This is a genomic window from Photorhabdus thracensis, assembly GCF_001010285.1.
In the GTDB taxonomy this organism is placed as follows: Bacteria; Pseudomonadota; Gammaproteobacteria; order Enterobacterales; family Enterobacteriaceae; genus Photorhabdus; species Photorhabdus temperata.
The window spans coordinates 2,706,755-2,822,097 of sequence record NZ_CP011104.1; the positions used below are offsets into that span (position 1 = coordinate 2,706,755).

A 115,343-nucleotide genomic window follows, 5' to 3' on the forward strand; every position below is an offset into this window, starting at 1 on the left:
CCCATCACGCTCCTGCAACAGTCGCAGACCATGCCAGACAAAATCGGTTTGTTCATAACGCGCCAGTCCATCAATCCCGATCTTCACCACCTTGCGGATACGCCGCCCAAGGGCATCATAATGATAACGCGCCGTGGTGTTGCCGATTACCGCCACGGTCAGGCGGTTGTCGCCATCATAGCGGTAATCCTGGGTTTCGCGCATTCTGCCCTCCCGGCGGGTTATGTTGCCGTGTGGGTCATGTTCATAGCGCCATTCTCGCCAGTGGTTCAGGCGGTCGCCCTGCGGCTCCATCGCCTTAGAAAATCCCCGCTCTTCCGCCTCACGCTTGAGTATCGCCTGCGGTTGCTCCAGCAGGTTATCCGCCCGGTCATACCATAACATATCATTATAAGCGCTGCCCCAATGCGTCACTTTTTTCAGGCGGCTTTCGGAGTCATAAAGATATTCGATCGTGCCCCGGTAATGATCTTCCATCACCTGCAATTCGTCCTGGGGATCGTAGAGCCACGCCCGCCACGGCTTACCCTCGCTGAGATAGGGCAGTGGCTCGGCATCGGCCTGTGTCAACGGCAGGCTGTACTGGCGGGTACAGCGCCCCAGGGGATCATAATCGCGCAGCTGAAACAGCCCGCCCTGCGTGCGCCGTGTTTCTCGATGCAGCCGGTCGCGCTCAAATTCAGTAATGAGTTTCTGTTCATGCCGGATCGCACTCAGATGGCCGGAACCGTAGTAAAGCCAGCTTAAAGTGCCGCCCTGCGGCAATGTGAGAGCGGTCAGGTTATCCAGTTCGTCATAGCTGAACTGGAGGCAGTCGTCGCCGGTCTGCTCCCGAATGACCCGCCCCTGCGCGTCATAGCCAAAACGCACGGTGTTGGGCTCTATTCCCAGTTGTTTACCGTTGTCGTTCGGTTCACGACTGGCCTCCAGTAGCCTGCCCATGTTGTCCCACCGGTACTGATAAGTGTCCGTGTAGGTTTCCCGCTGAATCAACTGACCGGCCGCATCATAATGCTGGTGTACCCGACGTTCCGGGTACTGGAACACGCGGTCACCCATGCGCCGTTCGGTGCTCAACAAGCCCGCCGCGTTGTATTCGTACCGGATTAAGGTGTCGTCGGGACGGATTTCTTCGATTAAGCGCCCTTCGGCATCACGATTCAGCAAATAGCGGCCATCGTTGGCATTCTCAATTTTCACCAGATGCCCTTCAGGGCTGTACTGATAGCGAATTTGACGTTGCAGACGGTCTGTCGCACAGACCACCTGACCTGATGCATTGTATTCCCAGAAGCGGGGCGCATTCTCATTGCGCTGGTGATGGATAAGCTGACCCGCGCTGTCCCATGCCATGTGTTCCGTGGAGTCATCAGGATAGGTGATGAGGATTAACTGGCCGTTATCGTTATAGTCATAACTGACCGTTTCCATTAGCGCGTTGGTAAAGCGGCTCAGTCGGTTCTCATCGTCGTAGCGCCATGTGCTGCTTTGGTCGGAACAGTCGGTGTGGCGAATCAACTGCCCCTGACCATTCCACATAAAACGGCTTTCCCCGCCTTTGGCATCCGTGACTTTGTAGGGACGTACCGTATTATTAAAGCCGTAGTGATAACGGGTGGTTTGCTTCAGTGGCGAGGTTTCACTCACCAGCCGCCCAAATTCATCGTAAGCCAATGCCGTTTCGGTGCCATCCGGCCAGAAGATAAAGGTGAGCCGGTCGGTATCATTCTGGTACTGCCAGCCGGTCTGGTTGCCGTTAGCATCAGTGAAACTTAGCTGGCGGCCGTGTTTGTCCCATTCACTCAGGCGGGTGTGGCCGTCCGCATCGGTGTAGCCGTTCGGCAGGCCAAATTCATCCCACAGAATATGGTGCTCGGTGCCGTTGCGGTCGAGGCAGTGAATGATGTGGTGCGCGTCGTTGAGGCGCCAAACCGTGCGGGTGCCGTCGTGCCAGTGTGCCGTGCGGGTGGCGTTCTCATTATCGTATTCCAGCCGATAGCCCGCCCCTTCACTGGTTTGCTGAGCAACCACACGCCACAGCTCTTCTTCAGTCTGCTCCCACTTATAATCACAGCGCAGGCCGCGCACGTCCTGATGCCATGCCATCACGCCGTGCTCTGTCCAGCCGAATTGTCGCTGGAGAGCGTCGTTACGATGGCTGACCCCCGTCAGTTGGGTGTTTTCATTATAATGGTAGCGGCAAAGTTGAATACGATGGCCGTCGTGCAGTTCGCGCCAGACGGCGGTAAGACGGGAGACAGTTTGGTTATCGTTTTCCATCATCACGTAATCGCAGTGCAGGTTAAGCCCGCCACTGCCCGTGATAGTGACCAGCTGATGCTGTTCGTTGTAATGGAAGCGCTGTTCGTTGCCGACATTATCGCGGATGTGGCTCAGGCAGCTGATGCCCTCGTCATCGAACACAGCATAGTGATAAACCAATTCGCCTGCGTCACGGATTTCCCAGGTGTTTTCCGGCGTGTGTACCAGGTTGCTTTGGGCATCAGGGCAGAAACAGCTATGTCCTGCCGGCACATCAGGAAATGGCACGATATCCCCGGCAGGAGAACGCCAAAGTAATCCGCCTTCCACGCGCGTGAGATGGCTTTCCCAGAACAGGTTCCAGCCCTGACCCAGTACACTGTCATACTGATAACGGCTCAGGTAGCTACGCTGCCAGTAGAGCGGCAGTTCAGCGTCAAAAACGAAGTCCAGCTCATCCTCATCGTTCAGGAATTTCTGACCGGCAATGACTTCCACCGGGTTCATAAGAATCCCCGCGACAGGAATAGCCACGGCAAGCGCCCCCAGCCGACAGGTGATTTTGCGGATTTTATCCGCGCCCGGTACCTTGCTGAACAGCTTCTGCAACGCTCCGGGGCCTTTAGCTGCTGCACCACCAAAACTGATTAACCCGGACGCAAACATCGTTAAATCGGAAACGGTATACGCCCATTTGGGGATTTCCGGCGCAATGTTTGCCGTCTGCGCCGTCCCGCCGCCGATGAAGACATTAGACGAACCAGTCATTACTGCCGCATCACAGACCGTTTTGTCTCCCACCCGCACCGCCGGATAGCCATTGATGAAAACGGAAGCAGAGCCTTCCGCCATCTGGCGAAGGCCATCCTCTTTACTGCACTCCACCTGACTCCGCGTCGCGATGGCGGCGGGTTTGCCGTTGATAAAGACATTGGGGGAGCCCCGGGTGATTTCCCCGCTGGGACTTCGCGATGAGGCTCCCTGAGAGACGCAGGCGTCACGCGCCATGTCGCCTAAATATCCTGCCGCCATGCCCACCACAATGGCGGCGCCTATCAGCAAAACGCCCACCCCGATACAGGATGTGGCCAATCCGGCGACAAAGAGGGCCCCCGTGAGCATGCCCCCGGCGGCTGAAATTAATGAACCGATGACGGTGCCTGCAACCAATCCCGCCATGGCGCTGGAATGGCCTATCGTGTCTCCGAGCCGTGCGGCTTCTGGCATCGCGCCCCCTCCCTAGAAGTGGAAACTGTTCAGGCAGTCATCCAGCCACTGCCGTTGAGCATCGGTGAACGCCTGTTGGGATGACAGGGTGAAAATCAGCGTTTTTTTCTCGTCCAGCAGGAATACCGCCTGATATTGATAAACTTGTTGCCCCTTTTTGGGCCGATAACGGGAGAGCAACGCCGTGCCTTGCAGCAGGTTATCGCCCAGCGTTGCGGGCTGTTCTTCCAATAATTGCCAGTCGCGCAGACCGTTTTTCAGCAGACCTTTCTGACGGGTGAGGTAACTGGAGAGATCTTCGCCTTCGACTAACTGATCACGCGAGATATTCAGCGCGGGTGCATCGGGAGCGATAATGATGTTTACGGTCTGTTCCTGATAGCCTTCCGGTAACAGAATGCTGCCTTCAGTGAACCGACAACGGGGGCAATTGTCCATCTTTCTTTAGTCTTATTTGATCATTAAGTGATGTTATTAATACATTAAGCATGCTTGTCAGAATTGATAATCCTTATTGAACAGAGGCGAGAGGTATCACCTTCTCAGTCATCAATAAAGATACATAATCAATAATGTTATCCGCTTAATATTCAGGCAAAAGAATATAACAAAAAATCTGCTATGTCTTGATTGTTAGGAGAATTAATACCCAATCAATTTAATAAAATGTGATTTGCATCACAAAAAAACACCAATAATCTCACTAAAAACCAATCTTAATTAGCTAAATAACTAAAATTTTATTAAATAAATTTATCTTGCTCGGTTTATAGACCTTGCATTAATCACCAAATAAATTTAACTCTATATTTTTTATGATATTAAACAAAATCAGCTCTATTTAAGAATGGTCGGTTTAGAGACGCACAGATTCAGACTCGTTTTTTTGGGTTGAAATATGTAGGCAATCAAATGTGACTGCTCCCCGCCGTAAAAAACGGCGAGGCTTCCCACTTCTCAGGCCGCAACCGTCTTTATGACGGATTTACACTGGCCTCCGTGGGCAGAAACGACGAGTCCCGCCGCCTGTAATGCTGTTATGCCCTTGCGCTGGATGTTGAGCGCCGCATTGATATCGCGATCATGTTCGACTCGGCAGAAAGGGCATTGCCAGAGCCGCTTATGCAGCGGCATTTCCGGCATTTTGTAACCGCAGCAATGACAGGTTTTCGAACTGGCGAACCACTGATCCAGTTTGACCAGATGGACGCCCGCTGCTGCGGCTTTGTATTCCAGTTTCTTGATGAAACCATGCCAGCCCGCATCCCCGATAGCGCGGGCAATGCGGTGATTCTTCATCATGTTGGCCGATTTTAGTGTCTCAACAATGAGCGCTTGGTTTTCGTCAACCATTGTCCGAGAGAGTTTGTGTTGAAAATCGGTGCGGGCATTGGCTACCCGCTCATGGACTGCCGCCAGACGTAATCGGGCCTTGCTACGGTTAGCACTGCCCTTTTGTTTGCGGGACAGCGATTTCTGCTTTCGACGCAGGTTACGGGTGGCGTTGATAAGGTGACGCGGGTTATTGACCTTCTCCCCATTCGACTCAATAAGATAGTGGGACAAACCCATATCGCAACCGGTCACGCGGGTGATAACGCCCGGCTTTTCCCGCGCATCCCGACCATCGTCACACAGGATAGCGGCGAAATATTTTCCCGTGGCGGTGCGAGAGAGCGTAATACTCTTCACCTCCCCTTCAATTTTTCTGTGTATGCACGCTTCTATCGGTGACAATTTCGGGAGCTTCACCGCACCCTCCAGCACTTTCACCCCAACACAGTGATAGCTCGATTGCTTGCCCTGTTTGCGTTTGAACGTGGGAAATTGGGCGCGCAACTTCGGATTGAAGAAATTATCAAACGCAGTATGCAGATTGAGCACCGCCTGCTGTAACGCGATAGCATCATATGCCTTGAGCCAGGCGTACTTGCGGGATTTCTTCGCGACCGCCAGGAGCGGTTTGAGGTCTTTGCGCGGATTTAAACTCACGCCGTGACGTTTGTAAGCCTGCTTTTTAATGTGCAGCGCCTTGTTGTACGCAAAACGGACCGCACCGAACTGGCCATTAAGATACTCGGCCTGTTCGGGTGTGGGGTAGAGGCGGACTTTGGTCGCTCTTAACATATTCAGCGCTCATTGATAAAGTGCATTCATTTTAGCCTGTTTTACCGGCAGATATCAATTCAGTCAGGAGACGTCGCAGTAGCCCGCCTTAAAGCCCTTTGGGCTTTTCGCCTGATATCCCCGCCCGCACTGGGCAAGGGTTTACGGCGGTTTTTGCTAAGTAGTAACTAATGGACACCGACCTATGCAAGTATGGTTTTTTATTTTTTCTGACAACGTAGTCGCAAACATATATTCGGATAATGTTCTGTCCGGCTCAAATCTGTCAGATATCCGTCAACCACGGCCTTTTCTGGCAACTGTAGCTCGCTGTCTGGTTGCTAACGACTACCGCCGGAGAAAACTATCTGCAATATATAAACTCCATACCAGAAACGACCACGCCTTCTATAGAAAGTAGATTGGTTACATTTGAACAGCTTGAAAAACTGGATATCACTCTTGATAAACTACGCAACCGGGTAAAACAAGCTTTTCTGCTGGTACAATTACAAGGTCTGCGTTACAGCGAAATAGCTGATCAGCTTCAGGTTTCTTCCAGTTCAGTAAAACAGTATTTGCAACAAGCCCATAACAAATGTAAAGAATTTCAATTTTTCATTTAAAATCCGCCAAGCCGTGCTACATTCGCAATTGATTTCATAATGAAATCATATATAAAGTGAATTATTTTAATTTACCTATAATTGGATATTATGGAGAAAATTATGCGACACGGAATTACCGCTGCAATCCTACTTTGCTGCTCTGCCAGCGCTTTTGCAACAACACCACAAATCATCGCTCACCGTGCTGGCACAGGTGATGCACCTGAAAATACAGAATATGCAATTTCCAAGTCCTTAGAGAACAAAGCGGATGCCATCTGGATAACTGTTCAGCTTTCAAAAGATGGTATTCCTGTGCTCTATCGTCCATCAGATCTGAATAGCTTAACCAATGAAAGTGGGCCTGTTTCTGCCTATAACGCAAATCAGTTGACCAAATTTGATGCCGGTTACAAATTTGGCTCTGATAATAATCATCCATTCCGCAATAAAGGGTTAGGCATCCCAACACTGGAACAAGTCTTAAAAAAATACCCAGAGACTTTCTTCTATATTGATCTGAAATCACCAGATGCTGATCCAGCACAGCAAGCCAAAGCGCTGGAAAAAGTATTGACCGAGCAGAAAGCTCTGGCACGTACCCGTTTCTATTCCACTGATGAAAAATACCTTAACGCGTTGCCAAAAATGATTCAGCGCTTCGAAAGCCGTGATAAAACCCGCACCATGCTGGCGAATATTACAATGGCTCACCAATGCGATATTCCTGAAAACACAGACGCTGCTCGCTGGTATGGTTTGGAAATGCGCCGTAATGTAGAAGTTGTTGAAAAATATACTCTTGGCGAAGCGCGCTCTAAATCAGTATTGTTATGGGATAAGGAAGCAATGAAGTGTTTCCGTGCTAAAGGTGGCGCAAACATCATTTTATTTGGCATCAAAACCAAAGAAGATTTCAAACAGGCTAAAGAGCTTGGTGCCGATGGTGTGCTGGTAGATTCACCCAAGCTATTCAGTACCTTTAAAACAAAATAAGATTTTTAGCAATTGCCCCGTAAACCGTCGCCCAATCGGGCGACGACATAAGGGGAGCTAACTAGGGGTTTCCTGCGATCTGACATAGGTTTTCAACGTTTCAATCGTTGCGCCGCCTGCACTACATGCAAAATAAGAACGTGACCATAGTGCACTGATTTTTGACTGACGAGATAAATGCGTATTTAAAATTCTGACATGGCGGCTGCTGATAAAAAAGCCTTATCCCGAAAGAAAAAAGGAAGTGCTAACCGGGCGAAAGCGCGGTAACAGGTACCAAGCGCCATGAACACGTTGCCAACGCCAGAGCCGATTTTCAGCATAAGCTTTCCCGTACACTGATTGACGAAAACCAAGCGATCAGTGGTACGCCAGTTTCAGAAGGTGTCATTGTTGTGTTTTCCAGGTTCAAAATGAGATTTTTAATAATCAATCGCCAATTTCTTTAAACGTGAGATCAATGTCGTTGGGTTCATTCCCAACAATTTTGCTGCGCCGTCATCACCAAAAATTTTCCCTTTGCATTGTTTAACCGCAAGAGTGAGATTTTTAATTTCCAACTCTTTCAGCTGTTGCATGGTCAGCACGCCTTCGATTTGTTGAAGTTCATTGTAAATATTCTGACACGTAGTTTCATTTTGCTGTTGATCTTGTTCCAACAAATATTTAAAGGAGACAGCGCCCTGTTTTGCGGTAATGAGTGCGCGTTCAATGACATTTTGTAGCTCACGGATATTGCCAGGCCAGTCATATTGCTGTAATCCCAAAATATGCTTTTGTGAAAATGGTAGATAATTAATTTTACGCTTGTCACAAATCAACTTAGTAAAATGTGTAATCAACAGTGGAATATCTTCTTTACGGTCACGTAAAGCAGGGGCATAAATCGGGAATACATTTAAACGGAAATACAGGTCTTCACGAAAGCGTTTATGTTTGACTTCTTCTTTTAAATTGCGGTTGGTGGCGGCAATAATCCGCACATCCACATGCCGCGTTTTTTCTTCACCGACTCGCTCAAAGGTTCCTTCTTGCAACACACGCAGCAGTTTACTTTGTAGCTCGATAGGAATTTCGCCAATTTCATCTAAAAACAGTGTGCCCTGGTCTGCCAATTCAAAACGTCCGACACGGTCACGCACAGCCCCAGTAAATGCACCTTTGACATGTCCGAAAAATTCACTTTCAAACAGTTCCGAAGGAATAGCGGCACAGTTAACCCGAATAAGTGGTTGCTGTTTACGGTGACTGGATTGGTGAATAGCACGGGCAACCAGTTCTTTGCCTGTACCTGATTCACCATAAATCATCACGTTGGCATCAGTTGAGGCGACCACCTCGATTTTTTCAATAATCTGTAAAATGGATGCACTACTGCCAATAATTTCATGATATTGATTTTCTTGTAAAATTTCTTCTTGCAGATATTCATTTTGCTGTTCCAGGCGGCTTTTTAAATCTTGCAGCTCTTCAAGGGCATAGGTCAGTTGTTTTTCGGTATTCAGCCGATCGGTAATATCACGGAACACCACTACCGCGCCAATAATTTCACCGTGGCGAATCACTGGGGTGCTGGTAAATTCCACTGGAAAGCAACTGCCATCACGGCGCCAAAAAATTTCCTGAATACCTTCATGTACAATACCATCATGTACCGCCGCATAAATCGGGCACTCTTCTTCAGGATAAGGTTCACCATTTTCATGGGTATGGTGATGAATCTGATGGATATTGTTACCCAGTGTATCTTCAGGTTGCAGCCCCAACATTTTAGCCCCGACAGGGTTAATAAAGGTACATAAGCCTTGTTTGTTGATACTGTAAATACCATCACCGACTGAACTCAGCAATAAATGCTTGCCTGTGTCAGAGTCAATAAACAGTTCTTGCAAGGCTTGCTGTTCTTTTAAACCTGTGCTGATGACGTTATCGGCATTTTTATTGAGTTGGCGCAGTGCTAAATCTTTGACATCCATTAACGACCATATCAGCAAGGTTTTATTTTTATGGGGCAATGAAATGGAAGTAATATCCAACTGAATTTTTTCACCATTTTTATCAAAGGTATACAGCTCATTATTCCAAGCCCAACCTTTTGCTAAAGCGCCTTCGGTAAATGCCATAAGGTATGGCAGTTGTCTAAAATGACCAAAAATGGAAGTTACTGTTTTTTGAATAATTTCATGACGTTCATAGCGTAATAGTTTAGTGGCGCTGATATTCACATCAATAAATCGGTTCTGATATGGGTCCAGCACAATTAATGCCTGTGACGTGTGTTCAAACACCAACGGGCGAATCGAATCTTCAGAAACGACCCAGTCAGAGATAAAGTCAGTTGTATTCATACTATGAATTTTCATAATTTAAGTTATGGAATTTCATAATACTACGAAAAATCGTAACTTCCCAGCAGTTCAATTTATCTCCACAAAAATATTTTTATAAAAATTAAATGTTATTTTTCAATTTGATAGAAATTAACCTCCGCTAAAAAGTATAACTTGGCACAGCTCTCGCATTAATACAGTCAGACTAGACTACATGTTGGTTCATTCCCAAATAACATTGAACTAGGAGGCGGCTATGCCAAACATTGATATCGAACAATATAAAGATGGCGATTTTCTCGTTGATTATGAAGAAAAAGTGTTTGAGGACGTCAAAGCCCAGCCGGGTGAAAAAGCATTGGTGACTTTCCATACCGTTGCATTTGAGGGATCAATTGGACTGCTCAATGTGTTACAGGCAAAGCGTTTATTGCGTAAAGGCTTTGAAACCAAAATCTTGCTTTATGGCCCAGGCGTGCAGTTGGGTGTACAACGCGGTTTTCCAACTTTAGGGGCAGAAGCTTTTCCGGGTCATCTGGCCGTCAATAATCAGTTGAAAGCCTTTATGGCAGAAGGTGGCGAAGTCTATGCCTGCCGTTTTGCGTTGCAAGCGATGTATGGTCAAACCGAAAAAGCGCTTATTCCAGGGATTCGTCCTATTAATCCATTAGATGTGATGGACTTAAAACTGCTGATGCGTCGTGACAATGCCTTAATCATTGATACTTGGACTGTCTGAGTAAACATAAACTATAAGGGGATAAGGTTATGAACAGAATCGTTAAAGCTGCCGCAGTGCAATGTAGTCCAGTGCTTTATAGTCAAGCCGCAACGGTAAAAAAAATCTGTGACATTATTTTAGAGCTTGGAAAACAAGGAGTGCAATTTGCTGTTTTTCCTGAAACCGTCGTGCCTTATTACCCTTATTTTTCCTTCGTACAACCGCCATTCGCCACGGGTAAAGAACATTTAAAGCTGTTGAATGAATCAGTGGTTGTACCTTCCGAAGCAACCTTAGCGATTGGGCAAGCCTGTCTTGAGGCCAGCATGGTAGTGTCGATTGGCATTAATGAACGTGCGGGCAGTACGATTTATAACGCCCAACTGTTATTTGATACCGATGGTTCAATCATTCAGCATCGACGCAAAATTACCCCAACTTACCATGAACGAATGGTGTGGGGGCAAGGTGATGGCAGTGGTTTACGTGCCATTAATTCTGCGGTGGGACGTATTGGTTCGCTGGCATGTTGGGAACATTACAACCCGTTGGCCCGTTTTTCTTTAATGGCAGATGGTGAGCAAATTCATGCTTCCATGTTTCCTGGTTCGTTGGTAGGACAAGTGTTTGCCGATCAAATCAACGCAACCATTCAACACCATGCTTTAGAGTCTGGCTGTTTTGTGGTCAATGCCACCGCATGGCTGCATCCCGAACAGCAACAGCAAATTATGCAGGATACCGGCTGTGATATCGGTCCAATTTCAGGCGGATGTTTTACCGCCATCGTTTCTCCCGAAGGCAAGTTCCTGGCTAAACCGATCACGCAAGGTGAAGGTTATTGCATTGCCGATCTGGATTTCAATCTGATTGATAAACGCAAACGCATGATGGATTCAATTGGACATTACAGTCGCCCTGAATTGCTCAGTTTATTGATTGATCGTCGTCCAACACATATATTACACGAACTGAAAGTTGAACCATCAGATCAAAGTTATCTCGAAAAGTTCTCAAAACTTAATGAAGAACATGCCGAAACCGTATTGATGTAAACCCAATCGATAGGGGGGTTAAAGATGTCAGCAATACAACTATTAACCGATTTGCAATGTAATGGTCTGAAATGGGAAGGCAAGTTTGGCTTGTCCCGTAAAGGTGGCGCAGGGCCAAGCGATCATAAAGCACTGAGCCTTGACGGACAGACCATGATGATTCCTGTGCTGAACCTTGCAGCACAAGACTCTCCCTATACCGCAAGGCCTGAACCGCACTCCGACAAGGTGATTGTCTTTAAAAACCGGATCCCTGTGGCGACCTTAACCGCACCTGCACGACCCCGTTTTTATGATTTAAAAACCGCCGAAGGCATTGCCTATGAACAAATTGCGACCTTACATAGCCATGATGTGTTGGCGACAACGGTGTTACAGCATTGTATTCGAATGAAGGACAAGGCAACTGCATGCCAATTTTGCTCGATTGATCAGTCGTTAAAAGAGGGTCGAACCTTGATCCGTAAGCGCCCGGATCAATTGGCGGAGGTCGCGAAAGCCGCCGTTGAACTGGATGGCGTCAAGCAAATGGTGATCACCACAGGTACGCCAAATACGGGAGATCGTGGGGCAAAAATTTTATACGACTCAGTTAAAGCGATTAAGGCGCAAGTCGATTTGCCGATACAGGTACAGTGCGAACCACCCGATGATTTTGCCTGGTTTCAACGTTTAAAAGATGCAGGAGCTGTGTCGATTGGGATGCACCTTGAGGCGGTGACCGAGCGTGTACGGCAGAAAATTATGCCGGGTAAAGCCGAAGTATCGTTGGAAAAATATTTTGCGGCATTTGAGGCAGCCGTTGCGGTGTTCGGTCGGGGGCAAGTCAGTACCTACATTTTGGCAGGTTTAGGCGACACCGAACAGGAAATCGTGGAGATGACCGCCAAACTGACTGAAATGGGGGTGTATCCATTTGTCGTGCCGTTTGTGCCGATTCAAGGTACGCCATTAGAGCATCATCCTAAACCTGATCACGCTTTTATGCAGTCGCTTTATCCGAAAATTGGACAGCAACTTAAACAGCAGGGTCTGAACTCGGAAAATACTCAAGCAGGCTGTGCCAAATGTGGCGCTTGCTCTTCGCTGAAAGCGTATGAATAAGGAGAATGTGATATGGAACGTTCTCACGATCCTTGGCTGCTTGAGCCAAATAAAGAGCTGAAACCATTTATTAGCGATGACATTACCATCAAAATTGTGTCGGAAGATTGGGAGCGTCACCAATATTATCGTTTGCGTGAAGTAACCTTTCGCGATGAACAGAAAATCTTGCAAGAAGATCGTGACAAGCACGATGTTGAAGCATTAGGCATTGTTGCCATTGGAAAAATGTTTGGTGAGCATGACCGTGTAATTGGTGCAGTGCGAATTTTCCCTGATGGCGAACAGACGTGGTATGGCGGGCGTTTATGCGTAGAACCTTTATATCGACGTCACCATATCATTGGTAAAGCATTAATCAATACCGCGGTATCGACCGCCAAAAACCTAGGATGCCGTACCTTTTTAGCCACCGTGCAAAGTCAAAATGAACGCTATTTCCAAAGGTTATGTTGGGATAGTTTGTGTCAGCTGACCGTTGACAACATTCCACATGTGCTGATGCAGGCACAGATTGAAAACTATCCGTTACAGCATATCCCGATGCAAGCCTATATGCAGAAGGAGACGCGATGATGGCACTCAATCAACTACTTGAAATGTTAAAACATACACCCGCTATGCAGTCCAAGCAGACGATTGCTCAGACGGTTTCAGTCAATACACCTTGCCATGTGGATTCATTGGATAGCTTATATGCCTGTCCCGGAGATGATACGGCGGCACTGCCGCTAAATGGTCAATATGTATTGCACGCCTGTGAAGGAATGCTACCCAGTTTTGTGACCAATCATCCTTATTTTGCCGGATGGTCAGCGGTGATGGCGAATATCAGTGATATTGCCGCAATGGGTGGCCGGGCATTGTCCGTGGTGAATAGTTTTTGGCATACCAGTAGCGAACATGCCCGGTTGTTAATGCAAGGTATGCAGGATGCTTGTCGTGCTTATGATGTGCCATTGATCGGTGGACATACTAATCTTGGCGTCGTTTATCAGCCCACTTTATCCGTTGCGATTCAAGGCATAGCGCGAAAACTGCTCTCGGTGTTGCATGTCAAACCACAACAAAAAATTCTGATTGCGTTAAATCTGCGAGGGCAATTCCACGCCAATACCACTTATTGGAAATGCTTTGAGCGGGTGCCTGACCGCATTTTACAGTCACAAATTGCCTTGTTGCCGCAATTAGCAGAGGCAAATCTGGTTCATGCCGCCCGTGATATTAGCAATGCCGGCATTTTAGGCAGTTTGTTGATGCTGCTCGAAGCTACAGCATCGGGGGCGCATATCAACTTAGATGCCATTCCTAAACCTGATAATGTGGACTGGTTTAAATGGCTGCAAATTTTCCCCAGTTTTGGTTTTTTACTGACTGCCGATGCAAATGAATGTGAAAAAATTATCGGGCTGTTTCACCGTCAGGGCATTGCCTGCTCGGTGATTGGTGAAACCAATGTCAGTGGTGCGGTTGCCGTGCAGCAACAACAGCAATACGACATATTTTGGGATTTCAACAGCCAAATGTTTACCGGTTTTTGTTATGCCGATGTTTTAACAAAGTTACAGGCTCAATCCGTACAGATTGAAGCTAAAAGTCAGCAGGAGTCTATGTTATGCCCAGTGTGAATTTTACTGTGAAATGGCCTGATGGGGAGCTGATGCAATATTACTCACCCTCAACGGTGATTTATGAATATCTGTCCATTGGTCAGCGTTACCCAAGTACGCAGTTCTTGCATCAGGTTGAAAATGGCCTGAATGCCGCATCGGAAAGGGTACAGGTACGTCATGGCTTTGCCTGTAGTTCGGCCATGGACACTCTGGCAATGATCAAACGCCAAGCCAAATTCTTCAGGCTAAGTCCGGCAGATCAAATTGAAGTTATTGAAATGACTAATCAATGAGAGAGGTGTCCCATGTTAAATATCCAAAATCAAATGTTACAGCCACATTATGATGTGGTGATTATTGGTGGTGGTCAGGCGGGTTTATGTATCAGCCATTATTTGCAAAAAACAGGCATTGACCATGTGATATTAGAAAAAGAATCCGAGTTGACCCATAGCTGGCGCCGTAAACGTTGGGATAATTTTACCCTGGTGACACCGAACTGGCAGTGTCTATTGCCTGAACATCCTTATCAGGGAAAAGACCCTGACGGCTTTATGACAAAGCCTGAGATTGAGGCATATCTTGATGAGTTTATTGAAAAAACTAATCCTCCTGCCATTTTAAATATTCAGGTAGAACATGTGAAAAAAGTGGCGGCACATGAGTTTGTCATTAAAACCAATCACGGTACAACCACAGCCAAACAGCTTGTCGTTGCAGCAGGTGGATACCACACCCCGATTTATCCAAAACTCAGCGATGCCTTGCCTAAGCAGGTGAAAGTAATGCATTCGCAAGAGTATTTAAATGCAGATCAACTGCCCGAAGGAGCGGTGTTGGTGGTTGGGTCAGGGCAGTCTGGCGCACAGATTGCCGAAGATTTACATCTGGCAGGCAAAAAAGTCTATTTATCGACAGGCAATGCACCACGTTGCGCCCGATTCTATCGCGGTAAAGATGTGGTGAAGTGGTTGTTTGATATGGGTTATTACGAAACTACTGTCAACAATCATCGTTATAGTGAAGAAGTACGTAACAGCACCAACCACTATGTCACCGGCCGTGATGGTGGCCGTGATATTGACCTGCGCAAATTTGCCTTAGAAGGTATGCAACTGTTCGGATATTTTGATGACTTTAAAGAGGGCCAATTCTGGTTTAAACCCAATTTATCAGAAAACCTGGACAGTGCCGATGCCACTTATAATCGTATTAACGCCTCGATTGATGAGTATTTAGCGAAAAACAATATTGCAACCGATGAACCTGCCTCGGTGTATCAACCTGTTTGGCAGCCTGAACAGGAAATCACCCATATTGACTTAGCAAAAGAAAATATTACTTCCGTGATTTGGTGTATTGGTTTCAGACCAGATTATTCATGGCTTGATTTAGATATTTTTCAAATCAATGGTTATCCAAAACATGACCGTGGCATTACCATCGATCCGAATGTCACGTTTATTGGTTTGCCATGGTTATATACATGGGGTTCCGGGCGTTTTATGGGGATTGATCAGGATGCCGCCTATGTGGTGCAGCATATTGAGCAACAAATAAGTCAGCAAAATATAGATATATTACCTACTTTGATTAAAGGTGCTAAATCTGAAATTAAAGGTAAAAGAATATCACATTCAGGGGAGTCCATATAAAGGCATAACGACAGGTCATTAGCATCTCTCTATTATTTAACGTTGATAATATCGTTCATTTCAACAATTGATGACATGACATAATCATTATAAGAATAATAATTTCCAAAAAACATATCAAAAGTGTTTTATATTTATTCACTGATATTTATCCGAGAATTAACCAATGTAAAAATCATATCTAATGTATCACTAATGTATTAGTATATAATAAGAGAAAAACTTTCAGTAATTATTAAATTCATACTAAATAATATACCTCTTCGATAAATAAAATACGTTGGCCTTTAGCTAAGGATAAAAAACATGAAAAATGACACTTTATATGACCCTATTGCACATCTTTACGAGAGCTTTTCAGATGCTGCTGCCCATATCAAAGTAGAAATCAGAACTATCTTCGATCTGGCAGGAGATATACACGGGAAATCAGTGTTAGATTTAGCCTGTGGATATGGTCTTTTTAGTCGAGAATACAAAAATCGTGGTGCGTCAAAAGTCATTGGAGTCGATATATCAGATAACATGATAGCAATTGCGAAAAGCAAATCACAACAATACGGTGACGATATCGAATTTCACGTAAGAGATGTCTGTAAGATGGAGTCATTTGGCAAATTTGACATAGTCAATACAGCCTGGTTATTCTGCCATGCAGAATCTATTGAAGACCTTGAAACTATGTTCCGTGTCATTGCCGCTCATCTCAAGCCTTCCGGTAAACTCATTGCGTATACCGTTGAACCTGATTATCGATTAGAAAAAGGGAATTATGAAAATTATTGTATAAAAATTCTAAGTGAAGAACTCGTGAAAGACACAACCCTCATGAGAGCTGAATTTCTTACCACACCACCCAGCCCTTTCACTATGTATCATTGGAGTCGTGAACAATATCAAACAGCGATCCAAAAGGCGGGGTTCAAACAATTTAGATGGCAAAAACCAATGCTGTTAAAAAGCGATATTGATAATCATCCCCTAGGTTTTTGGGATGATTATCAACGAAATTGCCTTGATACAGCGCTTGTTTGTCAGTTTTAACAAGATAACCCCCGAGATCCGCAGTCTTTCCTACACAAATCCCCCGATAAAAATCGAGGGATTTTTTTAAATTTCCTTCGTGCCGCTTTTCCCAGCGCACTATAAAGCCCCCAAATGGAGGCCCCATCGGTTACTCGTTCAAAGAGTTGAGTGTAAGTGTGCCGTTACCCAGCTCGATGGGGCGTGGTTTATCCGCATCCAGTTCATCGCGTTTGATCACCAACCGCCAGTGATTATGGGCCGCATCCGGTGTATGGAACAGCCCCACTACCGCCACAAACCGCGCGGCTTTCTCCATCGGCATATCCAGTGCCACACTCCCTTGCGGCGCCACCCTGATATCCCGCTGTGCCAGCCAGTCCGCTTTAAGCGCCTCACTATCTCCTTTTAACAGTTCCGCATAACTGGCTTGCTCAAAGGCTTTATTGTCCTTGAGTTGATAAACACGCACCACCGTACTCAGTGGAATTTGTGCACTATTGGTGTTAAGCGCACTGCGGGCATTGAAATCCAGATGCAGTGTCTTCACCTGCTTATAGAAAAGGGATTCAGTCACGGCGGCAGTACTGTCGGATAGCGTCTGCGTCAGACCACACCCGGTTAACCCCGCAGCCACTAGCCATACCATACCGCCCATGATGACTGATTTAAAATTGATAACCGCCATTTTCGGCCTTCCTATACTGATAACCAGGCAATAGCCCCTGATAGCATCCCAGATTAATCGTGACCATCCCTGAAATAATCTGTGCTCCCGGCTTCAAACCGAGTACCCCGGTACGACCTAATCGGACACGCTGCTTCCCCAATTGCGCCGGCGGTAATATCCGTTTAGGCAAAGTGAGCTGTAACCGCACACTGCAACGCCAACCCAGATAAACACGCAGCAACGCCAGTAGATCGGTATGCAATTCCCCTTGCGGCAACCAACCCTGAGCTTCATCAGTATCTTCAGTATAAAGATGAAGCCTCATTTGGCTGCTAATATCTGTCCCCACTTTACCCAACACCGGACGCTGAGAAAGCGTTACTGAATGATGTCGGCTCAACCGGGTCGGTCGGGTTAGCCATACCAGCTTACGATCATGTGGAATGATCCGTGCCTGCGTCAGGGGGGCCAACAATTCCACCAAATCAATCACCCCTTCGGCTGTCCGGGTTGGCAACCGCATCGTGCCAATCAGGGCCAGAAAGCGGGAAACGGGTGTGGCGATATGCTGCTGACTGCCCGGTATGCCCAGGCCAATCAGCCCAAGCAGATATTGTGATGTCTTGTCTCTCCCCCCTGGCTGATAAGTCGCCGGATAAGAGTATTTACGCCAGATACGGTAATACTGGGTCATCATCCGATGGTTAAAAATATCCAAAAAATCTATCACGCTCTCATAGCCTTCACGCTGCTGAGCGATATCATTCAGATAAGCCGTCGGCAACGGTGAATCCACACCGTACAGGCCGAGAAACGTGGTACGCACGGTCGGTGGCTGCTCCGGCTGCGCCTCATCCCATTCCACATGTCTCAATTCACTGGCGGGAAATTCCATCCCCGGATAGGGCCGAAAACGGATGGGATCATCAGCAGGCGAAATCGTACTGCCCAAAGGCGGACGCTCATCCCGCCGGCTTTCCAGCAACTGACAGAAGCGATAGAAGTTAAAACCGTAAATATTCGGCGCCAGCCGCTGCACTAGCCGGGAATACGCTGATTGTGATTTTCTTTCCATCGTAAACATTTCTCTGAAGGTTGAAGAAGTAGAGTCAACTGGGTAAACAGATGAATATCGGCATACAGCGCAAAGAAACGGTTAAGCATTTCACCAAATAGAAAAATATCGCCATCGCCGGTGAAGCCGTTACTGTTAAGAGTGATTTCAATATCAACCCCCCGCAACAGAAAGCCCTTTTCAAAACGCTGAATCAAGGTATGTTTAACCCCGATAATGGCATCCAGACGGCGGTAATTCATCTCATCATCTGTCCAGTTATACAGCCCCAACGTCCCACGCAATATTTCCGGATTATCCATCATGCTCAGAAAGTTGGAACCGAGATGGCTCAATATTCGCCAGTGGAAACGATCATTCGCCGGGGGGTAACAGGGCAGCGTCGGTGAACACAAGTTTTTCACCGACAATTTGCCCCCGGAAGCTTGTAATGTCTGTTCAAATTGCGCATTACGCAGTGCCTCACGGGGCAACTGACCATTGGTGCCTGTGATACGCAACGACAACATTTCATCATCAATATCCGGATCATTTTCAAACGATTCACCGCCAAGGATCAGCCAGGTATCATGCAAACCGGAAGGGCCGGGAGAGACTCGGGTGTGGTAGTAACGCTCCGGTGCGGTCTGGCGCATGATGCCGCCCCGATGGCGGAAACTGCTAAACGGCACAAAATGTTGCTCCTCACCCCGTCTGAAAGAGAACACCTCATCCACCGAGTAAATTTCAGTATGACCGTCCTGAATGCGCATCGGGCGCAACAAATACTCATTTTGCATCGGTGAAATGTGCATCGGATCCGCTTCAACACTAAACAAGTTGATCACCGGGACACAATGCAAACGGATATTTTCCGCCGCAAACGTCAACTGATACGGCCACAGTTCACTCAGTACGATGTCCAGTTCAAACCACGGCGTACCATCAGGGATGTTCAGCGTGTCCAGGCCGTTGAGGGCCACAAACATAAACTTTTCACGGAAAGTAAAATATTCCAGCAACAGTTGATAACCACTGAACGCACTTCCCCCTTTCGGCCACAGGACATCATCACTATCAAAACCCATGGGTGAAAAATAACCCTCAAAACGGCAACGCGCCATCTCCGGTAGACGCAGATAAATGTGCTGGGTTTGTCGGGTCAACGCCAAATGCAAAGCAGAACTCACCGGACTATCCGCCTTGAGATACAGGGGCAGTCGCGCCAAATCGACTTTATCCCACTCCGCCAACCGACCACAGTCGAAGCGCAGACGGATCACTGAACGCCCATCAGCTTCATTTTGCACCGTGGCGGCAGTGATATGTAACGGCGTAATACGCATATCACGGGTGGTACGGTAATAGCAGCGGGTCCGACCAGCCCCTACGGGCTGGGATACCACCTCAAACCCTTTGGGCATATTTTCACTTCTCTGGAGACTCTGATAATCAGGGGCCAGCTCAACAATGGAAAGAGAAGGGATCGTCCGCATATAATGCGGCCATAGCAGGCTAACCAACCCTTCCGTCAATTCCGGCAGATCATCGTCAAGCTTCTGACGCATCCGCCCCATCAGAAAAGCAAAGCCTTCAAGTAACCGCTCGACATAAGGATCGCAATCCCGCCCGTCGTCCAGATTCAGCATCGCCGCCCGATCCGGGTGTGCCTGTGCAAACTCTTTACCTGCCTCACGCAGATAGTGCATTTCCGCCTCGTAATAGCGGAGAATAGGATCATCCATATTATGACTCTCATGGTTGTGACAAAAATACCGTTGCCGGTTCAGAATAAATACGTCGTAAAGGGACAAAACAGTTCATTAAGGTCATTATTGCCACCGGTTTTATTCTCCCTTGACGCTGAATATCTCCGCCGGCAACTGGAACCCTTTCAGTTTCAGCAATGCCATCGGCCCCGTATCCTGTTCAGTACGTAAAACCCAGCTCAGAGGCACCCCCTCCGGTGTGGTAAACGTCAGACGGTAACGGCTTTTCTCCAGCGCTTTCACTTGCGCCTGCTCCAGCCAGCGGATTAACCCCCAGTCGCCAGGATAGTCGCCAAACAGCCTCGCCCCGGTGTTCACCCCCGTCCACGTCAGCACCACACCGGGGTTATCTCTGTCACCCGGCCAGCGTAAACGTTGCCAGCTTTCCATTTGGTTAAAATAACGCAGCGTCTGGCCGTCTATCGTCAGGTCGGTTTCCGCCACATCCCGCTCCGGTTTCGCCCGCAGTTCAAACCGCAGCCCCTGACCGCCATTCGCAAACACCCCATCCGATAACTGGCTCAGTTGATTAATCGCCGTCAGAAATGCCGGATTAAAATGCAATCCCTGGCTGTCTGCGTTATCCGCCACCCAACGTTTCCCTTCTTTATGCAACAGGCCCGCTAACTGACGATGCAAAAACTGCTCTATCCGCCCGGAATCCGCCTGAATAAACTGCCCCAGCATCGGCAGGGAAGCCTCATCCTCAGCCGCCGCAAACGGGTAACGCCCACTAAAAGCGGCTCGCCAGTCCGACACCACCGCATCCTGCCACTGCGCATTAAGACTCGCCTGCGCCGGTTGCAGCACTGTCTGCCACGCCTGCGTTAACGGCTGCGCAAACACCGTCTGACCAAAACCGCTCCACTCCGCACCGAGACTGGCGGCCATCAAACTGCCATATTCCTGGGTATCGGTCAGGTCAACACTTTTGCCCTGAAATACCGTCTGCGCCAGCGCCTGCATCTTTTCCTGCGGGTCATCGGTATTGGCAATTTGTTGCAATTTGAGACGCACACGGGTCACTCGCGTCAGGAAGGTTTGCAGGCTGAGGGCGCTGTCCGTCGTCATCATTCCTTGCGAGCGGCTTTTCCCCATCAACGCCAGCAACGGGCCAAAGGTCTTGTCCATCGGCCCCGGTGGACCGCCCTGCGGCTCAATCTCCAGAGCATTATTTTTCCGGAACAGGTTTTGCGCTGATTTAACTAACGAATCCGATAAGGCCGGGTCCTGCTGCCCGGTTTCGCCCTGATAAGCTAATGTGTTCATCAGCGCAATCAGCGGGGACTGGCGCACATCAGCCATCAGGGTTAACTGGTCGATGGTGTCGGAAAGCGTATGCGCTTTATGCCAACGCAAACTGTTGAGGAAGTTCAGCCAGGCGCCCGAAAAATCCGTGAAGTAACGTTCCGTCAGACGTGCCTTTAAGGCCGCCGGTGAAACCCTATCCGATACCGGCTGATGCCCGTCGCTTAAAACCCAGTCAATGTCTTCCCGCCGGGAAGCCGCCACCGCGTCTATCGCTTTCCGGACCTGCCCTTCCCAGGCCTGACGGGTAAACATCCCCGGCACGACACCGGTTGCAGTAAATAACTGCCCGGCATCCGTCTCTCCGGTCATCTGTTCCAGCCGCAAATCACCGTAACTGTGGGCGACCTGCTGCAACACTTTCTGGTAGAGCGTCGCGTCGGCATTGCGCTGCCCCAGCTGATTCAGCAGTATCTGACGCACCTCGCTGACCAGTGGCCTATCCACCGGGATTTTCCACTCCGGGTGTTGCGGCAAATTCCGGGCATAAAACGCCAGCAGTGACGCCCCGGTGTTTTGCCATAAGCCATCGGTAACCCCTTCACGGTGCGGCCACTCCGCCATCAGTATCCGGCTCATAAAATCCGCATCGGCTTTTTCCGGCTGGGCCATCATCAGATAGGCTTTTAATTGATGGTATGCCCGTTGACTCAACTTACGGCGCTGTGGGCTGTCAGACGGCAAATTGACCCAGGCAACCAAACGCTGGTGCAAACGCCGGGCGGCCTCGTCACGCATAAGCCGCGTATTATTGCGCTGATAAACCGGCCACAGGGCCCTAAGCTGCGCCGCGTTCTGATTCAGACCGAAGCGGCTGTACCAGGGAACGCCCTCTTCTGTACGGTACAGTAACCGGTCAATCTCCCGTTGCAGGGCATGTTGACTCAGCAGATGGGTCGATAACGGGCGGTGCATATCACTGGCCTGACTGACCCGCTCACGGCTCAGGGTTATCTGGTGGCGGTTAGCGAAAAATGACGTCACACTGCCCACCCCCCACAGGACCGTCAACACAATCAAGCCCCATTGGGCGCTTTTTTCCCACGGGAAACCGACAACTTGCCCCCGGACGCGACGGACATCTTCCCGTATCCCATCCCAACTGGCATCAGCCCACCAGCCATGCTCCGTCATCCCCGGCGGCACCGCCAGCGGTAAACTGAACATCACCCCCGCCAGCCATATCGGTTGCCGGGTTAACAGCGGACTCAGATGACGAACCCAGAGCTCCACTCCGCCCGTCAACATGTGCTGCGCCAGTCGCAACAAGAAATCATGCCGGTTCTCCGCTAACGCCTGCCCAATTCCTCGAGCGGTCAGTTGCGGCGGCAACTGATTCAGGCACTGCTCAAGCACCTGCGGCGTACATTCTTCGGGCAATAAACACCCAATCGTCTGCGTCGGGCGGTCACGCTGCTCCCAGTTGCTGTGCCGCACATTCCACACATACACCGGCGCCTGCCAGCCAAGCTGCCGGCCCTGCTTCTGCAACATCCGCAATGCGGTCTCCATCTGAGGCCGCTGGCTGAGTTGCGCCTCCGTCATCACCCACACCACGCCATCCAACGGACGACGGCGGCGCAACTTACGCAGAGCTTTCAACTGCACACCATCGGGTTCGGCCTGCGGGCTTCCGCCCCACAGCAAAACGGTGTCATGGCCTTCCAGCCAGTGTTGAGTCGTTAATCCCGGTGCAATCGCCTCTGCCTGTTCCGGTTCGCCCATCACCAGCAATATGCGCACTTTGCGACGCCAGAAACGGCCATAACACTGGTTAAGATGAAAATTGATAACCTCAACATACTCATCTTCAGAGGAATGAATTTTTAAACGCTTTTCCTTGGCTGGATACAGCCCTTCTTGTTCGATTGTCCTTCTAATATATTCCTGTCGATAGATTCCGGCGATTATCGGTGCAAGATGAAGTACACCCAAGATCAAAACAGCCAATCCCCAGGCAAACGTTTTTTTATAATTTTCATCCAATCCGACTTTTTCACCATAAAACCAGATACAAAATGCCAGTACAGAAGCAATGACGATAAATAGCAATGCATTACCGGCTCTGGTCCATTTATTACCGATTATTTCCATTGCTCCTCCAATGTCTGAACGGTATTTATCACCCAGTTACATTCATTTTTTGACAAAACTAAATAACTTCCTGAATTATATTGAGATAGATCAATAGCCAATCCAGTCGTCAACCAATAAGCGCCGGGACCGGGTACACCTATAAACCTTTCGATATTCTCAATATGTTCCAGCTTTAATGCTGCATTCTGTTTTTGGATCACAGACATTATTTGTGAGAAATATGAATGCATACTGCCATTATCCCCTATCATGTCTGTCGCCATTTTGGCGGGTAATTGGGTACTGATAAAGATTTGGAATTCTTGTTCAAAATCTTCTGAATAAATTTCCATAGGCCGGTATATTCTGGCTTTCTCAGCCAGATTAAATTTTTTCGTCAAATCATCTGTTGCGATAAGAAATACAGCTAGACCTTCTGAAAACTGTTCATTGCTTTCAATTTGCATCAATATCAATAATTGCACTTCACTGGTGGTTTCTTTTAACCAATTATCAATATGCATTGCAGACAAATGAGGCGATATATTTAACTGAGATAACGGCTTACCAGAAGGAAAAACCGACTGCCAGCTTTCCTTCAGCACACTCTCTAATTTTTCATATTCCTGCTCAACACAATTAGTGATAACGGTTGCACAGATTAACTTATCCGGCAGTATATCCGAAATAGTTTTTTCCACACTATGCAATAATATCTGCATTGAGTCACGCCATTTATCTTCTGACCATGAAAAATAATCTATGACTTTTCGCTTGCCATATTGAACTTCAATTTTCGATTCTTCCTGTACTATGGTGGCAGCGGTAATATTCTCCGGCAAAAATACGCAACTGTATAACACTGACATATATCGGCCCGCCCAAGATTGCCATTCTTTCTCAACATGTTGGCCCTCTTTATGCCAAAGACGATACATCTCCAGCCAGTAACCAAAGAGATATAAACGCAGCCCAAATGCGGTAAGCCATATCAAGCCGACAACGCCAAAGATCATCCACCACAGGGACTGCCTGATAAATTCAGACCATAGCAGATAGCCGGCAATACAGATGCCAACAATAGCAATCAATGAAACCAGCCAACGCCATAATACGGGAGGGACAGGCTCTTGTTGCATGGTTATAACAGGTTTATTCCAACCCATATTTACCTCATTGAAACATGTAGTACACTTGAGATAACCTGACAAACACATAAAGGGGTAGAAAGATATTTAATTACACTGAATAAAATATCATTCACCCTAAGTTTCTCGATTTTATCGTGCAGAAATGAGTCTCATTATCCCAAGATAATATTAATCACACTCAGGCGAATGAAGACATTAATAAAACCACAAAAGAAAATAATCTTTATTTCATGGAGTTATCCATTACCAACACATCATTAATTTCGCATTTTAAAGTTATCCACAACATTGCAGAACCTGTATTATTGATTCAAACTGGGATTCAGCAGGTTTATTAATTTACTGCCGTCATCGGGCTGAACAGAAATCTCCTTATATCGCCAATGACCTGAATGCTTCTCAGCATCAACATACACTGTAGCGCCGGAGCGATTTCCTTTAATGGGTATTTCCAATGCCGCTTCGCTATTACTGATACTACCAGAAACAAACCAGCCCACCTCAATAGGCTGCCCTAATATATTCTTTACCACAGAACTGGATTGCGCCAATGATAACGCTTTTTCATAAGGCTCCGAGGATTTCATTGAATGAATGATTATAGCGAATACACCGCCGATGATAATAGGCATCATGCAAAGAATAACCCATTTCCATTTTCCTGCCAACCAACGGTGTTTTCCAACAAGAGAAGGCGTACCCGTCATGGATTCATTATCAGTCAGAGACCACTCTTTTTTTATCTTCATATCTTTAATACCTTATCTATTATGGCAGAATGCCATGTTAAAAACATTTTTTGATGATAAATGCTAACTTATTACTAAGATTCGAATATAAGTACAAATATCATTGTTCAGATAAATGATTGCTATTTTCTATAACTACGCAGACCGTTTAGTACCTAAATTTACCGTCTGCCAACCATGTTGTTCAACCACAACTTGTGGACAGCTACTTAATAACGCCGCATTCACCGGTTTCAATGGTTCATTGGCATTTGCCTGAACAATAGGTAGTGAACGATAAATTTTCCGTAAATTCTCAGCATAATGGCTCGATTGGATCGTAACCTTAGCGGCAAAAGGAATAAAATTATCACTGCGCCCATAATTTACCGACGTTTCACCTTTGCTTAAAAAGGCAATAACTTTCGCTTCATTGATCTGCCAATTCTTTTCCCCATCAGCCGTCGGAATTATTTCCACATGTTGCATCACATTTTCATAATCACGCTTTGACTGTATCCATTTTAACGCCGCCAACACTGCTCGCTTACGCTCATTGAGTACAGAACCTTCCCCACACTTCTGCTCGTCATGATTCACCGGGTTTACCACTTCCCGCCAGAGGTTAGAATCAATCAGAACGGCAATTACCTCCCCTTTAGTTTCTAATGGCATAGACTTCAACATATCGCCTTGGCTGGCATTGATTTTTTCCATCAGTTCCACCCGCGCTTCTTTATTGCTGCGAATGCTTATTAAGTCTGGTGTTAACTTTTTAACTTCTGGACGATTAATGACACAGCGAAAACCATAGCCAGGAAGGTAATGACCGCCATTTTTAAAAACGTCAGAAGATGTATTGCCCCTTGTCACTGTTGTGCTAAGAGATTCATCTTTGCCAGCTATGCCCCTCATTACCTTTTTATCACCATGCTCAGGCCCTTGGGGATTACGCTCTGGTGAATTCTGATAATAGTCAGCAGCATACCAGTCATTAACCCAATCCTGACCATTCCCCATCATGTCATACAACCCCAGAGGATTCGGCGGATAAGAACCTACCGGGCTAAAACCATCTGTAAAATTCTTGCCCAATTCAAGACGGTTATTATTGTTCGCAAAGATAAATAACTGACCACGACTACGCGCTGCATACTCCCATTGCGCTTCTGTCGGTAAATCCACCGGCTCACCACTGACTTTACCCAACCACTGGCAATAATCCTTAGCCTCTTGCCATTCCACCGAAGCAGGATAGTTATCTCCCGTAATCCGGGCAAAATACTCGCCAGAGTTGCCTTTCAAACTGTTATACGCTTCTGATTTCGGCTTCCCCAAAATTGCCCGATAGCGGTTAAGCTGGCCCCATGTCACTTTGTATTTAGCGATGCTAAAACTGTCCAGAGTCACCTTATGCTCTGGTTTGTTATCCTGATCCGGGGTGAGGGGAATGTGTTTACCCATCTGCGGGCCAAAATCGCCCATCATAAAGCTACCCCCTTCCACAGGTACCATTTCCGCCAATGCTTCTTTCACCAGTGTCTGCGGTTCTGGCTGAATTTTCTTTTCACCTTTACAACCCACCAGTGTCAGCAATGCCAGCCCAGCTATTATGGGATAACACATCGTTCGTTTTATCATTTCAATATTTCCTCGTTGTTGTGGGAATTTTTTAAATCTAAATTAGCGTTTTTGGCTTTAAGAAAATTGACTACGCAGCGAAAGCCGTATCCCGGTGGGTAATGTTTTTCAAAGTAATTTAAAGCTACTTTGCCACGATTAATAACATGATTCCCCCATATATCAGCTCCCATTTGGCCTCTGATTACTTTTTTTTCTCCTTTTTCAGGGCCTTGTGGATTATGTTCTGGCGAGTGCTGATAGTAATCAGCAGCATACCAATCATTAACCCAATCTGTGCCATTACCCATCATGTCATACAATCCTAACGGATTAGGTAAATATGAGCCGACCGGACGAAAATCATCGGTAAAATTTTTCCCTGGTTCATACACATTGTTACTGTTGGCAAAAATAAATAATTGACCACGACTACGAGCCGCATATTCCCATTGTGCTTCTGTTGGCAAATCTACGATCTCTCCACTCATTTTACCCAACCACTGGCAGTAATCTTTAGCCTCCTGCCAACTCACTGAAGCCGGATAGTTATCTCCAGTACTACGGTCCAGAAATTCATAGTCAGGATCTGAAGACTTTAAGTTTTTATAAATTGCCGTTTTCGGTAACCCCAGAATAGCCCGATAACGATTAAACTGCCCCCAAGTCACCTTATATTTTGCGATTTTAAAACTGTCCAACGTCACCTTATGTTCCGGCTTGTTATCCATATCAAAACTATAAGGCAAGTGCTCTCCTACCCGACGGCCAAAATCCCCCATCATAAAACTGCTACCTTCCACTGGTACCATTTCCGCCAATGCTTCTTTCACCAAAGCCTGCGGTTCTGCCTGAACTTTATTTTTATCTTTACAGCCCGACAGTGTTAGTAATACCAAGCCTGCTACTAAGGGATAACAGAATATGCTTTTCACGATTTTGCTACCCCCTGTTTATTGAGGGTGTCGCAAAAGGTCATGTTATCCATTAAAATCTGCGCTCTTCCTTTAGGCGCAGCTCTTTTATGACCTTATTCATTCGAAAACGGGAACCGTCTGCTTACACCAAACGTCAGTTTGTCAAAGCTCAGCACTTACCTGTATTGGATGGCTCCCTTTCCCTTTCTGATTATCTCAGGCAAATGGGGGAGCGTTGCGCATTTATTGTTGCTGACATTCTTGATGAGCAAGATTGGGGCCCCTTTGAACGCCATTATGCTTCGACAGGGAGAGCCCCTTATTCTCCACGCTCCATGATGGGGATCCTGCTTTATGGGATCATGAAAGGACACTGCTCGCTCAGAGAACTTGAACGACTTGCGCGTTTAGATTTAGGCTGTATTTTTGTCAGCCAGGGAATTACGCCCGATCATGCCAGTCTTGGGCGTTTTATTTATCAGCACCAATCCGTCCTGACGGGACCGTTTTTTAAGGCACTGACCTTATCCATTTTGCACCGCAGTCGTTCGGACGGCTCGTGCCTGGCCGGTGACGGGACAGTGATAGAGGCGGCCTGTTCTCATTACCACCTTTTAACTCAGGAAGCGATTTCACGTGAAAAAAATACTCTCACGGCTACCCCTGCCACAGCGCAGACAGAAAAACGCATAAAGCAATTGGAACAGGGAGCCAACGTATTACGGCGCCGACAAGAAAATCGCGAAAAAAAAGGGAAGGATGCCAGCCAACTGCGTATCAATCCAACAGAACCCGACGCCGTCGTCCAGAAACTCAAGCGGGGAAGGGGATTTTCAACTTCCTATAAACCGTCTGTTTTAGTCAACAACAGACGTATTATCGTCGCTCAAACGGTCGACCCCTCCAGTGAAACCCAAGTGATGGCCGCGTTATTGGCGCAGAATCTCACTATCTCGGGAGGTCACCCGGAAAAGCTGTTATTGGATGCCGGTTATTTCCATGACGATGTGATTGCTGAGGCGAAGAAACATCAGATCTGGCTGTTTTGTACAGAAAATTCAGACCGACAGCGTGCCCGAAAAATCTATCCTAAATCCTTATTTACTTATGATGCTGAGCAAGATTGCTATATTTGTCCTGCTCATCACCAATTGTCCCTGCAAAGTACAGTGAAAGCCACTGAAAAAACGCGGACCTATCGGGTTTATCGCGCTGACAATTGTGCCGGATGCCCGCAGAAAGCGGGCTGCACAAAGGCTAAAGGAGGAAGAAAAATAAAACGTTATCCGGAAGATGAAGAGCGGGAGACACTTCGTTTGCATATGGCCCGACCGGAGTCAAAACAGATATTGAGTCAACGGAAGAGCCTGGTAGAACCGGTATTTTCGGCATTACGGGGAATTCAGAGACTGGAACGCTTTCGGCGTAAGGGATTGTCAGAGGGCGTTCAGAATTCTGTGTCACGTTAATTGAGCGGTTATAACGTTATCACATTATCCAAACGCCCTTCAAAGTAAATATAGAGTTGCGACAGCGTTAGATTCCAGCTCTGTATTGGCATTGTCCATTTTTCCTGTGCATTGAGAAGCCCCAGATAAAGCAGTTTCATCAGACTGTTTTCATTCGGGAACGCCCCTTTAGTTTTTGTCAGTTTCCTGAACTGACGGTGGACTGACTCGATGGCATTGGTTGTGTAAATGACCTTGCGGATGCCCGCCGGATAGCGGAAATAACCCGACAGGTTACCCCACTTACGACGCCAGCTCTGGATGACTACCGGATACTGTTGACTCCATTTCGCATCCAGTTCGTCCAGCGCGCTTTCTGCTGCGTCTTTTGAGACCGCACGATACACGGGTTTCAGATCAGCCATGAAGGCTTTGTGGTGCTTTGAAGCCACGTATTTGATGGAGTTACGGATCTGGTGAATGACGCACAGCTGCACCTCCGTTTGCGGGTATATGCTGTTGATCGCTTCCGGGAAACCCGTCAGGCCATCAACGCAGGCGATGAGAATATCTTTCAGTCCACGGTTTTGCAGGTCTGTCAGCACGGATAGCCAGAAGTTTGCGCCTTCGTTTTCAGACAGATACAACCCAAGGATTTCCTTTTTTCCCTCAAGATTGAGCGCCAGTACGGTATAGACAGCCTTACTCACGTAACGACCCTCCTCACGGATTTTGTAATGGATGGCGTCCAGCCAGATAAAGGGATAAATGGCTTCCAGCGGGCGCTGCTGCCACTGTTTTAACTCGGGAATGACCTTGTCTGTCACAGCGCTGATGGTGGCACTAGAGACGCTGAAGGCGTACAGGTCTTCAATTTCCCGGCTGATATCGGTGTAGCTCATCCCGAGGGCAAACAGGCGGATAATCTTCCGCTCTATCTCGTCTGATAACGTGGTCTGGTGCTTCTTAACCAGTTGGGGCTCAAAAGTCCCATTACGATCCCGTGGTGTAGCCAGTTCAAAGTTACCGGTCGGGGCTTTGATGGTCTTTTTGGTGGAACCATTCTTCCGGTTGGCCTCAAGGTCATTAGCCAGATAGGAGTCAAGTTCGGCAACCAGAGCGGCTTCAGTAAGTTGCTTAATCAATGGGGTCAGGATGCCATTCTTACCGGTCAGTGCCTGACCCTCCTGAAGCGCTTTCAGGGCTTTGTCGAAATCGAAAGATTGAGTCATTTATCATTCCTTTTTGAGATATATTACTGGAATGACACAGAATTTCTAACACTCCCGATTGTCAGCGGTAAAGCTGGAGTTTTCCCTGCATGCAATGGCCTATAACTTATCAAGAGCGGTGGCTCTGATATTAGGGATTATTTTTAGCCTGTTATCCATACAAATAACAGGCTGCCCAAAGTCAGTGATTGAATTTAACTTGATGCTTGAAAAAGTGACCTCAACCCTTTTGCGACACCCTCTATTAAGCGGGTTCACTGTCGGCTTTTCTCCGTCATGTGAGTCTTTTAAATCTAAAGTTGGATTCTTGGTTTCAGAGTAGTTAACTACACAACGAAAACCGTAGCCCAGTGGAACAAGTTTTCCATTTTCAAACCAATCCTTATCCCGTGTAATAGTGGTACTGAATACTCCATCCCCCCCACTCATTCCCCGCATCACCTTTTTATTTCCATGTTCAGGGCCTTGCGGATTATGCTCTGGAGAATGTTGGTAATAATCAGCTGAATACCAATCATTAACCCAATCGGTACCATTACCCATCATGTCGTACAATCCCAAGGGATTAGGTGGATAAGAACCAACCGGACTAATTCTAGAAGCAAAATTCTCTTTATAACCATACTCGTTATTATTACTGGCAAAGATAAACAACTGTCCGCGGCTACGGGCTGCATACTCCCATTGCGCTTCTGTTGGTAAATCCACTTTCTTACCACTCATTTTTCCCAACCATTGGCAATAATCCTTGGCCTCCTGCCAATACACCGAAGCAGGATAATTATCTCCAGTACTTCGGTTGAGATATTCGTAGTCAGGATCTGAAGATTTCAAGTCATTATAGGATGCCGTTTTCGGTAATCCTAGAATCGCCCGATAACGGTTAAACTGCCCCCAAGTCACCTTATATTTTGCGATTTTAAAACTATCCAGCGTTACCTTATGTTCCGGCTTATTATCCATATCCAAGCTATAGGGCAAATGTTCTGCTACCCGGCGACCAAAATCCCCCATCATAAAACTGCCACCTTCCACTGGCACCATTTCCGCCAGTACTTCTTTTACCAAAGACTGTTGTTCTGCCTGAACTTTATTTGTATCTTTACAACCCGCCAGTGTTAGTAATACCAAGCCAACTACTAAGGGATAACAGAGTATGCTTTTCATCATTTAAATATTCCTCACATAACCGTGCTGCTCAATAACCACCTGTGTAATACTTTTAAACAACTCTGTGTTTACCGGTTTCAGCGGTTCATTTAAGTTTTTCGCCGCTTCCGCACTAGCAGGCAGCCAGTCATAAATATCTTTTAAATTTTTTGCATAATGGCTAGGTTCAATAATAACTTTGGCAGCAAAGGGAACAAACTTATCACTACTCCCATAGACTCGTGGAGCTTCACCTCGGCCCAAAAAGGCAACCACTTTCGCCTCTCCCGCCTTCCAGTCATTTATTGCTACATCGGGATCTTTCCCTCCTTCACCCGGTACTTTATGCAAATTCTGCATGACATTTTCGTAGTCGCGTTTTGACTGCACCCATTTTAATACCGCCAATATTGCCCGTTTACGGGCACTGAATACCGTCATGAATTCACCCTTTAATTCACGGTTACTGGCTGGACTCGCTACTTCATCCCAGAAATTAGTTTCAATTAGCGCAGCAATCATTGCCCCTCGAGTTTCTGGTGGCGCATATTTCAGCACATCTCCCTGACTGTCATTAATCTTCTCCATTAACGCCACCCGTTTTTCTTTATCATTCCAAGATCGTTTCAAATCAGAGGTTAAGCCATTAATACTCTCAGCTATTACGGTTTCTCCCAGCTTCAATAACGGCATCATACAAAACGCGTAATAATGCTCCTCAGCCATCAGCTCCAACATCTTCACATAATCCATATTGCGCAACATATAGGCCAGGCACGGCATAAACTCTTCCCATATCGCCTCGCCATCAATATCAAAACCGACCGCTCCTTTAGCGCCAACACCCCAACACAGACCACCTTTGGCAACGACACGAATACGGCCATTCCGATAACTAAACGACACAATGCCACTGAAACCTTCACCAACCTGTCCTGTAACACCAACACTCACTTTCGCCAGCGGCCGAAATTCCATTGGATTCTTTTCCGGGTTTTTCCACACCAGGCCACCACTGACATTGGCACCGTACTCTGCCCCGACAAACATACTCAGCTCCCCTCCGCTATTCGATCCCTCCAACAGCTTGGAGACATCCACCTTGCGACGACCCGGTACACCATTGCCATCCAGCGCCATTTGTACCGGCACCCCTTTCGCCACATCCCCTTTCAGGTTCACTCCCACCTCAATCCCCAAACTGGCTCCCACACTGCCCGATAGTGTCAACGTCAGGTCAAACCGCCACATTCCTAACACGCCCTCGCTGCCATCCTTGCGCGGATAACACAGCTTCACCCCTGTTCTGTCCGGTAGATAGAGCGTTGCTCTGGTGCGAGATTCCGCCAGAGCAAAATTGGCATAAAAATTGGCTTTTCCTGAACCCTCCAACAGCCCCTTTATGCCATTTTTTGTGATTTCCAACGGATTCAGTGAGGCTTTAACCCCGGCGCCGTAAGACCAGCGCATGAGTTGTGATTCCGAACTGAACGAAATGTGCTCCCCCTCATATGGCGACATTTTCAGGCTGTCATTCAGGTCCTGCGCCCATTGCCCCCAGACACCACTGTGATCATTAATCAGCTTTTTATCTATCACGGTTAATGAAGGTTTGAGTTTTTTAATTTGCGACTCCAGTTTCTTCCCATCTATCTCCATTCGGGTACGGCTGTTGCCCTCTTTATCTGTATACGGCACTTCCCGTAAAAAGCTTTTACCGCCGCTTTTCTTATCCTGATCATTCAGCTTATAGCGCCGCCAGTGGCTTTTGATTTTGTCTGACCGGACATAGGTGTACTTGTAGCCCTGATACCCCTTATCCATCGCGATCAGTTCAGTGATACCAATCGCGCTTTTTTTGGCGTTTTCATCCAGTAACGTGGTTTTAGGCAAGTTCTCCAGTGGACTTAATGTCTTCAATTGATTATGCAGTCGATCACAAGCACCATTGAGTTCGTCATACGCCGCTTTAAGCTGCGCTTCATACCCATAAGCAGGCACCATTGTTTGTCTGGTACACTGTTCAGTCAGCGTATCCAACTTCAATTCAGCCTCAATGCGCTGTTCCACGCAGTGACTGAGAAAGTTATACTCTGCCTCCAAAGCATGGATATCTTCCTTATCCACAAAAATCAGCGTTTCACTGTCAGGGTGAAAATAAAGTGCAGGCTCTGCCTTTACGTGCACATCGGTGTTTTGTGGCTTTACAGCAGTTTTCCCGGTAGATACGGCCATAAGATTTTCCTCTCAGAAACTTAAAAATGTTCGATATTCAGCTTGTCCGGCATCACCGTATGGATCTCAACAGTTTTACCGTTTTCATCACTCCTCCCTTCAAATACCTGTCCATCGGAAGTGGTAATGCGATAACGCTTATGAGGTAGAATTTGCCCGCTATCTTGATCCTTCAAAGTGAAAAACCCACTAAAACCCGGTGATAAAGCCGGCGGCGGCGCATTAAAATTCGTGGCTCCCATCACTTGTACGTTGGACGTTTTCAGCAGTATGTTGCCGGGACAACCCAATTCGATATTGCCGTCTTTAATCCGAATATAACCCCCGCCACTGGTCAGCAAGATTTCCTGACTGGCGCTAACCGTGACTTTTCCCTCCACACTGGTAATATCAACATCCTTTTTCGCCAGTGTGGATAACCCATCGTCCTGCGCCTGTATCTCCAGTTTTCCCTGATGGGCAAATAATTTCATGCCGGACTTTTGCGCAAACAGATTCACCGACTCACCGCCAACAGCCGTAATGTCTTTTAATGCACTGATATCCGCATTTTTTCCCGCGATCACTCCGACACTGCTGTGACCCGATGCCACCCTGACCGTCTTAGGGCTGATAATCCCTATTCCTTGTGGCGCATGCATCAGTATTCCCGGCTTTTTCAACCCTGCCAGCGTCTGGTTAAGTGCAGCCTGTCCCGCAGAATCTCCCGGTTTACCCTGGCCGATCTCTGCCGCCTGCGATAATGATTTAGCGATAGACAATGCGGTTTCTAACTGTTCGATCACTGCCGACATCTCCAGTTGCTGTCCTGAAGCTTTGGTCTGCTCATCCGCACTGATAAATAACCCTTTCCCGGCACGAATAGTTCCCCAGTCGTCGGTTCGCAGCTCAAAACCTTCACCGCGTTTATTCGGATGCGGTCTCTGCCTATCCACCAGATGACCCAGATTAAGCTGGCTTTTACCCCCGTACTCGGTACTCAGTTTGATGTGTTCTTTGCCGCGCTCATCGTCCATGCGCAGTTTGTTGTTAGCCGGTGTACGCAGCACATTGCGTTTGTAGTTGTAGCGGGTCACATGATCTTCATGCCGCGAGTCATGCAACGCATGGGCGATATAGGGCCGGTCCGGGTTGCCCTGTTCAAACGCCACCGCCACCTCCGTCCCCTGAACCAAAGGCCAGTGGAAACCGTAGGCGCTGCCCGCATACGGGCGGGCTAACCGTACCCACAGGCTTTCTCCTCCCAGCGGCCATTCATCCAAATCAAAATCAAATTTGATGCGGTAACGCCCCATCTTATCGATATGACCGTAGGTGTCGTTCGGCCAGTCACTGGTCACCCGCGCCGGCACGGTTCCCGCAATGACGGGCCGGGCTATCAGGGCTGGCCGGTAGCTCATCATTTCGCTGTAGGGAATACCACTGAAACTGACCAGGTAGTTGCTGTCCCGCCGCGCGCTGCTTTGGGTTGACACGATCAATAGCCCTTTCTTCAACACCGTCGGGCTTTCTCCTGTCACTTCCAGTACCTGGCCCGGCGCTAAGAGCGGCGACGAGCTTTTGCCACAAATGATGTGCTGACGGCACAAATCGCGCTCATGATGCAGTCGGGCATAAAATGCCGCCGTTTCCACCTGTGGCCGGATCTTTTCACCCTGAGTCAGAAAGTGGTCACCATAGCGATAAACCTCGCCTTCCGTCGTCGTATCCCGTTCCCGTGTGACCTGAAATTGCAGGTCACTCCCCACTTCCCGGTAGTTGTAGTCACGCACTTTCACTCCCTGCGTGACCACCTGATGTTCAACATGCAAGCCCCACACCGAGTCATTCGCGTTGTGATTCATCCCTGCCGGGTTATGCAACGGCAACAGCACGTCGTACTGATAATTGCGCTGATTATCACCAAACCGGACCACGGTAATACCCAGACGGCTGTCCACATCGAAGCGGTACCAGATCCCCACCTCCGCCAAGATACGATGCACAAAATCCAGATCACTCTCTTGCCACTGCACGACCAGTTCCCGCTTTGGGTAATCCTGAGCCAGTGTGAACAGAAAATCCTGCCCCCGGAAAGCGTGTCGTTCACGCAAGATCTTTTCCACAATGTCCGGGACCGACTGGTTCTGGTAAATCGCACAACGGCGGGTATGACGCAGCAGCGCCAGATACGGCTCCAGACACACCTGATAGTGCGTTTCATCCCGCGAAGTGGAGATCCGGTTAAAACGGGTAATCACCCCGTGTACCTTGCGCACCTGACCGGGATTATCCGGCGCCTGCAAGGTAAATGTCGCGGATTGCTTCAACATCACCACCGGGTCGATATCCCGTGTGGTACTGGTGAAATCAATGGTGTAGCGATACGGCGCGCATAAGTGTTCTTCCCCAGTGAAGCTGAAAACATCCAGCACCGCGTCACAACGCCGAACCTCAAGCTGGTAACGGGAGTGGCCTTGCAGCCACAGTTTGCCCGTTTGCCGTAATTGTTTATTCATCATTCGCTTTCCCCGGAATCAGGCTGATTTCAACTCTGCGGTTGGCCGCTCGCCCCGCAATCGTTGAATTGGTGGCGATCGGCTGTGCGGCTCCCTCACCTCGTACGGTGAAACAAGCAGGTGACCTATCGCTAGCTTGTAATATCCAGTCGCGTACCGCTTCTGCCCGCGCTAGTGACAGCGCCTGGTTTTTTGCAGTATCACCCGTGGAATCGGTATAGCCTGTTATCACTATCATCCAACCGGGTTTAGCGTTGATATCACTCAACGCATTCACCAAGGCTTTGACAGACCCCGCTTTAAGGCGTGACTGCCCAGGATCAAACAGTGATAAACTGTTAAGCGTTAACGTCTGCGCCTTATCGTTCTTCGGCAAAGCAGGTGGTGGCGCTAGCAATACCGCCTGGTTGATCGCCTTCATCAGAGGCATATAGAGGCGATCGCCTAAATAAAGCCCTAATCCCAAACGCACCGGCACACCATCACGCTGGTATTTTTCCAGCAATGCGGCATCAAGCCTGAGCTGATGGTAAGCCTGTGCCTGGGTACGATGATCTGTCATGCCGATGGCGTGATAGTGTTGTAAATCACTGCGTATATGACGCAACAGACGCTGGTTATTCCAGGCGCTGGCCGTTAAGGACAGGCAAGTAAACCCGGTCAGCAAGCCGATAGCCCAAACCCCCGCACGCCGTCGTGGTGTATCGCCGTTATGACGAGGCAACAAGCGCAGCATGGCATCAGGAAATGGCGGTGCGATCACCGTCCCCGATAGGCTGTGACTGATGCTGGGTAAGGTGGTGCGGGAAATCAGCCATTGAGTCCACAGGTTGTTTGCCAGCGGAGTTTGTGGCAAAAACATCAACGCCATGGCAATGGGATAGCAGGTCTGGCTGACAGACTCCTGCGATTGGCACTCACTCAGGACGTTTTCCGCCATCCAACGCTGCCATGCCGCCACCGCAATCACCTGTTGCAAACGCGCCGTACGTTGTGGCCTCTCTCCTTCGGTCAACCAAATATTCATGCCAACAGCAGAGTGTTCCTGACTCCATACCGTCATCATCGGACTCTCTGCCTGCAATTCGAACCACGGGCTGATATCGCCATCAAGATAGCCGGCAATCAGCATCGGTGTACGACATGCGGTCAATTGAGCCACCCTGGCAACCTGATAGCGAAACTCCCGAATTTGTGCCACCATCACCGGCTGATCGCGTTGCTGCTCAGGAAAGAGTGTCAGTAACACGCTGATTTGAGCGCCCCAGTCCGGTCTGACGGCAATGATGGCCTCTGCTAATGTGGCTATCTCATTTCGCCGGGATGCACAGATAAAACAGCCTTGTGGGGTGATGCGAACCAATTCCCCGGCAAACAGAGTTGCCACATTTTCCCCACAAGTCAGTATCACCGGCTGATGCCAGACGGCAGGTGGCAGTTCTGCCAACAAACGACGGAGACTTTCCTGGCCGGGCACCTCACGCATAGCACGTCCTGCTTGCCACCATGCAATCATCGCGACGATGAGGATCACCCCCAACCCCAGTGCAACAGACATGCTCCCTAACGGGAAGAAAAACCGGCATAGCATCGCCGCCAGAACGCAAGCCAAAAGCCACAGTGCTCGTTTGAATACGCAACTCAACGTTCTCTCCTTAGCCTTGCCCAACAGACAGACATTGCTGAAGATAGAGATGCAGACCCAACCACATCAACGCCACGACGACGACAGACAGGCCGCCCCAAAACCACGGGGAACATGAACGCCAGCACCGGCCTTGATGGCGACGCCCATTTACCCGGATTGCCTGATGGGGTTGCACCACCATAACGCCAGCACGCTGAGTCAATTCATCCAATAATGACTGGCGTTCCTGGGCAATATGCGCAAGGTCTTCCCCTTGAAATCCGAGCGCCAATATGCGTTGGAAACAGGCCAGCACCAACTGAGAGGGTTGCGGTTGATTCAACACATGGCGTATACGTTCAAACAACCACTCCCCTGCATAATGGGTATTAAAAAACTGCGCCTGCAACGGTGTTTTCAACCAGATTTCATAACCGTTATCCTGAACCGGACGTCTCAATACGGTTTCATCCAGCAACGCACACAAGGCGTACATCATCTGATTGATGTTGTCTTCACTCACATCCCCTTCATTTAATCGCTGCCGGGCGGTCTCTATCAATTCAATCCCTTTTTGATATAACGCCTCACCGTGTGTCGATTCATCACCGTTTTTCAGCGCAATCACCCAGACTTCAATGTCAAGCATCAAATCATCAATTGAGATCACTTTATTCATGAGCGCAGTACCGCAAACAGTTCTAACTGAATACCCGATAATGTGCCGGGTACATAGAAAGCACAGCTACCCGCTTCCAGCATGGCTTTAGCCAACGGGTTATTCAGATCGAAAGCAAAATATTGGTTTTCCAGCCGCAGTGGGATCGCCGCCGGCACATGACTAAGCGGATGTAAAGGGATCCCCCTCAATGCCTGATTAATCAGCCGGTTAATATCATCAGGGGCACCCACTTTGCACAATTGTGGAAACTGGGTTTGCAGTAAGTGCGCCGGCATTGACGATCGTACAGAGAGATAGAAATCGGCTTCTTCTCGTAGACGTCTATCGTGAAGTGAGGCTTTCCACTGATTTTCGCGCACCACTTCCAGTTCAATAGCCACCACCCTGGATGGCAGGCTGGCTTCCAGTAAGGTGCTGATAAGCCGCATCAACGGCGGGAGAACATCACTTAATTGATCGTGTTTATAATGCGGGATGACATCAAGATCATGATCCAGAGAGAACGTGAGCAACGCGCCGGCCAACTTGACCAGTTCACGGTAGATGATTTCCGGGTGCAGTGCAGGAGCAGCATTAAACCCATTCAACACCGGCTCATAGCTGTTGAGCGCATTGAGCAACCAGAACAATGACACATCAGCAACAGCAAAATCCGCCATTCGTTCATTACTCTCGCGGCGCATCCCCATCAGACGACTGCGTTTAGTACGTAGCTGCATGAGCAGCAGATCGAGCTGTTCCAGTAGTGGCGGATGAGCAGCGAAAGAAATCAGCGGAGGAATAAAGCGGTTATCGAGTTTCCAACCCGCTTTCTCATCACGCACCAGACGGGCCAGAGGACACGTTTGGTAAGCCTCATTTTCGTCATGGGCAAAGCGCAAGGACAGTGCATGGCGCTCAACCGCAATGGACTCACACGTACTGCCGTACCGGTCCTGCACCTCAACCCATTCCTGCTGATAACGTAGCGGTGTCTGGCTCGGTACCATCGCCTCACTGCTCTGACGACAGTTTCCCCCATTGGCGTGCTCCAGGGGTAACGCGAGTAATACCTCGACGGTACTCAACTCATCGGGAATGATTTGCTGCAAATCACAAGCCGCAGGCAAATTATCCGCGTGATCGGTATCAATCAGTGTGCCATCCTGTAAACGGACTCGGAGATGTTGAACTTTCAGGCGACCTAAGCGCAGTGCATCCTGATCAAACTGAATGTTATCTATCCCCCAAGGGTGGATCACCCCCAAACGAGCAACACAATTGTTAGTCAACACCTCCCAGCGTACCTGTTGCTGAAATTGTTGCGGCGACAAAAAGGTATCCTCAATCCAAAGAGGACGTAAAATTCTCATCATAATCTCCTGGTGAACGGGTGAACGGGTGAACGGGTGAACGGTTACTCTTTCGCTTTCGGCATCTGAGAAACCAAAGACAAATTGACATTGAGCCCTTCTACCTGGAAGTGCGGTACGGCATACAATGTGACCCGGAATAACCCCGGATTATCGTCAATATCCTCAACAATGACGCGCGCTTCGCGCAACGGATGAGACGCCTGCAAATCGTCGGCAGGATCAGTCATCTCCGTCACTAACGTATCGATCCAATTATTCAGTTCAATTTCGAGCAGACGCCGATCCTTAGTGGTGCCGATATTCTCCCGCTGGATCAACTTCAGATAATGGGCAATACGTGACAATAGGAAAATATACGGTAGACGCGCATTGATACGGCTGTTAGCCGTCGCTTGGCTAGTATCGTACAACGCGGGTTTCTGTGTGGAATTGGCCGAAAAGAAGCAGGCGTAATCCCGGTTTTTATAGTAAGAAAGTGGAATAAAACCCAAATTGGCAAATTCAATCTCACGGGTTTCCAAGATCATCACTTCTGATGGGATTTTAGCCTGATGGCGGGTCCCCAGATCGTAGAGATGGATCGGTAAATCGGTAACAGCGCCACCTGCCAGAGGCCCACGGATCTGCACACACCAGCCATTTTTCACAAAGCTTTTGACCATGTTAGCCGCAAAAGCAAAAACCGCGCTGGTCCACAAATATTTATCGTGATTCGGCCCTTTTACCTGTTCGGTATAGTTAAACGTCCGCATCGGCACAGTATCTGGGTCGTATGGCAGACGCCCCAGAACACGCGGCAAAGTCAGGCCGATATAACGGGCATCGTCGCTGTCGCGGAATGCTTGCCACTTGATGTATTCGGCGCGGTCAAAATAGTCACCGATGTTTTTAATCGCGACCACTTCATCCATATTTTTTTTGCCAAAAAAGGCCGGACCCGCAGCAGCAATGAAAGGCATATGCGCCGCGGCTGATACTTTAGCGATATTGCGCAAGAGGACAATATCCTGTGGACTGGCGTCAAACTCATAATTGGCAATCACCGATCCGATAGGTTCGCCGCCCGGCATGTCGAATTCCTGAATGTAAGTGTGGCAATAGAAACCACTCTGGATAATTTCCGGCGCATCATCAAAATCCCGCCGCAGATCATCCTTGGTCACATCCAGCACATCAATTTTAACGTTCTGACGAACATCAGTCCGATCAACCAAAAATTTCAAGCCTCGCCAGGCGGATTCGATTCTCTGGAACGCTGGATGATGTATGACCACATCCAACTGGCGGCCAATTTGGTTATCCAGTTCACCGATATAATGATCCAACAAAGCCTTGTCCAATCGCTTAATTTTACGTGCTGAAACTTTCAACAGATTGAGAAAAACGCTGACCGCCGCAGTCACCCGTTCATCCTCCGTCACCTCAGCCAGCACATCGTTATTCTGAAAGCGGTCGATATCACCCAATCGTTCGATCGGCTGTAAATGGATTTTCTCAAACAACGATTGATAGACACGGCCTTCGGCGTAAATGGTGGTTGCCACCGCAGAAGCCGTTTGCTCTTGTACAGTCATTACATTTCCTTACTTAACTTAAATCAGATCATGCCTTTTCCAATGCCAAAAACCCGTTCAGCCCGCAGTTGAGGAATTTGGCGGGCCACTTGCTCAGGCTCGAAATCGTTTATTCTCTGAAAGGTGAATACGATATTTTCTTCGCTGCCGTTTCCGGCCAGCGTATTAGTACGCAAATCCAATTTAATATTCACACACGATTTGTGGATCGCGTTTTGGAAACTCTGTATCACAAGCGACGCCTCAACAATGAAAAAGAACTCAATAGCATGAGTCATGCCATAATAAATTTCAGGAATGCAAAACCGGATTCAGGTATTTCAGGACAGGCAATTAACCAAGTAGAAAATAAGAGAACACCGACAATACCCACCACAATAAATAACATCATTTACCAAGCAGGCCATTTCCTAACCAATGGCGATTTTCTAAACTCTCTTTTAAAAAATCAAGACATTTTTTTAAAAAAAGTACTTTTTGTTTAAGGCTTGTCAGATATAAAACCCACAAAATGGCGCAAGAAAAAAACAATATATCAACAAAACCTAAACAGATTGGCACCCATCCTCATAAAGAAGTTGTATTTATTTTCATTAAATGATAGCTGATCATCTATTACTCTATAATAGATAGAGTAACTCAGCTATATATTACACTGCCGTACTTTTATTATTTATATTATTTTTCAATCAGGTAAATAATAAAAAGCCACGTTAAAACATCGGTAAAAAAGAGAATGATTATCAATCAATATGTGAGAATGAGAATAGATTCTGTCAGGAAAAATTATAATCTTCATAATATATGACCAAGCATGATAATTATTTTATCGCTTATCTGTGATAATAATGAGTTTAAAACCTAAATACTTATTAGAGAGTTTTTTAGATGTTTCTGCCGTGGATATTATTGAAAATATTTTACGGGCAATAGAGAAGGAGCAGAGGATAATATGACACAGCATAAAGAAAAATTTGACGGTTTAGCTAAAGATTATGATCGCTACCGTCCTCATTACCCGCAGGCACTTTTCCATGAAATTTGCCACTGGCTGCCTAAAGATAGAGCGCTGTCTGTTGTCGATATTGGTGCTGGAACCGGCATTGCTCTCGAAGGGCTGGCAAATCTGCTTGGTCAGCAACACCACTACACGGCCATTGATATTTCGCAGAATATGATCGACATCGGTAAACAGAAACTGCCGTGGGTCAGTTGGTTACATGGCAGTGCTGAACAGCATCTCGCCAATGTGGGTAATCTTGGCCTAATCATGGCAGCACAATCTTTTCAATGGATGGATCGGGAGACGGTATTAAATCTGGTCAGAAACAGTCTGGCAGATAATGGCATCATAGCGATCCTGCAAAATAACCGAGATTACCGGCATAGTGAATTTCTGAATGAGTATGAAAATCTGCTAGAAGAATTAAGCCCTAACTATAGCCGTCACTATCGGGATTTTGATTATGCGCAGGAATTGAATACTGCATTCCTGCATGAAAATGCCCTCCATATTACACTCAATACCCGCTGGAGTATGCCTATTCCCGGCGAAGCATTTATCGGGATGAGTCGTTCATCGACTCAAGTGCAACGTGCTTTAGCTGTCCACGGTGAGTTATTTATCGAAAGATTAAAAATGCTGGTGGATAAATATCAATTTGAGGGGAAATTGGCAATTTTATATGAAAGCCAACTGTTTATGGTTGTTAAGCAGATTAATTCTGGAAACGAATAATGTCAGAAATAGTGATCAGATTCTCTATACCAACTGAGGAAGATATCCAGGGAATATTGGCACTCTTGCAAGACGTTTATCTGCCATTTGTGGCTGATTTTATGCCGACAGCACTGAATGAAACGCCTGTCAGTATTATAGAGAAGTTAATCTATTGGAGAATTGCTAAATATGATAATCAGGTTCAGCTTGTGCCGTAACCACTGCCCCGCCCTGTTGACGTAAACGTGTTATTGCCATAATAACCTCCAATCAATGTGTAACTTTATCTCACATATTGATTGTATCACAAAGTCACACTTTTTTGCTTTAAATAAGGGTCACTACAGAATTAGGAAAAAATAATAGAAAAAACACCAAGAAAACCAGAAGATAATTTCAACCAATTTCTTCATATATCCATCTTCCCCCAAATACTAAAAGTTCGCTTTGCTCTCAATTAGCATTTGGGAAGGAGAATTCCGCCGCTTTGTTAAACTCAAATAATCCGATGCTTCTCTAACTGAACCTGCCGCGCAGCATCACGAGCCATACGTCTCTTACGGGCATCACAAGGTTCTGGGCAATCACACACTTTCTCTACCCCAATGCTGCTTAAACCACCACAGCTCCCTTGTATGCTTTTACGTTTAATCATATAACCCAATGACATTCCCGCAAAAGCCAGCAGGAAAAAGATGAAGGTTGCAATAAATATTTCCAGCATTCCCTTCCCCTCTCATTGATTTTTCTGTAAGTATGGCTCAAAAGCTTTACTATAACGCTCTTCAAAGCCATTTTTTGTTTTTACAATCATAAACACCGGGATATTCAAGCTTTCTGCAACTTTCAATCCTTTTTCCGGCCCTAACACATTCAACCCGGTAGAAAGCCCATCAGCGCTCATGCAAACCGGCGCAACTACAGTAATAGAGACCAGATTGTGCGAAATAGGATCACCTGTTTTTGGATCAATCGTGTGTGAATAGCGCACACCATCTTGTTCAAAATAGTTACGGTAATCGCCAGAAGTGGCAATTGACATATTTCCAGGCGTTATCACTTCCTGAGCACTTTGTTCCATTCCGGTATCAGAAGGCTTTTCAATCGCAATCCGCCACGGCAAATCTTTACCATTATGGCCTGATGTACGAACTTCACCCCCAATATCAACCATATAATCGTTGATATTCTGCGATTCCAGATATTCAGCAACAACATCTACACCATAACCTTTAGCGATAGATGACAAATCGACATACAGCTCCGGCACTGTTTTAATCAGATTATTGCCTTCCACCGCCAGTTTCTCAATCCCCGTCCATTCACGACGTTTTTCCAGTTCACTTTCAGAAGGCGCTTTTGTCACTCGACCTTCAGGGCCAAAACCCCATAAATTAACCAACGGCCCCACCGTTACATCCAATGCGCCATCCGTTAATCTATTAATACGGATCGCTTCTTTGACTACTTTTGCTGTCGCCGGTGATACAGGGAATGGCTTATTAATTTCACGACTTTGATTAAAACGACTCAATTCAGAATCAGAACGATAAGTTGACATCTGGTCGTTAACCTCTTCCAGCAAACGATCAATCTCTTTTTGCAAAATTTCTGGCGAGGGGGCCGACGAGCCAGTGACAAATTTAATGGAGTAATAAGTCCCCATCGTTTGCCCATGAATATTTTGCTGCTCCTGACCATCACATGCAGCCAACAGCAGCACTGCAAACATTAACGCTATCCAGCTACTTATCTTTTTACGCACAATTCATTACCCTTTCTGAACCACCAGCGCCCACAAATTGTGGGCGCCAGTATTAAATCAAACTGTTTATGGCCTATCAGCCACCGAAATCATCCAACATGATGTTTTCATCCTCAACACCAAGATCTTTTAACATCTTGATCACTGCGGCATTCATTACCGGAGGTCCACACATGTAGAATTCGCAATCTTCAGGAGCCGGATGGTCCTTCAAATAGTTTTCAAACAAAACATTGTGGATAAAACCGGTGTAACCATCCCAGTTGTCTTCAGGCAATGCATCAGATAAAGCCACGTTCCAGGTAAAGTTTTCATTTTCAGCCGCCAGTTGGTCGAAATCTTCAGTATAGAACATTTCACGTTTAGAACGGGCACCATACCAAAAGCTGATCTTACGTTTGGAATTCAATCGTTTAAGCTGATCAAAAATATGAGAACGCATTGGCGCCATACCCGCACCACCACCGATGAAAATCATTTCCGCATCAGTATCTTTTGCAAAAAACTCACCGAATGGACCAGAAATAGTCACTTTATCACCGGATTTCAGTGACCAGATATAAGAAGACATAATTCCCGGAGGCGCTTCTGAATCCCTTGGCGGCGGTGTCGCAATACGAACGTTAAGCATGATAATGCCATGTTCTTCCGGGTAGTTTGCCATTGAGTAAGCACGAACTGTCGGCTCTTTCACTTCAGAGACAAAACGGAACAAGTTAAATTTATCCCAGTCTTCGCGGTACTCTTCCGGCACGTCATAATCTGAGTAACGAGCAGTATGTGGTTGAGCCTCAATCTGAATATAGCCACCGGCACGGAAAGGCACGACTTCCCCATCAGGGATCTTCAGTTTCAGCTCTTTGATGAAAGTGGCCTTGTTGTCGTTGGAGATAACTTCACATTCCCATTTCTTAACACCGAATATCTCTTCCGGTAATTTGATTTTCAGGTCCTGTTTTACATTAACCTGACAAGCCAGACGGCAACCCTCTTTCGCTTCACGCTTACTAATGTGGGAAAGCTCTGTTGGCAGAATATCGCCACCACCATCTTTAATCTTTACACGACACTGACCACAAGAGCCACCACCACCACAGGCAGAAGATACAAAAATGCCCTGGCTTGATAACATATTCAGCAATTTATCACCGGCAGGAGCGGTAAAGCTCTTTTCCGGATCACCGTTAACTTCAACTTTAATATTCCCGGTGTTAACTAACTTTGATTTTGCGAACAAAATCAGGGCCGTTAGTACCAACACAATCAGGGTAAACATCACTACGCCTAAAATTATTATATCCATGAACGCTTCTCGCCTTTATAACTGCACACCAGAGAAGGACATAAAACCCAATGCCATCAAACCCGTGGTGACAAAGGTGATCCCCAATCCTTTCAGACCTGCCGGAACATCAGCATATTTCATTTTTTCACGGATAGAAGCCAGCAAAACAATTGCCAACATCCAGCCTATACCTGAGCCAAAGCCATATACGATGGATTCAGAAAAGTTATAGTCACGCTGCGCCATGAAAGAAACACCACCAAAAATCGCACAGTTAACGGTAATCAGTGGCAAAAAGATGCCGAGCGCGTTATAGAGTGAAGGGAAATAACGATCGAGGATCATTTCAAGAATCTGCACTAATGCAGCAATCACGCCGATAAAAGTAATAAAGTTCAGGAAGCTGAGATCAACCCCTTCAACCAATGCACCGTCACGCAAGACAAAGTTATAAACGAGGTTATTAGCAGGAACAGAGATCCCAAGAACCACCGTTACTGCAATACCTAAACCAAATGCTGTCGTGACATTTTTCGATACAGCCAAAAAAGTGCACATACCGAGGAAGAAAGCCAATGCCATATTCTCAATAAAGACGGCACGGACAAACAGGCTTATAAAATGTTCCATGTTGTCAGTTACTCCTTCTCAGCCTGCGCCGGTTTCAAAGTCCTCAGACCCCAAATCAGCATACCAATAATGAAAAACGCGCTGGGTGCTAACAGGAACAAGCCATTAGGCTGATACCAGCCACCATTCTGTACGGATTCCATCACGGTAATACCGAACAATTTGCCGGAGCCAAACAACTCACGCAGAAAACCAACCAGTACCAGAATAACGCCATACCCCAGGCCATTACCGATACCATCCATAAAGCTCTCAATAGGTGGAGACTTCATAGCATAAGCTTCTGCACGCCCCATCACGATACAGTTAGTAATGATAAGACCAACAAATACAGACAATTGCTTGGAAATTTCATAAGCATATGCCTGCAAAATCTGATCTACTACGATAACCAGTGATGCAATAATCGCCATCTGTACAATGATTCGTACACTGCCGGGGATGTAATGACGGATCAATGAGATAAAAAAGCTGGAAAATGCGGTAACCAACGTCACAGCGATTGTCATCACCAACGCAGTTTCCAGTTTGGTTGTTACAGCCAGCGCGGAACAGATCCCCAGAACCTGCAATGCAATCGGGTTATTATCCAATAGTGGTCCAAGAAGGACGCGTTTTATTTCTTTACTATCAGCCATCTTTCAACGCTCCTTCGCGTACTTTTTTCAGGAACGGACCAAAACCGTTATCACCTAACCAGAAATCAAACATATTCTGCACGCCAGCAGAGGTCAGAGTCGCACCAGACAGGCCATCAACACCATAAGGATTATCGGCAGCAGCACCGCCACGGACAATTTTGATCGCCGGATGGCCTTCATCGTTATACAGTTTTTTACCTACCCACTTTTTACGCCATTGTGGATTATCGACCTCACCACCCAGCCCTGGGGTTTCTCCGTGTGAATAATAGGTAATACCGCGGGCAGTTTTGCCATCCACATCAACAGAGATAAAGGCATACATAACAGACCACAGACCAGAACCATAAATAGGCAGAACGATTTCACTGGTTTTACCCTGTTCATCCTTCACCAGATAGATCTCCGCCATCTTGGCGCGACGGCGGATTTTCGCCAGATCCTTCTCAGGAGGTAATGCGATACTGGTATCATCACTGCGCAACGCATCATTCAGGTTAAACTTGCTATGACTCTTTTCAAGCGTTGCCGTATCCAGATTCAGTAATTCAGTTTTAATACGGCTTTCGAACGTTTCTTTAAGTTCATCAACACTCATTTGAGAGGTTAATAACCCGGCGACATCGAGAATGTTACGCTGTTTATCCAGCAGTTTTTGTTCCTGTTGCTGAGATTTCAGCCCTACCGCAGAGCCTGCTACAACAATTGAACAAACGAGACATAGCACAAAAACAACGATAAACGTTCTGCCGATGCTGTCATTATTTTTTGGTTTATCATTAGCCACGGGCTTTTCTCCGCTTAATATTGGCCTGTACTACCAGATAATCAAACAATGGCGCAAACAGGTTGGCGAACAGAATTGCCAGCATCATACCCTCCGGGTATGCCGGGTTAACAACCCTGATCAGAACACACATCACACCAATCAGAATGCCGTACCACCATTTACCTTTATCGGTAAATGAGGCGGATACCGGATCTGTCGCCATAAAAATCATACCAAAAGCGAAACCACCCAGAACCATGTGCCAGTGCCACGGCATAGCAAACAGCGGGTTAGTGTCTGAACCGATAGCATTAAACAAGTAGGAAGTTGCCACCATACCCAACATGACACCAGCGACAATGCGCCATGAAGCAATGCGGGTAAACAGAATGATTGCCCCACCGATGAAAATCATCAGGGTAGAAACTTCACCAATAGAACCCGGAATATTGCCAATAAAAGCATCCATCCAGGTAACAGGCTGACCGGTGACTGTATTGACTAATCCCTGACTACCCCCGGCAGCCCACTGAGACAACGGAGTCGCACCAGAGAAACCATCAGCCGCAGTCCATACCAAGTCACCTGAAATCTGTGCAGGATAAGCAAAGAACAGAAATGCACGGCCAGCCAGTGCCGGGTTCAGAAAATTACGACCGGTACCGCCGAAGACCTCTTTCGCAATCACAACACCGAACGTAATACCCAGCGCTGCCTGCCACAGGGGAATCGTTGGCGGAACAATCAACGCAAACAGAATAGAGGTAACGAAGAATCCCTCGTTAATTTCATGTTTACGGATAACGGCAAACAGCACTTCCCAGAAGCCGCCAACAGCGAATACAACGGCGTAAACAGGCAAGAAGTAAGTTGCACCAAGCAACATTTTACTGCCCCAACCCGTATCCGGTGTCAGTGATGCGCCAAAGAACTGAGCAACACGATAGTGCCAGTCAGATGCCAGCAGCTGTTGCAGTTCTGCGCCACTGTATAAATGATGCAGTGCAGGGATCGCCTGTTGACCAACGTTATACATTCCCCAGAACATTGCCGGGAATACCGCCAACCATACCGTGATCATCATACGTTTTAGATCGATAGCGTCACGGACATGGGCACGGCCAGAAGTCACTGTACCTGGTGTATAGAAAACCGTCGTTATCGCTTCATACAGCGGGTAATACTTTTCTAATTTTCCCCCAGGCTCAAAGTAGTGCTCAATTTTTTCAAAAAAGTTTTTCAGGCCCATGGATCATCCTTCCTGCTCAATCTTAGTCAGCACTTCACGCAGTACCGGACCATATTCATATTTGCCGGGACAGACATAGGTACAAAGTGCCAGGTCCTCCTCATCCAACTCCAGACAACCCAGTGCCTGAGCACTATCGGTATCACCTGCAAGCAGATCCCGCAGCAAATGCGTTGCCATAATATCCAAAGGCATAACACGCTCGTAGTTACCGATTGGCACCATAGAGCGCTCACCGCCATTCATTGTGGTTGAAAAAGCAAAACGCTTATTTTTCAGGAAATGACCAATAGTGGTACGGGTAACAGAAAACTTATCGGCACCCGGCATGATCCAACCAAACAGCTCTTTTTCGCGGCCTTCACGCAAAACAGAAACTAAGGTGTGGAAGCGGCCGAGATAGTGATGAGCATCATCTGACTGCGTACCACACAATACAGAACCTGAAATAATACGGTTTTCGCCCGCTTTCAATTGATCCTGAGTCAACTCAAGCAGGTCTGCACCCAGACAGGTACGCATAAGACGCGGCTTCTCAACTTGTGGTCCTGCCAGTGCAATAACACGGTCAGTATAAAGTGTGCCGGTAGTGAATAACTTACCGATAGCAATCACATCCTGATATCCCAGGTGCCATACCGTTTTAGTCGCGCTGACGGGTTCAATAAAGTGGATGTGAGTTCCAGCAAGTCCCGCAGGGTGTGGACCAGAGAACTGATTATAAGTGATTTGTGCATTATTACCGGCATTCGGCAAGCTTCCTGCGCCGTGGCAAACATGAACTTTACCTTCGGTTAATCTGGTCAGCACATTCAGGCCATCAACAAAAGCCTCTTCCTCGGTAGCAATAACCACCTGTGGATTTGCAGCCAGGGGCTGGGTATCCATTGCTGTTACAAAAATTGCTTTCGGCGAGGAACCGGGAGCAGGGCTTTGACTGTAAGGGCGGGTACGCAGTGCAGTCCATAATCCGGAATCAATCAGATTCTTTTCTGCTTGTTCCCGGGATAACTGAGCAAGTTGGCAACGATCATAACGGTCAAAATCAACCTGCTCGTCTCCAGTTATCTCAATCACAATTGACTGAAAAACACGTCGCTCACCACGATTGATCGCAACTACCTGCCCACAGGCCGGACTGGTGAAAACCACCCCTGGATTCTTTTTATCTTCAAAAAGAATCTGGCCTTTCTTAACATGCTCACCTTCCTTAACCAACATAGAAGGACGCATTCCAACATACTCATCACCCAGCAGTGCTACATGGCGAATCGTCGGACCGTCTTCTATCACTTGAGCAGGCGCTCCTGCAATCGGGAGGTCGAGTCCTTTTTTAATTTTAATCATAAGATTTGCACAAGTTTATCAATTAAATCATATGCTACAAATTACCTGGTGGTAACATAGCCACTCTATAAAAAAACCCTTAAGTCACGAATCGTACCCAGGTTATAATTCTCCGATAATTGTTACGATTTTCTCTTAATCTCAGGGCGGCAATTTTAACATCTCCCTTCTTCGACTGTCTGACTAATCAAGTGATTTAGTTCAAGCAAACAGGAATAATTTTGGCCCTGAACCATTAACAGATCGCAAAAAACGAACTATTGTATCACCTTTCCCGACAACTGATTATTTTTTGATCTCATAATCACTTTGCAGGATAAAACCATCGTTATTATTTTTTATTCACAAAGTCGATCACTCATGGCAATCTTAAGCTAAATTCCAGGTTAGCCCACGACATCTCTATACGGTAGTCACATGAAAAAAACTGCTGCTTTTGCTGCAATAACGTTGTTGTCTTTTAGTTCATCCCTACCTGTCTATGCTCAGGATACTTTAGTTCAACTTAAGAAAAGCTCCCCCACGTCACCCGGCTATCCCATCTTTATCCAAATATTCAAAGAGGAGAGGATACTGGAGCTTTACACTAAAAATAATCATGGAAACTACCAACTGACTAAAAGCTACCCCATTTGCAATTACTCTGGTGGCCTCAGCCCTAAAACCACAGAAGGTGATTTGAAAAGCCCAGAAGGTTTTTATCGTGTAAAAACCAGTCAGCTAAATCCAAATAGTCGGTATTACCGATCTATTAATCTCGGTTTTCCAAATGAATACGATAAATCCAGAGGCTATTCCGGCAACCATTTAATGATCCACGGCGAGTGTAAATCTGTCGGCTGTTACGCGATGACTAACGGTTACATGGATGAGATTTACCATTATACAGAAAGTGCATTATTGCGCGGACAGTATGAAATTGATATCAGCATTTACCCATTCAGAATGACACCGCAGAATATGTTACGCCACCGCTCATCCTCCCATTATATGTTTTGGCTACAATTACAACCGGCCTATGAGTATTTTGTCAAAAATAACCGGCCAACAGCGATTAGCGTCATCAATGGTCAATATACGGTTAACGCAACACCTTATAAATCGCCATCTTTACAGAATCAATCACAATATGCGTTCACCAAGATGAAATAGCGCATAATCACCCGGCGCGATCCGGTTCCAGGACTCATTGCCGGTTAAAGGCTGAGTCACAATGACAGAAACGACATCATCCGGCTTAGTGTGCTGTTGGAAATCAATTTCAACATCCTGATCCAGAAGTTTTGCTTTTCCAAACGGCGCCCGGCGGGTAATCCAATAAAGATGAGTTGAACAATATGCCATCACAAAACACCCATCTGACAGCAGCATATTGAATACACCTTTTTTCCTGAGTTCATCCGCCAGTGAGGCAATAAAACGAAAAACCGCAGGCCAGTTAGAGGGAGTCCTTGGATATTTTTGTGAAAGTTGATGTAAAATCCAGCAAAAAGCATATTCACTGTCAGTTTGCCCGACGGGACGATATTGACCGGTTTCAAGCCGCCGATAACCTCTAAGTTGCCCATTATGGGCATAGGTCCAATTGCGCCCCCACATCTCACGGATAAAAGGGTGGGTATTTTCCAACGCAACATTACCCCGGTTAGCCTGCCGGATATGAGAGATCACCACTCTGGATTTAATCGGGTACTCTTGTACAAAACGGGCAACAGGTGAATGGCAACCTGGTTGATGATCTTTAAATGTGCGACAGCCCCGCCCCTCATAAAAAGTGATCCCCCAACCATCTTTATGGGGTCCGGTATGACCGCCACGCTGAATCAGACCACGTAAACTAAAGCAGATATCTGTTGGCACATTTGCACTCATGCCAAGTAACTCACACATTGCCCACCTCTGTAGCCTGTAAAATCAAGCTTTAACCATCTCTTTTTCGATAAGTTGAATCAGGATATGAATCACTTTGATATGAATTTCCTGAATACGATCTGCATAGCCAAAATGTGGGACACGAATCTCCACATCAGCCGTTCCTGCCATTTTGCCGCCATCTTTACCTGTCAACGTAATCACTTTCATACCTTTCAAGCGGGCAGCTTCAACGGCCTTAATAATATTGCCGGAATTACCGGAAGTAGAGATACCCAGCAAAACATCTCCTGCTTGCCCGACCGCTTCCACATAACGGGAAAAAACGAATTCATAACCAAAATCATTACTGACGCAGGAAAGATGACTCACATCAGAAATTGCAATCGCCGGATAACCGGGGCGATTTTCGCGATAACGGCCTGTCAATTCCTCCGCGAAATGCATCGCATCACAATGCGAACCACCATTACCGCAAGACAGTACCTTGCCACCCGCTTTAAATGAATCAGCCAGTAATACCGCTGCTTTCTGAATCGCTTCAATATTTGCATCGTTACTTAAAAACTTTGCCAGCGTATCCGCGGCCTCACTCAATTCACTACGGATCAGGTCTTGATACATAGGTTCCTCACTTCAGTCAGGTAATCTTTAATGTTGCTCCAAAGGGCAGTTTACCGGATCAAGGGTATCGAAAGAAGATAACATCACATTTCCGGAAAATTAATCTGCTCGCGATCTCCATCAGTTTGTGAGCTGTATTGTAATTAAGATGTAAATATATTGATAAAAACAGATTACTGGTCTAAAAAGAAAGGAACATCACAACAGGTCCGACCTCTGATGACTTACCCTGAGATTAACCAGGAGCTTTTATTATGACCACATTGAGTATTGTTCTATTCTTAGTATTAATTGGGATGCTTTGCTACCACAAAGTTAATCTCAATCTCAGCAGCCTGCTGCTTCTTGTCTATACCGTCCTGATGGGTGCTATTGATGCATGGAGCTACTGGATTTTACTGCCAATGGCCATCATTCTGTTCCCGCTGAATTTTTCGCCAATGCGTCACTCCTTACTTTCCGCTCCGGCATTGAAAGCCTTTCGTAAAGTGATGCCGAGCCTGTCCCGTACCGAAAAAGAGGCCCTTGACGCCGGTACTACCTGGTGGGAAGGTGATCTGTTCCGGGGTAAACCTGATTGGAAAAAATTACATGACTATCCAAAGCCTCAGTTAACCGCTGAAGAACAAGCATTTTTGGATGGACCGGTAGAAGAAGCCTGCCGCCTGACCAATGATTTCCAGATAAGCCATGAACTTGCTGATTTACCACCTGAATTATGGAACTACCTGAAAGAACACCGCTTCTTTGCCATGATTATTAAAAAAGAATATGGCGGCCTGGAATTTTCAGCTTATGCGCAAGCTCAGGTATTGCAAAAACTGGCAGGTACTTCCGGCATTCTGGCCATCACCGTAGGTGTACCTAACTCCCTTGGCCCAGGTGAATTATTACAGCATTATGGCACCGACGAGCAGAAAAACCGTTATTTACCCCGACTGGCCCGTGGTGAAGAGATCCCTTGTTTCGCTCTGACCAGCCCGGAAGCCGGTTCAGATGCCGGTGCTATCCCAGATACAGGCGTGGTTTGTATGGGAGAATGGCAAGGCGAACAAATTCTGGGTATGCGTCTAACCTGGAACAAGCGTTACATCACCCTTGCCCCTATCGCCACCGTACTTGGCCTGGCTTTCAAACTCTCTGACCCTGACCATTTACTGGGTGATACAACAGAATTAGGCATTACCTGTGCATTGATCCCAACAAATGTACCGGGAGTCGAAATTGGTCATCGCCATTTCCCACTGAACATTCCATTCCAGAATGGTCCGACTCGCGGTAAAGATATTTTTGTACCAATCGACTATATCATTGGTGGACCAAAAATGGCCGGACAAGGCTGGCGTATGCTGGTTGAGTGTCTGTCTGTTGGCCGCGGCATCACCCTGCCGTCAAACGCAACCGGTGGTTTGAAAAGCGTTGCCATGGCGATTGGCGCATACGCTTATATTCGCCGTCAGTTCAAAATGCCAATTGGTAAAATGGAAGGGATTGAAGAGCCACTGGCACGCATTGCCGGTAACGCCTATCTGATGGACGCCGCTTCAACGCTTGCTACAACAGGTATCATGCTGGGCGAGAAACCCTCCGTGTTATCAGCTATTGTGAAATATCATTGTACTCACAGAGGCCAGCGTTCGGTTATTGACGCAATGGATATTGCTGGTGGTAAAGGTATTTGCCTTGGCCCATCCAACTTCGTTGCCCGCGCTTATCAGGGCGCACCTATCGCCATTACCGTTGAAGGCGCTAATATTCTGACCCGCAACATGATTATTTATGGTCAGGGGGCTATTCGCTGTCATCCTTATGTACTTGATGAAATGGCCGCGGTTGAAAATAACCGTATTAAAGATTTTGATAAGGCATTGTTTAGCCACCTCGGTCACGTTGCCAGTAACCTGTTACGCAGCTTCTGGCTTGGCCTGACCAATGGCCGCACCAGCAGCACACCGGTTAATGATGCAACCCGCCGTTATTATCAACAATTAAACCGTCAGAGTGCTAACCTGGCTCTGTTATCAGATGTGGCAATGGGGGTATTAGGTGGCAGCCTGAAACGCCGTGAACGTGTCTCTGCCCGTCTTGGGGATGTTTTGAGTCAAACGTATCTGGCTTCAGCGACCTTGAAACGTTATGAAGATGAAGGTCGCCAGAAAGACGATTTACCGCTAGTACACTGGGCCGTTCAGGATAGCCTGTATCAGGCAGAACAGGCGATAGACAACTTACTGCGTAATTTCCCAAACCGTCTGGTTGCAGGTCTGATGCGCGTTATTGTCTTCCCATTAGGACGTGTGCATTCAGCGCCATCTGACCATTTAGATCACAAACTGGCGCAGCTCTTACAACAGCCTTCAGCTACCCGTGATCGTATTGGCCGTGGTCAGTATCTGACACCAAACGAACATAATCCTCATGGATTATTGGAAGAAGCTCTGCACGACATTATTGCCGCAGAACCGATTCATGCCCGTCTGAGCCGCGAAGCTGGCAAACGCCTTGGCTTTACTGGCCTGGATAAACTGGCAGAACGAGCGCTGGCAGAACATAAGATTACACCAGAAGAGGCGGAAATTCTGAAACGTGCCGAAGCAAACCGTTTACGCTCTATTAATGTCGATGAGTTTGAACCGGAAGCGCTGGCTGTTCCTGTTCAGGACAAAAAACTAAAAACGAAAGCGGCCTGATGCTGACGGCTGAAAAAGAGTAAAAACTAATCACGGGGCGATATCCCAGGGTATCGCCCCGTATTTTATGACAAGGATACCTCTTCCAATGCTAATAACTCTTCAATCGTTTGACGACGGCGGATCAATTGAGGTTTGCCATTAATAAACAGTACTTCGGAAATAAGCGGACGACTATTGTAATTAGAAGACATTGACGCACCATAAGCACCGGTATCATGAAAAACCAGATAATCGCCAACCTGAACAGGTGGCAACATTCTTGGCGCAACCCCACCACCCTCTACCTGAGTGAAAACATCACCTGATTCACATAACGGACCTGCGACTAATGTTTCCTGCAATGGATGCTGTTCAAGCTGATGCCCATCAGCAGGCAAAACCGAAATATGGTGATAACTGCCATACATCGCTGGACGCATTAAGTCATTGAATCCCGCATCCACCAGCACATAATGACGGCTCCCCATCTGTTTAACAGCCCGAACTTCTGTCATCAGAATGCCGGATTCTGCAACCAAAAATCTCCCTGGTTCAATTTCCAGCTCAACGCTATGACCTAAATATTGCTCAATTCTTTTACGGGCATCATCCCACAACCCAAAATAGTGAGCGATATTGATCTGTTCATCTCCCTGCTGATAAGGAGTAGATAAACCACCACCGGCTGAAATTGCCTGAATATCTTCACCGCAGAGAATAACCTGTTCAACCATAGCATCGCATACACTCGCAAGGTGTTGATAATCAACACCAGAGCCGATATGCATATGCAAACCAAGCAATTTCAATCCATAGTGTCGTATTTTCTCAATTGCCAGTGAGAGATCCTGATACCAAATACCATGTTTGCTGTTTTCACCACCAGTATTCGTTTTCTGGCTATGACCATGACCGAACCCAGGGTTAATCCGCAACCATACCGGATGCCCTTTTTTACATTGACCAATCTGCTCCAGCATATCAATAGAACCCGCATTCACTGGAATATCCAGTTCGGTTACCTGTTTAAGCGTTGGCATATCTATCAAATCAGCGGTAAAAACGATCTCTGCCATTTCTTGGCCTGGACAAAACCCAGCCCGCAAAGCACGCTCAATTTCACCCAGTGAAACTGCATCAACTTTCACACCATACTCACGCATAAGACGCAAAATATGAGTATTAGAGCAAGCTTTCTGCGCAAACCGAATCACATCAAACTGACGTAACATCCTGATTCTTTGGATAATCATTTCGCTATCATAAACCCATAACGGAGCGCCATAAGTTTCTGGCAGACAGCTCAGATTTTCTGGTATCAGACCAGAACGACTATTGCGGATAAAGGTGTTCATCAGGGTTTCTCTCACAAAATCAGCAGATAACCCATTATTGGCAGTAAAAAACAGGAATAAAAATATCTGTTTCGCTATAGTCTATTCATCTGTGATATAGAGTTACCAACTGAAGGAGTCATCTATGTCTGCTTGTTCATGGCGCCATATTGAAATATTCCATGCGGTAATGACGGCAAAAAATCTGACAGAAGCGGCGGTTTTATTACAAACTTCACAACCAACGGTCAGCCGGGAATTAGCACGATTCGAGCATCTGATAAAATTCAAACTGTTTGACCGGGTAAAAGGCCGCTTGCATCCGACAGCACAAGGATTACGCCTTTTTGAAGAAGTTCAGCGCTCCTATTATGGACTTGAAAGAATAATGAATGCGGCTGACAGTATCCGGAAATTTCAACACGCTCAACTTTCTATTACCTGCCTGCCGGTATTTTCACAATCCTTGTTACCTAAAGTTTGTCACAACTTTACCCGTCAATACCCTGAGGCTAATCTAACCATCATTCCACAGGAATCACCGCTATTGGAGGAGTGGCTCTCAGCTCAACGTCATGACCTTGGCCTGACCGAACATTTGCAAACACCACCCGGTACACAAAGAGAAACACTGATCACGCTGAATGAAATTTGTGTATTGCCTGCCGCTCATCCGCTCAGTCATAAATCATTACTGACTCCTGAAGATTTCAGTGGACAAAATTTTATCAGCCTTTCGATAACAGACAGCTACCGTCAACTTATTGATGGAATCTTCGTAGAGCACCATATTAACCGCCGAATGATTATGGAAACTCACAGTGCCGCATCAGTCTGTGCAATGGTACGGGAAGGTATCGGCGTTTCTATTGTCAACCCACTGACCGTGCTCGATTATCTGGACCACCACAGCGAAGCTGAAATATGCGCCCGCCCGTTTAGTATTAACATTCCTTTTACTGTCAGCTTGATCAAACCCATTCACCGCCCTTCTTCCGCCCCAGTCGATACTTTTATTGAACACCTGAAAGCACAAATTGCCCTGTTTCCTCAGAAATTGAAGTCAGCTTTTCAGCATTAACTTTTGCCAGTACGGAGAAGAAGCAAACCATTTCACCAAAAAGTCCAGTAATGTCCTGAGCGTTGCCGGCATATTTTGACGACTGGCATAAATACCATAAATACCCATGGCCTGAGATTGATATTCCGGCAACAACTGAATCAGTTTTCCTGATGCCAGATGAGAAGCAACAGAATAATAAGGTTGCATAGCGATTCCCGCACCTTGCAATGTTGCTTCCATTAAGACAACAGATTCATTGGCGCTCAAAGTGCCACTAACAGGAACAGAATATTTTTCCCCCTGACGTTCAAACAACCAAAGACTTTTACCAAAGAAGTTATAAGTCATACAGTTATGCAATGCCAAATCAGCAGGCTTATGAGGGATAATTTTTCCTGCCAGATAGGAAGGAGCAGCACAAACAACAGAGTGGCAAATCGATAACGGTCTGGCAATCAAATTCGGTTCCAGATTATTTGTGATCCGTAACGCCAAATCTATCCGCTCTTCAACCAGGTTGATTGCCCTATTACTCATCTGCATATCAATAGCTATCTGAGGATAAATTTGCATAAACTCAGGAATAGCCACAGACAGGGCGCTCATTGCCAAAGACTGAGAACTGCTTATCCGCAAAAGACCACTCAACTCTTGAGCGGCTACTGGCTGATGGATCGGTATCTCTTCCGCCAATTGCAACAGCTTACGACTGCGCTGATAGGCGATCTCTCCTGCCGATGTCAGGTTAATCTTTCTGGTTGTACGATGTAACAAACGTACTCCCGCCCATTTTTCCATTTCAGCCAAATAGCGCGACACCATTGCCCGCGACATATCTAACCGTTCCGATGCGGCAATCATGCTCCCTTGTTCTACAATTATAGTGAACACTTGCGCAGCAGTGACTCTATCCATTAATTAGCTCGATTTATGCAACAAATAATTGCCAATTATGCGGTTTTTCCATCGAAAAACGCAACTTATTATAAGCCCCATTGACACAACATCAGGAATTCAATCATGACTCGCAAAACAACATTAAATATTGCGCTGGCTGGTATCCTTTTTTTAGGTACCGTTTCTCTGGCACAAGCCGCTAATCTAAAACTGGATGTTTATAATCCAGGTGAAAAAAGCATATTTCCCGTCTCTTCTGAAATCATTAGTGGTGATAAAGAAGTTGTACTGATCGATGCTCAGTTCCAAAAAAATGATGCTGAAGCACTGGTCAAAAGAATTAAGGATACCGGCAAGAAACTGACAACCATTTACATCAGTCAGTCCGATCCTGATTTCTACTTCGGTCTCGATGTCCTGACCAACGCGTTCCCTGATGCAAAAGTTATTGCATCGCCAGAAACAATCAAAGAAATCACTAAGACTAAAGATGGCAAATTGGCTTATTGGGGAGGTGTCCTGAAAGAACAGGCACCCAAAAAAGTTATCGTGCCGCAACCACTGGAAGGTAACACTTTTACAGTTGATGGTGAAAATCTGATTGTCGAAGGTCTTGATGGCCCCGCAGCTGACCGTACTTTCGTTTGGATACCAAAACTGAAAGCTGTAGTCGGTGGCGTCACCGTTTCAGGCAACATTCATGTCTGGATGGCAGATACACAGACTAAAGCATCCCGTAAGAATTGGATGCAGACGTTAGATCGTATAAAAGAGCTGAAACCGACAATTGTGGTTCCGGGACATTTTATCGGTAATACACCAATGATATTAGAATCCGTTACTTTCACGCAAAAATACCTGACTATTTTTGAGAAAGAATTACCAAAAGCGAAGGATTCAAAAGCGCTGATAGCAGCAATGGAAAAGCACTATCCAAAACTTGGAGACAAATCCAGCCTCGAACTGAGTGCCAAAGTGCTGAAAGGCGAAATGAAGTGGCCTCAATAAGTCAATTAACTATTTTTCAGGAATAAGTAATATGCCCGGAACGACTCTGCATTATATCTATGATCCACTATGTGGCTGGTGTTATGGCGTTTCTTCTCTCATACAAGCAGCAAAAGAGGTCGCAAATGTGAGAATTGAATTACATGGCGGCGGAATGCTGACTGGTGATAACAGACGCCAAATCGACGGCACATGGCGTGACTATATCCTTAATCAGGATAAACGGATCGCAAGCCTTACCGGGCAAGTTTTCAGCGAGCAATATGTTGCATTGTTAAACGACAAATCACTGATTATGGATTCATTACCACCAATATCAGCCATTCTTGCAGCAGAAAAGTTGGCTGGTAAAGGTGTCGAAATGTTACTGACGGTACAAAAAGCGCATTACGTTCGTGGATTAAAAATCAGCGAAACTGAAACATTATTGAATTTAGCAAATGAATTACAGCTTGATTCAGAACAGTTCCAGCAAGAGCTGACACTGAATAATGAATCAGAACGTCTCCAGCATATCAGGAACAGCCGTGAACTATTGGCAAAAGTTGGCGGCTCAGGTTTCCCTACCTTTATTCAGGAAAATGACAGAAACGAGCTATCTGTCATTTCTCTTGATAAATATCTGGGACAACCAAAACGTTGGCAAGATGCTCTGATTCACTCTCAGTTTTAATACCACAACTGTGACTGCTCCCCGCCGTAAAAAACGGCGAGGCTTCCCACTTCTCAGGCCGCAACCGTCTTTATGACGGATTTACGCTGGCCTCCGTGGGCAGAGACGACGAGCCCCGCCGCCTGTAATTCTCTCGTGCCCTTGCTCTGGATGTTGAGCGCCGCATTGATATCGCGGTCATGTTCGACTCGGCAGAAAGCGCATGACCAGATCCGCTTATGCAGCGGCATTTCCGGCACTTTGTGACCGCAACAATGACAGGTTTTCGAACTGGCGAACCACTGATCCAGTTTCACCAGGTGGACCCCCGCTGCTGCGGCTTTGTATTCCAATTTCATCAGGAAACTATTCCAGCCCGCATCCCCGATAGCGCGGGCAAGGTGGTAATTCTTCATCATGCTGGCCGATTTCAGCGTCTCAACAATTATCGCTTGGTTTTCGTCAACCATTGTTCGGGAGAGTTTGTGTTGAAAATCGGCGCGGGCATTGGCTATCCGCTCATGGACTGCCGCCAGACGTAATCGGGCCTTGCTACGGTTAGCGCTGCCCTTTTGTTTGCGGGACAGCGATTTCTGCTTTCGACGCAGGTTACGGGTGGCGTTGATAAGGTGACGCGGGTTATTGACCTTCTCCCCGTTCGACTCAATAAGATAGTGGGACAAACCCATATCGCAACCGGTCACGCGGGTGATAACGCCCGGCTTTTCCCGCGCATCTTTTCCATCGTCACACAGGATAGCGGCGAAATACTTTCCCGTGGCGGTTCGGGACAGCGTAATGCTCTTCACTTCCCCTTCAATTTCTCGGTGTATCCGCGCCTTTATCGGTGACAATTTCGGGAGCTTCACCGCACCCTCCAGCACTTTCACCCCAACACAGTGATAGCTCGATTGCTTGCCCTGTTTGCGTTTGAACGTGGGAAATTGGGCGCGCAACTTCGGATTGAAGAAATTATCAAACGCAGTATGCAGATTGAGCACCGCCTGTTGTAACGCGAGAGCGTCATATGCCTTGAGCCAGGCGTACTTGCGGGATTTCTTCGCGACCGCCAGGAGCGGTTTGAGGTCTTTGCGCGGATTTAAACTCACGCCGTGACGTTTGTAAGCCTGCTTTTTAATGTGCAGCGCCTTGTTGTACGCAAAACGGACCGCACCGAACTGGCCATTAAGATACTCGGCCTGTTCGGGTGTGGGGTAGAGGCGGACTTTGGTCGCTCTTAACATATTCAGCGCTCATTGATAAAGTGCATTCATTTTAGCCTGTTTTACCGGCAGATATCAATTCAGTCAGGATACGTCGCAGTAGCCCGCCTTAAAGCCCTTTGGGCTTTCAGACCGCTGACAAACCTCGTTGAAAATAACGGGATTTGTTCCTTTCATTGTGAATCATAATGCCATCCATTTTCCTCTTTCCTCATTAAGCCAATTTAATCGCCCGACAAGGCGTTATTTTCGCTTCTCCTGCAATGAAATGCTCGCTCTCCAGAGATAAAAACAACAAAGCATTGCGACCAGCAAGGCTATCTTCTTGATATTTTGGGCTGTGGCTGCCAAAAGACACTGTATTTGCACTTTTTGCAACCCACGGAAACGGGCATAGCGGTGCCCGTGATGTTGCTTCGCATCTGCAAAACTACGCTCTATCGTCTCCTTTCGCCGCTTGTAGGTTTTTTTACCCCACTCCGTTAGCCGGTTTTCCCTGGCCTGCTCTTTACTGTCCTCCCAGACATGACGGGTTATCTTTTTGCCCCCTTTGGCCTGCGTACAGGACGCGCGTTTCGGGCAATACTGGCAGATATTCGCCGCGGCCTGATAATGCCGGTATCCCTCTCGGCTGGTTGTTTTATAAATCAACTTTTCGCCCTGAGGGCACACATAGCAGTCCTCCTGCTTGTCATAGGTAAAATGTTTTTTCTGGAAGACGTTCGACCCCTTATTCGGACGGCGGTAACCGATTATCGGCATGACACCTAACTGTTCCGTTAAGTAACAAACCGGGGCCGTAAAATAGCCCGCATCCAACCCAACCGCGAGGGGATTGAGGGCAAAACGCTCTAACTGACGCGTCAAGCGCTTGATAAAAGGCTGGCTATCGTGGACATTACCCGGTGTGGCGTAGGTATCGGTGATAATACCGACTTGCCCATCCACGGTACGGTGGTCAAGGTAAAAGAACCCCCTGGGTTTGTTGGTCCGGTGCATAAACCCGCTTTCCGGATCAGTGGTACTGACCTTCGTCTTTCTCTGCCGTTCCTTTAGGGCTGGCTTCAGGCTTTTTTTCCGGCTGCCGCCCGGTCTTCAGTGACGGCTTTATCCAGTGCATCAAAATAGGCGCCGGGGGGAACCGGCCGCATGACATTCTCCGATTTATGCGGATTGGCACTGGCTTTCAGGTGGGTGCTGTCGGTATAGAGTACGCGTCCGCCCACGAATCCTTTGGCCATCGCCTGTTCAACAATGTGGTCAAAAATCTGCTGGAAGACCGCGGTATGATTGAAACGGCGGCGGCGGTTCTGACTCAGGGTTGAGGCATCAGGGACCTTCTCTGTCAGTCCGAGGCGCAGAAACCAGCGGTAAGCCACATTAACCTGAATTTCCTGAACCAGACGGCGTTCACTGGGGACGCCAAACAAGTAGCCGAGTAACATCATTTTAATCAGCATGACCGGATCGATAGCAGGACGGCCATTATTGTGGCAATACAACGGGGCGACTAATTCGCGGATAAATTCGAAATCAATGGCAGCATCGACTTGACGGACCAAATGATTTTTAGGGACCAGCTCGTCAAGCGAGAGCGTTTCTGGCGGGAAAGTCTGGAGAGGGGGGGATCTTAACATGGTGGCAAGCTCCGTTGAGTGAACGGAACTTAATTAAAACAAAATGCCGGATAAAAAACCAGCACTTTGTCAATAATCTGAAAGCCCTTTGGGCTTTTCGCCTGATATCCCCGCCCGCACTGAGGGTGTCGCAAAAGGTCATGTTATCCATTAAAATCTGCGCTCTTCCTTTAGGCGCAGCTCTTTTATGACCTTATTCATTCGAAAACGGGAACCGTCTGCTTACACCAAACGTCAGTTTGTCAAAGCTCAGCACTTACCTGTATTGGATGGCTCCCTTTCCCTTTCTGATTATCTCAGGCAAATGGGGGAGCGTTGCGCATTTATTGTTGCTGACATTCTTGATGAGCAAGATTGGGGCCCCTTTGAACGCCATTATGCTTCGACAGGGAGAGCCCCTTATTCTCCACGCTCCATGATGGGGATCCTGCTTTATGGGATCATGAAAGGACACTGCTCGCTCAGAGAACTTGAACGACTTGCGCGTTTAGATTTAGGCTGTATTTTTGTCAGCCAGGGAATTACGCCCGATCATGCCAGTCTTGGGCGTTTTATTTATCAGCACCAATCCGTCCTGACGGGACCGTTTTTTAAGGCACTGACCTTATCCATTTTGCACCGCAGTCGTTCGGACGGCTCGTGCCTGGCCGGTGACGGGACAGTGATAGAGGCGGCCTGTTCTCATTACCACCTTTTAACTCAGGAAGCGATTTCACGTGAAAAAAATACTCTCACGGCTACCCCTGCCACAGCGCAGACAGAAAAACGCATAAAGCAATTGGAACAGGGAGCCAACGTATTACGGCGCCGACAAGAAAATCGCGAAAAAAAAGGGAAGGATGCCAGCCAACTGCGTATCAATCCAACAGAACCCGACGCCGTCGTCCAGAAACTCAAGCGGGGAAGGGGATTTTCAACTTCCTATAAACCGTCTGTTTTAGTCAACAACAGACGTATTATCGTCGCTCAAACGGTCGACCCCTCCAGTGAAACCCAAGTGATGGCCGCGTTATTGGCGCAGAATCTCACTATCTCGGGAGGTCACCCGGAAAAGCTGTTATTGGATGCCGGTTATTTCCATGACGATGTGATTGCTGAGGCGAAGAAACATCAGATCTGGCTGTTTTGTACAGAAAATTCAGACCGACAGCGTGCCCGAAAAATCTATCCTAAATCCTTATTTACTTATGATGCTGAGCAAGATTGCTATATTTGTCCTGCTCATCACCAATTGTCCCTGCAAAGTACAGTGAAAGCCACTGAAAAAACGCGGACCTATCGGGTTTATCGCGCTGACAATTGTGCCGGATGCCCGCAGAAAGCGGGCTGCACAAAGGCTAAAGGAGGAAGAAAAATAAAACGTTATCCGGAAGATGAAGAGCGGGAGACACTTCGTTTGCATATGGCCCGACCGGAGTCAAAACAGATATTGAGTCAACGGAAGAGCCTGGTAGAACCGGTATTTTCGGCATTACGGGGAATTCAGAGACTGGAACGCTTTCGGCGTAAGGGATTGTCAGCGGTAAAGCTGGAGTTTTCCCTGCATGCAATGGCCTATAACTTATCAAGAGCGGTGGCTCTGATATTAGGGATTATTTTTAGCCTGTTATCCATACAAATAACAGGCTGCCCAAAGTCAGTGATTGAATTTAACTTGATGCTTGAAAAAGTGACCTCAACCCTTTTGCGACACCCTCGCACTGGGCAAGGGTTTACGGCGGTTTTTGCTAATTACTGGCGCCCATACCTTATTCAGCTATCGGGCGCTATCCACCAAACCCATCAATGCCCTGTAAGTTCAAATAAACCATTATGACCGCAGAAATGGCGATATATGGACCAAAAGCGACAGGTGCCCGATAATTTTTCCGTATTTTCCACACCCATAAACACCCAATAATGCCAAACAGTGAGGATAGGAACATTAATAAAGGAATTGCGCCAACACCCAACCAAGCACTAACCGCCGCCATTAACTTAAAATCACCATACCCTATCCCCTCTTTGTGATTGAGAATTTTGAACAACCAATAGAGCGACCACAAAATCAAATAACCAGCAACCGCACCTATGACAGATTGTTCAATAGGCACAAAAGTTTGATTCAAATTCAATAATAACCCTAACCATAAAAGTGGATAATTTATTATATCTGGCAATAATTGAATTTTTATATCAATAAAAGAAAGTATAATTAGCATCCAAATAAATATTAAAACAACATACAAATGGAACCCCAATGGAAGATAAATAACAAAAAAAGCAGTTATAAACAGTGTAACTAATTCAACCTGGAAATAGCCAAAAGCTACTTTCTCATATCCATAAATAACTTCAGGAAATACAGATATCACTTTACTTAAAGTAATTCCCGCAGCCATTCCAATAGAAACAGCCAGAATAACAATCATTATATTAACGCCATCCAAATAAAACACCTTTAATTTCAATTCATTACATCAAAACATCTTAATTGAAGAATAGAAACAATTCATATTATATTTTCGACACAACAAGATAATAATAAAAACCACTCTAAAACAACAAAATAAATATAGAATATTCAAATAAGAGATAAATCTGCGAGCAGACTCGCAACATTTATTCAGAGATAAAAACCGGTATCAGAGATAGCTTGATAATTGGCTTAAGCCTACCTTATTATAACACCATTATTTATTGCCTTATGTATAGCTATACCCCGCTGGAAGGAAAGAAAAACATGCGTATACCCCGCATTTATCACCCGGAATTACTCTCATCCGACACTGAAATTTATTTGAGTGATGAGGCAGCCAACCATGTCGGGCGGGTACTCAGAATGAGTAACGGTCAACAGTTACAACTGTTTGATGGCAGTAATCAGATCTTCAATGCTGAAATTACCGAAGCCAATAAGAAATCTGTCAAAGTTCACATCAACAATAGTGAACTTGCCGATAACGAATCACCACTTAATCTGCATCTAGGACAAGTCATATCCCGCGGTGAGAAAATGGAATTTACCATTCAAAAATCTGTAGAGTTAGGGGTGAATGTTATTACACCTTTAATTTCTGAGCGCTGCGGTGTCAAACTAGATGGAGAACGGCTGGCTAAAAAACTTCAGCAATGGCAAAAAATTGCCATTGCTGCCTGTGAGCAATGTTGCCGTAATCGCATACCTGAAATTCATCCGGTGATGCAACTTGAACACTGGTGTGCAGAAAATGATGGCAGCTTAAAATTAAATTTACATCCACGCGCCAGCCAAAGCATCAATACCCTGCCTTTACCTGTGGAAAAAGTACGTCTACTGATTGGCCCGGAAGGCGGCTTATCAATAGACGAAATTGCTATGACAGCTAATTACCAATTTACTGATATCCTGTTAGGACCACGTGTTTTAAGAACAGAAACGACAGCGCTTACCGCAATTACTGCATTACAAGTGCGTTTCGGCGATTTGGGTTAAGGAGAAAGAATGATCAAACTCGGAATAGTGATGGATCCCATTTCATCCATCAAAATCAAGAAAGACACCAGTTTTGCTATGCTGTTGGAAGCGCAACGCCGCGGCTGGGAACTTCATTATATGGAGATGAGCGATCTCTATCTGCACCAAGGGGAAGCCCGCGCACGTACCCGTCTATTGCAAGTAGAAAACAATCCACAGCAATGGTATCAATTCGATAGAGAACAAGATCTGGCACTGGAAACACTGGATGTCATCCTGATGCGTAAAGACCCTCCATTTGATACTGAGTACATTTACGCCACCTATATTCTGGAGCGCGCGGAAGAGAAAGGCACGCTTATCGTCAATAAGCCACAAAGTCTGCGCGATTGTAACGAAAAACTCTTCACAGCCTGGTTCCCTGATTTAACACCAGACACATTAGTGACCCGCAATGCTACTCACCTGCGTGAATTCCATCAAAAACATGGTGATGTCATCTTTAAACCGCTGGATGGCATGGGTGGCGCATCTATATTCCGCCTGAAAAAAGATGATCCAAACGTCGGCGTAATTATTGAAACCCTAACAGAACACGGCAATCGCTTCTGCATGGCACAGAATTTCTTACCTGCCATAAAAGAAGGCGACAAACGGATATTAATTGTCGATGGTGAACCTGTTCCTTATTGTCTGGCCCGCATTCCAGCCCAGGGTGAAACCCGTGGTAACCTTGCTGCCGGTGGTCGTGGTGAAGCGCGCCCGCTTTCAGAAAGCGACTGGGCTATAGCCAGAGCTGTTGCGCCAACGTTAAAAGAAAAAGGGTTAATTTTTGTTGGACTGGACATTATCGGTGACAGATTGACCGAAATTAATGTCACCAGCCCAACCTGTGCACGCGAGATAGAGACAGCTTTCCCTGATATTTCAATAACCGGCATGTTGATGAATACGATTGAAAAACGATTGGAGAAATAAAACGCTCTTTTCGTTAATTTTCCTGTCAAGGTTTGTCATTTGCACTTTTAGCCCACATACTGTGGGCTAAATAATCCTTAAATAGCCAGGCTAATTACCAAAAACAAAATGAATCTACAGCACCATTTTCTTATCGCCATGCCCACATTATCTGATTCCTACTTCAAACGCTCGGTTGTTTACGTTTGTGAACACAACGAAAACGGGGCAATGGGATTGGTGATAAATAAACCAATTGAACAAATCTCTGTTCGGAAAGTTTTACAAAAACTGAAAATCTCACCAGAAGATCGGGATGAAAGTATCAGCCTAAACAAACCAGTCATGACAGGTGGTCCTCTTGCTGAAGATCATGGTTTTATATTGCACACACCACAACCAGGTTTCAGTTCAAGTATCAAAATTTCCGATGACACGATGATTACCACATCCAAAGATGTGCTTGAAACCCTAGGCACACCACGCCAACCAAAACAGATATTAGTCACGCTAGGGTATGCAAGTTGGGAAAAGGGGCAACTTGAAAAAGAGATAATGGAAAATAGCTGGCTAACCGCAAACGCTGATCCACATATTATTTTCAACTCCCCCATTGCAGATCGCTGGCGTGAAGCCGCATCTTTGCTTGGTATCAATATCTATAATATTGCTCCACAGGCAGGACATGCATAGATGGGTAACCGCACAATAATGGCTTTCGATTTTGGGACCCGCAGTATCGGCGCAGCCATCGGGCAGGAAATTACGGGTACCGCCAGAGCATTAACCTCGTTTAAAGCCACAGATGGTATCCCCAATTGGCAGCAAATCGAAAAATTACTTAAAGAGTGGCGGCCAGATCTGGTTATTGTTGGTCTTCCCCTCAATATGGATGGCACTGAACAACTTGTAACAACACAGGCACGTAAATTTGCAAACCGGCTGCATGGCCGGTTTGGTGTGCAAATTGCACTCCAGGATGAACGCCTGACAACGGTTGAAGCCCGCGCTCATCTGTTTGACCGTGGAGGCTACAAAGCGTTAGATAAAGGCAAAGTCGATGCTGCATCCGCTGTTATTATTCTGGAAAGCTGGTTCGAGCAGCACTATTAAGCTATCAATTAACAATAACAGCGGATCAACTAACAACAGCGATTAACTGTTAACCTCCGTCTGCTCTGCCAATAATCCCTGTAATTTACGCTGCTGCCAGCCTTGCTCATAGGTTTGCATCCCACTGGCAGCACCGGTCTGCATAAGCGTTGTTATTTGATGATTTTTGCCTTCCCGTATCAGATGACTGACCGCCTGATTAACCACCAACACTTCATACACAGCGATCCGTCCTCCATCCTGTGCAGAAACCAATTGCTGCGCTATCACAGCCTTCAAACTCCCTGCAAGCTGACTGCGTACCCATCCTTTTTCTTCCGCCGAAAATATATCCACCAGCCGATCAACTGCTTGTACTGCGCCTCTGGTATGCAAAGTTGAAAATACCAAATGCCCTGTTTCTGCCGCAGTTAATGCCAGACGTATTGTCTCCTTATCCCGTAGCTCACCCAACAACAATACATCAGGATCCTGCCGAAGAGCACCTTTCAGCGCTTCCTGATAGCTGGAGGAATCCAATCCGATTTGTCGTTGTTGTATCAGACAATTGCGGCTGTGGTGAATAAACTCCACAGGATCTTCCAATGTAATAATGTGCTGACAACAATGACTGTTCAGCATATCCACAATAGCGGTTAAGGTTGTCGATTTCCCGCTGCCTGTGGCGCCGGTCACCAGGATCAATCCACTTTCTTCCCGTAAAATCATTTCCCGGACAATTTCAGGTGCTTTTAGCTGTTCCAGAGTTGGACACTGAGAGCTAATTAAGCGCAGAACAACTGACAGCCCCGATTGCTGACGAAAAATGTTGCCTCTTAATCGTTGGTGGCTTTCTGTCTCCATCGCAAAATCCACATGTCCACAAACTGATAGCTGTTCTAACTGATATTCTGATAGAAACTGCCTGCTCCACTCTTCCAACAAAGTATTATTTACAGATGGCAGTTGAGTTTGTGGATAAAGCACACCATTTATACGTAATACAGGAGCTTGCCCAACACAAAGATGCAGATCAGAAGCATTATGCTTTACACTAAGGGCCACTAGCTTATCCATATTCATTTTTTAATCTCCTGAGTCACTATGAACAATATTGAACAAAACTTACAAGATGTCAGGACCCACATAGCCGTTGCCGCACAGAAATGCGAACGCTCTCCAGAAGAAATTACTCTGCTTGCAGTCAGTAAAACCAAGCCTGTGGAAGATATCGAAAAAGCAATCGTTGCCGGCCAGCGCCAATTTGGTGAGAATTACGTACAGGAAGGGGTAGAAAAAATTGCTTATTTTGCAAATCGTAATGATTTGATATGGCACTTTATCGGTCCGTTACAGTCTAATAAAAGTCGTCTGGTGGCAGAAAATTTTAACTGGTGCCATACCGTTGACCGCCTGAAAATAGCACAGCGTTTGAGCGAACAACGCCCAGAGGGAATGGAACCGCTGAATATTCTTATTCAAATAAATATCAGTGATGAACAGAGCAAATCAGGTATTCAACTTGCTGAACTCCCCACTCTGGCAGCCGAAGTAAGCAAACTGCCGAATGTGAAGCTACGTGGTTTAATGGCAATCCCTGCACCGGAGCCCGACTATGAACGCCAATTGGTGGTTTTCAGGCAAATGGAACAGGCTTTCTTTAACCTGAAAACTCAATATCCTCAAATAGATACCCTTTCAATGGGGATGACTGATGATATGGCTGCCGCCATTAATTGTGGTTCCACATTAGTGCGGATCGGGACGGCAATTTTCGGTGCACGTCAGTATCACAATTAACCATATCAATGCTACGAGGTATTTAATGGAAAAACGTAAAATTACTTTTATTGGTGCAGGTAATATGGCTCACGCCATCATTGCCGGATTGGTAAAAGAAGGCTACCCTGCTGAACTGATTAATGTCTGCGCTCCTGGCAATGCTCGCCGCGATGTACTGGCAAAGGAGTATGGCGTCAACAGCAGCAGTGATAATATTCGCTGCGCACAGGAAGCCGATGTTGTTGTTATGGCGGTAAAACCGCAAGTAATGGCAGATGCCTGCCAGCCGCTAAAGGAGCAGGTAGATTTCAGTAACAAATTGGTTTTGTCTATCGCAACAGGAATTTCTGTTGCACGCTTTAACGTCTTATTACAAGACAAACTCAACATTGTTCGTATCATGCCAAACACCCCGGCATTAGTCGGTCAAGGGTTGAGTGGATTATTCGCGCCTGAGCAAGTCAGTCAGTCTGACCGTGATTTCACTCAAGCATTGATGAACAGCGTCGGTAAAACCCACTGGGTAAAAGATGAAAACGGCATCAATGATATTATCGCCACAGCAAGTAGTGCCCCCGCTTATTTCTTCCTGTTCATGGAATCAATGCAACAGGAGGCAGAACGCTTAGGTTTTGACAGTGAAACAGCCCGTGAAATCGTTTTGCAAACAGCAACCGGTTCTGCGGCGCTGGCCGCATCAAATGCAGATCTCCCTTTTGCAACCCTGCGCGAGCAGGTAACATCTAAAGGTGGCACCACTGCGAAAGCATTGCACATTTTTTATGAAGGCAAATTGCCGGAAATCGTATCCAGTGCCATGCAGGCAGCTATTCGCCGCGCACAGGAAATAGAAAAACAATTTTAATTTTATCAGGGCTGCTAAATGCAATTTTTAACTTTTATTCTGTTCACCATTCTGGATTTATACATCGTTGTTTTATTACTTCGAGTATGGATGCAATGGGCCCGTTGTGATTTTTACAACCCATTTGCCCAGTTTGTCGTGAAAATTACTCAGCCGGTCGTTCGGCCACTGCGCCGTGTGCTCCCGGCTATTGGTCCGCTTGATACCGCTTCCGTTGTTATAGCCTATGCTCTGGTACTGCTTAAATTAACCATGCAACTCTGGTTCAGTACCGGAGCGTTTACCTTCCTCACACTTTTCATCCCTATCGGGTTAATTGAACTGCTAACAGCCGCAGGCAAGCTGGTATTTTGGCTGGTGCTGGCGCGTGCTCTGTTAAGCTGGATAAGCCAGGGCCGCAATCCGATTGACTACGCTCTGATGCAACTGACAGAACCACTGATGGCACCTATCCGCCGTATTATCCCGGCAATGGGTGGCCTTGATTTCTCCGCAATGATCGTCATTTTGATCCTCTACGCGCTGAACTATCTCCGCGCTGATGTTCTCTCATGGCTGATACAGTAAATAAGAATTAAATTGGGTTCAAAATAATGCAAAAAGTTGTTCTGGCAACCGGCAATCCCGGAAAAGTTCGTGAATTGGCGCAATTACTGGCTGATTTTGGTCTGGATATCGTTGCTCAAACTGAATTAGGCGTAGATTCCGCCGAAGAAACTGGGCTGACATTTATTGAAAATGCCATTCTTAAAGCCCGTCACGCGGCACAAATTACCGGCCTGCCAGCGATTGCTGATGATTCCGGTTTATCCGTAGATATCCTTGGCGGCGCTCCTGGCATCTATTCAGCCCGTTATGCGGGTGAAGATGCTACCGATCAGCAAAATCTGGCAAAACTGTTGGATACGATGAAAGATATTCCTGATGATCAACGTCAGGCTCAGTTTAATTGTGTGCTGGTTTATATGCGCCACGCAGAAGATCCCACTCCTCTGGTCTTTCATGGCCGCTGGCCGGGGATTATTGCTCGTGAACCTGCCGGTAATGGCGGGTTTGGTTACGATCCCATCTTCTACGTACCAGAATTAGGCTGTACTGCGGCTGAGTTAAGTGGTGAACAAAAAAATGCGGTTTCACACCGCGGTCAAGCACTGAAAATGATGTTGGATACACTGCGTAATGCTTAAGCTTCCACCACTGAGTCTTTATATCCACATTCCGTGGTGTGTACAAAAGTGTCCTTACTGTGATTTCAACTCCCATGCATTGAAAGGTGATGTTCCACATCAGGAATATGTCGACCATTTATTAGCAGATCTGAAAACGGATCTGCCAATGGTCAACGGTCGAGAAATCACCACTATCTTTATTGGTGGTGGGACCCCCAGCCTGCTCAGTTCACAAGGGATGCAACAATTACTGGATGGTGTTCGTACTCTCCTGCCAGTATCGCCGCAAGCTGAAATTACTATGGAAGCCAACCCGGGTACAGTGGAAGCCGACCGTTTCAGTGGTTATCAGCAAGCCGGCATTAACCGAATATCCATTGGCGTCCAGAGTTTCAGCCCGGATAAACTGGTGCGTCTTGGCCGTATTCACGGGCCGGATGAAGCCAAACAGGCAGCACATTTAGCCGCCAGTCTGGGGCTACGCAGTTTTAATCTGGATTTGATGCACGGTTTGCCAAACCAAAGCCTTGATGAAGCACTGGATGACTTACATCAGGCAATTGCGTTATCACCACCGCACCTTTCGTGGTATCAACTGACTATTGAGCCGAATACCAGCTTTGGTTCCCGTCCTCCGGTTCTGCCTGACGATGATGCTTTGTGGGATATTTTTTCACAAGGGCATCAATTGCTGACAGCAGCAGGTTATCAGCAATACGAAACTTCTGCTTATGCCAAACCAGGCTATCAATGCCAGCATAATCTCAACTACTGGCGTTTTGGCGATTATCTTGGTATTGGTTGTGGCGCTCATGGAAAAATCACCTTTGAAGATGGCCGTATTCTGCGTACAGTAAAAACCAAACATCCCCGCGGATATATGCAAGGGCGCTATCTGGATAAACAGCATCAGGTAGAAAATGAAGATCGGCCATTTGAATTTTTTATGAACCGGTTCCGTTTACTGGAAGCCATGCCAAAACAAGATTTCAGTGATTTCACCGGATTATCGGAAAGTTCAATCCGCAATCAAATTGATCGAGCCTTAGCCGCGGGTTATCTCTCTGAAACAGCAACACATTGGCAAATTACGCAGAAAGGGAAACTGTTCCTGAATTCATTATTGGAACTGTTTATTTAATGCAAAAATTGCCTTCGAAAAATTCAGTTCCACAAAGATCATCTTATGCATAAAATCGATACCGACACTGGTTTCGAGTTTATTCATAATACATTGCCCCTTACTGAACTTCAGTAGGGGTTCACCATTAGGTAGTGACGACTGATTACTCAATGTCTGACTCCTGCTTCATCGCAACTAAGCACCCCGCTCAGGCTGCTGACCAATCCATTATTCTTTTTTTATTTCATTATTTTTATGGCTTGCTTCGTAAAATGACGGTGAGAAAGCATCTGAATATCAGTCTGTTTAGATAATATTCTTTTACGTGCTGATTTCTTTTCAACTTTTCATTAATGTTTAATGGGCTTCGATTAAACGCAATTCATTATACTTCTGAAAAGCACGTTTATTGAGTTAAATCTGCTCCTGATATAAAAAATTTAATCTATATATTCGCATTTTTAAATGGTTATAAAAGCTGGTATTAATGGAGCGCCTGTTTTTTTAACCCTTAACTGATAGATAGCTGAGTTAATCACCAATAAAAAGAAAATTGTGGGTGCCAAAAAATGAAGGGTTTTCTTGTTTTTCCTTTTCCTGTATTTTATTTTTTAGGTTTAAAACCAGAGAGAGTAAAAGAGATACCAATGGTATTAAAATCAAAGCCTATTTTTTTAATGGTTTTTAATACTATTAAATGCGATAGTTATTTTTCCGTTATATAGTTAACTCTGTTAAACGTTTTAATATAATCTCATGTTTTTATTATTTGATTAACCTTGTTAATCAATTTAAAACCCGTTTTTCCTGATATTTTCTCTTCCATTGTCAGCATAACATCGAATTTTTTACCCGCTTTAAAAAATCTTTAAACCTAACAATCACCGGTAATATTAACTGTCAAACTAACAGCCTATCCCATTTAAGGCTACTGGGATAGGCTCTAAAACAACATATTATAGAACTTCAATCACTGCTTAAATTCAACTATAGAAAAAGCGGCATGATTAAAGAGCATCCTCAACAGCTTTAATTTGTGCAGTTAAGCTTTCCAAACCACCACCAGATAAATACCACAGATCAGATTTCAGATAAGTAATTTTGCTATTCTTATATGCAGAAGTAGATTTTACTTTATCATCTTCAAACTTCGCTTTATCAAGTTTACCGGCACCAATTGCTTCGCTGCGATCAATAATGAGAATCACATCTGGATTAGCCTGAGCAATCATGTCGGAAGTCACCATAATGCGTTTGGTTTTATCCTCACCAACCGGAATAAGCACTTCCGCTTTCTGTGTCTTAACCACATTAAACACGACGCTCTGGTTATTCAGCATTAATTTATCTGCGTTATGCAATAATTCTAATCCTGTGAATACCATAGGGAAATCAATTAAATGCATATTTATCAATGAATTATGAAACGGCAAGTGCTGATGAACGCTGAGGTTTTAAGTTCTCTGCCGCCACCTTGTCGCCATTTTTTAACTGCGATAACGGGTTGTATATCAAGGCATCATTCAGATGGTCAGGTGCAAAATGTGCGTACCGCATTGTCATTTTGATGTCGGTATGTCCCAGTATTTTTTGCAGGACAATGATATTGCCTCCGCTCATCATAAAATGTGATGCGAATGTGTGGCGCATTACATGGGACGATTGGTGAGATGGTAACTCTATACCAGCTCGTTTGACAGCCCTACGGAAAGCTGAATAGCAGGAGCTGAACAATTTCCCTTTCCTCTTTGGTATCTCATCGTATAGCTCCTTAGTTATCGGAACAGTACGATTACGTTTCCCTTTAGTCTGAGTGAACGTTATCTTATAAGGCGTGATTTGTGAGCCAGTTAATCCCGCAGCTTCAGACCATCTTGCACCTGTAGATAGAGCAATTTTGACGATAATCAACAAATCTTTTGCTGTGCTTTGTGCGCAGAAATCCAGCAGGGTAATAATTTGTTGATTTGATAAAAAAGCCATTTCCGTTTCATCAGTATTGAACGCTCTGATGTTTTTCAATGGATTCTCTTTGTTCCATTCTCCGAGCCTGTATAACTCATTAAACATAGCACGGAAATATGCTAATTCATTATTAACGGTACTAGGAGTGACAGGTTTTAATTTGTTAGCATTCCCATTTAACCTTTTCTCTCGGTAAACAGAAAACAACTTAGTATCAAATTCGGTTGCAAGGGGATTACTCATTTCTTTACAAGCAAAGAGCATTCTTTGTTTGCGGTTTTTGCCATCACTTAGGGTTATGCCATGTGCTCGATACCAGATATCAACCAGCTCAGAAAGAAGACGTTTATCTTGCTTTTCTCCGAGCCAAGGCTTGTCTACAGTTTCATCTAATATATGGCGCTCATAAGAGAGCGCCTCACCTTTGGTCGTGAACTGTTTACGGATTCTTCGCCCGTTCCTGCCGTTGGGGTAAAGCTCAACTAGCCATTTGCCATTTGGTTGCTTATTTATTGCCATAGCTATCGATACCGACCACATTAGTTAACCAATCAGGCTTGGATGTACCTTCCCAGATAATGGCTTCACCATTTGACGTGCTGTAAAGACTTGGCTCAGCGTCGGAGTTTGAATTGCGTTTAGTTGGTTCGCGCTCGTTTGATTCTTTCTTTGCTTTCTCATATTCAGCAGAAAATTTATTTTTTATAAGGGACCATCGTTCTCTTATAGATAGGTTATTACTTTTTTCTTCTTTCTCCTTTTTACCCTTGCGTGGTAGATAAATCCAACGATAAAATAAAAAGCAAAGAACCGAGCCGGAAATAAACAGCATGGCTTTGACGACACTCTTATTTTTAGGTTCGGTATCGAAACGGAAACCTAATCCAGAAATAAAAAACAGCACTAAGAAGGTAAGTGAAACAATTTTTATTGTTGTGATTATAATTTTCATTTTAATAATCCTTTATTTTCTTAACAACTCTCCCTAGTACATTGATCTCATCTAAATCACAATCAAATGCCATTCCAACACCGGAAACTCGGACACGTCTAACAGGGATACGGGTTAACTCGCGAATACTGATTTTGTTTTTAATCTTAATCAACCATTTGCCATCATAAACATCTGCAAACCCACGATCAATGATGTAGTAAGTTTTGGAATCCAGAACACAGAAAGGATCAGAAGGAAAGGGAATACCAGCAGTAAACATCACCTTATCGAACATGACATAGCCTGATTGATAGAGTTTTCCATCAATCAGCTTATTATTAGGTAATTTTAGCATGTCGATTTCTTCATCATTAAATTTTCTTCCTTGACCAGTAGCTAACCATTCTAAAGTTGCGCCAGTCTCAGCCATGCATTGAACAACGATATCTGAGGGGAAAAATCCGCGTTTATAACGCATTGCTAAGCTACTACTGGCGATACCGAAATGTTCTGCTAGGGCTATTTTTGTAGAGAACCCATAAGCCTCAATGATACGGTCAAGAACCTTGTCGCCGCCTTTGGTTAAATCTATTTGTAGATTCAAGCTAAAAATCCTCTTGATTTTTGTCTTTAAGCGAATGCATAATTCACTTTGTAGGTTATAGTGAATATGAACGAATATAAACGAATATTGATAAGACTAAAGCTAAAAGAGGATTTTGCCCCATGAGACCTATCTTTACAATCACTGTCACTGAGCCATTCCTTCCAATTGAAGAATATTGCCGCCGTCATGCCATGTCTATATCGACTGCCCGCGACATGGTTAGAGATGGTCGCTTACCCGTTCGTGAAAAATCCATTGATAAGAAACGCGGTAAAGTGCTTATCAATATGATGGCTCTGGCAGTTGAAGCATTAAGCGCAACTAGTGTCCAAATTTCACTTAACACGCAATACGAGTAAAGCATTTCGCTTTTGGAGAAAAACAGCAATGTTTGATTATCAAGTTTCCAAACAAGCACACTTTGATCATGCTTGCCGGGCATTCGCCAACGTTCATAGGGGCAACTTAGCTCAAATTTCGGGAGCTATCCGAATGAATCCGCAAATGCTGCGTAACAAGCTAAATCCTGAACAGCCTCACATACTGACTTGTGTTGACTTAATGAAGTTAACCGATGTAACGCAAGACGCATCTATTTTGGATGGATTACTGGAGCAGTTGCGGTGTCAGCCATCGGTACCGGTGAATGAGATTTGTGATTCCAACATGTCGAATTATTTGTTAGGTGTAACGGCAGAAGTGGGAAAACTGGCAAGTGCTGTTGTTTCGGGAGGTCATTTCAATCATACCCGTGTGGCTGAGTTTAAGAGGACGGTTAATAATGCGATCAGATTATTAACTTTAGTGGGTATTACCATTTCATCAAGATTGCATTCTAATGCCTGCGTCTAGTTCGGTGGTTGATGTTGTTGCAGGTATTGGAGCATTGTTAGTGTGAGGTCAGCATGAACGCATTAAAGCAACAAGAACACCAATATAAATTGACTGGTGAATCATTTAAACCCCAAAAAGATAGGTTTATCTATCCAATCGTTCTATGTGCTTTTGCTTATTTTATTCTGTTCCTGATTCGATGAGGTTTACATGAACACGGAATATCAATTTGAATCAAGCGAACAACGTGCATTCTCAATATCTTTTGAAACGCGGGTTAATGGATTAAATAAAGTTGCTCAAGTCAGGGCACAATATTTCAAATCTGATAATAAAGAGTTAAGTGTCTTTATTAATGAGATGAGAGATAAACGTAGCGAAAACTATGTGGATAATAAACGCGTGTTAGCTGCCATTTTCTACATAGCACGTATACCAACCAATAGGCATGAACTGGCATTGAATGAATTAACTCGTGAAGAAATGATTAGTCTGATACGAGCAATAAATATTATCAAGGCAACGAGTGTATTATTACCCAATAATTTATCGTTGCCGAACTAAATAAAAATAACTATCGTTCTAATTTTAATGGCGCTAACACGTCAGGGATTTTTATTACCAAAAACAAGGAAATTAATAAATGAAAGCTACAGGTATTGAGCAGTTAATAAAAAAGGTGCGGGAGGATGAACGTAAACATTATGCAGATTTATTTTCATTCCGTTTAGCAAAACTGTCCGTTCATGTTTTGAAAAATAAAATGGATCATGCGGCCAGTGCAGCGCTTTTGCAACGTGAATCTGAGAACGTCGAGCGTCAGGCCCAGGAGTGGCACTATGTCTGATGTTATCGACCAAGCTTGTCAACATGCAGAGGAAACACTGGAACGCAAAATATTAAGGCATATAAACCGCCCTGTGAGTGTTTCTACGTTTGAATGTGAAGATTGTGGGGAATTAATCTCATCAGAGCGACGGATGAAAGTCATGGGTGTTACCCGTTGTGTTTCCTGTCAGGAAGTTTTCGAGATGGAACAGAAACATTATCGGAGTGTGTGGGATGACTAGATATCATGATCTAACAACTAAAAATTTTGATTGCATTGTGTCAGATAGTCAGCTTTGCATTGATGTATCGGTATTTATGCCTGTAATTGAGGAAAACGATATTGTTATTTTACGTGAATATAAAGGCGTTAGGGTTAAAACCTTTATCGTTAATTCTGTCATAAGAGATGATGTTAGCTGTGATTATCCATATGGAAATATCAGATATGAACTTACATCGCTATCACCGAATTTTTTCTTTCGTGAGGGTGAATAATCATGAAAGTGAAAAACAAAACTCATCATTTAAAAAAGAGTTTATTTTATAGCTATTGATAACGGAGAGAAAAAAGCAGAATTTAGAGTAAATGATCAAGAATATAAAACAGGTGATTTTCTTGCATTGAATAAAATTGGTGACAATGGAAATTTCATAGGAAGATTGATTTCAGGAAAAATAACAAATGTAACGGTAATTAATAAAGATTTGTATCCGCAGATAGCGGAAGAATTTGTTTTGCTTTTATTTTAATTAATTCCCGTTAATTGTTTGTAACATGAATATTGAAAGAAAAGAAGAAAATAACGGCGATGCACTGCGTTCAATGTATCGCCAGAGTATAGAATTTCAGCCAGGGTTGCCGAATGATGCAACTCTGGCTGAACGTATTATGTGGGAGGCGAACCCTAACGATTATGCATGGCGGCATCAATATCTTGAGAATGTGCCGCATTCACTGGCGATCTACCTTGCAACACGTTACGCCAATATTTTCAATCAATCTGGTCGCCGCCGGGCTAATACGTTTTTACGTCAGTTCTGCGAGAACGTATTACCACGGTTAAAATTGGTCAATGAACAATACGAGTTCCAGCATATTGTATCTGGTGTTATGCCGTTCCCGTTTATCGAATCACTGGAACAATTGCCAACATTAGGACGTAAAGAAATAAAACAGCTTGCGCATGAGATTGCGCGGTTTATGGCTGAGAGTTACGACCAATATGTTGAACAGGCCCTACAGAATGAGCAGGACGCTTGCCGTAGATTAATTCATGTCTATACCCGTTTGGCTAAATTGACACAGCAAGCGGGAACGATAGCCCCATATTGGCAGCAATTTGCAAAAGGTCGAATTAAACCCACAGAAGACCAACTATGTGCGGGATTGCTGCGCATGATGTCAGATCAATGGTGGTACATCCGTTTAAAGCGGATACGTGATATTCGTGCCGAACATATTGCAATTGCTGTCGGACAGGTACAAAAAGCGGTTTCATCCTATGTTTCACGTCAGACTTTACATGAATGGACAGAGCAGAAGCGGCTAAATTGGGAGTTTCTGCAATCGTTCGATTTAGAGAATGAAGATGGGGAGCGAGTTTCGTTAAGCGATAAGGTCTTGGGCAGCATTGCAAACCCTGCCGTTCGCCGTTGTGAACTCATGATCCGTATGCGCGGATTTGAGGACTTGGCTAACGAAATGGGCTGTGTGGGAGATTTTTATACTATTACAGCCCCTTCTAAATATCACTCTGTACATAGTGGTGGCGGTTTTGTGAAAAACTGGAACGGTGCGACCCCAAAGGATACACAAAAGTATTTGTGTAAGGTCTGGGCAAAAATCCGGGCGGCTTATTCCCGTGCGGGGATCAGCGTATTCGGTTTTCGTGTTGTTGAACCTCACCATGACGGAACGCCACATTGGCATATGCTGCTATTTATGCGCCCTGAGCATGTCGATGAAATGCGCGACATTATGTGTTATTACGCCCGGTTGGAAGATTCAGAGGAATTACAGGGACAAAAGGCACTCAAGGCGCGTTTCCATGTGAAGCCTATCGATAAGGCAAAAGGTTCGGCCACGGGCTATATCGCCAAATACATCTCAAAGAATATTGATGGTTACGCGCTGGATGGCGAAAAGGATGGGGAAACAGGCCAACTTCTTAAGGATATGTCCCGTTCGGTTTCTGCCTGGGCGAGTCGTTGGCGCATCCGTCAATTCCAGCAGATTGGTGGTGCTCCGGTTTCTGTCTGGCGTGAACTGCGTCGCTTAAGTGGTGACGAACAGATTTTGCCTGATGAGGATATGGATAACGTTCGCTTTGCGGCGGATATTGGCAACTGGTCAGCCTATACCGAATTTCAGGGCGGTGCATTGGTTGCCCGCAAAGATCTCACTGTGCGCCTTGCTTATGAGGTCACCGAGGAAGGCAATATTTACGGTGAGGATGTTCAGCGTATTTCCGGTATTTACTCGCCCCGTCTGGGCGAATCCTCTTCTTTTGTTACCCGTACTGTGAAATGGAGGATGGTCCCTAAATCCAGCCCGGTATCTGCGGGTGAGGGTGTGGTTTTTTCTTCCTCTTGGAGTTCTGTCAATAACTGTACGGAGGCACGAAATACGGTTAGTCAAGGAAGTGATCTGTATTTAGATGAATTCTATTACGGTTGGCATCAAATGAGTGAGAAGGAAAAAATACAGCGAGTTTATGAATCGGCAAAATTACAGAGTTTGGAGATGAGTGATGTGCTGGCACATTCGTTACTGGAGGGGGGGAGTATGACCATAGATGGACAGCGTTATTGTTTATCTATGTTCGGTCATCTACATAAAGTTAAAAAAACGCATACTGAAACAACAAAAATGATAATGAGTAGGTTAAGTGAAAAATTGGGGGTTGATATTTCCGGGATATTCCGTGATCCAAAAGGTCATTATTTGACTATGTTGCGAAAAATTAACCAAGGGCCGATTGAGGTCACATAACTAATTATTTCTCAATGAAATTGATGCATTTGTTAATTATATTAAATTAAACTGTATATAAATACAGTTAATGGAACGGTAAAAATATGATGTCAGATTATCTGGATAAGTTGGCCGTGTTGGAACGGATTGAATTGATTGCTAAAGTTGGTAATTCAGGTATTTGCACTAGTCGAGAACGGCAAGTCGCATTTGATTGGATTGCAGAACTGGCTGAGCAGGTCAGAAAAGAAATAATCTCAAATGTAAAAACTAAAAGGCCACTAAGTAGTGGCTCAGAATTACGCAGTAGGGCGAACTTTTAATAAATCCAATGCCATTTGACGCTGTTGCGGGTTGAGGTTGTTAATCACGGTCTGCAACAGTTTATCACCCGTTTTTGCACTGGGACTTAGCGTGTGCGAAAACGTCAAATTCATAACAAATGTATAACCACATTCAACACTGGAACACGCGCAGTACAGATCAGCAATTTCACGGTGCTTCCGATTCGTCTTGCGAATAACCGCCTTAGCACCGCACTCAGGGCAGATAATTTTTAATACGCGCATATTCCTCATTCCCAAAGTATCCATTTTCGGTAATTTTACCTGTTTTTTGCGCGTTTTGCACACGAACTTACGCGATCTTGTTTAAAACGGATATGTAATATTTCGGGCACATCATAGGTATTTATCGCATTCATGAACATATTTTGAACGGGGATAACTTCATCCTGGCGATAGACCTCACGGGCTTTTTCCGGATCACCCAACCCGCCGACATTGGTCGGGATAATGCCAGCCAGTCCCGCCGGGAATCGGTGAGCGGTCAGCACATCTTGAGAGCTGATACTTTTCACATTGGCAAATTCATCATTGGCGGAGATATCACCCACCGGAATAAATTTAATGCCGTCAGGGTCGCCGTTGGGAATGTTTACGAACAGGGTTTCAAAGTTGCCAATGCCTTTGCTTTGGTGAAGCTTGCGTATGATCTCCTCTTCGGTCTCGTCAGAGATATTCGGGTCATTGGTGTAAATGATACCGCCAGTGTGAGCGCCATTGTGGTAATAACGACGACGGAAAATGGTGGCCTCAGCGTTGAGCAGGGCGGCATGAATACCGCCAATATAATCCGGCAATCCGTAAACTTGCTGTTGCGGGTCATACTGCTTGATGAAAATCACTTCTTCCGGTGAGTAAACCAACGGTTCCCCCTCCTGCAAGACCACAAAATATTTATCCTTACGGCGGCGTAGGTATAGGGAGGGCAAGACCGCCAGTGCGACCACATCACCCCAGAAGTTACGGACTTTCAGAATGGCGACATCACCGAAAATCAGGAAATTAATCACGGCTGACTTGAATTGTTCATGGGACAGTCCGCCGCCGACATAATCCGAGGCAATCATATTGTGACGGGCATAGAGTACACCGCCGTGTTGACTGTTCATGTTGGTCAGTTGTGCCAGGGCTAAACGGTCAATCGGTAGTGTGTAATGGTCATAGTCATTGTCATACCAGATATTTTGATAATCCGTTCTGGTGGTGAGTATCGGTTCAGGTTTGCCCAACGTGATTAAGCTCATTTGCCGTTGACGGCCGTTTGTACGTGGGGAATGTGCGCGGGTTTTCCTTAACTTTTTCTTCATTATGCAGCCTTTGCAAATGTGTATTTAGAGGTGCGTTTCTTGTCGTAATTTAACGGCTCATTCATCAGGGCATGAGCGATTGCCCAGAAGACGTCAGCGTGTCCGGTTTCCCGCGAACGGTCAGCGACAAAGGTCATGCTGCCGCCTTTTTTCGTCGTGGTGTGTCGAATAGCCAGAAATGAGGCCAGAATTTCTTTTTGTTCCACATCCCATTCGATACGCTCCTCACTGACCACATCAATCATTTTCATGACCAGTTGGTTTTTGCTTTGCGGGTTGTAGTGGATAGCGTGGGCTTGCCGGGGGGCGAAGTCCTGCACCATTTCATAGACACCGTGACCAATCCCCGTGGTATCAATACCGATATGAGTAAATTTGTAGCGCTTGAAGAGATTTTCAATCAGTTTCGCCTGATGTTTCCAGTTCATGCCTTGCCAATAGAACGTTGCCAATACCCGAAAAACTTCGGGCGCCATCATGGGCGGGGCAATAATCACAAAGGTTGAAGTATCGCCAGAACGGGCCGGGTCAAAACCGCCCCAGACTTCGCGATCCCCAAAAGGACGCGGTGCATTGGGATCATGGTCTTCCCAGAGATGGATATCCGCGCCGCATTTTTCTAGTTGGTGATATTTGAAAACAGATGCGCCACTATCAACAAACATACACAGATACAACATGTTAAATGTGTCTGGGTTATAACGGTTCCGCAGTTTTTCAATGGATGCCAGGTTGAATCCGCCCTTAATGGCATCTTCCAGCGTAATGACGTAACGCCATTGACCATCCGGGCAATCGCGACCGCCATCACGTAATTCATCAAATGAGGGAAATTCAATGTTCTTACGTTTGGGATCATTGCCGCGCCATTCGTCACCCATCCAAAATGGATAGGCGGGATGCGTTTTGGCGCTGGGGGTTGAAAAATAGGTGGTACGCCATTTGTCATGGGTTGCCATTGCGGAGGCAACTTCATTGAGGCGTTTAAAATCAGGTACCCAAAAATATTCGTCACAATACAAATGACCGGAATAGGATTGTGCCGTGTTTTTATTGGTTGATAAAAAACGCAGTTCGGCACCGTTGCTGAGCCGAATAGGGTTGCCTGTCAGCGTTACACCGAAGAAGTGTTCAGCGATATTAACGATATACGAGCGGAAAACTTCTGCCTGTGGTTTTGAGGCGGATAAGAATATTTGAGGATTGCCCGTTAATACGGCATTTTCGAATGCCTCAAAGGCGAAATACCAGGTTGCACCGATTTGCCGACTTTTGAGAATATTTCTGATCTGTTTTGCCAGATTATTGCGTAAATGTTTTTGATAGCCGAAAAGCGTCTCATCGACAAACTGCTGAAAATCTTCTTTAGTCAGTGTCGAAATATCATTTTTACGATAGCGTTTCTTTTTCTTGGGTTCATCCTCACTGAATGGGATATAATCACCGCCTGATTTTTCTTGCGCCTTAATTTCGGCCAGCTTTTCTTTATGCTTATTTTCCTGTGCCATCAGTTTTATATGATGTGCAATTAATCGGTCGAGTTCGTCTAATTCCAGCGAGGTTTTATTGTTGCGTTCACTGAGCACGGCAATTCGGCGGTTAATGGCCTCGATAACACTTTCATGGTTGAGCATATCTGCCCAATGCCATTTTTCCGCCCAATAGTAAATGATCCGCCGATTCGGCAGATTTAATTCACGGGCAATTTCTGCCGGAGTATATCGCCGTAGGTATAAAGAACGGGCGACATTGATTAGTTCATCGGAGTATTTAGCCATAGCAATCATATTATGCCGGGCTAAATGTATCCTGACGCGCATTCAATTTCGGCCTGAATGGGTTATGGCGTTATATCCGAATTCATCAGAATTAAACCATTCGCAGCATTTTATTGAATCCGCAATACTGTATTTGATTCAAATGGAAGGAATTAAATATGTCTCAGTTAATGACTAACTGGATATGTATTGCCACGGAGGGCGACACGGTTGATGGCCGAGTAATGGAACCTCAATGGATTTTAGAGGCTGCCGAACTCTATAACCCAGAGTTGTACACTGCCCGCATTTGGCCGGAACATGAACGTGGGTTCGGTGCAATGGGCGAAGTGTTAGCCGTCAAAGCAGCGCGAGATGATGGCGGGGTTTTACGCTTATATGCGCAACTGCGACCCAATCATCATTTGTTACAGGCCAATCGAGAGGGACAATTACTGTTTACCTCTGTTGAACTTACGTCTGATGGCAATTTTCGCGGAACCGGCAAAACATATCTGGAAGGACTGGCAGTGACTGACTCACCCGCCAGCGTGGGCACAACGCGTCTGCAATTTAAAAAAAGGAACAAACATCGTCGATTCGGTGCGTATAAGCCACTGGTTATTGATGAGGTTAAACACGTTAAGGATAACGGCATGACAAAGGCCAAAAAAGGATGGAAAAGCTTTTTTAACATTGAAGAGCCAGAAGAAATCGAATCAAAACCATCAAGCGATGATGCGTTGCAGGCGCTGGCCCAGGCTGTAGCAGATTTAGAAGCGCGAATTACCACGCTTGAGGGTAAGCAGGAATCGACCGAGCAGGAAGTTGCAGACGTTCAGGAAGATGTCGAGACAATGAAAGCGGTTGTCGATACCGAAGCATTTGCGCGTTTACGTGACAGTTTGCCCGATATTCTAAAAAAGTTTAACAAATTGGACGGTATTGCTACCCGCTTACCATCGCGTAACCCAAAAGGCGACAAAAACGAGCCTTTTAAATTTCTGTAATTCCATGATGGAAAAAGGCAAAGGGAAGAGCTATGCAATTGAATCATCAGGCACGGACATTTTTGCAGAAATATGCGGCGGGGTTAGCCGAATCCTACGGGGTTGAAGACACATCACGTTACTTTTCGCTGACTGACCCAAAAGAAACCGCCTTGCGCAGCGCGTTGTTGGAATCCGTGGAATTTCTCAGCATGATCACCTGTGCGGATGTGGATCACCTTTCCGGCCAGGTGGTGTCAGTCGGCAATCCAGGGTTATTCACCGGGCGCAAAAAAGATGGCCGCTTTATGCGTAAAACGGGGATTGACGGCAATAAATACAGCTTAGTTGAAACCGATTCCGGCGCCGCCTTGCCCTGGGATTTGTTATCTGTCTGGGCAAACTCAGGTTCAGAAAGTGAATTTTTCCAACGTATGCAGGTATTCACTCATGAATCTTTTGCACTGGATATGATCCGGGTTGGTTTTAACGGCCAGCGAGTGGCGGAGACCACCGACCCAGAAGCCAATCCGAATGGTGAAGATGTGAACATGGGTTGGCATCAAATCGCCAAAGAATGGAATGACGGCAAGCAGGTGATTACTGCACCGGTGAAACTGGATGAGCACGGTGATTTTACCTCACTGGATGCGATGGCGTCAGATCTGATTAACGCCTGTATTCCGCAGCAATTCAGGCATGATCCACGTTTGGTGGTACTGGTCGGTGCTGATTTAGTGGCGGCTGAACAATATCGATTATATCAGGCGGCAAATAAACCGACTGAAAAAATCGCGGCGCAAATGTTAGGGAGTTCCATTGCTGGACGTCCGGCCATTATCCCGCCATTTATGCCGGGTAAACGTATGTCAGTCACCATGCTGCCTAACTTGCAAATTCTGACACAGCGTAATACACGCCAGCGTAAGGCGGAATTTGTGGATGACCGTAAACAATTTGAAAATAAATACCTGCGCAATGAGGGCTACGCGATTGAAACACCGGAATTGTACGCTGCCTATGATGAGAATGCCGTAACGATTGGCACCGTCGCTGAACCTGCTGAAAAACTAGGTATAGATTGATGCTATCACCTGCTCAACGACACAGGGCTGCGGTTGAACTTCGCCAGAAACTGGCACGGCAACAAGCGGTTGCGATTGCAGAGGGGGCGAGTATGCATCTGCAAGCCCGCGTTATTGAGCAGGATATTAAGCGGTTACGTCAGTTGGCGTTAACGGCGGAACGGGTAGAGATGAAAAAGCGGGAATTGTTGCCCAACTATCTGCCTACGGCGGAGCGCTACTTAGCCGAGGGGGAAATTTACCGTAACCCAATTTTTGCTTACTGCGTGATCTGGTTATTTGATATTGGGGATTTTGCCAAAGGATTGGATTGGGCCGATATCGCCATTGAGCAAGGGCAGCTCACCCCCGACAATTTTCGCAGTAGCTTTCCGGCCTTTGTTGCCGACACGGTTTTACTCTGGGCACAGGTGGAAGCCGACACCGGGAATAGTGTTGAGCCCTATTTTTCAAGGACATTTCAGAATGTCACGGGTAAATGGAAAGTACACGAAAAAATTAAGGCCAAATACTACAAATTTGCTGCCTTGAACCTACTGAAAGGGGATAACGCCGACATTAAGGTGAGTTCGGTTGATAGGTGGGATGTGCTGGAGCAGGCGGATATCTGGTTATCAAAAGCGCATCAGTGCAACCCGAAAGCAGGCGTAAAAACTTATCGGCAACGGATTGCCGCCCGTTTACGGGCATTGACAACCTAATAGCGATACCACGATAAACAATGACTACCGCAAGCCGGAGCGGGCGCGGTGGAGGCATGGCAAGGATTGCTCATGGCCGTGGAAACCGGGCTGCCCGCTTTTTTATGGATGAGAGAGGCGAGATGTTTAGTGGTAACACCCTCGATTATCGGGATGAACCGTTGATCAATGATGGTTTTTGGCCGGATTTGAATCTGCGCGAATTTCAGGTGAACCGCAATATTCCGGCTGACTTAGATAATGATCTGTTAGCCCATGCACTGCTGGCAAGTGCCGCTGAAATCAATCTTGACTTACAGCGTCTGAAAGTCCGATTGCAGGCAAAAGGCTATCAGAAAGCGGCCAATGTGCCAGGCATTGCTATCAATGGCGTTAATGCGTTAGTGGGTCAGTATAAAAAGGCTGTTTATGCCAGGGCAAAAGCGGATCTGTTGGGAGAATACACAGCTATTGTCAGTCGTGCCCCTCATCCGCCACAAGAAAGTTCTGAACTACGTCCCCGTTTATTAGCGGAAGCGGCTTTTGTTATCCGCAATATGAAGGGATACGGTCGCACAACGGTACGCATGATATGAGCAAATTACATCATTTAACGGCATTTTTGCGGGAAAACCTGCCAGAGCGTCTCTGTAAGATAGAATTTACCAGTGAAATGGATGAAATTCGTTTTATTCCTGCGCAACGGGATTTAGGTCTGGGGCAATACCAGATGTTTATCCAGCAGTATGAGGCGGTGATTGCCTGGGGGCGTTTCCCATACCGAGAGTTTGATCCGCGATATGTCCCATTGTTAATAGATGTGTGGCTGACTGAGCAGGGCAATGAGTTAGGGGATGTCAATCTGGAGCCGGAACGGCCAGCGATGACCGTTGAAGTGGATGAGGAAACCGCTGTAGTTGTAGTGTCGTTGTCACTGTCAGAGCCTGTTGTCATGCGTGAAGATAAAAACGGCATCGTCCCCTTTGAGAGTAAGCGCTGGAGGCTGGCTGATACTGAAATCTGGTTTGCTGAAAAGGGTGTTGTGCATGGTGTGAATGAGTCAGGCGCACCCGTTGGACAAAGCCAATAATGATGCATGGGCAGTTAAACCGAAATCAGTTTAAGGCACTGCAAAACGCACTGAGTGACCTTGAACTACCCTCGAAAAAGCGCCAACGCCTGTTATGGCGGATTGCGAAATACGGGGTGATCCAGGCGGCAAAACGCAATGTGCGCAATCAGCAATCACCGGATGGTGGGCGATGGACAGCCAGAAAAAGCCCGTGGCGCAAGAAAATGCTCAGGAACATGCCGAAGCTCTTGCATATTCGGGAAATGCCGGAAAATAACGCCGTGCGCATTTACCTGCAAGGCGGGCATTACCGGAATGGAAAACAACAGGTTCCTGCGGGTGTTGTGGGGTATGCACAGCAAAACGGGATGCGTATTCAGGTCAGTCGGCGGCAAGTGCAAAAGCGCGTTGATCGTGAGCGCATGGCAACCATTAAGCAGGCGAAAAAACTGCGGGATTTGGGTTATCAGGTTAAGAAGGATAAACGCTGGCGGAAGCCCCCGATAAAGGAAATTACCGCCAATATGAAATTTATTCAGGCAGGGGTATTGATCCGCGAACTGAGCGGCGGGACGGTTAAACGTTCATGGATGATTGAAGTTCCTGCCCGTAAGTTCTTAGGTATCAATGATGAAGAATTCAGTCAAGCGTTGGCTCGCCAGTTGCAAGGCATTGGATACGGTGTGGGTTAAGCGCATTGATAAGGGATTAAATTATGTGGCCACATGTTCAGGTTAACCAGGTTAATCAACTGCAAGGCAAAACAAGGGAAATTGAGCGAGTCTTGCTTTTCGTTGGGACGGGAAAAACCAACGTAGGTAAAACCATTGCGGTTAATACCCAGACGGACTTTGATTCTGTACTGGGAACGGCACAAACCGCCCTCAAGCGTCATATACTGGCCGCAATGGCAAATGCGGGGCAAAACTGGTCCGGGTATATCCATGTATTGCCGGGATCGGCGGATGAATTGGCGTTTGTTGAGGCGGTGACGTCGGCGCAGCGTATAGCCAGTATTGAGGGCTATACTCTGACGGTCGGCGCAACCAAAGCCATCATTAAAGCCGCGCAAACCTTGCGAGCCAACACGATGGCTAAATTTGGTCGCTGGCAGTGGGCCATTCTGGCGGTTGATGGCACACAGGCAAAAGAGACTTGGACGGATTATGTCGCCCGTCTGGCAGAGCTACAAAAGGGCGAAGCTGTGGCATCGGTGCAACTGGTGCCGTGTCTGTGGGGCAATGAGGCGGGCGTATTGGCAGGGCGTTTATGTAACCGCACTGTCACCGTGGCGGATAGTCCCGCACGGGTACAAACCGGGGCGTTGATGGATTTGGGTTCAACCGATTTTCCAAAAGATGGCACAGATCAGCCGATTGATCTGGCAACCTTGCAGGCACTGGAAAAACTGCGTTTCAGTGTGCCGATGTGGTATCCCGATTATGATGGCATGTATTGGTCAGATGGTCGCACATTGGACGTAGAAGGCGGAGACTACCAGAGTATCGAAAACTTGCGGGTTGTCGATAAAGTAGCGCGTCGGGTGCGTTTGCAGGCTATCGCTAAAATTGCCGACCGTAGCTTAAACAGCACGCCGGGCAGTGTCGCAACGCATCAGGCATACTTCGCCCGTACCTTGCGTGAAATGTCGCGCAGTACTGAAATTAACGGCGTGACTTTTCCGGGGGAAGTGAAATCCCCGAAAGATGAAGACGTGGTGATTACATGGCGTAATAAAAACACGGTGGAAATTTATATCACTGTTCGTACTTACGAATGTCCGAAAGGGATCTCGGTGAGTCTGTTGCTGGATAGTAGTCTGGAGAAAACCGCATGAGCAAACGTATTTCAGGCCAGTCGGTTGATTTTAATATGGACGGGGATCTGGTTCATGCGGAAAAGGTCAATTTGTCCATTACGGACAACACCGCCGCCGCCCAAACACAGGGCGTACCGGATGGTTATATCTCCGGTGATGTGGCGGCAGAGGGGGAGATTGAACTCAGTACCAAATATCTGGAGATGGTGACCGCTAAAGCGCGCGCGGTGGGTTCATGGCGGGGTATTCAGCCCGTCGATTTGATGTGGTATGCCAAGGCCGGTAACGAAGAAATCAAAGTTGAGGCTTACGGCTGCAAGCTGATTGTCAGCGACATTTTGGACGTTGATCCGAAAGGCGGCAGTGTCATGACGCATAAAGTGAAATTTGTGGTGACCAGTCCCGATTTTGTGCGCATTAATGGCATTCCCTATCTGGAAGCGGAATTGACACAAAGCCTGATAGGGTAAAGAGGCGTGTTCATGGAAGAGCATGAGAAAACCTTTGTGACGCTGGTGCTATTGGGGGCACTGATTGCGTTAGGAAAGATGCTAACAGGCGATGAGCCGATCACCCTGCGGCTTTTCATTGGCCGGATTATCTTAGGGTCGGCTGTGTCAGTGATGGCGGGGGTATTGCTGATTTGGTGGCCGGGCATCAGCCCGATAGCGGTGACTGGGATAGGCAGCGCATTAGGGATTGCCGGCTATCAGTTAATTGAAGTTTGGCTACGCAAGCGCGGCAGCGCTTTGTTAACAGGGAAGTTAAAGAAATGACACTGAGTGAAAAACAGCAATTATTTGCGGTACTGGTCGCACAATTGATCTTATGGGCGGACGAACACGGTTATCGCCTGACTTTAGGCGAGGCTTATCGTACACCAGAACAAGCGAAGTTAAACGCTCAGATAGGGAAAGGCATTGCCAATAGCCTGCATATTCAGCGGCTGGCGATAGATCTGAATTTATTTATCGGGGGCGAGTACCAGACAAACAGTCATGCTTATTTACCGTTAGGAGAATATTGGGAATCTCTTGGCGGCACGTGGGGCGGGCGATTTTCTCGGCCGGACGGCAATCATTTCTCACTGGCGCATAATGGGGCGAAATGATGTTCAATGCCCGGATGCTGTATTTGACTTTCCTGGCATTGGCATTCTGTGCAGGCTGGCGAGTAAACCATTATTACCGTGACAGTCTGGAGTTGAATATCACACGGGCAGCGGATGCCGCAGGGGGAAAAATCAGGCAGGAACTGCAACACATTTCCAGTGTATCCGCCCGACAATTGGAAAATAAGTTAGAAGGGATAGCCCATGCCGCCCCACGAGAGATTCATACTGAAATGGTTCGGCCTGTTTTTACTCATGTGTGCGTTAGCCCTGAATTTGTCAGGATGTACAACGATACAGCCGAAAGTATTGAACGAACACTATCAGGAAAACTTACTGACAAAATGTCAGGACAGATTACCGAAACTGACGGGAACAACCGGAAATAATCTGGCAAATGTTATAATGGATTATTCCAAATTATATGGTAATTGCGCCGCACGGCATAATCAATTAGTGGATGAAATTAATAAAAGAAAGGAATTAACCTATGAGCAAAGAAAATAAAGTCATTACTTTAATTGTCGGTGAAAATGAAATTACATTCGAGCCAAATATTGTTGCTTATAATAGCATGATTAACGATATGGCAATGGATAATAAGGTTGTACCCATTGTTACCTATTTGCGTCGTATTGTTCAGCCTGCGTCTAAATCAATTTTAGATGAATGGTTAAAAATACCCGGTGCTGCGATGCAAATCGTTGAAAAGGTCAATGCCGAATATGCGCCAAAACTGGAAATTGAAATAAAAAACTAAATACGCGGGTTAAATCCATTGATAACAGCCTATTTGAACAAGCATTAATATTGCGCCGTCATTATTTACCGAATGAGAATGATAATACGGACAATTTAGCCCGTGCAATTTGGCTGGATAATCGTTATTGGGAAAATATGCGGATCGCAACCGCGAATGGTATTGCATTGGCATTAAAGGGTGAACCATGAGGCAATTAGATTTTACATTAAGCCTAATTGATAAACTGACACAACCGCTTGCCAGTGCGAAAGCGGCCGTTTCTGGGTTTGCCAAAGTATCACAAACGGCGTTTGAAAAAATTGCAGTCGGCGGCGCAGGGTTAGCGGGGACATTCTGGTCCATTAAGGGGGGGCTTGATCCGGCTATTCAATGGGATGATGCGATGACAGAGGCATCACTCCAAGGGGTTGATAGTGGCGTGATGGCGAAAGTGGCGGCGGATGCCATGAAATTCAGTTCATTGTATGGCAAGTCATCGATTGAATTTGTGCAATCAACGGCGGAAATCAGTAAGAAGATTAGCGAACTGTCACAAAATGACTTACCGCAGATGACTAACATCACCAATATCACCGCCGCTGCCTTGAAATCCAGCGCGGCAGATACGACTAAATATATGGGGCAGATGTTTTCGAATTTTTCCAGCCATGCTAAAGCCGTGGGGAATATTCAGTTTGCTGAGGAACTGGCGGGAAAAGCCATCATCATGTCGAAAACATTTGGCGCCAGTATGGAGGAAATCGCGGATTTGATGGAAGGGGCCCGCGCAGCAGGAACGCATTTCGGGGTAGGTATTGATGAACAATTGGCGGTATTGGGGGAATTGCACCGTTCATTGGGTACAGAGTCCAGTAGTGTTTATGAATCGTTTTTGACTGATGCCGCTGAGGGTGCGAAAAAACTCGGTATCAGCTTTGTTAATGCGTCTGGTCATATGCTAACCCTGCCGGAAATGTTGGAAAAGCTACAGACCAAATATGGCAGGAACATTGAGGGCAATCTCAAGGCACAAAAGGAAATTGAGGAGGCGTTTGGCGATTCCGCCATTGTCGTAAAACAATTGTATGGCAATGTGGATATATTGCGTAAGAATATTTCGGCGTTAGGGGCCAATGATGGCCTGAAACGTGCTCGCGAAATGGCCGAGCGGATGGCGAACCCGTGGGCGCGGTTACACGCTATTTGGCAGAATATCCGCATTGCCGTAGGTTCAACATTGCTCCCGGTTATCTCTTCACGGGTCAATAGGCTTGCCAATGCCGGTCAATTACTGGTGCGCTGGTTGAAACTGTTTCCCAATATCGCCCGCTGGGTCGGTTATATCACTCTCGGTATTCTGAGTTTTGCCGCTGCGGGGGCTGCCGCCAATATCGTCATGGGCGTATCTAAATTTATTTGGATTGGCCTTAAGGGGATTTGGGCAGCCTGTACGCTCGTTATGAAACTGGGGACGGCGGCGGTGTGGCTCTATAACGCGGCCATTATTGCATGGAACACCACATTGCGCGTGTTACATGGGGTATTGTTGGCTGTCAGGATGGCGGCCTTTTTAGCGGGTATTTCATTCAGCTTCATGACCTGGCCGATCTTACTGATTATTGCCGCTATCGCGTTGCTGGCTGTTGGCATTTATCTGCTTATCAGGCATTGGGATGCCATCAAAGCGGCCATGATGAACACAGCCGTCTTTAAGATGGTGGCGGCGTATGTGAAATGGGTTGGCGGGATATTCAGTGCGGTTTGGGATGGGATCGCCGAGGGTTGGAATAACCTGTGTAACGGGTTTAGCCGTTTTTCACTGGCGGATACCTTTTCGGGCATTGTGGAGAGTATCGGCAATATTTTCGGCGGCTTATGGGATTGGCTGATGAAATCCTTTTCCGACAGCTACCATTGGATTATCGATAAATTAAATGCTATTCCCGGTATCAATATTGAAACCCAGGCCATTGAAAAAATAGTCGCTGAACCAATGGGAAAAGCGACGGCTCCCAATATGGGCATAGGGGAAAATCCCCCAAAATTGATGACGCAATCCAAGGGTATTTTTCAGGGGCAACCTAAAGCCATGATCCAGCCTGTGCAAGCGATTAAACCGCCAGAAAACGAGCGTGCATTAACGGGCGGGAAAAAGCAGGGTATCGGTAAGAATGGCATGATAAAAGGGATAACAACCCATTCACAGACCATCAATGATAACAGTCGCCGAATTGAAAATGTGACGTTGAATATTTCCAACGGGATGACACCGGAGCAATTAACGGAATGGGAACAAGTGGCACATGGATGAGCCGAAATATATTGATTTATTCATTAACGAGCGCAATTTTACACTTAATTCAGGGAATGAACCGCATTTCTGTCATAACCGTGTTTCTATCGGTCAGGATTGTGTACACGCTATTATTGAAAGTGGTCTGGCAACTGAACTTATCGCCGAACGCAGCCCAACATTACGGGCAGACATTCACACACAGATAGGCATACTGGTCGAAGACGATGAGCGGATTATTCCGGGAACCGTCATCATTAATGAAGAATCACCCATTAAGTTATGGATAACCGCCGAAACTTATGATTTTGGCCGTATTAACGTGAGTGTGAGCAGTGGAAACGAAACCGACGATTGATTATGAAAAGGTCTTACGTGATAGCGGGATGCCAACCACGGAGACCGACATCAGCACGGCATTCGCTAAAGTGGTCGATGAAGCCGGATTGGTGACCAACACCTCGCGGATGTCCCCGTTTTGGCGGCTGATTAACACCATCGTGACGCGCCCGGTGTTATGGCTAAAAGCGGCGTTAATCAATGTCACCTTAAAAAATATGTATTTGGCGACTGCATCCGGCACATGGCTGGATATGTTTGCGTGGGGCGTCAACCTGAAACGTAAACCCGCATCCGCTGCGCAGGGTGTGCTCCGCTTCTATAAAACCGCAGGTGCATCGATGGTGACCGTGCCCGCCGTAACGGTGATCCAGACTGAACGCATTAATGGCGAAATCTATCGCGTCAGCACCACGGAAAGCGTAGTGATGGCCGACAATGTGTCCAGTGCCTTATTGCCTGTCAGAGCAGAAGCCGCAGGCGGTGCTTTCAACCTTGCCCCCGGTTATTTTCGTATCCTGCCCGTGGCAGTGTCCGGCATTGAGCGAGTACAGAATGAAGAGGGTTGGCTATTGATGCCCGGTTCAGATGCCGAATCCGATGATGATTTGCGTGACCGCTGCCGCAACCAATATAACTGGGTGGGCAACTATCATACTGATGCGGTTTACCGTGGCATGATTGCCGCTGTGGCAGGCTTAAGCATTGACCGCATTTTTTTCCTGCATGATGCGCCTCGTGGCGCCGGAACGGCAAACGCCTATTTGTTGCTGGATTCTGGGGTCATCAGCCAGCCCTTTATTGAGGCAGTGAACGATTACATCACCCATCAGGGTCATCATGGGCATGGGGATGATATGCAGTGTCTGCCGATGCCCGAAACGCACCATGAATTATCGGTCATGCTGTTTGTGGCAAATCTGGCGAACTACAGCCAGGAACAGGTAACAACATTAAAAACGGATGTTGAAAACCTGATCCGCTGCGCCTTTCGGGAAAACAGGGAATATCACGTGAAAAAAACCTGGCCGTATGCCCGATTTTCCTTTTCCAACTTGGGACGAGAAATACACCGTGAATTTGCCGAGATTGAATCGCTGACCTTTTCATTGGGTGACATTCTGAGTGATTTAAGTGTGCCCAGGCTGCAATCACTGATAATTGAGGTGAAGAATGTCTGAATTCAAGGAACGACTCAAGCGGCTGGCCTTGCCGTCATGGATGGATAAGGGAGAACCCGCCAAACTGCTTTGGGCCGCGCGTGAGTTCTGGTCAATGATTTACCGCTGGTTGACATGGCCGTTAGCCCAATTGGATGCGGAAACTTGTTCGGCGGAATTACTGCCGATGTTGGCCTATCAGCGGGACATCCAGCGCTTTAACGGTGAACCGCTGACATTATTTCGTAAACGGGTGAAATACGCGTTTATTAATGCCAGAGAGGCGGGCAGTGTCGCGGGATTTATCGCTATCTTTGAACGTTTAGGTGTCGGCCATGTTGAATTACTGGAACGACAACCGGCGATAGATTGGGATGTGATTATTTTGCGCGTCAGTGACGGACAAGTCGCTGAAAACCCTGATTTGCTGATGAGCATCATTCATCAGTATGGCCGCACTTGCCGCCGCTACCGTTTTGAAGTGATGACGAATAAAAAACTGTTTATGCATGTGGGCAGTTTAGGCGCGGAATATTGCTGTTATTACGCGGCCATGTCCTCGCCGTCCTTGCTATTAAAAGTGGGTTACATGTCGGGTGAGTCCGTTTTTGATAGCGCCAGTTTAAAGGAGATTACTGCACCTAATATGACCTACGGTGCATCATTATAAGGAAATAATATGGCATCAGTGATTACAGTAGACTTTGAGAAATGGAAAGCGCAGCAGGCCGCGGCGGGAAAACCCGTGGTTTTGGATGAGTTTGTTTTTGCTTATGTGCCGGATTTAGATCCCACTCTTGCCATTAATCGCGATGAGAAATTACCCGCAGAAAGTCATATTGTGCATCGTCAGGCTGTTAATAAAACAGGGTTAGCTAGCGAAAATGCGGTAGCCTACAGTGTCACATTGGGAACGGAAGCCGGTCATTTTGATTTTAACTGGATTGGTCTGATAAATAAGGCTTCTGGCATTATTGGCATGATTACCCATGCCCCAACTCAGAAAAAAATTAAGACCGCTAACGGATTACAGGGAAATGTATTCACCCGCTCTTTCTTGCTAGAGTTTGAAGGGGCAGCCAAAGAGACGGCTATTACGACTACGGCGGAAACCTGGCAGATTGATTTTACCGCCCGTTTATCTGGCATCGATGAAATGCAGCGTCTGATGAATACCGACAGTTACGGTGAGGCGGCGTTTTTCGGTGATGGATTTTCCGTGGTTCGTCGTGGTGACCAGTACACGGTCAAAAAGGGGCTGGCTTATATCGGCGGGTTGCGGGGTGAGTTGGCGTTTGACCAAACACTTAACCGCCTGCGCGATACCCGCGTTTATGCGGATTTTAGCTATCAAGGCAATTTGGTCAGCCAGTGGAAAACCGCCGTTCATATCACCGCCGCCAATGATCTTAAAAACTACATCGATGCGGCAGGGTATCTGCATTATGTCTTTGCGGTTGCGGGTGTTGATGGTCACGGAGATGTGATGGATTTGCGCATTAAAGGGTCATTGAATGACCGTGATATTTCCGCTATTCATCAAGAGATTGATAGCGTGAAACGGAAATATGTGACTCAGCAGGCATTGGAAAGCGGTCTACATGGGAAACAGTCGAAAGGGGACTATGCCACTAATTCCGCATTAACCGTTGTCAGCGAAAACGCCAATAGTCGCCTGGCTAAAAACCAGAACGGCGCAGATATTCCCAATAAGAATGAATTTGTCAAAAACATAGGTTTAGTGGAAACCGTCGAACAGGCAATGAATGCTGTACCGAATGACAGGAGAATTAACGGGAAATCGCTATCGTCTGATATCAGTTTGATGGCGGGTGATGTTGGCGCCTATCACCAGACTACCTATATGACTGAGCTACCCGGCAGGCATTATTCAGGGCCATTTTCTTGTGGTCGGGAAAATGGATGGGCCAAAGGGGTGAGTATCGGTGTAGGGGGTGACACGGGGCAAATTTGGATTGATGCCGATGCACAGTTGCACACCAGATTTCTCAACGCTAACGGTGCCGTAGAGCAAAAGATTACGATGGGTATCCCGATTGGCGCCACTATCGAATGGCATGCGGCTGCGCCGATACCCGCCGGATATGAACCCAATGAGGGACGCGCATTCCGTGCGGCAGATTACCCTGAACTCGCCAAAATTTTTCCCGACCTGAAATTACCCGATGACAGAGGATTATTTAAGCGTGGTCTGGATAGAGGACGTGGTTTAGATTCGGGTCGTTCGTTAGGGAGTGTTCAAGGGGACGCGATCAGAAATATCACAGGATCATTAGGTAGTCCCACTATTGAGAGCGGGAGCAACGCCTCTGGTGCATTCAGCTACCAGTATAAGGCAGGCGGTCGCGCCGCCGGTGCCGGTGGTGGGGTGATTTCATGGACATTTGACGCGTCCAGAGTGGTCCCGACCGCAAATGAAAACCGACCTGTCAACAAATCAGTGATTTATATTACGAGGGTAAAGTAATGACTAAATATAGTGCAGATATTCAAATGGCCCGGTTTGATGAGGATGGGTTAGCCATTGTTAGCGGATGGGTTGCGGTTTATCGTTGTCATCCTGAAACACGGGAATATATTGGGGCCGATATGGATCACGTGCCACGCGGTTTTTCTGTTGCGGCTAATGCGTATCTGGATGAGCCTGAATTACCTGACACGCATGACGTTGCGATTTGTCGTTGTGTAGATGAAAAATCCTGGCGACATGTGCCTGACTATCGGGGTAAAACGGCGTATGCAACCGATACAGGCCAGCCGATCAATATTACCGCCATCGGTGCGTTGCCAGATAATCTTACCCTGCAATCACCCCAAACCCCCTTTGATAAGTGGGAGAATAAGCAATGGGTCACAGATAAATCAGCCCTAAAATCTCATCAAATTGAACAGGCTGAACAGCAGAAAATCGCTCTACAGCAGCAGGCAGATGCGGCAATTAAACCCTTACAGGATGCCATTGATCTGGATATCGCCACGGATGCCGAAAAATCAGCGTTCGTGGAATGGAAAAAATATCGTGTGCGGGTGAACAGAGTAGACCTTTCAACTGTCCCCGATATCAACTGGCCTGAGCAACCCGCGTGATGAATTGGCAACGGAAAATAATGTGCATATCCCCGAATATGACGGGAATGCATTGCTCGATGCTATCTGTCCATCCGTTCGTATACGGTATCGGGCAGAAAGCGGACAGCGGTCACTACCTGAGTCCGGCAAACGCCATCAATTATCTGGCAAATAAAATCCGGGGAACGGGAAACATCAGCGCCGTGGTACTCATGATCTGCGCGAAGACGCATAATGAATTTATCCAGCATTTAACCCAATTTTCAGCGGTGTTGCCGTTGCCTGTATTTTCTCAGGTCACCCGTATGGCAAAGACAGCGGAACGTCTGGCGATCACCAAAATGCAATTGCCTGGGAAATCGGGCAGCGGTTTGCCTCCGTTGCAACCATTTTCAACATCAACCAGCCGCATGGCCGTGAATGCGCAATTGATTGAGCAGGCTAAAACACAGGTTAGCGCCGGCAGCAGCATTGCGGGATTGAAATCACAATTAACAAACTTCACGACGGTAAGACAGAACGCCTTACAACAAGTGACTGCCGCTCTGAATGGCGTCAGGAACAAATCGACCCGTGTCTGGGTATGCTCAGGGAAAGGGAACGGCGTACTACTTGCCGAAAAACTGTGTCAGGATACCCCCGAACAGGACGCTGTTTACACGTTGGCGACATTATTTGTTGGGGACGATATTCGCGCATTAGAAAGGATGCTACATAATGAGCCAAATTATCACACTGGCCCTTGATGGCGAGGCCATCCCATTAAAAAGTCTGACCGTAACCCCATCGGTGATGTTTCAGGACACAGACCAAAGCGGCCAGTCATCCAGTACCGCCGTAGCGGAGCAAGGCATTAAGCCCAAGGAATTACGTGTTACGGGGATCATCCCCTTTACTGAGCAAAAAACGTTGTCACGCCTGTTTACATTGGCGGAGGCCAAAGATAAGGGAAATCTGAAACGCTACCGTGTCGCTAACCTGACCGCAGGTGCTATCAACTTTCGCATCGGGACATTCACCCATACTATTGATGCCAGTAAGATCGACGGTAAACAGGCATGGCAGGTCACATTTACTTTACGTGAACATTTATCCGTTGCTGAAAAACGTGATGCCCGTGTTGCCGATAATATTCAGGCCAAAAAGCAAACAGGCCAGGGGGCCGCCGCAGCAAAAGAAGCGCCGGAAAAATTAAGCTGGTTTGAAAGCAAAGTATTGAAACCCATCAATGACAAAATAGGACCCGCTAAATAATGACACCGATTAACCGGCTCTATCTTTCCGGTGATGAAATTCATCTGGTTGACGCCAATATTATGCTGGAACTGTCATCCTGTGGCCGTGGTTTTATCACGGCGGAAACGACATCCGATTACACCGGAAAACTGGTACGGCTGGACGTGGGTTACACGGATTTGGTATTACGCTGGTTTACGGGTTATGTGGAACGTTCACAGCCAGCCCAAAACGGTTATCAGCGTCTTTTTGTGCGTGAATTGGTTGGTGTGTTTGACCGATTATGGTCGTGTTCATTTCAGCATCCAACACTGAGCCAGATTGCGGATTGGTTGCAGGAGTACAGCGGACTCACTTTCACATTACCGGATGCTCCTTATACGGAGACACCCATCCCGCATTTTACCCATCATGGTACCGGCTATCAGTTACTGGCTAATCTTGGGCAGGTTTTTTCGATTGAGGATTATCTCTGGCATCAGTTGCCGGATGGTTCGGTTTATGTGGGCAGTGGGGCGCATTCGATGTTTGCGGGAAAACCGGTAGAGATCCCCAATGAATTTAGCCAGCGCCAGTCCGCAGGCAATACGATGACCATTCCTATGATCCCATCGTTGCGCCCAGGCGTGGAGATCAACCAGCACCGGCTGAACAAGGTCAATCTGAACAATGCAAATATGGTCATTACATGGGAAGCCGTCAACAAACTGACCGGTCAGTCGCAGACCAAAACGCCAATGCAGCGCCAGATTGATGCCGCCTACCCCGAATTATCGGCAGGGCTGCATTTACCCAAATTTGCCCGCATTGAGGCACATACTGAAAACACGGTCAGCGGCGATATCTCTAACCCATTCCGGCCACGCTATGCGGTTGATGTGCAATTATTGGCTGATGATGGTCAGGATGCCGCTGTCTCTGTTTACCACGCTGTTCCGCTGCCTTTGCCGATGGCGGGCAGTGAATCCGGTATGTTCCAATATCCGCCTGTCGGAACGATGGTTGAAATCGCCTTTGAGGCAGGCAGGCCGGACAAGCCCTTTATCCGGCAGACATTAAGCCAGGGCAATACCTTGCCCGATATCAAGCCAGGCGAGCAATTGCAGCAGCAGCGGGCGGAAGTCTCGCAGAGAGTGACTCAGGAAGGGCACTGGATTCGTCAGACTGACCAAACTATTCATGAATTGTCTATGCACCGTGAAGTCAGGGCAGACACGGAAACGCGTACCGTAGTCGCACGGGAAACCACGATACAGGCCACGGATAAAACCACGGTTTTGGGCACGTCTACGCTATTGGCGGGCGCTGTCCAGCAAATCGCAGACGGTGACTATAGTATGGCGACCTCATCAAATTTCGTTGCCAGTGTAGGGAAAGAGGCCAATATTGAAGTCGGGCAAAAGCTGATAGAGAAGATTGGTCTGCTTAAGCAGAGCATCGCCGGTGCCAGGCAAGAAATCATCGCGCCCGTGGTTTGGGTGGGCAGCCAGCAAATCAATGTCATGACCTTGATGTTAGAGACGTTGGATGTGGTTAAAGCACTGGCGGAACAGACTGCCGCCCATACGCACCACAACACAGGTACGCCGGAGAACGCCAACGCGATAAGGAACACGGCCTATAAATCGGATAGGCTGAAACAGAAGTATTCACCTGTGATTGGGTGAATATCATTCCATTTATGTGAGGTTTTTTACTCCGCATCCTAGGTTGATATTTTATGCTATAGACATTAGACTGGTTATGTCAGTTAAGGAATATCGCGCTAGGACTGAGGCTACCAATCTCGGTAATAGCACAAAAGATACCCGCGCCCTGTATGGGTAAAACAAAAAAGCCAACCTCACCAGTTGGTTTTTTTGTTTTTACCAACTCACCATTTTAATTGATTGAATCATCTGAAAATAAACCTATAATCAACGGCTGTTAGTTTTGGGTAGCGTTCTGGCCTGTGTATCTCTGACGCAAGTTTTCGTAAGTCCTGGCTGAAGAACAGGTGGTGCTGTTTCAGTGCCTCGGTCAGAGCGCGATATTCCTTAACTGACTTGATGGAAGTCAGCCGGACAGGCAGCGTAAAGGCAATGGCTGGTTGAGTCGTGCTCCTAACTGGAGCAAACGGGTGAAAGCATTTATTGACACTGCTATCATCGTTCTCAAAGCGTTAATCGCGCTTTTAGAGCTGATCCGTGCATTTCTGAAATAGATAACGGAAACGTAGCTAAGGCCATCGGGGTAACCTCCCGGTGGCCTTTAACATTTACCGCCTTTGATCAAGTAAGCCACCCTTGTTTAAGTGGCCCAATATACTGATCTAACAGCTTAAATTTGGTAATCCCGACCGGACTTGAACCCGTGTTCAAGCGATTATTGCTCCGGTAGTATGGGAGGATAGCCAATAGATTAGTGTAGTTTACCGCGAGTCATACACATAATAACATTGGGACGCCTTTTTAAATGCGGTATCAATCAACGCTACGGGTTCTGATGGTCTGAAATACAATTATCTCGCCCGCAACATGCGGGCTTTTTTATACTTTCATAGAGCTTGAATACAATTCTGATATTAAAAGAATGGGCAGTAAGTGTAATAAAAAACTGATAATTCAGCGTGTTATTTAGCTTAGTGATTTAAAAGTTGTCGTTACTTTTTTGGATATAGAAATAACTTATGTGATATCAGAATTATTTGGTAAATCATTTCGGACGGTTCGTTTGATAGGCTGCTTATTTTCGTCGAAATACCGACTGGGCCATATTTCGGCAGGGGTTACACCAATTTCCTGAGCAATCAATAATTCCCCTTTAGGCCAGGGGCGCGTTAAAGCATTTGCTAATGTTGAAGAACTTAAGCCGTGCTCTCTGGATAATGATGCCAGCGTTTTATTCTTCTTGCGTATCGCTGCGATAATATCGGCGGTATGCCAGTCTTTTTTCATATTCCTGCTTACCTCTTTGGTGGTGGCGATTCAAACAGGGTTTGCAGACCGGCGTTCATTTCCGGCGAGGTGTTAACCTCCCCTGCCTGAACCGCCATAGAGGGGCGATAGCAGGCGCACTGGTAAAAACTTCTTACCAGCGTCCATGAACGCAAGGCTGCAAAACCTTGGTCACTGGATTTTGCCAATGACAACACTACTTTAACCGATTGTATTATCTGACTCAAGAATCAAATAAATACCTTAGTGACGGTTTGTCTTGCTGCGCTTATGACGAAATAAATGAACTTATGGCGAAAACGGCACTACACCGCACCCGCCTGCACGCTTTGGATCAAAAAATTTTTTCAGTTTTAAAATCCTACAAGACAAACGGCCAGACCGTGCCAGTACTAGCGATGTAAGGAAAATCACAAACTGAAATGATTGAAAAGATTTTCAGGAAATTTCAGTTTGTAGATCAAGGGAGGATCACGGGAAAAATATCAATATAATGATATTAAAGGAAAAATTCTATTTTACGTGGGAGATAGGATCATGACCAGAAGCCGCGCTGATTTTAAGAATTCAAGTAGGACGCGGCTTTACTGAACACATAGAGATGAAATTAGTTGTTAAGGAATGAAACCTAAAAAACTGAGTGAATAGGATAGCTATCTGGACTTGTACCACTTGTAGCAGAAAGTATTATCCAACCTCCTTGAAGATATTGATTTACTTATTCATCTATATCAGAGCCAGTGAATATATTAGTGTCTCTTACTTCTTTAAGAATTGACAGATTGTTATTATTTTCGAACATTATAATTACCTCATAATGTATAGTGGTTAGTTGAAAAGTAATTGAAGATATAAAATTCCTGTCGCCATTTTGTCGCCATTTGGCTATCAAAGACAAAAAACCACTTGTGCGATAGTGGTTTTTTGTCTTGATTTAATAGGGTTTTATCTGTGATATTCACCGGCAGCTTCTGGTTGGTAAAGTAATACTAAAACCTTAGCACCAGAAGCTTTAGCTTTATCCTGAGCTTTAGCAATTGTTTTTTCCAATTCAACAATCTGTTTTTTCACTTCATTTTGCTTACTAAACAACTCACCTAATAACTTCAGGTTACTTTCAACTGAAACCAGATAATTTTTACTATCAGTTCCCAAATTAATGGTTGGAGCTATTTTTGACAGACGTTCATAGAAAGGCCCTTGGCGGGCGGTGATAACGATCAGATCAGGTTTAATTTGTGCCAATTCTTCCAAATTTGGCTCTTTTATACCACCTGCATTTTTTACCTCTTTAGGTAAATTATTGCGGAGATATTCAGGCGTATTACCAGTAGGTAGTGCAACAACCCGATCTGACAAGCCTAATTTAGCTAATGAATCATAAGTACCGAAATCAAATAAAACGACTTTCTGAGGATTCCTTTTGACATCCGTTTCACCAGAAAGATGTTTCACTGTGATCCTATCGCCAACCTGGGAAGCAACAGTATTTGGAGTGAATACAGCAGATGTCTGACTAAATGCGGAATGGCTTGCAACAACAACAAATAATGAAGCCAGAACGACAGGAATTATCTTTTTCATATATCGCGCTCCAAGGAAGGATATTAGTAACAATCTGCATTCTAGGTGGCAGGAAAAATATGTCAATCTAAATAAGAATCAATTTGAAATCGATTCTTATTTGTAATTATTGGGAATTACTTAATAGAATTCAGTAATTCAATCCTTTGTTGTTCAAGGCCGCTGACTTTACCACAAACCTCTTTACCAAAACGCTGGAAATCCTCTTCCTGAGTTTTCCATTCAGCTTTCAGATTATTCTGCAACCCACCTAAGCTACCAAGCAAAGATTGCAATGCCTGATTATTATCACCATTCAAACTGAATTGTTTATTACCAATCTCATTAATGCTGTCCTGTAATACTCCACCAAGGCTCTGTTCAATTAAGCTACGGCTCTCTTTTTCAACCTGCTTAATCGCCTGATGATGAAATGCTATACCATCTGAGCGGGTTTCAATAATTCGGTTTATCTGTTTATTAAGCCCTGATTCAAGATCAGACAGCCGGTTACGCACATTACTGTCTTTACCCATAGTATCTGCCACCACTTTGTCCAAAGATTTACGGGCAGTTATCAGATGTTTGCTGGTTTCTTGTTGAATCCAGGGTAAATCCTGCCGCAAAGCCTGCTGATAACGTTGTGCTTTTCGACGTTGTTCCGTATTTAAGTTCAGATTCTTACCATCACGGATAACTGAACCATCAGGTGAAATCTGGAGATTGCCGCTTGCTCCCACAACCTGAACTGATTGAGAAGTAATAATAATGTCATTCTGTGGATTTACCTGGCATTCATAACCTGCCTGGGCCTGAGCAACAAATAGCAAAGATACAGCAATGATAGTTTTGCGTAACATATTTTCTCCTAAGAAAACCACCTGAGAGTTAAAAAATAGATCGCCCAATACGATCGGCTAACAGTTCTAAGGCAGCACAACCCGCTAAAGAGTTCCCCGATCGATCTAACTCCGGTGACCAAACAGCAACAGTAAACTCTCCCGGCACGACACATACGACACCACCGCCGACCCCCGATTTTCCTGGCATACCAATTCTGAATGCAAATTCACCTGAACCATCATACATACCACAGGTCATCATCAGCGCATTAATCTGCCTGGCCTGACGTGGACTTAAAATCTGTTGTTCAGAACCTATCGTACTCCCCTGATTCGCCAAATAAATGAAACACCTGGCAAGTTCAATACAGTTCATTTTCAAAGCACAATAATGGAAATAAGTTTGCAGTACAGCAAGCACATCGTTATCGAAATTACCAAAGGATTTCATCAGATAGGCAATCGCCGCATTTCGATGAGAATGTTCCATTTCAGAACGGGCAACTTTGTTGTCGTAACAGATATCAGGGCAACCAGCAAGTTTACGTACAACCTCCAGCATACGCTGCTTAGGTGCGCTCAACCGCGACTGCAACATGTCACATACAATTAACGCACCCGCGTTAATAAAAGGGTTACGAGGTTTGCCTTTTTCCAGTTCTAACTGAACTAATGAATTAAATGGCTGACCAGAAGGCTCCTGTCCGACCCGCTGCCAGATTTCCTGTTCCTGATAACGTGTCATCGCTAAGGTCAGGCTCAATATCTTAGAAATAGACTGAATCGAAAAACGCTTTTCAGCATCTCCGGCATGAAATATCTGCCCATCAATGGTGCAGATAGCTATTGCCAGGTTATCAGCGGAAACCTCCGCCAGTGCAGGAATATAATTTGCCACTTTCCCTTGGCCTATCAGGGGGCGAACTTGTCGCAAAATATCCGACAATAACGTGTTAGAAAACGTTGTACTCACTGACTTTACTCCTGACAGGGGCACCTATTAGGTGCCCCTGTTGCTATTCACTCAGGCTATTTTACAGCGATATGTTACTCAATCCCACCAAACATCAAACAATTCAGAGGTCATGACATCTTCCATACCGCGATCCTTCAGCCATTTCTCAACCAATTGGCGGTGTTCTTCTGTACACATACCAACTTTTTGCAGGCAGATTAAACCTTCCCAATGCAGGTAACCACTGGCATCCAGTGCTAAACCATTAGATTCAATCAGCTCATCAATAAATGCATCAACAGTGCTGTCAATAACATCTATAGGTGTATTCGACGGGAAGCTCCACTTAACAGAAAAGCCCATTTCTTTGAATTCATCAATATGCATCTTTTTACGCAAACGACGACTACGGTTTTTAGCCATTACTTAACCCTCTTAAACATGATATCCCACACGCCATGCCCCAACCGCTGACCGCGCAATTCAAATTTTGTTACCGGGCGTGAAGATGGACGCGGAACATAATCACTATTCTCAGACAAATTAAGGTAATTATCTACGCCATTCATCACTTCCAACATATGTTCAGCATATGGCTGCCAATCAGTCGCCATATGGAATACACCACCCACTTTCAACTTACTTTTTATCAGTTCAGCAAATGGCGGCTGGACAATCCTGCGTTTGTTATGACGCGCTTTATGCCACGGATCTGGAAAGAAAAGCTGTACCATTTCCAAACTGTTCTCCGGGATCATATTCTCCAGCACTTCAATAGCGTCATGACACATCACCCGCAAGTTACCGATATTTTCACCTTCAGCAGAAGCCAAACAAGCACCGACACCAGGCACATGAACTTCAATCCCAAGAAAGTTTTTCTCGGGATTCTGGCTTGCCATGGTGACAAGTGATGCTCCCATGCCAAAACCAATTTCCAGCACAATGGGAGCTTCACGCCCAAAAAGTGCCTCCATATCCAGCTTTTCCACCTGATATTCAACACCCATTTTTGGCCAGAGATCATCAAGTGCTTGTTGCTGACGATTAGTTAACCGGCCTTGACGACGAACAAAGCTCCTGACACGGCGCAATGGCCTGCCATTTTCATCAAATTCCGGCGAAATTACGTTATTTATCATGATATTTCTGTCAGTTTTAAAGGCATTTATTCAGGCGCTTATGGCTGCTTTACCGGCAAACCACCTAAAGAGAGCGCATTATCCAAAGATGGGCGATTTTAGCAAGCCCAATAGTGACAAGTACAATTTTAATCCCAGATTGCGCAGTGCCGTGAAAACAAAGTTCCGGTTTACAGCGAGATAACACTATGTTGCAATCCTGTTCACGAAACACTGATTTTCCCTAAAGATAATTATCCCAATGATGGAAGCAAAGCAATTCTCCAAAGTGGTACTGGATTGGTACCATCGTTACGGTCGTAAAACCCTGCCCTGGCAACTGGAAAAGACGTCTTACCACGTCTGGCTTTCAGAAGTGATGTTGCAACAAACCCAAGTTGCGACAGTCATCCCCTATTTTCAGCGCTTTATTTCACGTTTTCCTGATGTAGCTTCACTTGCCGCCGCACCGCTTGATGAAGTTCTTCATTTATGGACCGGTCTTGGTTACTACGCCCGCGCCCGTAATTTGCATAAAGCAGCGCAACAGATTGTGGAACAGCATCATAACGAATTCCCAACAACATTTGATGATGTCGTTGCCCTGCCTGGCGTCGGCCGTTCAACCGCTGGTGCAATCCTTTCTCTTTCTCAGGGTAAACATTTCCCAATTCTCGATGGCAATGTTAAGCGAGTATTGGCCCGCTGTTACGCAGTAGAAGGTTGGCCGGGCAAAAAAGAGGTTGAAAGTCACCTCTGGCAAATCAGCGCCAATGTAACGCCAGCAAAAGAAGTGGAATATTTTAATCAGGCAATGATGGACTTAGGGGCAATGGTTTGCACCCGTAGCAAGCCAAAATGTGAAATCTGCCCATTAAATCAAGGATGTATCGCCTATGCGAACCATAGCTGGACAAAATACCCGGGTAAAAAACCTAAGCAGAGCATTCCAGAGAAAACAGCTTATTTCTTGCTGATGCAGAATGACAATACAGTCTGGCTGGAACAGCGCCCACCAACTGGGATCTGGGGGGGATTATTCGCGTTTCCTCAGTTTGAAAGCCTGGATTTGTTGAATAGCTGGCTAGAACAATCCGGTATTTCTCACAGCAAACATGAGCAACTAACCGCATTCCGCCACACATTTAGCCATTTTCATCTGGATATCGTGCCGATAAAAATAAATATTTTATCTTTTGCCGCCTGCATGGATGAAAATAAAGGACTTTGGTATAACTTACAGCAACCCGCGACTGTTGGGCTGGCAGCACCAGTTGAATATCTGTTGCAACAACTGAGCTGAATCCCATACCCGCTATTTTGAGGATTTATTATGAGCAGAACTGTTTTTTGTACTTTCTTACAACGTGAAGCCGAGGGGCTGGATTTTCAGCTTTATCCGGGAGAGTTGGGCAAACGCATTTTCAATGAAATTTCCAAAGAAGCGTGGGGACAGTGGATGAGTAAACAAACCATGCTGATCAATGAGAAAAAGCTTAATACCATGAATCTGGAAGATCGTAAATTGCTTGAACAGGAAATGGCTAAATTTCTGTTCGAAGGTCATGATATTCAAATTGACGGATATACTCCACCAGAAAAATAATATTCAGCTTTCATCAGAGCCGCTGGCTCTGATGCTGTATTCAACACCAGATGGCAATGTAAGATGAAAAAACTGTTAGCTCTGTTTGTTATTGCCCCACTGCTCGTTTCCTGTACCAATACCAAAGATACCAAATACAACGAAGAATATATAAAAGATACCAATGGTTTTGATATTTTGATGGGCCAATTTGCCCACAACATCGAAAACATTTGGGGGTTGCACGAAGTATTAATTGCTGGCCCAAAAGATTACGTTAAATATACCGATCAATACCAGACCCGCAGCCATATCAATTTTGAGGCCGGCACGATCACTATTGAGACAATTTCTCCGACAGACCCCACAACATATTTGCGCAAAGCCATTATCACTACCTTATTAATGGGTGACGATCCAGGTTCTGTCGATCTCTATTCTGATATTAACGACATTCAGATCAGTAAAGAGCCCTTCCTTTACGGGCAGGTTATGGACAATAACGGTCAGCCTATCCGTTGGGAATGGCGGGCAGCACATTTTGCAGATTATCTGCTGACAAATAAATTACAAAAACGCCAAACTGGTTTACATGTTATCTGGTCTGTCACCATGCAACTGGTACCAAACCATTTGGATAAACGCGCTCATAAATATCTGCCACTGATTCGTCAGGCTTCTATTAAATACGGGGTAGACGAATCCCTGATCCTAGCAATTATGCAAATAGAATCCAGTTTTAACCCATATGCCGTCAGCCGCTCTGATGCACTTGGACTGATGCAGGTTGTACAGCATACCGCGGGCCGTGATGTCTTTAAGATGAAAGGCAAATCAGGACAACCAAGCCGTAGTTATCTGTTTGATCCAGAAAATAATATTGATGCCGGCACGGCATACTTATCGATATTACAAAACAGTTATTTGGGTGGCATTACTAACGCAACCTCCCGCCGTTATGCGGTAATAACCGCTTACAATGGCGGTGCAGGCAGTGTATTACGGGTATTTTCCAGCGATAAGAAAAAAGCGGCTCAAATCATCAATGGAATGGCGCCGGGTGATATTTATGAAACCCTGACAACTAGACACCCATCGGCAGAATCACGCCGCTACCTGATGAAAGTCAACACTGCCCAGAAAAGTTATCATCATTAAAACGCTAGAGCGATAACATAATAACGGAGAGCAATTTTTCTACTCTCCGTTATTTTTTTGCCTATATTTTTAACTAATCGAGTAATTTCAAAGCACAAGTCACTATTTCAAAAGAAATATATTGACGGGTTCTACCGAATACGGTTTAATGCGCCCCGTTGCCCGGATAGCTCAGTCGGTAGAGCAGAGGATTGAAAATCCTCGTGTCGGTGGTTCGATTCCGCCTCCGGGCACCAAAATTTTAAGGCTCATTTGTTTTAGTTATCATAGACTTAACAAGTAAGTTAAAATTTATGGCCGTTAAGAGAATGTTAAACAATGGGTGTTCTGATTTGCCTACTCAGTGTTTAAAAAGCCGTAAATAAAGAATACAGAGCGCTTGCATTTGCAAGCGCTCAGATTATTGACAAAGTGCTGGTTTTTTATCCGGCATTTTGTTTTAATTAAGTTCCGTTCACTCAACGGAGCTTGCCACCATGTTAAGACCCCCCCCTCTCCAGACTTTCCCGCCAGAAACGCTCTCGCTTGACGAGCTGGTCCCTAAAAATCATTTGGTCCGTCAAGTCGATGCTGCCATTGATTTCGAATTTATCCGCGAATTAGTCGCCCCGTTGTATTGCCACAATAATGGCCGTCCTGCTATCGATCCGGTCATGCTGATTAAAATGATGTGACTCGGCTACTTGTTTGGCGTCCCCAGTGAACGCCGTCTGGTACAGGAAATTCAGGTTAATGTGGCTTACCGCTGGTTTCTGCGCCTCGGACTGACAGAAAAGGTCCCTGATGCCTCAACCCTGAGCCAGAACCGCCGCCGCCGTTTCAATCATACCGCGGTCTTCCAACAGATTTTTGACCACATTGTTGAACAGGCGATAGCCAAAGGATTTGTGGGCGGACACGTACTCTATACCGACAGCACCCACCTGAAAGCCAGTGCCAATCCGCATAAATCGGAGAATGTCATGCGGTCGGTTCCCCCCGGCGCCTATGTTGACGCACTGGATAAAGCCGTCACTCAAGACCGGGCGGCAGCTGGAAAAAAAGCCTGAAGCCAGCCCTAAAGGAACGGCAGAGAAAGACGAAGGTCAGTACCGTCGATCCGGAAAGCGGGTTTATGCACCGGACCAACAAACCCAGGGGGTTCTTTTACCTTGACCACCGTACCGTGGATGGGCAAGTCGGTATTATCACCGATACCTACGCCACACCGGGTAATGTCCACGACAGCCAGCCTTTTATCAAGCGTTTGACGCGTCAGTTAGAGCGTTTTGCTCTCAATCCCCTCGCGGTTGGGTTGGATGCGGGCTATTTTACGGCCCCGGTTTGTTATCTGACGGAACAGTTAGGCATTATCCCCATCATAGGTTATCGCCGGCCGAATAAGGGACCAAATACCTTTCAGAAGAAACATTTCACCTATGACCAGCTACAGGATTGTTATGTCTGCCCGCAGGGAGAAAAACTGATTTATACCACAACCGACCGTCAGGGATACCGGCATTATCAGGCCCCGGCGGCTATCTGCCAGTGTTGCCCGCAGCGTGATGCCTGCACGCACGCGAAAGGCGGAAAAACGATAACCCGTCATATCTGGGAGGCCAGTAAAGAGCAGGCCAGAGAAAACCGGCTAACGGAATGGGGTAAAAAAGTTTACAAGCGACGAAAGGAAACAATAGAGCGCAGTTTTGCGGATGCGAAGCAACATCACGGGCACCGTTATGCCCATTTTCGCGGGTTGCAGAAGGTGCAAATACAGTGTCTTTTGGCGGCAACTGCCCAAAATATCAAGAAGATAGCCTTGCTGGTCGCGATGCTTTGTTGTTTTTATCTCTGGAGGGCGAGCCAGTCAATGCCCGCGAAGCGAAAATAACGCCCTGACGGGCGATTGAATCGGGTCAATGAGGAAAATGAGTTGTATTATGATTCGTAATGAAAGGAACAAACCCCATTATTTTCAATGGGGTTTGTCAGCGGTCTGGATTTGTTTTTGTTTTAAGCCACGAGCCTTATTCATTTGCTCAGTATGTCCATCAACAGAAATAACCCAGAGCAAATCAGGACGCAGACAGGCAGGAAAACGTGTGCCATTGGTGAGCACTTCGATGAAATACCCTTTTTTCACACATTCCGCCAGAAAATCGAGTATCTTGGGGTAAAGTGTAATTTCTCCATCCGCTTCAATCCGAAAGAGCGTATCACTCGGATTAAAACGTTCCATAATTCGTGTTATCGAATTAATAACTGCTTCCGTGTTCACTTTCGCTCGCTTTACCTCGCAATAGCTGCAACGTAAGTTACAGGAGGTTTTTATCACAATATTACGATAACGGCGTACCCTACGGGTTAAGGGAGGCCAAGCTGAAGGTGGTTGAATACTATGTATTACATTAGTTATATCTGACATAACATCCCCTAAGAACCTGATTACTGCGTATAGAACACATTTGTAATAACCTCTAGAAACGGAGAACGCTAATATAGTACCGGTCAGTTTTAACTTCTTTTTTGCCGCTTTCCGTTGAACAATTGTCGGACAGGCTGTAACCAGATTATGATTAAATTTTCAGGTTGATTGAAAAATATGTAGGCGCAACATTGATTCGACTAAATCAACAGGCACAAGTGTTAAGGGATGCCCTTCACTATTCCAAAGGGGGACTCCCAATTCATTTAACAAAATCATCGGAATTTCATTGGATTTAGCGTGTAGATAGCCACGTTTATTATCAGATTGAAGTATCTGCATAATGGCTTCCAGTGTTGTTCCTACTGGTGTCTTGATATCGACGCCGTTAAGGTGAATCAGACGGTAGTGCATATCACGTGCTTCAGATGTCAACAAACCAAAGGTATGAGAAATTTCGGCAGCAACTATCATGCCAAGTGCCACGGATTCGCCATGGGTCAGTTTTCCTTTACAACTTAATTCGATAGCGTGCCCTACAGTGTGGCCATATTCGAATATAAGAGCATGCTGCCTTTCCCGCTTATCGTTAACCATGGCTTTTTGTTTGGTGAGAGCACCCGCTTGAACTATGTGTGCAAGTGTTTGTTCGTCGTAATGTGCTTCTGCATTCAGTGTGCGGGTTAAAAATGGGATATTCTCAGTTTCTAATATCAACACATTTTTAATGATTTCGCATAACCCTGACCGCAAGTGTTGGGGCGGTAACGTCAGCAGAAAAGCAGTATCGGCAAAAACGGCTTCGGGTGTATGAAAACATCCCATAAGGTTTTTGCCTTGTGGCATGTTCACTGCTTGTTTAAGTGAAATAACTGAATCGCTCATTGCGATCAGGCTAGTGGGAATATGCACGAAGCGAATACCACGAAAGAGTAATGCGGCCAGCAATCCTGCTATATTTCCGATGACACCTCCTCCCATCGCGATAATCACACTTTTACGGTC

At 46.1% G+C, this 115,343-nt stretch carries 112 protein-coding genes, 1 tRNA gene and 8 pseudogenes (2 of these 121 running past the window's edge); 67 read left to right on the forward strand and 54 right to left on the reverse strand.

All coding sequences use genetic code 11. From position 1 onward, the window contains the following. From VY86_RS11725 to VY86_RS11735, 3 genes are all read right to left on the reverse strand, one after another. Positions 1-3,489 carry the 5' portion of an RHS repeat-associated core domain-containing protein gene (locus VY86_RS11725; protein WP_238591458.1) on the reverse strand. The gene continues 714 nt to the left of window position 1, outside the view, so the window shows 3,489 of its 4,203 coding nt (coding positions 1-3,489); it begins with the start codon at positions 3,487-3,489; its stop codon lies beyond the left edge, outside the window. A 12-nt stretch (positions 3,490-3,501) separates the two neighbouring features. Continuing rightward, complete coding sequence (locus VY86_RS11730) at positions 3,502-3,927, reverse strand: DcrB-related protein (protein WP_046975062.1); 426 nt, start codon at positions 3,925-3,927, stop codon at positions 3,502-3,504. 519 nt (positions 3,928-4,446) lie between these two features. After that, a complete protein-coding gene (locus tag VY86_RS11735) occupies positions 4,447-5,616 on the reverse strand; it encodes an RNA-guided endonuclease InsQ/TnpB family protein (RefSeq protein ID WP_046975063.1) in 1,170 nt (389 codons plus the stop codon). A 317-nt stretch (positions 5,617-5,933) separates the two neighbouring features. On the opposite strand from VY86_RS11735, the gene VY86_RS24140 reads away from it, so the two are divergent. Both VY86_RS24140 and VY86_RS11745 read left to right on the forward strand, forming a co-directional pair. Further along, the gene (locus tag VY86_RS24140; protein WP_228940341.1) at positions 5,934-6,221 is read left to right on the forward strand and encodes a sigma factor-like helix-turn-helix DNA-binding protein; all 288 of its coding nucleotides are present in this window, start codon (positions 5,934-5,936) and stop codon (positions 6,219-6,221) included. 102 nt (positions 6,222-6,323) lie between these two features. After that, a complete protein-coding gene (locus VY86_RS11745; protein ID WP_046975064.1) occupies positions 6,324-7,199 on the forward strand; it encodes a glycerophosphodiester phosphodiesterase family protein in 876 nt (291 codons plus the stop codon). A 57-nt stretch (positions 7,200-7,256) separates the two neighbouring features. Here the strand turns inward: VY86_RS11745 and VY86_RS23415 are convergent. Beyond that, positions 7,257-7,412, reverse strand: a pseudogene (locus tag VY86_RS23415) (transposase); the annotation flags it as partial. On the opposite strand from VY86_RS23415, the pseudogene VY86_RS24750 reads away from it, so the two are divergent. After that, positions 7,413-7,561: pseudogene (locus VY86_RS24750) on the forward strand (transposase); the annotation flags it as partial. It abuts the pseudogene before it with no gap. A gap of 60 nt (positions 7,562-7,621) precedes the next feature. Here the strand turns inward: VY86_RS24750 and VY86_RS11750 are convergent. After that, entirely contained in the window at positions 7,622-9,547 is a 1,926-nt protein-coding gene (locus VY86_RS11750) for a sigma 54-interacting transcriptional regulator (RefSeq protein WP_202967580.1), read from the reverse strand. A gap of 238 nt (positions 9,548-9,785) precedes the next feature. On the opposite strand from VY86_RS11750, the gene VY86_RS11755 reads away from it, so the two are divergent. The 8 genes from VY86_RS11755 (at position 9,786) to VY86_RS11790 (ending at position 16,721) form a co-directional block, all read left to right on the forward strand. After that, positions 9,786-10,268, forward strand: coding sequence for an MSMEG_0572/Sll0783 family nitrogen starvation response protein (locus VY86_RS11755; RefSeq protein ID WP_021326334.1), 483 nt, complete (start codon positions 9,786-9,788; stop codon positions 10,266-10,268). Between the two features lie 29 nt (positions 10,269-10,297). After that, the gene (locus tag VY86_RS11760) at positions 10,298-11,305 is read left to right on the forward strand and encodes a Nit6803 family nitrilase (protein WP_046975066.1); all 1,008 of its coding nucleotides are present in this window, start codon (positions 10,298-10,300) and stop codon (positions 11,303-11,305) included. A 24-nt stretch (positions 11,306-11,329) separates the two neighbouring features. Further along, positions 11,330-12,409 (forward strand): MSMEG_0568 family radical SAM protein, encoded by a 1,080-nt coding sequence (locus VY86_RS11765; RefSeq protein WP_046975067.1) that lies wholly within the window; start codon positions 11,330-11,332, stop codon positions 12,407-12,409. A gap of 12 nt (positions 12,410-12,421) precedes the next feature. Further along, positions 12,422-12,985, forward strand: coding sequence for an MSMEG_0567/Sll0786 family nitrogen starvation N-acetyltransferase (locus VY86_RS11770; RefSeq protein WP_046975068.1), 564 nt, complete (start codon positions 12,422-12,424; stop codon positions 12,983-12,985). After that, a complete protein-coding gene (locus tag VY86_RS11775) occupies positions 12,982-14,037 on the forward strand; it encodes a sll0787 family AIR synthase-like protein (protein ID WP_046975069.1) in 1,056 nt (351 codons plus the stop codon). Before VY86_RS11770 ends, VY86_RS11775 begins: the two co-directional genes overlap by 4 nt. After that, positions 14,025-14,315, forward strand: a complete 291-nt coding sequence (locus VY86_RS11780) for an MSMEG_0570 family nitrogen starvation response protein (protein WP_046975070.1) — start codon at positions 14,025-14,027, stop codon at positions 14,313-14,315. Before VY86_RS11775 ends, VY86_RS11780 begins: the two co-directional genes overlap by 13 nt. 12 nt (positions 14,316-14,327) lie before the next feature. Then, positions 14,328-15,677, forward strand: a complete 1,350-nt coding sequence (locus tag VY86_RS11785; protein ID WP_046975071.1) for an MSMEG_0569 family flavin-dependent oxidoreductase — start codon at positions 14,328-14,330, stop codon at positions 15,675-15,677. A 306-nt stretch (positions 15,678-15,983) separates the two neighbouring features. Then, on the forward strand, positions 15,984-16,721 hold the full coding sequence (locus VY86_RS11790) for a class I SAM-dependent DNA methyltransferase (protein WP_046975072.1): 738 nt from the start codon (positions 15,984-15,986) through the stop codon (positions 16,719-16,721). 130 nt (positions 16,722-16,851) lie between these two features. On the opposite strand, the gene tssJ is transcribed toward VY86_RS11790, so the two are convergent. The 8 genes and pseudogenes from tssJ to VY86_RS11830 all read right to left on the reverse strand — a co-directional run bounded on the left by tssJ (position 16,852) and on the right by VY86_RS11830 (position 27,909). Then, positions 16,852-17,388 (reverse strand): type VI secretion system lipoprotein TssJ, encoded by a 537-nt coding sequence (tssJ, locus tag VY86_RS11795; RefSeq protein WP_046975073.1) that lies wholly within the window; start codon positions 17,386-17,388, stop codon positions 16,852-16,854. Next, the gene (gene tssG, locus VY86_RS11800; protein WP_046975074.1) at positions 17,369-18,445 is read right to left on the reverse strand and encodes a type VI secretion system baseplate subunit TssG; all 1,077 of its coding nucleotides are present in this window, start codon (positions 18,443-18,445) and stop codon (positions 17,369-17,371) included. Before tssG ends, tssJ begins: the two co-directional genes overlap by 20 nt. Beyond that, the gene (gene tssF / locus VY86_RS11805) at positions 18,409-20,169 is read right to left on the reverse strand and encodes a type VI secretion system baseplate subunit TssF (protein WP_046975075.1); all 1,761 of its coding nucleotides are present in this window, start codon (positions 20,167-20,169) and stop codon (positions 18,409-18,411) included. The genes tssG and tssF overlap by 37 nt, the downstream gene beginning before the upstream one ends. Positions 20,170-20,271: 102 nt before the next feature. Then, positions 20,272-23,595: an ImcF-related family protein gene (locus tag VY86_RS11810; RefSeq protein WP_046975076.1), complete on the reverse strand. Its 3,324-nt coding sequence runs from the start codon at positions 23,593-23,595 to the stop codon at positions 20,272-20,274. Next, a complete protein-coding gene (locus tag VY86_RS11815) occupies positions 23,586-24,743 on the reverse strand; it encodes a Sec62 family protein translocation protein (RefSeq protein ID WP_046975077.1) in 1,158 nt (385 codons plus the stop codon). The genes VY86_RS11810 and VY86_RS11815 overlap by 10 nt, the downstream gene beginning before the upstream one ends. Positions 24,744-25,030: 287 nt before the next feature. Further along, positions 25,031-25,477 carry a cytochrome c oxidase assembly factor Coa1 family protein gene (locus VY86_RS11820; protein ID WP_046975078.1) on the reverse strand — a complete coding sequence of 149 codons (447 nt, stop codon included), beginning with the start codon at positions 25,475-25,477 and terminating at the stop codon, positions 25,031-25,033. Between the two features lie 765 nt (positions 25,478-26,242). Beyond that, a pseudogene (locus VY86_RS26520) lies at positions 26,243-27,082 on the reverse strand (formylglycine-generating enzyme family protein); the annotation flags it as partial. 11 nt (positions 27,083-27,093) lie between these two features. Continuing rightward, complete coding sequence (locus VY86_RS11830) at positions 27,094-27,909, reverse strand: formylglycine-generating enzyme family protein (RefSeq protein ID WP_238591459.1); 816 nt, start codon at positions 27,907-27,909, stop codon at positions 27,094-27,096. A 191-nt stretch (positions 27,910-28,100) separates the two neighbouring features. Between VY86_RS11830 and VY86_RS24755 the strand changes: the two genes are divergently transcribed. Further along, complete coding sequence (locus VY86_RS24755) at positions 28,101-29,462, forward strand: transposase (protein ID WP_158019948.1); 1,362 nt, start codon at positions 28,101-28,103, stop codon at positions 29,460-29,462. 8 nt (positions 29,463-29,470) lie between these two features. Here the strand turns inward: VY86_RS24755 and VY86_RS11840 are convergent, their stop codons facing one another. The 9 genes and pseudogenes from VY86_RS11840 to VY86_RS26525 all read right to left on the reverse strand — a co-directional run. After that, positions 29,471-30,673, reverse strand: a complete 1,203-nt coding sequence (locus VY86_RS11840; RefSeq protein WP_046974170.1) for an IS256 family transposase — start codon at positions 30,671-30,673, stop codon at positions 29,471-29,473. A 99-nt stretch (positions 30,674-30,772) separates the two neighbouring features. Continuing rightward, positions 30,773-31,843 (reverse strand): formylglycine-generating enzyme family protein, encoded by a 1,071-nt coding sequence (locus VY86_RS11845; RefSeq protein ID WP_071881018.1) that lies wholly within the window; start codon positions 31,841-31,843, stop codon positions 30,773-30,775. Continuing rightward, positions 31,844-34,057 (reverse strand): hypothetical protein, encoded by a 2,214-nt coding sequence (locus VY86_RS11850; protein WP_046975079.1) that lies wholly within the window; start codon positions 34,055-34,057, stop codon positions 31,844-31,846. A gap of 20 nt (positions 34,058-34,077) precedes the next feature. Further along, positions 34,078-36,558 carry a type VI secretion system Vgr family protein gene (locus tag VY86_RS11855; protein ID WP_082111224.1) on the reverse strand — a complete coding sequence of 827 codons (2,481 nt, stop codon included), beginning with the start codon at positions 36,556-36,558 and terminating at the stop codon, positions 34,078-34,080. Next, complete coding sequence (locus VY86_RS11860; protein ID WP_046975080.1) at positions 36,548-38,200, reverse strand: OmpA family protein; 1,653 nt, start codon at positions 38,198-38,200, stop codon at positions 36,548-36,550. Before VY86_RS11860 ends, VY86_RS11855 begins: the two co-directional genes overlap by 11 nt. A 10-nt stretch (positions 38,201-38,210) precedes the next feature. After that, positions 38,211-38,861, reverse strand: a complete 651-nt coding sequence (gene tssL / locus VY86_RS11865; protein ID WP_046975081.1) for a type VI secretion system protein TssL, short form — start codon at positions 38,859-38,861, stop codon at positions 38,211-38,213. Then, positions 38,858-40,216: a type VI secretion system baseplate subunit TssK gene (gene tssK / locus VY86_RS11870; RefSeq protein ID WP_046975082.1), complete on the reverse strand. Its 1,359-nt coding sequence runs from the start codon at positions 40,214-40,216 to the stop codon at positions 38,858-38,860. The genes tssL and tssK overlap by 4 nt, the downstream gene beginning before the upstream one ends. A 44-nt stretch (positions 40,217-40,260) precedes the next feature. Further along, entirely contained in the window at positions 40,261-41,793 is a 1,533-nt protein-coding gene (gene tssC / locus VY86_RS11875; protein WP_046975083.1) for a type VI secretion system contractile sheath large subunit, read from the reverse strand. Between the two features lie 59 nt (positions 41,794-41,852). Beyond that, a pseudogene (locus VY86_RS26525) lies at positions 41,853-41,960 on the reverse strand (type VI secretion system contractile sheath small subunit); the annotation flags it as partial. A 48-nt stretch (positions 41,961-42,008) separates the two neighbouring features. Here VY86_RS26525 and VY86_RS24760 point away from each other — a divergent pair. The 3 genes from VY86_RS24760 (at position 42,009) to VY86_RS11890 (ending at position 43,731) form a co-directional block, all read left to right on the forward strand. After that, positions 42,009-42,278, forward strand: a complete 270-nt coding sequence (locus tag VY86_RS24760; protein WP_162200362.1) for a hypothetical protein — start codon at positions 42,009-42,011, stop codon at positions 42,276-42,278. A 467-nt stretch (positions 42,279-42,745) separates the two neighbouring features. Beyond that, positions 42,746-43,531 carry a class I SAM-dependent methyltransferase gene (locus tag VY86_RS11885; RefSeq protein WP_046975085.1) on the forward strand — a complete coding sequence of 262 codons (786 nt, stop codon included), beginning with the start codon at positions 42,746-42,748 and terminating at the stop codon, positions 43,529-43,531. Then, a complete protein-coding gene (locus tag VY86_RS11890) occupies positions 43,531-43,731 on the forward strand; it encodes a hypothetical protein (protein ID WP_046975086.1) in 201 nt (66 codons plus the stop codon). Before VY86_RS11885 ends, VY86_RS11890 begins: the two co-directional genes overlap by 1 nt. A gap of 278 nt (positions 43,732-44,009) precedes the next feature. Here VY86_RS11890 and nqrM read toward each other — a convergent pair whose 3' ends face one another. From nqrM to VY86_RS11930, 8 genes are all read right to left on the reverse strand, one after another. Next, positions 44,010-44,237: a (Na+)-NQR maturation NqrM gene (gene nqrM, locus VY86_RS11895; protein WP_046975087.1), complete on the reverse strand. Its 228-nt coding sequence runs from the start codon at positions 44,235-44,237 to the stop codon at positions 44,010-44,012. Between the two features lie 12 nt (positions 44,238-44,249). Continuing rightward, positions 44,250-45,245 carry an FAD:protein FMN transferase gene (locus VY86_RS11900; RefSeq protein WP_267481199.1) on the reverse strand — a complete coding sequence of 332 codons (996 nt, stop codon included), beginning with the start codon at positions 45,243-45,245 and terminating at the stop codon, positions 44,250-44,252. 109 nt (positions 45,246-45,354) lie between these two features. Then, positions 45,355-46,581, reverse strand: a complete 1,227-nt coding sequence (gene nqrF, locus VY86_RS11905; RefSeq protein ID WP_046975089.1) for an NADH:ubiquinone reductase (Na(+)-transporting) subunit F — start codon at positions 46,579-46,581, stop codon at positions 45,355-45,357. 15 nt (positions 46,582-46,596) lie between these two features. Then, on the reverse strand, positions 46,597-47,193 hold the full coding sequence (nqrE, locus tag VY86_RS11910; protein WP_021322987.1) for an NADH:ubiquinone reductase (Na(+)-transporting) subunit E: 597 nt from the start codon (positions 47,191-47,193) through the stop codon (positions 46,597-46,599). Between the two features lie 8 nt (positions 47,194-47,201). Then, positions 47,202-47,831: an NADH:ubiquinone reductase (Na(+)-transporting) subunit D gene (locus tag VY86_RS11915; protein WP_021322988.1), complete on the reverse strand. Its 630-nt coding sequence runs from the start codon at positions 47,829-47,831 to the stop codon at positions 47,202-47,204. Further along, positions 47,824-48,621 carry a Na(+)-translocating NADH-quinone reductase subunit C gene (locus VY86_RS11920; RefSeq protein WP_046975090.1) on the reverse strand — a complete coding sequence of 266 codons (798 nt, stop codon included), beginning with the start codon at positions 48,619-48,621 and terminating at the stop codon, positions 47,824-47,826. Before VY86_RS11920 ends, VY86_RS11915 begins: the two co-directional genes overlap by 8 nt. Continuing rightward, on the reverse strand, positions 48,614-49,852 hold the full coding sequence (locus VY86_RS11925) for an NADH:ubiquinone reductase (Na(+)-transporting) subunit B (RefSeq protein WP_046975091.1): 1,239 nt from the start codon (positions 49,850-49,852) through the stop codon (positions 48,614-48,616). The genes VY86_RS11920 and VY86_RS11925 overlap by 8 nt, the downstream gene beginning before the upstream one ends. A gap of 3 nt (positions 49,853-49,855) precedes the next feature. Then, positions 49,856-51,199, reverse strand: a complete 1,344-nt coding sequence (locus VY86_RS11930) for a Na(+)-translocating NADH-quinone reductase subunit A (RefSeq protein WP_046975092.1) — start codon at positions 51,197-51,199, stop codon at positions 49,856-49,858. A gap of 417 nt (positions 51,200-51,616) precedes the next feature. On the opposite strand from VY86_RS11930, the gene VY86_RS11935 reads away from it, so the two are divergent. Further along, positions 51,617-52,351 (forward strand): L,D-transpeptidase family protein, encoded by a 735-nt coding sequence (locus tag VY86_RS11935; protein ID WP_046975093.1) that lies wholly within the window; start codon positions 51,617-51,619, stop codon positions 52,349-52,351. Here VY86_RS11935 and VY86_RS11940 read toward each other — a convergent pair. After that, positions 52,322-53,089: a class II glutamine amidotransferase gene (locus VY86_RS11940; protein ID WP_046975094.1), complete on the reverse strand. Its 768-nt coding sequence runs from the start codon at positions 53,087-53,089 to the stop codon at positions 52,322-52,324. The two genes, VY86_RS11935 and VY86_RS11940, sit on opposite strands and share 30 nt — an antisense overlap. 24 nt (positions 53,090-53,113) lie before the next feature. After that, positions 53,114-53,695, reverse strand: a complete 582-nt coding sequence (gene lpcA / locus VY86_RS11945; RefSeq protein WP_046975095.1) for a D-sedoheptulose 7-phosphate isomerase — start codon at positions 53,693-53,695, stop codon at positions 53,114-53,116. A gap of 254 nt (positions 53,696-53,949) precedes the next feature. Here lpcA and fadE point away from each other — a divergent pair, with 254 nt between their 5' ends. Beyond that, positions 53,950-56,385 (forward strand): acyl-CoA dehydrogenase FadE, encoded by a 2,436-nt coding sequence (fadE, locus tag VY86_RS11950; protein WP_046975096.1) that lies wholly within the window; start codon positions 53,950-53,952, stop codon positions 56,383-56,385. A 65-nt stretch (positions 56,386-56,450) separates the two neighbouring features. On the opposite strand, the gene lysA is transcribed toward fadE, so the two are convergent. Then, on the reverse strand, positions 56,451-57,722 hold the full coding sequence (gene lysA / locus VY86_RS11955; RefSeq protein ID WP_046975097.1) for a diaminopimelate decarboxylase: 1,272 nt from the start codon (positions 57,720-57,722) through the stop codon (positions 56,451-56,453). A gap of 124 nt (positions 57,723-57,846) precedes the next feature. Between lysA and VY86_RS11960 the strand changes: the two genes are divergently transcribed. Beyond that, entirely contained in the window at positions 57,847-58,782 is a 936-nt protein-coding gene (locus VY86_RS11960; RefSeq protein WP_046975098.1) for a LysR family transcriptional regulator, read from the forward strand. Here VY86_RS11960 and VY86_RS11965 read toward each other — a convergent pair. Then, a complete protein-coding gene (locus VY86_RS11965) occupies positions 58,765-59,679 on the reverse strand; it encodes a LysR family transcriptional regulator (RefSeq protein ID WP_046975099.1) in 915 nt (304 codons plus the stop codon). The genes VY86_RS11960 and VY86_RS11965 overlap by 18 nt on opposite strands. A gap of 105 nt (positions 59,680-59,784) precedes the next feature. Between VY86_RS11965 and VY86_RS11970 the strand changes: the two genes are divergently transcribed. Together VY86_RS11970 and VY86_RS11975 are read left to right on the forward strand one after the other, a co-directional pair. Continuing rightward, positions 59,785-60,669: an MBL fold metallo-hydrolase gene (locus VY86_RS11970; protein WP_046975100.1), complete on the forward strand. Its 885-nt coding sequence runs from the start codon at positions 59,785-59,787 to the stop codon at positions 60,667-60,669. A gap of 31 nt (positions 60,670-60,700) precedes the next feature. Then, positions 60,701-61,342 carry a DsbA family protein gene (locus VY86_RS11975; RefSeq protein WP_046975101.1) on the forward strand — a complete coding sequence of 214 codons (642 nt, stop codon included), beginning with the start codon at positions 60,701-60,703 and terminating at the stop codon, positions 61,340-61,342. Positions 61,343-61,395: 53 nt separating this feature from the next. Here VY86_RS11975 and VY86_RS11980 read toward each other — a convergent pair whose 3' ends face one another. Continuing rightward, positions 61,396-62,565, reverse strand: a complete 1,170-nt coding sequence (locus VY86_RS11980) for an RNA-guided endonuclease InsQ/TnpB family protein (protein ID WP_046975102.1) — start codon at positions 62,563-62,565, stop codon at positions 61,396-61,398. 222 nt (positions 62,566-62,787) lie between these two features. Continuing rightward, positions 62,788-64,181, reverse strand: a protein-coding gene (locus VY86_RS11985) for an IS1182 family transposase (protein WP_158019891.1) whose coding sequence is annotated in 2 segments (ribosomal slippage) — positions 62,788-63,614 and positions 63,614-64,181 — 1,395 coding nt in all. Because the reading frame shifts where the segments join, the coding sequence is not laid out codon by codon here. Between the two features lie 187 nt (positions 64,182-64,368). On the opposite strand from VY86_RS11985, the gene VY86_RS25870 reads away from it, so the two are divergent. Beyond that, positions 64,369-65,997: a transposase gene (locus VY86_RS25870; RefSeq protein WP_238591460.1), complete on the forward strand. Its 1,629-nt coding sequence runs from the start codon at positions 64,369-64,371 to the stop codon at positions 65,995-65,997. Here VY86_RS25870 and VY86_RS11995 read toward each other — a convergent pair. After that, a complete protein-coding gene (locus VY86_RS11995) occupies positions 65,948-66,610 on the reverse strand; it encodes a prepilin peptidase (protein WP_046975103.1) in 663 nt (220 codons plus the stop codon). The two genes, VY86_RS25870 and VY86_RS11995, sit on opposite strands and share 50 nt — an antisense overlap. 293 nt (positions 66,611-66,903) lie before the next feature. Between VY86_RS11995 and rsmE the strand changes: the two genes are divergently transcribed. From rsmE to ruvX, 4 genes are all read left to right on the forward strand, one after another. Continuing rightward, entirely contained in the window at positions 66,904-67,635 is a 732-nt protein-coding gene (gene rsmE, locus VY86_RS12000) for a 16S rRNA (uracil(1498)-N(3))-methyltransferase (RefSeq protein ID WP_046975104.1), read from the forward strand. Between the two features lie 9 nt (positions 67,636-67,644). Then, on the forward strand, positions 67,645-68,595 hold the full coding sequence (gshB, locus tag VY86_RS12005) for a glutathione synthase (RefSeq protein WP_046975105.1): 951 nt from the start codon (positions 67,645-67,647) through the stop codon (positions 68,593-68,595). A gap of 108 nt (positions 68,596-68,703) precedes the next feature. Further along, the gene (locus VY86_RS12010; protein WP_036849968.1) at positions 68,704-69,267 is read left to right on the forward strand and encodes a YqgE/AlgH family protein; all 564 of its coding nucleotides are present in this window, start codon (positions 68,704-68,706) and stop codon (positions 69,265-69,267) included. Further along, the gene (gene ruvX, locus VY86_RS12015; protein WP_046975106.1) at positions 69,268-69,687 is read left to right on the forward strand and encodes a Holliday junction resolvase RuvX; all 420 of its coding nucleotides are present in this window, start codon (positions 69,268-69,270) and stop codon (positions 69,685-69,687) included. It begins immediately after the preceding gene. A 42-nt stretch (positions 69,688-69,729) separates the two neighbouring features. Here the strand turns inward: ruvX and VY86_RS12020 are convergent, their stop codons facing one another. After that, positions 69,730-70,749: a type IV pilus twitching motility protein PilT gene (locus tag VY86_RS12020; RefSeq protein WP_046975107.1), complete on the reverse strand. Its 1,020-nt coding sequence runs from the start codon at positions 70,747-70,749 to the stop codon at positions 69,730-69,732. A gap of 21 nt (positions 70,750-70,770) precedes the next feature. Here VY86_RS12020 and VY86_RS12025 point away from each other — a divergent pair, with 21 nt between their 5' ends. Genes VY86_RS12025 through hemW form a run of 5 tightly spaced genes read left to right on the forward strand, consistent with a single transcriptional unit; the run spans position 70,771 to position 74,623 of the window. After that, the gene (locus VY86_RS12025; RefSeq protein ID WP_046975108.1) at positions 70,771-71,466 is read left to right on the forward strand and encodes a YggS family pyridoxal phosphate-dependent enzyme; all 696 of its coding nucleotides are present in this window, start codon (positions 70,771-70,773) and stop codon (positions 71,464-71,466) included. A 25-nt stretch (positions 71,467-71,491) separates the two neighbouring features. After that, a complete protein-coding gene (gene proC / locus VY86_RS12030; RefSeq protein ID WP_046975109.1) occupies positions 71,492-72,313 on the forward strand; it encodes a pyrroline-5-carboxylate reductase in 822 nt (273 codons plus the stop codon). Positions 72,314-72,331: 18 nt separating this feature from the next. Then, positions 72,332-72,880: a YggT family protein gene (locus VY86_RS12035; protein ID WP_046975110.1), complete on the forward strand. Its 549-nt coding sequence runs from the start codon at positions 72,332-72,334 to the stop codon at positions 72,878-72,880. Positions 72,881-72,906: 26 nt separating this feature from the next. Next, entirely contained in the window at positions 72,907-73,500 is a 594-nt protein-coding gene (locus VY86_RS12040; protein WP_046975111.1) for an XTP/dITP diphosphatase, read from the forward strand. After that, entirely contained in the window at positions 73,493-74,623 is a 1,131-nt protein-coding gene (gene hemW / locus VY86_RS12045) for a radical SAM family heme chaperone HemW (RefSeq protein WP_046975112.1), read from the forward strand. The genes VY86_RS12040 and hemW overlap by 8 nt, the downstream gene beginning before the upstream one ends. Positions 74,624-75,612: 989 nt before the next feature. Here hemW and VY86_RS12050 read toward each other — a convergent pair. From VY86_RS12050 to VY86_RS12065, 4 genes and pseudogenes are all read right to left on the reverse strand, one after another. Beyond that, a pseudogene (locus tag VY86_RS12050) lies at positions 75,613-75,975 on the reverse strand (TroA family protein); the annotation flags it as partial. A 49-nt stretch (positions 75,976-76,024) separates the two neighbouring features. After that, entirely contained in the window at positions 76,025-77,089 is a 1,065-nt protein-coding gene (locus VY86_RS12055; protein WP_046975113.1) for a phage integrase, read from the reverse strand. Further along, positions 77,076-77,522, reverse strand: coding sequence for a hypothetical protein (locus VY86_RS12060; RefSeq protein WP_046975114.1), 447 nt, complete (start codon positions 77,520-77,522; stop codon positions 77,076-77,078). The genes VY86_RS12055 and VY86_RS12060 overlap by 14 nt, the downstream gene beginning before the upstream one ends. A gap of 1 nt (position 77,523) precedes the next feature. Next, positions 77,524-78,108 carry a phage repressor protein CI gene (locus VY86_RS12065; RefSeq protein ID WP_046975115.1) on the reverse strand — a complete coding sequence of 195 codons (585 nt, stop codon included), beginning with the start codon at positions 78,106-78,108 and terminating at the stop codon, positions 77,524-77,526. Between the two features lie 122 nt (positions 78,109-78,230). Between VY86_RS12065 and VY86_RS12070 the strand changes: the two genes are divergently transcribed. From VY86_RS12070 to VY86_RS12100, 8 genes and pseudogenes are all read left to right on the forward strand, one after another. Continuing rightward, positions 78,231-78,470: a hypothetical protein gene (locus VY86_RS12070; RefSeq protein WP_046975116.1), complete on the forward strand. Its 240-nt coding sequence runs from the start codon at positions 78,231-78,233 to the stop codon at positions 78,468-78,470. 28 nt (positions 78,471-78,498) lie between these two features. Beyond that, positions 78,499-79,009, forward strand: a pseudogene (locus tag VY86_RS12075) (phage regulatory CII family protein). 146 nt (positions 79,010-79,155) lie between these two features. Beyond that, on the forward strand, positions 79,156-79,509 hold the full coding sequence (locus tag VY86_RS12080; protein ID WP_052760828.1) for a DUF5347 family protein: 354 nt from the start codon (positions 79,156-79,158) through the stop codon (positions 79,507-79,509). A gap of 79 nt (positions 79,510-79,588) precedes the next feature. After that, positions 79,589-79,792 carry a DUF2732 family protein gene (locus VY86_RS12085; protein ID WP_046975117.1) on the forward strand — a complete coding sequence of 68 codons (204 nt, stop codon included), beginning with the start codon at positions 79,589-79,591 and terminating at the stop codon, positions 79,790-79,792. Next, positions 79,785-80,015: a TraR/DksA C4-type zinc finger protein gene (locus tag VY86_RS12090; protein WP_046975118.1), complete on the forward strand. Its 231-nt coding sequence runs from the start codon at positions 79,785-79,787 to the stop codon at positions 80,013-80,015. The genes VY86_RS12085 and VY86_RS12090 overlap by 8 nt, the downstream gene beginning before the upstream one ends. Further along, a complete protein-coding gene (locus tag VY86_RS12095; protein WP_046975119.1) occupies positions 80,008-80,271 on the forward strand; it encodes a hypothetical protein in 264 nt (87 codons plus the stop codon). Before VY86_RS12090 ends, VY86_RS12095 begins: the two co-directional genes overlap by 8 nt. A gap of 54 nt (positions 80,272-80,325) precedes the next feature. Continuing rightward, the gene (locus VY86_RS26530; protein WP_420800627.1) at positions 80,326-80,526 is read left to right on the forward strand and encodes a DUF3850 domain-containing protein; all 201 of its coding nucleotides are present in this window, start codon (positions 80,326-80,328) and stop codon (positions 80,524-80,526) included. Positions 80,527-80,551: 25 nt separating this feature from the next. Beyond that, positions 80,552-82,768 carry a replication endonuclease gene (locus VY86_RS12100; RefSeq protein WP_046975120.1) on the forward strand — a complete coding sequence of 739 codons (2,217 nt, stop codon included), beginning with the start codon at positions 80,552-80,554 and terminating at the stop codon, positions 82,766-82,768. A gap of 281 nt (positions 82,769-83,049) precedes the next feature. Here the strand turns inward: VY86_RS12100 and VY86_RS12110 are convergent, their stop codons facing one another. The 3 genes from VY86_RS12110 to VY86_RS12120 are packed head-to-tail and all read right to left on the reverse strand — an operon-like array spanning position 83,050 to position 86,179. Next, positions 83,050-83,319 (reverse strand): Ogr/Delta-like zinc finger protein, encoded by a 270-nt coding sequence (locus tag VY86_RS12110; RefSeq protein ID WP_046975122.1) that lies wholly within the window; start codon positions 83,317-83,319, stop codon positions 83,050-83,052. A gap of 35 nt (positions 83,320-83,354) precedes the next feature. Further along, a complete protein-coding gene (locus VY86_RS12115) occupies positions 83,355-84,401 on the reverse strand; it encodes a phage portal protein (RefSeq protein ID WP_046975123.1) in 1,047 nt (348 codons plus the stop codon). Further along, positions 84,401-86,179 carry a terminase large subunit domain-containing protein gene (locus VY86_RS12120; protein WP_046976847.1) on the reverse strand — a complete coding sequence of 593 codons (1,779 nt, stop codon included), beginning with the start codon at positions 86,177-86,179 and terminating at the stop codon, positions 84,401-84,403. The genes VY86_RS12115 and VY86_RS12120 overlap by 1 nt, the downstream gene beginning before the upstream one ends. A gap of 158 nt (positions 86,180-86,337) precedes the next feature. Here VY86_RS12120 and VY86_RS12125 point away from each other — a divergent pair, with 158 nt between their 5' ends. From VY86_RS12125 to dinQ, 24 genes are all read left to right on the forward strand, one after another. Then, positions 86,338-87,168, forward strand: a complete 831-nt coding sequence (locus VY86_RS12125; RefSeq protein ID WP_046975124.1) for a GPO family capsid scaffolding protein — start codon at positions 86,338-86,340, stop codon at positions 87,166-87,168. Between the two features lie 32 nt (positions 87,169-87,200). Beyond that, entirely contained in the window at positions 87,201-88,232 is a 1,032-nt protein-coding gene (locus VY86_RS12130; protein ID WP_046975125.1) for a phage major capsid protein, P2 family, read from the forward strand. Further along, on the forward strand, positions 88,232-88,933 hold the full coding sequence (gene gpM / locus VY86_RS12135) for a phage terminase small subunit (RefSeq protein WP_082111227.1): 702 nt from the start codon (positions 88,232-88,234) through the stop codon (positions 88,931-88,933). The genes VY86_RS12130 and gpM overlap by 1 nt, the downstream gene beginning before the upstream one ends. A gap of 122 nt (positions 88,934-89,055) precedes the next feature. Beyond that, on the forward strand, positions 89,056-89,508 hold the full coding sequence (locus tag VY86_RS12140) for a head completion/stabilization protein (protein WP_046976848.1): 453 nt from the start codon (positions 89,056-89,058) through the stop codon (positions 89,506-89,508). Beyond that, positions 89,505-90,002 (forward strand): phage tail protein, encoded by a 498-nt coding sequence (locus VY86_RS12145; RefSeq protein WP_046975127.1) that lies wholly within the window; start codon positions 89,505-89,507, stop codon positions 90,000-90,002. Before VY86_RS12140 ends, VY86_RS12145 begins: the two co-directional genes overlap by 4 nt. Then, on the forward strand, positions 89,999-90,676 hold the full coding sequence (locus VY86_RS12150; protein ID WP_046975128.1) for a phage protein: 678 nt from the start codon (positions 89,999-90,001) through the stop codon (positions 90,674-90,676). Before VY86_RS12145 ends, VY86_RS12150 begins: the two co-directional genes overlap by 4 nt. A gap of 20 nt (positions 90,677-90,696) precedes the next feature. Then, the gene (locus VY86_RS12155) at positions 90,697-91,821 is read left to right on the forward strand and encodes a DUF2586 domain-containing protein (RefSeq protein WP_191214946.1); all 1,125 of its coding nucleotides are present in this window, start codon (positions 90,697-90,699) and stop codon (positions 91,819-91,821) included. Next, a complete protein-coding gene (locus VY86_RS12160) occupies positions 91,818-92,273 on the forward strand; it encodes a phage protein (RefSeq protein WP_046975130.1) in 456 nt (151 codons plus the stop codon). The genes VY86_RS12155 and VY86_RS12160 overlap by 4 nt, the downstream gene beginning before the upstream one ends. Before the next feature lie 12 nt (positions 92,274-92,285). Further along, positions 92,286-92,579 (forward strand): phage holin family protein, encoded by a 294-nt coding sequence (locus VY86_RS12165; RefSeq protein ID WP_046975131.1) that lies wholly within the window; start codon positions 92,286-92,288, stop codon positions 92,577-92,579. Next, on the forward strand, positions 92,576-92,914 hold the full coding sequence (locus VY86_RS12170) for a M15 family metallopeptidase (protein ID WP_046975132.1): 339 nt from the start codon (positions 92,576-92,578) through the stop codon (positions 92,912-92,914). Before VY86_RS12165 ends, VY86_RS12170 begins: the two co-directional genes overlap by 4 nt. Next, positions 92,911-93,303, forward strand: a complete 393-nt coding sequence (locus VY86_RS12175) for a hypothetical protein (RefSeq protein ID WP_082111228.1) — start codon at positions 92,911-92,913, stop codon at positions 93,301-93,303. Before VY86_RS12170 ends, VY86_RS12175 begins: the two co-directional genes overlap by 4 nt. After that, positions 93,224-93,421, forward strand: coding sequence for a hypothetical protein (locus VY86_RS25875; protein ID WP_071881019.1), 198 nt, complete (start codon positions 93,224-93,226; stop codon positions 93,419-93,421). The genes VY86_RS12175 and VY86_RS25875 overlap by 80 nt, the downstream gene beginning before the upstream one ends. Beyond that, positions 93,405-93,674 carry a putative phage tail assembly chaperone gene (locus tag VY86_RS12180; protein ID WP_046975134.1) on the forward strand — a complete coding sequence of 90 codons (270 nt, stop codon included), beginning with the start codon at positions 93,405-93,407 and terminating at the stop codon, positions 93,672-93,674. The genes VY86_RS25875 and VY86_RS12180 overlap by 17 nt, the downstream gene beginning before the upstream one ends. A gap of 50 nt (positions 93,675-93,724) precedes the next feature. After that, complete coding sequence (locus tag VY86_RS25260) at positions 93,725-93,865, forward strand: DUF6890 family protein (protein WP_158537808.1); 141 nt, start codon at positions 93,725-93,727, stop codon at positions 93,863-93,865. Then, the gene (locus VY86_RS12185) at positions 93,862-95,967 is read left to right on the forward strand and encodes a phage tail tape measure protein (RefSeq protein WP_046975135.1); all 2,106 of its coding nucleotides are present in this window, start codon (positions 93,862-93,864) and stop codon (positions 95,965-95,967) included. The genes VY86_RS25260 and VY86_RS12185 overlap by 4 nt, the downstream gene beginning before the upstream one ends. After that, a complete protein-coding gene (locus tag VY86_RS12190; protein WP_046975136.1) occupies positions 95,960-96,307 on the forward strand; it encodes a DUF2590 family protein in 348 nt (115 codons plus the stop codon). Before VY86_RS12185 ends, VY86_RS12190 begins: the two co-directional genes overlap by 8 nt. Next, positions 96,285-97,469, forward strand: coding sequence for a baseplate J/gp47 family protein (locus tag VY86_RS12195; RefSeq protein WP_158019950.1), 1,185 nt, complete (start codon positions 96,285-96,287; stop codon positions 97,467-97,469). Before VY86_RS12190 ends, VY86_RS12195 begins: the two co-directional genes overlap by 23 nt. Beyond that, entirely contained in the window at positions 97,462-98,118 is a 657-nt protein-coding gene (locus tag VY86_RS12200) for a phage tail protein (protein WP_046975137.1), read from the forward strand. Before VY86_RS12195 ends, VY86_RS12200 begins: the two co-directional genes overlap by 8 nt. Before the next feature lie 9 nt (positions 98,119-98,127). Then, positions 98,128-99,936, forward strand: a complete 1,809-nt coding sequence (locus tag VY86_RS22575; RefSeq protein WP_052760829.1) for a phage tail-collar fiber domain-containing protein — start codon at positions 98,128-98,130, stop codon at positions 99,934-99,936. Continuing rightward, positions 99,936-100,556, forward strand: coding sequence for a tail fiber assembly protein (locus tag VY86_RS12210; protein ID WP_046975138.1), 621 nt, complete (start codon positions 99,936-99,938; stop codon positions 100,554-100,556). The genes VY86_RS22575 and VY86_RS12210 overlap by 1 nt, the downstream gene beginning before the upstream one ends. Before the next feature lie 20 nt (positions 100,557-100,576). After that, positions 100,577-101,284, forward strand: coding sequence for a hypothetical protein (locus VY86_RS12215; protein ID WP_238591461.1), 708 nt, complete (start codon positions 100,577-100,579; stop codon positions 101,282-101,284). Beyond that, on the forward strand, positions 101,256-101,792 hold the full coding sequence (locus VY86_RS12220) for a baseplate complex protein (RefSeq protein ID WP_046975140.1): 537 nt from the start codon (positions 101,256-101,258) through the stop codon (positions 101,790-101,792). The genes VY86_RS12215 and VY86_RS12220 overlap by 29 nt, the downstream gene beginning before the upstream one ends. After that, entirely contained in the window at positions 101,792-103,441 is a 1,650-nt protein-coding gene (locus tag VY86_RS12225; RefSeq protein WP_046975141.1) for a type VI secretion system Vgr family protein, read from the forward strand. The genes VY86_RS12220 and VY86_RS12225 overlap by 1 nt, the downstream gene beginning before the upstream one ends. 464 nt (positions 103,442-103,905) lie before the next feature. Then, a complete protein-coding gene (gene dinQ / locus VY86_RS26535) occupies positions 103,906-103,977 on the forward strand; it encodes a damage-inducible type I toxin DinQ (protein ID WP_369293964.1) in 72 nt (23 codons plus the stop codon). A gap of 463 nt (positions 103,978-104,440) precedes the next feature. On the opposite strand, the gene VY86_RS12230 is transcribed toward dinQ, so the two are convergent. The 7 genes and pseudogenes from VY86_RS12230 to trmB form a co-directional block, all read right to left on the reverse strand. Next, positions 104,441-104,710, reverse strand: coding sequence for a helix-turn-helix domain-containing protein (locus tag VY86_RS12230; protein WP_046975142.1), 270 nt, complete (start codon positions 104,708-104,710; stop codon positions 104,441-104,443). 8 nt (positions 104,711-104,718) lie between these two features. Then, entirely contained in the window at positions 104,719-104,937 is a 219-nt protein-coding gene (locus VY86_RS24765) for a hypothetical protein (RefSeq protein ID WP_146748122.1), read from the reverse strand. Between the two features lie 751 nt (positions 104,938-105,688). Then, positions 105,689-106,294: pseudogene (locus VY86_RS12235) on the reverse strand (ABC transporter substrate-binding protein); the annotation flags it as partial. A 116-nt stretch (positions 106,295-106,410) separates the two neighbouring features. Then, positions 106,411-107,133: a YggN family protein gene (locus VY86_RS12240; protein WP_046975143.1), complete on the reverse strand. Its 723-nt coding sequence runs from the start codon at positions 107,131-107,133 to the stop codon at positions 106,411-106,413. A 28-nt stretch (positions 107,134-107,161) separates the two neighbouring features. Then, a complete protein-coding gene (gene glsB, locus VY86_RS12245; RefSeq protein WP_046975144.1) occupies positions 107,162-108,088 on the reverse strand; it encodes a glutaminase B in 927 nt (308 codons plus the stop codon). 78 nt (positions 108,089-108,166) lie between these two features. Further along, positions 108,167-108,493, reverse strand: coding sequence for a YggL family protein (locus VY86_RS12250; protein ID WP_021324402.1), 327 nt, complete (start codon positions 108,491-108,493; stop codon positions 108,167-108,169). After that, positions 108,493-109,212, reverse strand: coding sequence for a tRNA (guanosine(46)-N7)-methyltransferase TrmB (gene trmB / locus VY86_RS12255; protein WP_046975145.1), 720 nt, complete (start codon positions 109,210-109,212; stop codon positions 108,493-108,495). Before trmB ends, VY86_RS12250 begins: the two co-directional genes overlap by 1 nt. A gap of 241 nt (positions 109,213-109,453) precedes the next feature. Between trmB and mutY the strand changes: the two genes are divergently transcribed. From mutY to VY86_RS23460, 5 genes and pseudogenes are all read left to right on the forward strand, one after another. Next, entirely contained in the window at positions 109,454-110,494 is a 1,041-nt protein-coding gene (gene mutY / locus VY86_RS12265) for an A/G-specific adenine glycosylase (RefSeq protein ID WP_046975147.1), read from the forward strand. A gap of 30 nt (positions 110,495-110,524) precedes the next feature. Beyond that, positions 110,525-110,797: an oxidative damage protection protein gene (locus VY86_RS12270; RefSeq protein ID WP_021324405.1), complete on the forward strand. Its 273-nt coding sequence runs from the start codon at positions 110,525-110,527 to the stop codon at positions 110,795-110,797. Positions 110,798-110,860: 63 nt separating this feature from the next. Further along, entirely contained in the window at positions 110,861-111,934 is a 1,074-nt protein-coding gene (gene mltC, locus VY86_RS12275; protein WP_046975148.1) for a membrane-bound lytic murein transglycosylase MltC, read from the forward strand. A gap of 160 nt (positions 111,935-112,094) precedes the next feature. After that, positions 112,095-112,170: transfer RNA gene (locus VY86_RS12280), tRNA-Phe, on the forward strand. 240 nt (positions 112,171-112,410) lie between these two features. Further along, positions 112,411-113,804 (forward strand): annotated as a pseudogene (locus tag VY86_RS23460) (IS5-like element ISPlu14 family transposase). 84 nt (positions 113,805-113,888) lie between these two features. On the opposite strand, the gene VY86_RS24770 reads toward VY86_RS23460, so the two are convergent. Further along, positions 113,889-114,338 carry a radical SAM protein gene (locus VY86_RS24770; protein ID WP_071881021.1) on the reverse strand — a complete coding sequence of 150 codons (450 nt, stop codon included), beginning with the start codon at positions 114,336-114,338 and terminating at the stop codon, positions 113,889-113,891. 159 nt (positions 114,339-114,497) lie between these two features. Next, positions 114,498-115,343 carry the 3' portion of a 2-deoxy-scyllo-inosose synthase gene (locus tag VY86_RS12300; RefSeq protein ID WP_046975150.1) on the reverse strand. It continues 387 nt past the right edge of the window, so only the last 846 of its 1,233 coding nucleotides appear in the window; its start codon lies off the right edge, out of view; it ends in the stop codon at positions 114,498-114,500.

Bases quoted from the DNA above. Each gene is read 5' to 3' on its own strand.
- mutY (WP_046975147.1), top strand. From the start codon at position 109,454: ATGATGGAAGCAAAGCAATTCTCCAAAGTGGTACTGGATTGGTACCAT.
- VY86_RS11845 (WP_071881018.1), bottom strand. From the start codon at position 31,843: ATGATGAAAAGCATACTCTGTTATCCCTTAGTAGTTGGCTTGGTATTA.
- VY86_RS11940 (WP_046975094.1), bottom strand. From the start codon at position 53,089: ATGTGTGAGTTACTTGGCATGAGTGCAAATGTGCCAACAGATATCTGC.
- VY86_RS12010 (WP_036849968.1), top strand. From the start codon at position 68,704: ATGAATCTACAGCACCATTTTCTTATCGCCATGCCCACATTATCTGAT.
- VY86_RS11840 (WP_046974170.1), bottom strand. From the start codon at position 30,673: ATGACTCAATCTTTCGATTTCGACAAAGCCCTGAAAGCGCTTCAGGAG.
- nqrF (WP_046975089.1), bottom strand. From the start codon at position 46,581: ATGGATATAATAATTTTAGGCGTAGTGATGTTTACCCTGATTGTGTTG.
- VY86_RS12040 (WP_046975111.1), top strand. From the start codon at position 72,907: ATGCAAAAAGTTGTTCTGGCAACCGGCAATCCCGGAAAAGTTCGTGAA.
- VY86_RS11785 (WP_046975071.1), top strand. From the start codon at position 14,328: ATGTTAAATATCCAAAATCAAATGTTACAGCCACATTATGATGTGGTG.
- rsmE (WP_046975104.1), top strand. From the start codon at position 66,904: ATGCGTATACCCCGCATTTATCACCCGGAATTACTCTCATCCGACACT.
- VY86_RS12180 (WP_046975134.1), top strand. From the start codon at position 93,405: ATGAGCAAAGAAAATAAAGTCATTACTTTAATTGTCGGTGAAAATGAA.
- VY86_RS11980 (WP_046975102.1), bottom strand. From the start codon at position 62,565: ATGTTAAGAGCGACCAAAGTCCGCCTCTACCCCACACCCGAACAGGCC.
- VY86_RS11960 (WP_046975098.1), top strand. From the start codon at position 57,847: ATGTCTGCTTGTTCATGGCGCCATATTGAAATATTCCATGCGGTAATG.
- VY86_RS12130 (WP_046975125.1), top strand. From the start codon at position 87,201: ATGCAATTGAATCATCAGGCACGGACATTTTTGCAGAAATATGCGGCG.
- VY86_RS11900 (WP_267481199.1), bottom strand. From the start codon at position 45,245: ATGTTTGCAGTGCTGCTGTTGGCTGCATGTGATGGTCAGGAGCAGCAA.
- nqrM (WP_046975087.1), bottom strand. From the start codon at position 44,237: ATGCTGGAAATATTTATTGCAACCTTCATCTTTTTCCTGCTGGCTTTT.
- VY86_RS11885 (WP_046975085.1), top strand. From the start codon at position 42,746: ATGACACAGCATAAAGAAAAATTTGACGGTTTAGCTAAAGATTATGAT.
- VY86_RS12035 (WP_046975110.1), top strand. From the start codon at position 72,332: ATGCAATTTTTAACTTTTATTCTGTTCACCATTCTGGATTTATACATC.
- VY86_RS12190 (WP_046975136.1), top strand. From the start codon at position 95,960: ATGGATGAGCCGAAATATATTGATTTATTCATTAACGAGCGCAATTTT.
- VY86_RS12170 (WP_046975132.1), top strand. From the start codon at position 92,576: ATGACACTGAGTGAAAAACAGCAATTATTTGCGGTACTGGTCGCACAA.
- VY86_RS11770 (WP_046975068.1), top strand. From the start codon at position 12,422: ATGGAACGTTCTCACGATCCTTGGCTGCTTGAGCCAAATAAAGAGCTG.
- VY86_RS11765 (WP_046975067.1), top strand. From the start codon at position 11,330: ATGTCAGCAATACAACTATTAACCGATTTGCAATGTAATGGTCTGAAA.
- VY86_RS12225 (WP_046975141.1), top strand. From the start codon at position 101,792: ATGACACCGATTAACCGGCTCTATCTTTCCGGTGATGAAATTCATCTG.
- tssJ (WP_046975073.1), bottom strand. From the start codon at position 17,388: ATGGCGGTTATCAATTTTAAATCAGTCATCATGGGCGGTATGGTATGG.
- fadE (WP_046975096.1), top strand. From the start codon at position 53,950: ATGACCACATTGAGTATTGTTCTATTCTTAGTATTAATTGGGATGCTT.
- VY86_RS11750 (WP_202967580.1), bottom strand. From the start codon at position 9,547: ATGAATACAACTGACTTTATCTCTGACTGGGTCGTTTCTGAAGATTCG.
- nqrE (WP_021322987.1), bottom strand. From the start codon at position 47,193: ATGGAACATTTTATAAGCCTGTTTGTCCGTGCCGTCTTTATTGAGAAT.
- VY86_RS12145 (WP_046975127.1), top strand. From the start codon at position 89,505: ATGAGCAAATTACATCATTTAACGGCATTTTTGCGGGAAAACCTGCCA.
- tssL (WP_046975081.1), bottom strand. From the start codon at position 38,861: ATGAATAAAGTGATCTCAATTGATGATTTGATGCTTGACATTGAAGTC.
- VY86_RS12125 (WP_046975124.1), top strand. From the start codon at position 86,338: ATGTCTCAGTTAATGACTAACTGGATATGTATTGCCACGGAGGGCGAC.
- VY86_RS11810 (WP_046975076.1), bottom strand. From the start codon at position 23,595: ATGGAAATAATCGGTAATAAATGGACCAGAGCCGGTAATGCATTGCTA.
- tssC (WP_046975083.1), bottom strand. From the start codon at position 41,793: ATGACTGTACAAGAGCAAACGGCTTCTGCGGTGGCAACCACCATTTAC.
- VY86_RS12115 (WP_046975123.1), bottom strand. From the start codon at position 84,401: ATGAAGAAAAAGTTAAGGAAAACCCGCGCACATTCCCCACGTACAAAC.
- VY86_RS12090 (WP_046975118.1), top strand. From the start codon at position 79,785: ATGTCTGATGTTATCGACCAAGCTTGTCAACATGCAGAGGAAACACTG.
- VY86_RS24770 (WP_071881021.1), bottom strand. From the start codon at position 114,338: ATGTCAGATATAACTAATGTAATACATAGTATTCAACCACCTTCAGCT.
- tssK (WP_046975082.1), bottom strand. From the start codon at position 40,216: ATGAGAATTTTACGTCCTCTTTGGATTGAGGATACCTTTTTGTCGCCG.
- VY86_RS11735 (WP_046975063.1), bottom strand. From the start codon at position 5,616: ATGTTAAGAGCGACCAAAGTCCGCCTCTACCCCACACCCGAACAGGCC.
- VY86_RS12215 (WP_238591461.1), top strand. From the start codon at position 100,577: ATGTGCATATCCCCGAATATGACGGGAATGCATTGCTCGATGCTATCT.
- VY86_RS12210 (WP_046975138.1), top strand. From the start codon at position 99,936: ATGACTAAATATAGTGCAGATATTCAAATGGCCCGGTTTGATGAGGAT.
- VY86_RS22575 (WP_052760829.1), top strand. From the start codon at position 98,128: ATGGCATCAGTGATTACAGTAGACTTTGAGAAATGGAAAGCGCAGCAG.
- mltC (WP_046975148.1), top strand. From the start codon at position 110,861: ATGAAAAAACTGTTAGCTCTGTTTGTTATTGCCCCACTGCTCGTTTCC.
- VY86_RS12060 (WP_046975114.1), bottom strand. From the start codon at position 77,522: ATGAAAATTATAATCACAACAATAAAAATTGTTTCACTTACCTTCTTA.
- VY86_RS12240 (WP_046975143.1), bottom strand. From the start codon at position 107,133: ATGTTACGCAAAACTATCATTGCTGTATCTTTGCTATTTGTTGCTCAG.
- VY86_RS12185 (WP_046975135.1), top strand. From the start codon at position 93,862: ATGAGGCAATTAGATTTTACATTAAGCCTAATTGATAAACTGACACAA.
- VY86_RS12070 (WP_046975116.1), top strand. From the start codon at position 78,231: ATGAGACCTATCTTTACAATCACTGTCACTGAGCCATTCCTTCCAATT.
- VY86_RS12100 (WP_046975120.1), top strand. From the start codon at position 80,552: ATGAATATTGAAAGAAAAGAAGAAAATAACGGCGATGCACTGCGTTCA.
- VY86_RS11925 (WP_046975091.1), bottom strand. From the start codon at position 49,852: ATGGGCCTGAAAAACTTTTTTGAAAAAATTGAGCACTACTTTGAGCCT.
- VY86_RS11930 (WP_046975092.1), bottom strand. From the start codon at position 51,199: ATGATTAAAATTAAAAAAGGACTCGACCTCCCGATTGCAGGAGCGCCT.
- VY86_RS11890 (WP_046975086.1), top strand. From the start codon at position 43,531: ATGTCAGAAATAGTGATCAGATTCTCTATACCAACTGAGGAAGATATC.
- VY86_RS12200 (WP_046975137.1), top strand. From the start codon at position 97,462: ATGTCTGAATTCAAGGAACGACTCAAGCGGCTGGCCTTGCCGTCATGG.
- VY86_RS11975 (WP_046975101.1), top strand. From the start codon at position 60,701: ATGCCCGGAACGACTCTGCATTATATCTATGATCCACTATGTGGCTGG.
- VY86_RS11965 (WP_046975099.1), bottom strand. From the start codon at position 59,679: ATGGATAGAGTCACTGCTGCGCAAGTGTTCACTATAATTGTAGAACAA.
- lysA (WP_046975097.1), bottom strand. From the start codon at position 57,722: ATGAACACCTTTATCCGCAATAGTCGTTCTGGTCTGATACCAGAAAAT.
- VY86_RS12080 (WP_052760828.1), top strand. From the start codon at position 79,156: ATGAACACGGAATATCAATTTGAATCAAGCGAACAACGTGCATTCTCA.
- VY86_RS11745 (WP_046975064.1), top strand. From the start codon at position 6,324: ATGCGACACGGAATTACCGCTGCAATCCTACTTTGCTGCTCTGCCAGC.
- VY86_RS11915 (WP_021322988.1), bottom strand. From the start codon at position 47,831: ATGGCTGATAGTAAAGAAATAAAACGCGTCCTTCTTGGACCACTATTG.
- VY86_RS25870 (WP_238591460.1), top strand. From the start codon at position 64,369: ATGACCTTATTCATTCGAAAACGGGAACCGTCTGCTTACACCAAACGT.
- VY86_RS12020 (WP_046975107.1), bottom strand. From the start codon at position 70,749: ATGAATATGGATAAGCTAGTGGCCCTTAGTGTAAAGCATAATGCTTCT.
- lpcA (WP_046975095.1), bottom strand. From the start codon at position 53,695: ATGTATCAAGACCTGATCCGTAGTGAATTGAGTGAGGCCGCGGATACG.
- VY86_RS12095 (WP_046975119.1), top strand. From the start codon at position 80,008: ATGACTAGATATCATGATCTAACAACTAAAAATTTTGATTGCATTGTG.
- VY86_RS12160 (WP_046975130.1), top strand. From the start codon at position 91,818: ATGAGCAAACGTATTTCAGGCCAGTCGGTTGATTTTAATATGGACGGG.
- VY86_RS12270 (WP_021324405.1), top strand. From the start codon at position 110,525: ATGAGCAGAACTGTTTTTTGTACTTTCTTACAACGTGAAGCCGAGGGG.
- VY86_RS11815 (WP_046975077.1), bottom strand. From the start codon at position 24,743: ATGGGTTGGAATAAACCTGTTATAACCATGCAACAAGAGCCTGTCCCT.
- VY86_RS11760 (WP_046975066.1), top strand. From the start codon at position 10,298: ATGAACAGAATCGTTAAAGCTGCCGCAGTGCAATGTAGTCCAGTGCTT.
- trmB (WP_046975145.1), bottom strand. From the start codon at position 109,212: ATGATAAATAACGTAATTTCGCCGGAATTTGATGAAAATGGCAGGCCA.
- VY86_RS12140 (WP_046976848.1), top strand. From the start codon at position 89,056: ATGTTTAGTGGTAACACCCTCGATTATCGGGATGAACCGTTGATCAAT.
- VY86_RS11730 (WP_046975062.1), bottom strand. From the start codon at position 3,927: ATGGACAATTGCCCCCGTTGTCGGTTCACTGAAGGCAGCATTCTGTTA.
- VY86_RS11790 (WP_046975072.1), top strand. From the start codon at position 15,984: ATGAAAAATGACACTTTATATGACCCTATTGCACATCTTTACGAGAGC.
- VY86_RS12220 (WP_046975140.1), top strand. From the start codon at position 101,256: ATGAGCCAAATTATCACACTGGCCCTTGATGGCGAGGCCATCCCATTA.
- VY86_RS11755 (WP_021326334.1), top strand. From the start codon at position 9,786: ATGCCAAACATTGATATCGAACAATATAAAGATGGCGATTTTCTCGTT.
- VY86_RS11850 (WP_046975079.1), bottom strand. From the start codon at position 34,057: ATGGCCGTATCTACCGGGAAAACTGCTGTAAAGCCACAAAACACCGAT.
- VY86_RS11820 (WP_046975078.1), bottom strand. From the start codon at position 25,477: ATGAAGATAAAAAAAGAGTGGTCTCTGACTGATAATGAATCCATGACG.
- VY86_RS11780 (WP_046975070.1), top strand. From the start codon at position 14,025: ATGCCCAGTGTGAATTTTACTGTGAAATGGCCTGATGGGGAGCTGATG.
- VY86_RS12230 (WP_046975142.1), bottom strand. From the start codon at position 104,710: ATGAAAAAAGACTGGCATACCGCCGATATTATCGCAGCGATACGCAAG.
- VY86_RS12165 (WP_046975131.1), top strand. From the start codon at position 92,286: ATGGAAGAGCATGAGAAAACCTTTGTGACGCTGGTGCTATTGGGGGCA.
- VY86_RS12250 (WP_021324402.1), bottom strand. From the start codon at position 108,493: ATGGCTAAAAACCGTAGTCGTCGTTTGCGTAAAAAGATGCATATTGAT.
- ruvX (WP_046975106.1), top strand. From the start codon at position 69,268: ATGGGTAACCGCACAATAATGGCTTTCGATTTTGGGACCCGCAGTATC.
- VY86_RS11935 (WP_046975093.1), top strand. From the start codon at position 51,617: ATGAAAAAAACTGCTGCTTTTGCTGCAATAACGTTGTTGTCTTTTAGT.
- tssG (WP_046975074.1), bottom strand. From the start codon at position 18,445: ATGGAAAGAAAATCACAATCAGCGTATTCCCGGCTAGTGCAGCGGCTG.
- VY86_RS12175 (WP_082111228.1), top strand. From the start codon at position 92,911: ATGATGTTCAATGCCCGGATGCTGTATTTGACTTTCCTGGCATTGGCA.
- VY86_RS12120 (WP_046976847.1), bottom strand. From the start codon at position 86,179: ATGGCTAAATACTCCGATGAACTAATCAATGTCGCCCGTTCTTTATAC.
- gpM (WP_082111227.1), top strand. From the start codon at position 88,232: ATGCTATCACCTGCTCAACGACACAGGGCTGCGGTTGAACTTCGCCAG.
- VY86_RS24755 (WP_158019948.1), top strand. From the start codon at position 28,101: ATGACCTTATTCATTCGAAAACGGGAACCGTCTGCTTACACCAAACGT.
- VY86_RS12085 (WP_046975117.1), top strand. From the start codon at position 79,589: ATGAAAGCTACAGGTATTGAGCAGTTAATAAAAAAGGTGCGGGAGGAT.
- proC (WP_046975109.1), top strand. From the start codon at position 71,492: ATGGAAAAACGTAAAATTACTTTTATTGGTGCAGGTAATATGGCTCAC.
- VY86_RS12025 (WP_046975108.1), top strand. From the start codon at position 70,771: ATGAACAATATTGAACAAAACTTACAAGATGTCAGGACCCACATAGCC.
- VY86_RS12110 (WP_046975122.1), bottom strand. From the start codon at position 83,319: ATGCGCGTATTAAAAATTATCTGCCCTGAGTGCGGTGCTAAGGCGGTT.
- gshB (WP_046975105.1), top strand. From the start codon at position 67,645: ATGATCAAACTCGGAATAGTGATGGATCCCATTTCATCCATCAAAATC.
- tssF (WP_046975075.1), bottom strand. From the start codon at position 20,169: ATGGATGATCCTATTCTCCGCTATTACGAGGCGGAAATGCACTATCTG.
- hemW (WP_046975112.1), top strand. From the start codon at position 73,493: ATGCTTAAGCTTCCACCACTGAGTCTTTATATCCACATTCCGTGGTGT.
- VY86_RS11775 (WP_046975069.1), top strand. From the start codon at position 12,982: ATGATGGCACTCAATCAACTACTTGAAATGTTAAAACATACACCCGCT.
- VY86_RS12055 (WP_046975113.1), bottom strand. From the start codon at position 77,089: ATGGCAATAAATAAGCAACCAAATGGCAAATGGCTAGTTGAGCTTTAC.
- VY86_RS11970 (WP_046975100.1), top strand. From the start codon at position 59,785: ATGACTCGCAAAACAACATTAAATATTGCGCTGGCTGGTATCCTTTTT.
- VY86_RS11855 (WP_082111224.1), bottom strand. From the start codon at position 36,558: ATGATGAATAAACAATTACGGCAAACGGGCAAACTGTGGCTGCAAGGC.